This window comes from Mesobacillus sp. ABV4_180, from assembly GCF_056158485.1.
Genome location: NZ_JBSWTJ010000001.1, coordinates 60,001 through 174,004, shown reverse-complemented (window position 1 = coordinate 174,004; position 114,004 = coordinate 60,001). Strand labels below are relative to the sequence as shown.

Here is a 114,004-nt window from a genome sequence, read left to right as displayed (position 1 = left end):
TATGGAATTCCGATAAGTTGGAGGTTACAAAATGCAGCGCATCACTACGTTTTTCAGTGAAGTTGGACGTGAAATGAGAAAGGTCAGCTGGCCGCGACGCAAAGAGCTGACTCGTTATACAATTACGGTTTTGTCTACAGTTGCTTTTGCTGCTCTTTTCTTTGCAGTGCTAGACCTTGGTATTTCTGAATTGATTCGCTTAATTCTTGAATAACCACTGCGCACTCATGGTATAATGGAAAATATAACGCAGGACAAGTTTAAAAGCCCGGATAACGGGTTTTTTATTTGCTTGAAAAAATCGCATTCAATGTCAGGGCGGAACGCAGCCCTTGCATTTTGAATTTGGGAGGGACGGACGATTTAGTCCTCGATGATGGAAAAGAATTGGTATGTAGTTCATACTTACTCAGGATACGAGAACAAGGTAAAGACGAATCTTGAAAAGCGCGTCGAAACGATGGGCATGCAGGATAAGATCTTCCGTGTGATTGTACCAGAAGAAGAAGAAACAGATTTCAAAAATGGCAAAAAGAAAGTCGTTAAGCGCAAGACATTCCCTGGTTATGTGCTGGTGGAACTTGTGATGACTGATGATTCCTGGTACGTTGTGCGCAATACTCCAGGTGTAACCGGCTTCGTTGGTTCTGCGGGAGCAGGATCAAAGCCGACACCGCTATTGCCTGAAGAAGTAGCATTCATCCTTAAGCGCATGGGTGTGGAAGAGAAGAGAATCGATGTCAACTTCGAACTTGGCGAAACAGTACAGGTCAGCGAAGGACCATTTGCGAACTTCACTGGCACAATCGAAGAGATCGATAAAGACAAAGCGAAGCTTAAAGTGCTTGTCAATATGTTCGGCCGTGACACCCCGGTAGAGCTTGAATTTTCACAGATTCAAAAATTATAATTTGAAATAGCTTGAAATCAAGTTTAAAAAGTGTTAATATTTCATAGGTCAGTATGTCTTGGACGATTGACAGATATATGTCAAGTTCTTTATTTAATATAAAGACTTTTGTTATGAGTGGGAGGGGAAAATCCCCTATTACCACATCACGGACTTTAAGGAGGTGTGTCTCGTGGCTAAAAAAGTAATTAAAATGGTTAAATTGCAAATCCCTGCTGGTAAAGCCAATCCGGCACCACCAGTTGGACCTGCACTAGGTCAAGCCGGTGTTAATATCATGGGATTCTGTAAGGAGTTTAACGCTCGTACAGCTGATCAAGCTGGATTAATCATCCCTGTTGAAATCACGGTTTTTGAAGACCGTTCATTTACATTTATTACGAAAACTCCTCCTGCTGCAGTTCTTTTGAAAGTAGCAGCTGGAATCCAGTCTGGTTCTGGTGAACCAAACCGTAATAAAGTAGCAACAGTCAAGCGTGATAAAGTACGTGAGATTGCTGAACAGAAAATGCCTGACCTGAACGCAGCTAGCGTTGAAGCAGCAATGCGCATGGTTGAAGGTACTGCACGCAGCATGGGAATCAACATCGAAGACTAATTTCTGCTGCAGAAGATCGATGGGTTGCGAAGCTGAATTAGATTTCACTCGCAACCTTTTATCTGTCTGATACGGCGCCTTAATGGCGCCTTCGCTTTTCGTTGTGTGGCTAGGCTGCCAACTGGCAGCTGGTCTTACATCGTGGGAGGTTATTCCGCTAAAACCACAATACAGGAGGAAATTAAAATGGCTAAAAAAGGCAAAAAGTATCTAGAAGCTGCTAAGCTTGTAGATCGTTCACAAGCATACAATGTTGCAGAAGCTGTAGAGCTTGCTAAAAAGACAAGCATCGTTAAATTCGACGCTACAGTTGAAGCTGCTTTCCGTTTGGGCGTAGACCCTAAGAAAGCTGACCAGCAAATCCGTGGAGCAGTTGTGCTTCCAAACGGAACTGGTAAAACTCAACGTGTTCTAGTATTCGCTAAAGGCGAGAAGCTGAAAGAAGCAGAAGCTGCTGGTGCAGATTATGTTGGCGATGCAGAATACATCAACAAGATCCAGCAGGGCTGGTTCGACTTCGATGTAATCGTTGCTACACCTGACATGATGGGTGAAGTTGGTAAGCTTGGCCGCGTATTGGGACCTAAAGGCTTAATGCCAAACCCTAAGACAGGCACAGTTACATTTGATGTAACAAAAGCTGTTAACGAAATCAAAGCTGGTAAAGTAGAATACCGCGTTGATAAGTCTGGTAACATCCACGTACCTATCGGAAAAGTTTCTTTCGAAGACCAGAAGCTTGTTGAAAACTTCAACACGATCTTCGAAACTATGATGAAGGTTAAGCCAGCTGCAGCTAAAGGAACTTACATGAAGAACGTTACGATCTCTACTACAATGGGACCTGGCGTTAAAGTTGATCCTTCAACTGTAAAATAATAGTATTTGACAATTTAAGAAGCATTAGATATAATTCTTCTTGTTGTGAAAATAGAATAACATTTGTACCGCAGACAGCAGGGGCTTATTGCTTAATAACCTGCCGAGGTCATACGATAGAGCAACACCATTTGCTATTGTATACTTCCTCCGTGTCTGTCCAGATGCGGAGGTTTTTAATTGCACGGTATAAATGCACAAATCTACAGGAGGTGTAATGATGAGCAAAGTTATTGAAGTAAAAAAGCAAATCGTTGACGAGATTGCTGGCAAACTAAAAGAAAGCAAATCAACTGTTGTTGTTGATTACCGCGGACTTACAGTTGCTGAAGTAACTGAACTTCGTAAGCAGCTTCGTGAAGCTGGCGTTGAATTCAAAGTTTACAAGAACTCTATGACACGCCGTGCTGCTGAAGCAGCAGAACTTGCTGACCTAAACGCATCATTAGTTGGCCCTAACGCAATCGCGTTCAGTGCTGAAGATGTAGTAGCTCCAGCTAAGATTCTTAACGAATTCGCTAAGAAGCACGACGCTCTTGAAATCAAGGCGGGTGTGGTTGAAGGCAACATCGTTACAGTAGAAGAAATCAAGGCTCTTGCAGACCTACCGTCTCGCGAAGGTCTACTTTCTATGCTACTCAGCGTACTTCAAGCACCAATTCGCAATCTTGCTCTTGCTGCAAAAGCAGTTGCGGAACAGAAGGAAGAACAAGGCGCGTAAGTTAATATTTACGGTTTAAAAATAAAAAACTAACCAATTAGGAGGAAACAAATCATGACTAAAGAACAAATCATTGAAGCAGTTAAAAGCATGACTGTTTTAGAACTTAACGATCTAGTAAAAGCAATCGAAGAAGAATTCGGCGTAACTGCTGCTGCTCCAGTAGCAATGATGGGCGGAGCTGGCGCTGCTGCTGTTGAAGAAAAAACTGAGTTTGACGTAGTTCTTGCAAGCGCTGGTGACCAGAAGATCAAGGTTATCAAAGTTGTTCGTGAAATCACAGGTCTTGGACTTAAAGAAGCAAAAGAACTTGTTGACAACACTCCAAAAGCTCTTAAAGAAGGCGTTTCTAAAGAAGAAGCTGAAGAAATCAAAGCTAAGCTTGATGAAGTTGGAGCTAACGTCGAAGTTAAGTAATCAACCTTACAACAAAAAGCTCGCTGCTAACAGCGAGCTTTTTTTCGCTTTTATCTTTTGAAGGAAAAATAAAAGCTGTTTATAAGATATTGTTAAATCCACTTCGAGAAATGTCCAGCTCCAGCGCCTAGCCCCTCGAGTCGCTTGTCTAGTTTAGCCTCCTAGAAACTCCGAAACTTCAACTCCGCCGGCAGAAGCAAAAGCGCTTCTTTGTCGGAGTCTCCAGTTTCTGCATTTCTGGGCAGTCGGCTACACTTTTCTATTTCGGTCCGCCCAATGAAGTCAAAGAACGACTTCACTGGTCGGACCTCCAGCGCTTGTCGGGGCTGACCAAGGCGCTTGCGCTTTTCGTTTTTTTGCTTTTTAATTTTAAATTGTATATAATACCGCAGTAGCAATGCAATCCGCGATCGCATTCTTCAAGCCTAGAGTCCCCGTGGAGGTGAGAGATTTTGACTGAACATTATTACTCCCGCAAACCCAGCACTGAAAGCAATCCTGTAAAATGGCAAAGTGAATTGAAGGGAAGCAGTTTCCGTTTCAAGACGGACGCCGGTGTTTTTTCGAAAAAGGAAGTTGATTTCGGCTCGCGACTGCTGATTGATACCTTTGAGTTGACGAAATCTGCCGGATTGATCCTGGATGTTGGCTGCGGCTATGGGCCGATTGGGCTTTCGCTTGCAAAGGCTTATCCGGAAGCGGTGGTCCATATGGTGGATGTTAATGAAAGAGCGATCACGCTTGCTAAGGAAAACGCGGCCGAAAATAGCATAGAGAATGTGCGAATCTATGAGAGCGACCGGCTGACAGGAGTAGAGGAAAAAGGATTCAATGCAATCCTGACAAATCCGCCGATCCGTGCAGGCAAAAAGATCGTACACGATATTTTCGAACAAAGTTTCCTCCATTTAACCCAAGGTGGAGAACTTTGGGTAGTCATCCAGAAGAAGCAGGGTGCTCCATCTGCGATGGAAAAAATGAAAGAACTTTTTGGTGATGTAGAAGTAGCGGCAAAAAGTAAAGGATACTTTATTCTCAAATCTGTAAAATGTTGACGTGAGAATACCGCTATGTTAATATTATAAAATGCCAATATATTAGTTTCCTTTCGTCTGTTAATTTCATCGAAAGTTGTATAATTTTGGGCATTAAGGGAAAACTAACAAAATAATTGTTCGTTGCAGGAAATGTGGTTTTTAGGTGAAAACCCTTTTTCTTTTTGTCTTTTGATATGGAGGAAACTTCATGGACAAGACATGGATAGATGAATAATAACGCTTGATTTGAGGGGTGAATCAGTTGACAGGTCAACTTGTTCAGTATGGACGACACCGCCAACGTAGAAGTTATGCTCGCATCAGTGAAGTTTTGGAATTGCCGAATTTGATTGAAATTCAAACCTCTTCCTATCAGTGGTTTCTTGATGAGGGCCTACGTGAAATGTTCCAGGACATTTCACCGATTGAAGACTTTACTGGTAACTTATCGCTAGAGTTTATCGATTACAGTCTTGGCGAACCGAAATATCCAGTGGAAGAATCAAAAGAAAGAGACGTTACATACTCGGCTCCATTGCGAGTGAAGGTCCGCCTTGTAAATAAGGAAACTGGTGAAGTTAAGGACCAGGACGTTTTCATGGGTGATTTCCCGCTTATGACAGAGACTGGCACGTTTGTCATCAACGGTGCTGAAAGGGTTATCGTTTCTCAGCTTGTGCGCTCACCAAGTGTGTACTACAGCGGGAAACTGGATAAGAACGGGAAAAAGGGATTCTCTGCAACCGTTATTCCAAACCGTGGTGCATGGTTAGAGTATGAAACAGATGCCAAGGATGTTGTATATGTAAGGATTGATCGTACGAGGAAGCTCCCTGTTACGGTTCTTTTGCGTGCATTAGGGTTCGGTTCTGATCAAGAAATCATTGATCTAATCGGAGATAACGAATATATCCGCAATACACTTGAAAAAGACAATACGGAAAGCACGGAAAAAGCGCTTCTTGAAATCTATGAGCGTCTTCGCCCGGGTGAACCGCCTACAGTTGAAAATGCGAAGAGCCTATTGGTATCAAGATTCTTTGATCCAAAGCGCTATGACCTTGCAAATGTAGGACGTTATAAAATCAACAAGAAGCTTCATATTAAAAACCGTTTATTCGGCCAGAAGCTTGCAGAAACATTAGTGGATCCAGAAACAGGAGAAATCATTGCTGAAAAAGGCGTCACTCTTGACCGCCGTACTTTGGATAAGATTCTTCCTGCGTTGGAGAAGGATGTTGGCTTCAAGAATTTCAGCCCATATGGCGGCGTTGTTGAAGAAGATATCACTCTGCAAAGCATCAAGATCTATGCGCCAAATGAAGAAGGCGAAAAAGAGATTAATGTTTTAGGAAATGCTTATGTTCCTGAACCAATTAAGAATATTACGCCTGCTGATATCATTTCTTCAATCAGCTACTTCTTTAACTTGCTGCATGGTGTTGGTGACACGGATGATATCGACCATTTAGGAAACAGACGTCTTCGTTCTGTTGGTGAACTTCTGCAGAACCAGTTCCGCATTGGTTTGTCCAGAATGGAGCGTGTAGTCCGTGAAAGAATGTCCATCCAGGACACAAATACGATTACACCACAGCAATTAATCAATATCCGCCCGGTAATCGCGTCCATCAAAGAATTCTTTGGAAGCTCACAGCTTTCACAGTTCATGGACCAGACAAATCCGCTGGCTGAATTGACACATAAGAGGCGTCTTTCTGCATTGGGACCTGGTGGTCTTACACGTGAACGCGCCGGTTTCGAAGTGCGTGACGTTCACTACTCCCACTACGGTCGTATGTGTCCGATTGAAACGCCTGAAGGTCCAAACATCGGTTTGATCAACTCACTTTCAAGTTTCGCTAAGGTAAACCGTTTCGGATTCATCGAGACTCCTTACCGACGTGTTGACCCTGAAACAGGAAAAGTGACAAGCCATTTCGATTACTTAACAGCTGATGAAGAAGATAACTATGTTGTTGCACAGGCGAACGCACGCCTTGCTGAAGATGGCTCCTTCATTGATGATGAAGTAATTGCCCGTTTCCGCGGTGAAAACACTGTTGTCAAGCGTGATCGCGTCGACTATATGGACGTATCACCTAAGCAGGTTGTATCCGCAGCGACTGCGTGTATCCCGTTCCTTGAAAATGATGACTCCAACCGTGCCCTGATGGGTGCGAACATGCAGCGTCAGGCTGTTCCATTGATGCAGCCTGAAGCACCAAGAGTCGGTACTGGAATGGAGCACGTTTCTGCCAAGGACTCCGGTGCAGCTGTCATCTGTAAGCACGAAGGTATTGTTGAGCACGTTGAAGCACGTGAAGTATGGGTTCGCCGTGTGAAGGAAGTTGACGGACAGGAAATCAAGGGTGACCTTGATAAGTACCGTATGCTTAAGTTCATCCGTTCTAACCAGGGTACATGCTACAACCAGCGCCCAATCGTAAGCGTTGGCGACCGTGTAACCAAGGGTGAAATCCTTGCTGACGGCCCTTCAATGGAAAAAGGCGAACTTGCACTTGGACGTAACGTCCTTGTTGGCTTCATGACTTGGAATGGTTATAACTACGAGGATGCTATCATCATGAGTGAGCGCCTTGTTAAGGATGATGTCTATACATCAATCCATATAGAAGAATACGAATCAGAGTCCCGCGATACAAAGCTTGGACCTGAAGAAATCACACGTGATATTCCAAACGTTGGGGAAGATGCATTAAGAAACCTTGATGAACGCGGAATCATCCGTGTCGGTGCTGAAGTGAAAGATGGAGATCTTCTTGTCGGTAAGGTAACACCTAAAGGGGTTACTGAATTGACAGCTGAAGAACGTCTCCTTCACGCAATCTTCGGTGAAAAAGCAAGGGAAGTCCGCGATACATCATTGCGTGTTCCACACGGCGGCGGCGGGATCGTCCTCGACGTCAAAGTGTTCAACCGTGAAGATGGCGATGAACTGCCTCCTGGCGTAAACCAGCTTGTCCGTGCTTACATTGTTCAGAAGCGTAAGATTTCTGAAGGGGATAAGATGGCTGGTCGTCACGGTAACAAAGGGGTTATCTCAAAAATCCTTCCGGAAGAAGATATGCCTTTCTTGCCTGACGGTACACCTGTCGATATCATGCTTAACCCACTAGGGGTACCATCACGTATGAACATCGGTCAGGTTCTTGAGCTCCACCTTGGTATGGCTGCGCGCTACCTTGGAATCCATGTTGCTTCACCAGTATTCGATGGTGCCCGTGAAGAAGATGTATGGGCAACAATCGAAGAAGCAGGCATGGCAAGGGACGCTAAGACCATCCTTTATGATGGCCGCACAGGTGAGCCATTCGACAACCGTGTATCTGTCGGTGTCATGTACATGATCAAGCTTGCTCACATGGTAGACGATAAGCTTCACGCTCGTTCTACTGGACCATACTCACTTGTTACGCAGCAGCCACTTGGCGGTAAAGCCCAGTTCGGCGGACAGCGTTTCGGGGAGATGGAAGTTTGGGCGCTTGAAGCATACGGCGCTGCATACACATTGCAGGAAATCTTGACTGTCAAGTCCGATGATGTTGTCGGACGTGTTAAAACATATGAAGCGATTGTTAAAGGTGAAAACGTACCAGAACCAGGTGTTCCTGAGTCATTCAAAGTATTGATGAAAGAACTTCAGAGTCTTGGTATGGACGTCAAGATCCTTTCAGGCGATGAAAAAGAAATCGAAATGCGCGACTTCGATGATGAAGAAGAAATGCAGCATGCTGAAACATTGACAATTGCCCCAGAATCAGAAGAAATGGATTCTGAAAAAGTAGGAATGAAAGAATAGGTCCATCTAATTGGCACACGTGTACAAACAGTTGAATAACAGTATTGTCCACGTGTGTTCCTTTTTGAATGGCCATAAGGGTAAAACCCTAGATTAAAAGGGAGGTAGGCCCCTTGCTAGACGTTAATAATTTTGAGTACATGAAAATTGGCCTTGCTTCACCAGACAAGATCCGTTCATGGTCTTTCGGAGAAGTTAAAAAGCCGGAAACAATCAACTATCGTACTTTAAAACCAGAAAAAGACGGCTTATTCTGTGAGCGTATCTTCGGACCGACAAAGGACTGGGAATGTCATTGCGGAAAGTACAAAAGAGTTCGCTATAAAGGTGTAGTCTGTGACCGATGCGGTGTTGAAGTTACACGCGCTAAAGTCCGCCGTGAAAGAATGGGGCACATCGAACTTGCAGCTCCTGTTTCTCATATTTGGTATTTCAAAGGTATTCCTAGCCGCATGGGACTTGTTCTTGACATGTCTCCTCGTGCGCTGGAAGAAGTCATTTACTTCGCTTCTTACGTGGTAACAGAAACAGGTGATACTGCTCTTGAGAAGAAGCAGCTGTTATCAGAAAAAGAATACCGAGCTTACCGCGAAAAATACGGCAATAAGTTCCAGGCATCAATGGGAGCTGAAGCCATCAAAAAGCTGCTTTCTGATATCGACCTCGATAAAGAAGCAGACATGCTCAAAGAAGAATTAAGAACTGCACAGGGCCAGCGCCGTACACGTGCGATCAAGCGCCTTGAAGTAGTTGAAGCATTCCGTGGGTCAGGCAATGAACCATCATGGATGATCCTTGATGTTCTTCCTGTCATCCCTCCGGAACTTCGTCCAATGGTACAGCTGGATGGCGGACGTTTCGCAACATCCGACCTAAATGACTTGTACCGCCGTGTAATCAACCGTAACAACCGTCTTAAGCGTCTCCTTGACCTTGGTGCCCCTAGCATCATTGTCCAGAACGAAAAGCGTATGCTTCAGGAAGCTGTTGACGCGCTGATCGATAACGGCCGCCGCGGACGTCCGGTAACTGGTCCTGGTAACCGTCCACTTAAATCCCTGTCACATATGCTGAAGGGTAAGCAAGGACGTTTCCGTCAAAACCTTCTTGGTAAGCGTGTTGACTATTCAGGCCGTTCAGTTATCGTCGTAGGTCCTAACCTGCATATGTATCAGTGCGGACTGCCTAAAGAAATGGCTCTAGAGCTGTTCAAGCCGTTCGTCATGAAAGAATTAGTACAAAAGGGCTTGGCCCATAACATAAAGTCTGCAAAACGCAAGATTGAGCGTGTCCAGCCAGAAGTATGGGATGTTCTTGAAGATGTAATCAAGGAGCATCCAGTATTGCTGAACCGTGCCCCAACTCTTCACAGACTGGGAATCCAGGCGTTCGAGCCTACATTGGTTGAAGGACGTGCAATCCGTCTTCACCCGCTCGTGTGTACAGCATATAACGCTGACTTCGATGGTGACCAGATGGCTGTTCACGTACCATTAAGTGCTGAAGCTCAAGCAGAAGCTCGTTTGTTAATGCTTGCTGCTCAGAATATCCTTAACCCTAAAGACGGAAAGCCAGTTGTTACTCCTTCCCAGGATATGGTATTAGGTAACTACTACCTGACTTTGGAAAGAGCAGGCGCTGTCGGAGAAGGTATGGTATTCAAGGATACAAACGAAGCATTGATTGCATACCAGAATGGCTATGTACATCTTCATACACGTATTGCAGTTGCTGCATCATCACTTGGCAACCAGACATTCACTGAAGAGCAAAATGGCCAGCTTTTGATTACGACTGTTGGTAAGCTGATTTTCAACGAAATCCTTCCAGCGTCATTCCCTTATATCAATGAGCCTTCTAAACAAAACCTTGAGGAAAAAACTCCTGAGAAATATTTTGTGGAAAAAGGTGCAGATATCAAGGAAACCATCAAGGCTATGCCGTTGGTAGATCCATTTAAGAAGAAGATTCTTGGAAACATCATTGCTGAAGTATTCAAGATCTTCAAGATCACTGAAACATCAAAAATGCTTGACCGCATGAAGGAACTTGGCTTCAAATACTCCACTAAAGCGGGTATTACGGTTGGTGTGGCTGATATCGTGGTTCTTAAAGAGAAGCAGGAAATCATCGCTGAAGCACAAACAAAAGTTGATAATGTCCTTAAACAGTTCAGACGCGGTTTGATTACCGAAGACGAGCGTTATGACCGAGTCATTTCAATCTGGAGTGCAGCGAAGGATAACATCCAGGCTAAACTGATGAAATCACTTGATAACTCTAACCCGATCTTCATGATGAGTGACTCTGGTGCCCGTGGTAACGCGTCCAACTTCACTCAGCTTGCTGGTATGCGTGGTCTGATGGCCAACCCGGCTGGACGAATCATCGAATTGCCAATCAAGTCAAGTTTCCGTGAAGGTCTGACAGTATTGGAGTACTTTATCTCCACTCACGGTGCTCGTAAAGGTCTTGCGGATACGGCGCTTAAGACAGCTGACTCAGGTTACCTGACTCGCCGTCTTGTAGACGTAGCCCAGGATGTAATCGTCCGTGAAGATGATTGCGGAACGGACAGAGGTCTTTATATCAAAGCGCTTAAGGATGGCACAGAAGTCATCGAGCCTCTTGATGAGCGTCTGATCGGCCGCTATGCCAGAAAGGCAATCAAGCATCCGGAAACTAAGGTTGTTATCGTTCCTGAGAACGGGCTGATTACAGAAGACCTGGCTGCTGAAGTAGTCGAAGCTGGAATCGAAGATGTTTGGATTCGTTCTGCATTTACATGTAATACACGCCACGGTGTATGTAAGAAGTGTTACGGTCGTAACCTTGCGACTGGCCAGGAAGTCGAAGTTGGCGAAGCAGTCGGTATCATCGCTGCCCAGTCAATCGGTGAGCCAGGTACACAGCTTACAATGCGTACATTCCATACGGGCGGTGTTGCAGGAGATGATATCACACAAGGTCTTCCGCGTATCCAGGAATTGTTCGAAGCACGTAACCCTAAAGGGCAGGCTGTCATTTCTGAACTTGAAGGTGTCGTAGTCGGCATCAACGAAGGTAAAGATCGTCAGCAGGAAATTGTGATCCAGGGTGAAATCGAAAGCCGCACGTACTCAGCGCCATATACAGCCCGTTTGAAGGTTGCTATGAATGACCATGTTGCACGAGGCCAGGAACTCACTGAAGGTTCAATTGACCCTAAGGAACTTTTAAGAGTCAAAGATGTTCAATCCGTGCAGGAATACCTGTTGAAAGAAGTTCAAAAAGTATACCGTATGCAGGGTGTTGAAATCGGCGACAAGCACGTTGAAGTAATGGTTCGCCAGATGATGCGCAAAATCAGGGTAATCGACGCAGGAGAAACAGATGTACTTCCAGGCACATTGCTTGAAATCCATCAGTTCACTGACGCTAACCGTAAAGCGCTTCTTGAGGGTAAAATGCCTGCGACAGGACGTCCGGTGCTGCTTGGTATCACAAAAGCATCACTTGAAACAGATTCCTTCCTGTCAGCTGCTTCCTTCCAGGAAACAACAAGAGTGCTTACAGATGCTGCAATCAAAGGCAAGCGCGATGAACTTCTAGGCTTGAAAGAAAATGTTATCATCGGTAAACTTGTTCCAGCTGGAACAGGCATGCAGCGCTACAGAAGAGCTGAGCCAATCCAGGTGCAAGAAGAGAACGCTGAAGACGCAGTTTCTGTAGAGTAGTAAAATAATGCGCGCGGCACTTTCTACCGATAGAAAGTGCCGCGTTTTTAAAGAAAATTACGCATCTCTATGAATAAAGTAATATTTTACCGAAAAAAAGTTTTATAATTTGTTGACATCATTTCATTGAAATGTTACTATTTCAAAGGTGCTCCTATTTACCTGTCACTTTGGAGGATATCATGTCTTATGAAAAAGTAGCGCAGGCTAACAAGATAATAGTAGGATCAAAGCAGACAGTCAAAGCCCTTAAAGCAGGCGAAGTAATGGAACTGGTGATTGCAAAGGATGCAGACGCGAAAGTGACGGCAGAACTATTGCGGACAGCCGGTGATATGAACACCGCCATATCCTATGTCGACTCAATGAAAAAGTTGGGGAAGGCATGCGGAATTGCCGTAGGTGCGGCAGCTGTTGCGATAACAAAGTAAAAACTGTTTTTGCAGCAAACTGCAAGAACTTTGTTTTTTGTAAAAAAATGAACCACCTGGATGTGTGGGCTTACAAAAAAGTGAAGGGAGGAAAATGATCATGCCTACAATTAACCAATTAGTGCGCAAGCCACGTAGCTCAAAAGAGGAGAAGTCAAAATCTCCAGCGCTTAATAAAGGTTACAACAGCTTCAAAAAAGCACAAACTAACGTTTCATCTCCACAAAAGCGTGGTGTATGTACTCGTGTTGGTACGATGACTCCAAAGAAGCCAAACTCAGCGTTGCGTAAATACGCTCGTGTACGTTTGACTAACGGAATCGAGGTAACAGCTTATATCCCTGGTATCGGGCACAACCTTCAAGAGCACAGTGTTGTTCTTATCCGTGGAGGACGTGTAAAGGACTTACCGGGAGTACGTTACCACATCGTTCGTGGTGCTCTTGATACTGCTGGTGTTAACAACCGTATGCAGGGCCGTTCTAAGTACGGTACTAAGAGACCAAAAGCAGCTAAGAAATAATAGCCAAAAAAATATAACCCTTTTTGAAAGGAGGAAATTACATGCCACGTAAAGGTCCAGTTGCAAAGAGAGACGTTTTGCCGGATCCGATTTATAACTCAAAGCTTATCACTCGTCTGATCAACAAGATGATGATCGATGGTAAGAGAGGTAAATCACAAAAGATCCTTTATTCAGCTTTTGATATCATTCGTGAGCGTTCAGGCAAAGAGCCAATCGAAGTATTCGATGCAGCTCTTAAGAACATCATGCCTGTTCTAGAAGTAAAAGCACGCCGTGTAGGTGGAGCTAACTACCAAGTACCAGTTGAGGTGCGTGCAGACCGCCGTACAACTCTAGGTCTTCGTTGGTTGGTAAACTACTCACGTCTTCGTGGGGAGAAAACAATGGAAGAGCGTCTTGCTAACGAAATTCTTGACGCTGCTAACAACACTGGTGCTTCTGTTAAGAAGCGCGAAGATACACACAAAATGGCTGAAGCGAACAAAGCATTCGCTCACTATCGTTGGTAGAATTACCTTTATTCTAAAAACACTCATACTAGGAAGGAGAAAGACCAAATGGCAAGAGAGTTCTCCTTAGAAAAAACTCGTAATATTGGAATCATGGCTCACATTGATGCTGGTAAAACAACAACAACTGAGCGTGTTCTATATTATACAGGCCGTATTCACAAAATCGGTGAAACTCACGAAGGTGCTTCTCAGATGGACTGGATGGAGCAGGAACAAGAACGTGGAATCACGATCACTTCTGCTGCAACAACTGCATCATGGAAAAACCACCGTGTAAACATCATTGATACACCAGGACACGTAGACTTCACAGTAGAAGTTGAACGTTCACTTCGTGTACTTGATGGTGCTGTAGCAGTACTTGACGCACAGTCAGGTGTTGAGCCTCAAACTGAAACAGTTTGGCGCCAGGCTACAACTTACGGAGTTCCACGTGTAGTATTCGTTAACAAAATGGATAAGCTTGGTGCTGACTTCCTTTACTCTGTTAAGACTCTGCACGAACGTCTTCAAGCTAACGCTCATCCAATCCAGTTGCCAATCGGCGCTGAAGATGAGTTCGAAGCTATCATCGACCTAGTCGAAATGAAAGCTGTCTTCTATGCGAATGACCTTGGTACTGAAATTACTGAAGGTGAAATTCCAGAAGAGTACAAAGCACAAGCTGAAGAGTACCGTGAAAAGCTAGTTGAAGCGGTAGCTGAGCTTGATGAAGAATTAATGGAAAAATACCTAGGCGGAGAAGAGCTTACAATCGAAGAGATTAAAGCAGCTATCCGTAAAGGTACTACAAATGTTGAATTCTACCCAGTTATCTGTGGTTCAGCATTCAAAAACAAAGGTGTTCAGCTAATGCTTGACGCTGTTATCGACTACCTTCCATCTCCACTTGATGTACCTGCGATCAAAGGTACTCTACCGGATTCAGATGAAGAAGTTGAGCGTCATGCGGACGACAACGAGCCATTCTCTGCTCTTGCGTTCAAAGTTATGACTGACCCTTATGTTGGTAAGTTAACGTTCTTCCGCGTTTACTCCGGAACTCTTGAGTCTGGATCTTATGTTCAGAACTCAACTAAAGGAAAGCGTGAGCGTATTGGACGTATCCTTCAGATGCACGCAAACAGCCGTCAGGAAATCTCTAAGGTTTACGCGGGTGATATTGCAGCAGCTGTAGGTCTTAAGGATACTACTACAGGTGACACTCTTTGTGATGATAAGAACCTTGTTATCTTGGAATCCATGCAGTTCCCTGAACCAGTAATCCAGTTATCAGTTGAGCCTAAGTCAAAAGCTGACCAGGACAAGATGACAACTGCATTGCAAAAACTTCAAGAAGAAGATCCAACATTCCGCGCGCATACTGACCAGGAAACTGGCCAGGTTATCATCGCTGGAATGGGTGAGCTTCACCTTGATATCATCGTTGACCGTATGCGTCGTGAATTTAAAGTAGAAGCAAACGTTGGTGCTCCTCAGGTAGCATACCGTGAAACTTTCCGCGAATCAGCTTCTGTTGAAGGAAAATTCGCACGTCAATCCGGTGGACGTGGTCAATTCGGACACGTTTGGATCGAGTTCTCTCCAAACGAAGAAGGAAAAGGTTTCGAGTTCGAGAATGGCATCGTCGGTGGTGTAGTTCCACGTGAATACATCCCAGCGGTACAGGCTGGTCTTGAAGACGCTCTTGACCGTGGTGTTCTTGCAGGATATCCACTAGTTGACATCAAAGCAAGACTATTCGATGGTTCTTACCACGATGTTGACTCCTCTGAAATGGCGTTTAAAATCGCTGCTTCAATGGCACTTAAGAATGCTGCTTCCAAGTGTAAGCCAGTAATCCTTGAGCCTGTCATGAGGGTAGAAGTTGTTATCCCTGAAGAATACCTAGGAGATATCATGGGTATGATCACTGCTCGCCGCGGACGCGTTGAAGGTATGGACGCTCGTGGTAATGCACAGGTAGTTCGTGCGATGGTTCCACTTTCAGAAATGTTCGGTTATGCAACTGCTCTTCGTTCAAGCACACAAGGACGCGGTGTATTCTCAATGCACTTCGACCACTACGAAGAAGTTCCTAAATCTGTTTCTGAAGAAATCATCAAAAAAAATAAAGGTGAATAATTGATTTTCATCTTTTAATCAAGTATAACTACTAATGTAAGCATAATGCTGTGGGATAGGGCGACCTCTCTCACAGCACATTATAATATACTTAATTTTCATATATTAAAGGAGGATTTTTCTAATGGGAAAAGCTAAATTCGATCGTTCCAAGCCACACGTTAACATTGGTACTATTGGTCACGTTGACCACGGTAAAACTACTTTAACAGCTGCTATCACTTCTGTTCTTGCAAAAGCTGGCGGTGCTGAAGCAAAAGGTTATGACCAAATCGACGCTGCTCCAGAAGAGCGCGAGCGTGGAATCACAATCTCTACTGCACACGTTGAGTACGAAACTGCTACTCGTCACTATGCACACGTTGACTGCCCAGGACACGCTGACTATGTTAAGAACATGATCACTGGTGCTGCACAGATGGACGGCGGTATCCTAGTTGTATCTGCAACTGATGGCCCAATGCCACAAACTCGTGAGCACATCCTTCTTTCTCGTCAGGTAGGCGTACCTTACCTTGTTGTATTCATGAACAAGTGTGACATGGTTGACGATGAAGAACTACTTGAACTAGTAGAAATGGAAGTTCGTGACCTTCTTACTGAATACGAATTCCCTGGCGATGATATCCCAGTAATCAAAGGTTCAGCTCTTAAAGCTCTTGAAGGCGAAGCTTCATGGGAAGAGAAAATCGTTGAACTAATGAACGCTGTTGATGAGTACATCCCAACTCCAACTCGTGACACTGAAAAGCCATTCATGATGCCTGTTGAGGACGTTTTCTCAATCACAGGACGTGGAACAGTTGCTACAGGCCGTGTTGAGCGTGGACAAGTACGCGTTGGTGACGTAATCGAAATCGTAGGTTTCACTGAAGAGCCTAAATCTACAACTGTAACAGGTGTAGAAATGTTCCGTAAGCTTCTTGACTATGCAGAAGCTGGAGACAACATCGGTGCACTTCTTCGTGGTGTAGCACGTGAAGAAATCGAGCGTGGACAGGTATTGGCTAAGCCAAAATCAATCACTCCACACACAAAGTTCAAAGCGGAAGTTTATGTTCTTTCTAAAGAAGAAGGTGGACGTCATACTCCATTCTTCACTAACTACCGCCCACAATTCTATTTCCGTACTTCTGATATTACAGGTATCTGTAACCTTCCTGAAGGCGTAGAAATGGTTATGCCTGGCGACAACATCGAAATGACTGTTGAACTAATCGCTCCAGTAGCTATCGAAGAAGGAACTAAGTTCTCTATTCGTGAAGGCGGCCGTACTGTAGGCGCTGGCGTAGTTGCGACTATCCAAGAGTAATTTCTAATAACCAAAAGCAGCTGGATGACGATCCAGCTGCTTTTTTTTGCGAACTAATTACTTCTGATCTGTAAAAATGAGAATATATGAGTCCCATAAATATGTATATGTACCCGTAAAAGAAGGCAAAGAAAGATTACAGTCACAAAAAAAACGATTATGTTCCCGTAAAAGAAGATCAAACAAGATTACGGTCACATAAACAAGAAACATGTGCCCCAAAGAGATAATAAACAAATTTACGATCACAAAATCATCAAATCAAAGATCCTGCACACTGAATTGAACCTGATGAACAATAAGAATGAATCAGTTCCTTCTATATAATATAACTTCATCATCTCACAGGAATTATTTTCTCCCCGTCCAAATAGTTAGAAATCTTCTTCTCCACTTGTAAAATACACAAACGCCCGCTATAATAGTAAAAGTGTGTTGAACATAATTAAAAAGCGGAATTAATCTTGCGTTTAAGTTATGTTTTATGTATAATAGACAATGTTGGTCTTTGACTGCGATGATGCGGAAGGTTGCTGACACACCCGGCCGCTTTGCCATGGCGAGTGTGTGGGAAATTTCCGCGGAGAATGTCTATTTTAAAATAGGCGAAAAGGAGGGAAAGTAATGGCAAAACAAAAAATTCGTATCCGTTTAAAAGCTTATGATCACCGTATCCTTGATCAATCAGCAGAGAAAATCGTGGAAACAGCGAAGCGTTCTGGTGCGGCAGTGTCGGGTCCAATCCCACTACCTACAGAAAAGTCAATCTACACAATTCTTCGTGCGGTGCATAAGTACAAAGATTCTCGTGAGCAATTCGAGATGCGTACTCATAAGCGTCTGATTGACATCATCAATCCGACTCCACAAACGGTCGATTCACTAATGCGTTTAGACCTGCCATCAGGTGTAGATATCGAAATCAAACTTTAATAAATAAAACATTATAATTCACAGGAGGTGTGACTGAAATGACCAAAGGAATCTTAGGAAGAAAGATCGGTATGACTCAAGTATTTGCTGAGAACGGCGACCTTATCCCGGTAACTGTTGTCGAGGCTGCTCCAAACGTAGTGCTTCAAGTAAAATCTGTTGAGACAGATGGTTACGAAGCGGTACAGCTTGGCTTTGAAGACAAGCGCGAGAAGCTATCAAACAAACCAGAAAAGGGCCACGTTAGCAAAGCAAACACTGCTCCTAAGCGCTTCGTTAAGGAATTCAACGGAGTAGACGTAGCAGGGTATGAAGTTGGTCAGGAAGTCAAAGTTGATATTTTCGCAGAAGGCGATATCGTAGATGTTACAGGAATCTCTAAGGGTAAAGGTTTCCAAGGTGTAATCAAGCGCCACGGACAATCTCGCGGACCAATGGCTCACGGTTCTCGTTACCACCGCCGCCCTGGTTCAATGGGTCCTGTTGCTCCAAACCGTGTATTCAAAGGTAAACTATTGCCTGGACGCATGGGTGGAGAGCAGATCACTGTTCAAAACCTACAAATCGTTAAAATCGATGCAGAGCGTAACCTTCTTCTAATCAAAGGAAACGTTCCTGGTGCTAGAAAAGCCCTTCTAAAAATCAAAGGTGCTGTAAAAGCTAAGTAATTTTTACAGGAAAGGAGGAAACAAGAATGCCTAAAGTAGCATTATTTAACCAAGCTGGTTCACAAGTTGGAGAAATCGAACTTAACGATTCAGTATTTGGTATTGAGCCTAACAACCACGTAATGTTCGAAGCAGTTGTAATGCAGAGAGCTTCATTACGTCAAGGAACTCATAAAACAAAGATTCGTTCTGAAGTAGCGGGCGGTGGACGCAAGCCATGGAAACAGAAAGGTACTGGACGTGCTCGTCAAGGGTCTATTCGTTCTCCACAATGGCGCGGCGGCGGAACTGTGTTCGGTCCTGTTCCACGTAGCTACAGCTATAAATTGCCTAAAAAAGTTCGTCGTTTAGCGATCAAATCTGCATTATCATCAAAAGTACAAGCTGAAAACATCATGGTACTTGAGAGCCTTGCATTCGAAGCTCCAAAGACTAAAGAATTCACAAACGTACTAAAAGGTCTTTCAGTTAACACTAAAGCCTTGATCGTAACAGCAGGTCTTGAAGAAAACGTCGCTCTTTCTGCACGTAACATTCCTGGAGTAACTGTCGTTACTGCTGACGGAATCAACGTGCTTGATGTTTTAAATCATGATAAGCTGATCATGACAAAAGCAGCTGTTGAAAAAGTAGAGGAGGTGCTTGCATAATGGATGCACGCGATATCATTAAGCGCCCCGTTATTACAGAACGTTCTTCTGATCTAATGGCTGAGAAGAAGTACACTTTCGAAGTTGATACAAGAGCTAACAAAACACAAGTTAAAGATGCAATCGAAACTATTTTCGGCGTTAAAGTTGAAAAAGTTAACATCATGAACTACAAAGGTAAGTTCAAGCGTATGGGCAAGTTCGGCGGTTACACAAACAAGCGTCGTAAAGCTATCGTAAAACTTACTCAAGAAAGCAAAGAAATCGAATTCTTCGAAGTATAAAACTTAATTAGAAGAGGAGGGAAACGAAATGGCGATTAAAAAGTACAAACCTACCTCCAACGGTCGTCGTAATATGACAGCATCTGATTTTGCTGAAATTACAACTGACAAGCCGGAAAAATCCTTGCTTGCTCCGTTGCACAGAAAAGGCGGTCGTAACAACCAGGGTAAGTTAACTGTTCGTCATCAAGGTGGCGGCCATAAGCGTCAGTACAGAATCATCGACTTTAAACGTACAAAAGATGGCATTCCAGGACGCGTTGCCACAATTGAGTATGATCCAAACCGTTCAGCAAACATTGCGTTAATTAATTATGTAGATGGTGAAAAGAGATATATCCTAGCTCCTAAAAACCTAGAAGTAGGTATGGAAATTATGTCTGGCCCAACAGCTGACATTAAAGTAGGTAACGCTCTTCCACTAGTCAACATTCCAGTGGGTACAGTTATCCACAACATCGAATTGAAGCCTGGCAAGGGCGGACAATTAGTTCGTTCAGCAGGAACTTCTGCACAGGTTCTTGGTAAAGAAGGCAAATATGTATTAATTCGTTTGAACTCAGGCGAAGTACGTATGATCCTTTCTGAGTGCCGTGCAACTGTAGGTCAAGTCGGCAACGAACAGCACGAATTGATCAACATCGGTAAAGCAGGTCGTTCACGCTGGTTAGGCAAGCGCCCAACAGTTCGTGGATCTGTAATGAACCCTAACGATCACCCACACGGTGGTGGTGAAGGACGTTCACCAATCGGACGTAAATCACCTATGTCTCCATGGGGCAAACCAACTCTTGGATACAAGACTCGCAAGAAGAAAAACAAATCCGACAAGTTTATTGTACGTCGTCGTAAAAAATAACGGGATTGATCTACGGTTCGAGGGAACCGTAGGGCAATCACGAAGGGAGGTTCAATCATGGGTCGCAGCTTAAAAAAAGGACCTTTTGTTGATGAGCACTTAATCACAAAGATCGAAAAGTTAAATGAAACTGAAGCGAAGAAAGTTGTTAAAACTTGGTCTCGCCGTTCAACGATCTTCCCACAATTCATCGGACACACGATTGCTGTCTACGATGGTCGCAAACATGTACCTGTTTATGTCACTGAAGACATGGTAGGCCACAAGCTTGGAGAATTCGCTCCAACTCGTACTTACAAAGGTCATGGTAATGACGATAAGAAAACAAGACGTTAATGAGAGGAGGGCATCCAAATGCAAGCTAAAGCTGTTGCAAGAACAGTTCGTATTGCTCCTCGTAAAGCTCGCTTAGTTCTAGATTTAATTCGAGGAAAGCAAGTTGGTGAAGCGGTTGCTATCTTAAACCTTACCCCTAAGGCAGCTTCTCCAATCGTAGAAAAAGTGTTGAAATCTGCATTAGCGAACGCAGAACACAACTATGAAATGGATGTTAATAACCTTGTCGTATCCGAAGCTTACGCAAACGAAGGACCAACGTTGAAACGTTTCCGTCCACGTGCTATGGGCCGTGCAAGTGCAATTAACAAACGTACTAGCCACATTACAATCGTTTTATCAGAAAAGAAGGAGGGATAATCAGTGGGTCAAAAAGTAAATCCAGTCGGTTTGCGTGTCGGAATCATCCGTGATTGGGAATCAAAATGGTACGCAGGCAAAGACTACGCTGATCTTTTACACGAAGACCTTAAGGTTCGTGAGTACATCACAAAGCGTTTACGCGATGCTTCTCTTTCTAAAGTAGAAATCGAACGTGCTGCAAACCGCTTGAACGTAACTGTCCACACTGCGAAGCCAGGAATGGTTATCGGTAAGGGTGGTACTGAGGTTGAAGCTCTTCGCAAAGCGTTAAACGAACTTACTGGCAAACGTGTTCATATAAACATTCTTGAAATCAAAAAAGCTGATATCGATGCGAAATTGGTTGCTGAAAACATCGCGCGCCAATTGGAAAACCGTGTATCTTTCCGTCGCGCTCAAAAGCAAGTTATCCAACGTGCTATGCGTGCTGGCGCTAAAGGTATCAAGACAATGGTATCCGGCCGTCTTGGCGGTGCAGACATCGCTCGTTCAGAACAATACAGCGAAGGAACAGTTCCACTTCATACTCTTCGTGCCGATATCGATTATGCTACTGCTGAAGCAGATACAACTTACGGTAAACTTGGCGTAAAAGTATGGATTTATCGTGGAGAGGTCCTTCCTACAAAGAAGAAAACTGAGGAAGGAGGCAAATAATATGTTATTGCCTAAACGCGTTAAATATCGCCGTCAACACCGTGGCAAGATGCGCGGTCAAGCAAAAGGCGGTACTGAAGTAAACTTCGGTGAATTCGGTTTGCAAGCTCTTGAAGCTTCTTGGATCACGAACCGTCAGATCGAATCTGCCCGTATTGCAATGACTCGTTACATGAAACGTGGCGGTAAAGTTTGGATCAAAATTTTCCCACACAAGCCATATACTGCAAAGCCTCTAGAAGTCCGAATGGGTTCTGGTAAAGGTGCTCCTGAAGGTTGGGTAGCGGTTGTTAAACCAGGCAAAGTAATGTTCGAAGTTGCTGGCGTATCTGAAGAGATCGCACGCGAAGCATTACGCCTTGCATCACACAAGCTTCCTGTTAAGTGCAAGTTTGTGAAACGAGAAGAAATTGGTGGTGAATCTAATGAAAGCTAATGAAATTCGTGACCTTACCACTGCTGAAATTGAACAAAAAGTTAAATCATTAAAAGAAGAGCTATTCAACCTGCGCTTTCAATTAGCGACTGGACAACTTGAAAACACAGCTCGCATTCGTGAAGTACGCAAAGCGATTGCTCGTATGAAAACTGTAATTCGTGAACGAGAGATCGGCGTTAACAGATAATTGAGAGGAGGTTCTCACAATGAGTGAACGCAACCAACGCAAAGTTTATACTGGACGCGTAGTATCTGACAAGATGGACAAAACTGTTACTGTTCTTGTTGAGACACACAAAAAGCATCCTTTATACGGCAAGCGTGTAAAATACTCTAAGAAATTCAAGGCTCATGATGAGCAAAACGAGGCAAAAATCGGCGACGTAGTACGTATCATGGAAACTCGTCCGCTATCTGCCACAAAACGTTTCCGCCTTGTTGAAGTGGTGGAAAAAGCTGTTATTATCTAATTGTTCGGATTAAGGTTTATTCCGAAGGGAGGTTACTCGCATGATCCAACAGGAAACACGTTTAAAAGTTGCTGACAATTCAGGTGCTCGTGAAGTTCTTACTATTAAGGTTCTTGGCGGTTCTGGCCGTAAGACTGCTAATATCGGAGACATCATCGTTTGCACAGTGAAACAAGCAACACCAGGTGGCGTTGTTAAAAAAGGTGACGTTGTTAAAGCAGTTATCGTTCGTACAAAGACTGGTATGCGCCGTACTGACGGTTCATATATCCGTTTTGACGAGAATGCTTGTGTAATCATCCGTGACGATAAGAGTCCTCGTGGTACTCGTATCTTCGGACCAGTTGCACGTGAGCTTCGTGACAACAACTTCATGAAGATCGTTTCATTAGCTCCAGAAGTACTATAATCTATTCCAAATGCCTTTAAGGAGGTGCACACAGATGCATGTAAAAAAAGGTGACAAAGTAATGGTCATCTCTGGTAAGGACAAAGGCAAAACAGGGATCATCCTTGAAGCTTTTCCAAAGCAAAGCCGCGTTCTTGTTGAAGGAATCAATATCGTGAAAAAACACGCTAAGCCTTCTCAAGTAAATCCACAAGGTGGAATCTTGAACCAGGAAGCACCTATCCATGTATCAAACGTTATGCCTGTTGATCCGAAGTCTGGCAAGCCAACCCGAGTTGGTTACACTGTCGAGAACGGCAAAAAGGTACGCGTTGCTAAAAAATCCGGTGAAGTTCTAGATAAATAGTCTATTGAAGAAGGGAGGTACAATCGATGAACCGCCTAAAAGAAAAGTTCAACAATGAAATAACTCCTGCTCTTATGAGCAAGTTTAACTATAAGTCAATCATGGAAGTTCCTAAACTTGAAAAGATCGTAATCAACATGGGTGTGGGTGACGCTGTTGCCAACGCTAAAGCTCTTGACGTTGCTGTTGAAGAATTAGCTACGATCACTGGTCAAAAGCCAGTTGTGACTCGCGCTAAGAAATCAATCGCTGGCTTCCGCCTTCGTGAAGGTATGCCAATCGGTGCGAAAGTAACTCTTCGCGGAGAGCGCATGTACGAATTCATCGACAAGTTAATTTCAGTATCTTTACCACGTGTACGTGACTTCCGCGGTATCTCTAAGAAGTCTTTCGACGGTCGCGGAAACTACACACTTGGTGTTAAAGAACAATTGATCTTCCCTGAAATTGATTACGATAAAGTAAACAAAGTACGTGGCATGGACATTGTTATTGTAACGACTGCTAACACTGATGAAGAAGCTCGTGAACTATTAACACAATTCGGAATGCCATTTCAAAAGTAATCTCTAATAAGAGGGAGGCGAAAACGTGGCTAAGAAATCAATGATTGCGAAACAAAAACGCACGCCTAAATTCAAAGTACAAGAGTACACTCGCTGTGAGCGCTGCGGCCGTCCGCACTCTGTATACCGCAAATTTAAGCTTTGCCGTATTTGTTTCCGTGAATTAGCATACAAAGGACAAATTCCTGGTGTGAAAAAAGCTAGCTGGTAAAACTGAAAGCTCTGGAAGGAGGTAAATTAAATGGTCATGACAGATCCGATTGCAGATTTGCTTACTCGTATTCGTAACGCGAATATGGTGCGCCACGAAAAATTAGAAGTACCTGCTTCTAACATGAAAAAAGAAATCGCTGAGATCCTTAAGCGTGAAGGTTTCGTGCGTGACGTTGAATATATCGAAGACAACAAACAAGGTATCATCCGTATCTTCTTGAAGTACGGAGCGAACAATGAGCGTGTTATCACTGGTCTTAAGAGAATCAGCAAGCCAGGACTTCGCGTTTACGCAAAATCAAACGAAGTACCTAAGGTACTTAACGGTCTAGGAATCGCATTAGTTTCAACTTCAAACGGCGTTTTAACTGACAAAGAAGCTCGCGCAAAGCAAGTTGGCGGAGAAGTTTTAGCATACGTTTGGTAATAGATTTTCTGAATGAATGGAGGTGCAACAAATGTCACGCGTAGGTAAAAAACCAATTGAAATTCCAGCTGGTGTAACTGTTACTCTTGATAACAACAACGTAACAGTTAAAGGACCAAAAGGTGAATTGTCTCGTACTTTTCACGCTGATATCGAAATCAAGGTTGAAGAGAATGTAGTCAACATTTCTCGCCCAACTGACAACAAGGAACATCGTGCATTGCACGGTACGACTCGTGCGGTTCTTGCTAACATGGTTGAAGGTGTATCTAAAGGATTTGAAAGAGGTCTTGAGCTAGTAGGTGTCGGTTACCGTGCATCTAAGCAAGGCAACAAGCTTGTCCTTAACGTAGGATACTCTCACCCAGTTGAAATCGAGGCAGAAAAAGGCATCGAGATCGAAGTTCCTGCAAATACAAAGATCATCATCAAGGGTACTGATAAAGAGCGTGTTGGCGCATTGGCTGCTAACATCCGTGACGTACGTCCACCAGAGCCTTACAAAGGTAAAGGTATTCGTTATGAAGGCGAATATGTACGCCGCAAAGAAGGTAAAACAGGTAAGTAATGCCGCATAGGTTAACGAAAGGAGTGACGTAAATGATTACGAAGGCTGATAAAAACGCTACTCGCCGTAAGAGACACGCTCGTGTCCGTGCGAAACTAAGCGGAACTGAAGCTCGTCCTCGTCTAAATGTGTTCCGTTCTAACAAGCACATTTATGCTCAACTAATCGACGATGTAAAGGGAGTAACTCTAGCGAGTGCTTCTACTTTAGATAAAGAAGTGAACGTTGAAGGCAATAACCTTGAAGCAGCTAAGCAGATCGGTGAATTAATCGCAAAGCGTGCTGTAGAAAAAGGTTACAAATCAGTAGTATTTGACCGTGGCGGATACCTCTATCATGGCCGCATCCAGGTACTTGCTGATGCTGCCCGTGAAAACGGCTTGGAATTTTAATAGAAAAAGGAGGGACACAAAAAGATGCGTCGTATTGATCCAAACAAACTTGAACTTGAAGAACGCGTAGTTACGGTTAACCGTGTTGCGAAAGTTGTTAAAGGTGGACGCCGTTTCCGTTTTTCTGCTCTAGTAGTAGTAGGAGATAAAAACGGTCATGTCGGTTTCGGTACTGGTAAAGCTCAAGAAGTACCTGAAGCGATTCGCAAAGCTATCGAAGATGCGAAGAAGAACCTAATCCAAGTACCTATGGTTGGTACTACAATTCCTCACCAGGTTATTGGACACTTTGGTGCTGGTGAAATCCTTCTGAAGCCTGCTTCTGAAGGTACAGGAGTTATCGCTGGTGGTCCAGTTCGTGCCGTTCTAGAATTGGCTGGTGTTGCAGACATCCTTTCTAAATCACTAGGAACAAACACACCAATCAACATGGTTCGTGCAACTCTTGACGGATTAAAGCAACTTAAGCGTGCAGAAGACGTAGCAAAGTTACGCGGTAAATCTGTGGAAGAACTGTTAGGATAAGGGAGGGAAATCAAATGGCTAACAAATTAGAAATTACCCTCACTCGCAGCTTGATCGGCCGTCCGCAAGATCAGCGTGAAACAGTTAAGGCTCTTGGCTTACGTAAAGTTAACCAAACAGTTGAGAAGGTTGATAATGCAGCTATCCGTGGCATGATCAACAAAGTATCTCACCTTGTTACAGTAACTGAAAAATAATTTATCCTTTTTAACATAAGGAGGTGCCAACATGAAACTTCACGAATTAAAGCCTGCAGAAGGTTCCCGTAAAGAACGTAAACGTCTAGGACGTGGTATCGGTTCTGGTCAAGGTAAAACTGCTGGTAAAGGTCACAAAGGTCAAAACGCTCGTTCAGGCGGCGGTGTACGCCTTGGTTTTGAAGGTGGTCAAACTCCTTTATTCCGACGCTTGCCAAAACGCGGTTTCACGAACATCAACCGCAAAGAATATGCAGTCGTTAACCTTGATGCTCTAAACGTATTCGAAAATGGAACAGAAGTGACTCCAGAACTATTGATCGAGACAGGTCTTGTCAAGAAAGAATTAGCAGGTGTTAAGATCCTTGCTAAGGGAAGCCTGGACAAGAAATTAACTGTCAAAGCTCATAAGTTCTCCTCTGCAGCCGAAGAAGCAATTAAAGCTGCTGGCGGTCAAACAGAGGTGATTTAATGTTCCAGACAATCTCCAATTTTATGCGCGTGGGTGAAATTAGAAATAAAATTCTCTTCACCCTTTTAATGTTGATTGTATTTCGTATCGGTACATTTATTCCTGTTCCGAACGTAAATGCAGATATTTTAAAAGCACAGGATGACATGAGTGTCTTCGGAGTGCTCAATACATTCGGCGGTGGTGCACTGCAAAACTTCTCTATCTTCGCGATGGGAATCATGCCTTACATCACTGCATCAATCATCATCCAGCTCTTGCAGATGGATGTTGTGCCAAAGTTTACTGAATGGTCGAAACAAGGAGAGGTCGGACGCCGTAAACTAGCTCAGTTTACTCGCTATTTCACGATCGTACTCGGTTTCATCCAGGCTTTCGGTATGTCTTATGGATTTAACAATATGGCAGGCGGATTATTGATCCAGAATGCCGGTATCGGAACTTACATGCTGATTGCTACGGTCTTGACTGCCGGAACTGCATTCTTAATGTGGTTAGGTGAGCAGATCACAGCAAAAGGCGTAGGCAACGGTATTTCAATTATTATCTTTGCAGGTATTGTTGCTGGTATTCCGACAATGGCTAACCAGATTTATGCACAACAGTTCGCTGATGCAGGCGACGCTTTGTTCCTTCGCATTGTTACTGTTTTGTTAATTCTTTTGGCTGTGATCGCAATCATCGTTGGAGTTATCTTTATCCAGCAGGCAACACGTAAGATACCTATTCAATACGCTAAGCGCATGAGCGCAGGCAACAACGCGGTTGGCGGCCAGAACACTCACCTTCCATTGAAAGTGAATGCTGCTGGTGTCATCCCGGTTATCTTCGCGATTTCGTTTATCGTTACACCTCCGACAATCGCTCAGTTCTTCGGCACTAATGATGTGACACTCTGGATCCAGAAGACGTTCGATTATACACAGCCGATCGGCATGATCGTGTATGTGGCACTGATCGTTGCGTTCACGTATTTCTATGCGTTCATCCAGGTGAACCCTGAACAGGTTGCCGAAAACCTGAAGAAGCAAGGTGGATATGTCCCAGGCATCCGTCCGGGCAAAAATACACAGGAATACTTGACAAGGGTTCTTTACCGTCTGACTTTAGTCGGCGCAATCTTCCTTTCAGTAATCTCTGTGCTGCCAGTATTTTTCATTAAATTTGCTGGTCTGCCTCAATCTGTACAGATTGGCGGAACAAGCTTGCTAATCGTAGTCGGCGTTGCGCTAGAAACGATGAAGCAACTTGAAGCTCAGCTGGTAAAACGCCATTATAAAGGCTTTATAAAATAAGATTTAGGGGACTCTTAGTTCCCTGAATCTTTAAATAGAGACTGAGGGGGAAAACTTGTGAATTTAGTTCTGATGGGGCTTCCGGGTGCCGGTAAGGGCACGCAAGCCGACAAAATTGTTGGTAAATACAACATCCCTCATATCTCAACTGGAGATATGTTCCGTGCAGCTATCAAAGAAGGAACGGAACTTGGACTACAGGCAAAATCGTTTATGGACAAGGGAGAGCTAGTTCCTGATGAAGTTACAATCGGGATTGTCCGTGAGCGCCTAAGCAAGGAAGATTGTGAGAATGGGTTCCTTTTGGATGGTTTCCCGCGCACAGTCGCTCAAGCTGAGGCTCTAGACACTATGCTTGCTGATCTTGGCAAAAAAATTGATTATGTCATCAACATTGATGTTGATCAAAGTATTCTGATGGAGCGTTTGACAGGACGCAGGATTTGTAAAAACTGTGGAGCAACTTACCACCTCGTATTCAATCCTCCAGCAAAGGAAGGCGTTTGTGATCGTTGTGGAGGCGAGCTGTACCAGCGCGCTGATGATAATGCTGAAACAGTCCAAAACCGTCTGGAAGTTAATATCCAGCAAACAAAGCCTCTGTTGAACTTCTATGAAGATAAAGGTTACTTGCGCAATATCAACGGTCAGCAGGACATTAATGTCGTATTTGCTGATATCGAAGAATTGCTTGGGGGCTTAAATTAATGATCATCTGCAAAACCCCTCGTGAAATAGAGATTATGCGAGAAGCAGGTCGTATTGTTGCGTTGACTCACCAGGAGTTGAAGAAACATATTGCTCCTGGCATTAAAACTGAAGAACTGGATGCCATTGTTGAAGATTTCATCCGCAAACATGGTGCTACTCCTTCTTTTAAAGGTTATAATGGTTTTCGCGGCAGCATCTGTGCATCCGTCAATAACGAACTAGTTCACGGGATTCCTGGTGAACGGGTTCTGAAAGATGGCGACATCATCAGCATTGATATCGGTGCCAAGTACAACGGATACCACGGGGACTCCGCCTGGACTTATCCGGTAGGGATGATTGATGAAGAATCCCAGCGTCTGTTGGACGTGACTGAAGAATCTTTGTTCATAGGCTTAAAAGAAGCCAAGCCAGGAGAACGTCTTTCGAATATCTCCCATGCGATTCAAACGTATGTAGAATCAGAAGGCTTTTCGATCGTTCGTGAGTATGTCGGCCATGGAATTGGGCAAGAATTGCATGAGGACCCGCAAATTCCTCATTACGGCCCTCCTAACAGGGGACCCAGGCTGAAGCCTGGTATGGTTCTATGTATAGAACCGATGGTGAATGCAGGAAGCCGCTATGTTAAAACGTTAGCCGATGATTGGACTGTCGTGACGGTTGACGGTAAGATGTGTGCCCATTTCGAGCATACTATCGCGATCACGGAAGATGGCTTCGAGATTTTAACGAAGGCCTGATTGATCGATTCCGTACACCTGATGCTTTTTTAAATCGCAAATAGGCGAAAATGTAATTTAATGCGGACGGGAAGACAGCTTTATGTTATAATCATAAGGTTGATTATTTCTCAACAATAATTTCTGGTTGCATTGCTGCTTAGAACTTGTCACAATTGGAAAGCTGCACTCCGGTATAACGGAGTATATGATTTAATACGAAATTGAATAAAGAAGGGAGACCAGTATATGGCGAAAGATGATGTAATTGAAATTGAAGGCACAGTAACTGAAACTTTGCCGAATGCAATGTTTAAGGTAGAATTAGAGAATGGTCATACCGTGTTAGCTCATGTTTCCGGCAAAATTAGAATGCACTTCATTCGAATCCTGCCTGGAGATAAAGTAACAGTTGAGCTTTCTCCATATGATTTGACTCGCGGAAGAATTACCTACCGCTTTAAATAAACCGTGACTCCGTACTATCAAGGAGGTTAGAGTAATGAAAGTGAGACCATCTGTTAAGCCAATTTGCGAGAAGTGTAAAGTTATTCGCAGACGCGGTAAAGTAATGGTGATCTGTGAAAACCCTAAACATAAACAAAAACAAGGTTAATATTAAAGGAGGTGCGCATCTAGATGGCACGTATTGCTGGTGTAGATATTCCACGTGAAAAGCGTGTAGTTATTGCTTTAACATATATTTATGGGATCGGCAGACCAACTGCTGAAAAGGTTCTTTCTGATGCTGGTGTTTCTGAAGACACTCGCGTTCGCGATCTTACTGAAGAAGAACTAAACAAAATCCGTGATATCATCGATAAGCTAAAGGTAGAAGGTGACCTTCGCCGTGAAATTTCATTAAACATCAAGCGTCTAATGGAAATCGGTTCATACCGTGGCTTGCGTCATCGTCGTGGCTTGCCTGTTCGCGGACAAAACACGAAGAACAACGCACGTACTCGTAAAGGTCCTCGTAAGACTGTAGCTAACAAGAAAAAATAATCCGTAAAGGAGGGTAACATTTAAATGGCTCGTAAAACTAATACACGCAAACGCCGCGTCAAAAAGAATATTGAAAGTGGAGTTGCGCATATTCGTTCAACTTTTAACAACACTATCGTAACAATTACAGACGTACATGGTAATGCATTATCATGGTCTAGTGCAGGTGCGCTTGGTTTCAAGGGTTCACGTAAATCCACTCCATTCGCAGCACAAATGGCTGCTGAAACTGCAGCTAAGACTTCAATGGAACATGGCCTAAAAACTCTTGAGGTTACTGTTAAGGGACCAGGTGCTGGCCGTGAAGCAGCAATCCGTGCTCTTCAAGCAGCAGGTCTTGAAGTTACAGCGATCAAAGATGTAACTCCAGTTCCTCATAACGGTTGCCGCCCACCAAAACGTCGCCGTGTTTAATTTTTCTGTATAGAATTTGTAGTCCTGTCTATAATGGGATATGATACAAATATTTTCTAGGTATACAGAAATCATTAATCCAGTTGTTGTGCACAAACGGGAACGTATACATGGGGGAATTTCGGTAAGGTAAAAAGCCTGCCGGGGTTTCGACGTTTTGAAGGAGGGTATATTTGATGATCGAAATAGAAAAACCAAAAATCGAAACGGTTGAGATCAGCGATGATGCCAAGTACGGCAAGTTTGTCGTAGAACCGCTTGAGCGTGGATATGGTACAACTTTGGGTAACTCCTTACGTCGTATCCTATTATCTTCACTCCCAGGTGCAGCTGTCACATCGATTCAAATCGATGGAGTACTTCATGAGTTCTCAACAATTGAAGGCGTCGTAGAAGATGTTACATCAATCATTCTAAACGTTAAGAAATTAGCGTTGAAAATCTACTCTGATGAAGAGAAGACACTTGAAATCGACTTGCAGGGCGAAGGTCCAGTTACTGCAGCATCGATTACGCATGACAGTGATGTTGAAATCCTTAATCCGGATCTTCAAATCGCGACACTTTCAAGCAAAGGTTCATTGCGTATGCGTTTGACTGCAAGAAGAGGACGCGGTTATACTCCTGCAGACCAAAACAAGCGTGAAGACCAGCCGATCGGTGTTATTCCTATCGACTCAATCTATACGCCAGTTTCTCGTGTAACTTATCAGGTAGAAAACACACGTGTAGGGCAAATGACGAATTATGACAAGCTGGTATTTGACGTATGGACAGATGGCAGCACAGGTCCTAAGGAAGCTATTGCACTAGGTTCTAAGATCTTGACTGAGCACTTGAACATTTTTGTCGGCCTGACTGACGAAGCTCAAAATGCTGAGATCATGGTTGAAAAAGAAGAAGATCAAAAAGAAAAAGTTCTGGAAATGACAATTGAGGAACTTGACCTTTCTGTTCGATCATATAACTGCTTAAAGCGTGCCGGTATCAACACTGTCCAGGAGCTTGCTCACAAGACAGAGGAAGATATGATGAAAGTGCGTAACCTTGGCAGAAAATCATTAGAAGAAGTAAAAGCAAAACTAGAAGAGCTAGGCTTAGGCTTGCGCAAGGATGACTAGTTATTGATTTACTAGCCATATTGCTGTCAGTCTCATAACTGCCGGCTTATGACTTCAACAAAGGAGGGAAACACTCATGGGATACAGAAAGTTAGGACGCACAAGTGCCCAGCGTAAAGCAATGCTACGTGACTTAACAACTGATTTGATTATCAATGAGCGTATTGAAACTACTGAAACACGTGCGAAAGAGCTTCGTTCAGTTGTTGAGAAAATGATTACTCTTGGAAAGCGCGGAGACCTTCACGCTCGCCGTCAAGCATCTGCTTGGGTTCGCCACGAAGTTGCAAACGCTGAAACAAACCAGGATGCAGTACAGAAATTATTCGCTGACATCGCTCCACGTTATGCTGAGCGTCAAGGTGGATACACTCGTATCATGAAACTTGGACCACGCCGCGGTGACGGTGCGCCAATGGTAATTATCGAGTTAGTTTAATACGTTAAACACTCGGGCAAGGGCGATGGACAGTTTATACAAACTTGTTTCATCCCCTTTTTTTACTATACGCGGGGAGTGAATTCCCTGCCGAAAACTGAAAAAAGCAGCACAAGCCAAAACGAGCGTTATGATGAGCAGGCCACTAGAGAAGGAAAAGTTCACTCGCCTCTTTGGCCGGTTACTTCAGGATTGAACGAGACGTCCTGAATCGGTGTTGATTGATATGGATTATGGATCCGTACAATTTCCGCCGGAGTTTTTCTGCCTGTCTCGTCTAGCTCATGCACTTCTCCCCAGTCCTTTTAGGACATTGCCATTTGCGGATCGCTTCCGCTCGGGGAGAGGTGCAGGCTTTTTTTATATCCGGAGATTTTTTATATAATAAAAATGCAATTAAATAGAGAAGAGTCAGTGAAGAAGAGTTGAGAGGAGGAAGACGGAGATGAGCAAGCCCCTTGTAAGCATCCAAAATGTTTCTTTCAGTTATGAAGGGCAACAGAATCCTGCCTTGAATAATATCAGCTTTGATATTTATGAAGGTGAATGGCTGGCAATTGTTGGCCACAACGGGTCAGGCAAGTCAACGCTTGCCAAGCTTTTGAACGGTCTGCAATTTCCCCAGGAGGGCTCCATTACCGTATGCGGCTATACCTTATCCGAGGACACCGTATGGGATATCAGAGAAAATGTAGGAATGGTTTTTCAAAATCCTGATAATCAATTCGTTGGAACAACGGTTCGGGATGATGTGGCTTTTGGTCTGGAAAATCACGGCGTGCCAAGGGAAACCATGGTAGAGCGCGTGCAGAATTCTCTTGAAAAAGTCAAAATGGGATCCTTTCTGAATCAAGAGCCGCACCATCTTTCAGGCGGCCAAAAACAGCGTGTCGCCATCGCAGGTGTTCTTGCCCTGCAGCCGGCTATTATCATATTGGACGAGGCAACATCCATGCTCGATCCACGCGGCCGGGCAGAGGTCATAGACACTGTACGTGATTTGAAGAATCGTGAAAATATTACGGTCATCTCCATCACCCATGACCTTGAGGAAGCAGCAAAGGCTGACAGAATCATCGTCATGAATAAGGGCGAACTTTACCGAGAAGGAAGCCCTGAGGAGATTTTCGAGATGGATCAAGAACTGGTTAAATTGGGACTGGATATTCCTTTCCCTGTAAAAATGAGCAAAATCATGCGTCAAAAGGGAATAGAACTTGCAAAATCATATTTGACAGAAGAAGAGCTGGTGACTGGATTATGGACATCTCACTCAAAAATGTAGAATATCGTTACCAGGCTGATTCCCCATTCGAGCGTCTTGCCATATCCGATGTATCCTTTGACATTCCTTCTGGGACCTATCTTGCAATCATCGGCCACACGGGTTCAGGCAAGTCAACAGTACTTCAACATCTGAATGCATTGTTAAAGCCTACTAACGGCTCTGTAATAATAGGAAGCAGAGAAATCAAAGCAAAGCGAAAAGAAAAGAATCTGAAAAGTGTCCGTGAGAAAGTGGGCATTGTGTTCCAATTCCCTGAACACCAGTTATTCGAAGAAACAGTAGAGAAAGATATCATGTTTGGCCCGATGAATTTTGGTGTTTCAGAGAAGGAAGCGAAGGCTCGAGCAAGGGCTGCGATCAGCCTGGTGGGACTGCCTGAAGAAATCCTTCAGAAATCACCATTTGACTTATCAGGCGGACAGATGCGACGGGTTGCAATTGCAGGCGTGCTTGCAATGGAGCCGGAAGTCATTGTTCTGGACGAGCCGACTGCAGGACTCGATCCACGCGGCCGGAAAGAAATCATGGACTTATTTTATACTCTTCATAAAAAGAGAAATTTATCCACTATTCTCGTTACCCATAGCATGGAAGACGCTGCACGTTATGCGGATGAGATTGTCGTCATGCATCAGGGAAAGGTTTATTCAAAAGGCACACCTGATCAGATTTTTTCCAATCCTAAGGCGCTGATTGACATGGGACTCGATGTTCCAGAGGTGGTAGGGTTGCAATTAAGGATTGAGGAAGCATTCAACACGAAATTCAGCAAAATCAGTCTCTCCGAGGATGAACTTGCCGAAATGGTCGCAGTGTTTTTGGAAGGGGGAGATTCAAAATGATGGAGAAAATGATCTTTGGCCGCTATGTGCCAGGAGATTCGATCCTGCATCGGATGGACCCCCGCTCCAAGCTGATTATCGTCTTCTTGTTCGTCTGCGTGGTGTTCATCGCGAATAATGTGATGACATATGGCATCCTTGCCGCATACACATTCCTGATGGTCGGGATGTCCAAGATTCCTCCGAGATTCCTGTATGGTGGTTTGAAGCCAGTGCTGCTGCTTGTCATCTTTACCTTCTTGCTCCACCTTTTCATGACAAAGGGAGGCGAACTCGTTTTTGAGCTAGGCTGGCTGAAAATCTATGAGGAGGGAATCAGGCAGGGGATCTTTATCTCCCTGCGTTTCTTGCTATTGATTCTGATCACGTCACTTTTGACGCTGACGACCACTCCAATCGAGATTACAGACGGTCTGGAAACCTTGTTGAACCCTTTGAAAAAATTCAAGTTCCCTGTTCACGAACTGGCACTGATGATGTCCATTTCATTGAGATTCATCCCAACGCTCATGCAGGAAACGGATAAAATCATGAAGGCGCAAACGGCAAGAGGGGTAGAGTATAACAGCGGACCAATCAAAGAACGTATTAAAGCCATCGTACCCTTGCTGATTCCGTTATTCATCAGCTCGTTCAAGCGGGCAGAGGAGCTCGCAGTCGCGATGGAGGCCAGAGGTTACAAAGGCGGGGAAGGACGCACAAAATACCGCCAGCTGACATGGGGAATGTCTGACACAAGCATGATCCTGTTCCTTGCAACAGTAACGATTCTATTAATTGTCTTAAGAGGGTAATGAAAATGCCGCGAATAAAATGTACAGTATCATACGATGGCACCCATTTTTCCGGCTATCAGGTTCAGCCTGGCAAAAGGACGGTCCAGGGAGACATCGAAAAGGTGCTGGAAAAGCTGAATAAGGGTGAAAGCGTCAGGATCAGCGCATCAGGCCGTACAGACGCAAGCGTGCATGCCCGCGGCCAGGTTATTCATTTTGACACAATGCTTGAAATTGAGCCTTCCAAGTGGCAAATTGCGCTTAATTCATTGCTCCCTGATGACATTGCCGTTAACTCAGCGGAAATCGTCCCAAACGATTTTCACGCCCGCTTTGATGCGTCAGGAAAAGAATACCGATACTTTTTGTATCCGTCTAAGAATCGGGACCCTTTCAAGCGTAATTATGCTTATCAGTTTCCATTTGCGCTGGATTTCGCGGCAATGCGGGAGGCTGGCAAGCATCTTCTTGGGACACATGACTTTACTAGTTTTTGCTCTGCGAAAACAGAAGTGGAAGACCGCGTAAGGGAATTGAAGGAAATAGACATCCGCGAGGAAAATGGGATGTTGGTGTTCCGGTTTGTCGGCAACGGTTTCCTTTACAATATGGTGAGGATTCTTGTCGGTACTTTGCTGGAAGTGGGCACTGGCAAGAGAGCAGCTGACAGCATGCCAGAACTGTTGCTGCTAAAGGATCGAACCCTCGCCGGCAAGACAGCACCAGGGCATGGATTGTATCTTTGGAAGGTATTTTATGAAGAAGATTGATCATGAATGATAAAAAAACAATATGACAACTAATCCTGGTGTTGACAATCTCTCAAACACGGGTTAATATATCATATGTATGTATTTTAAACCCACGATCAGCCCCGGAAGAGCTTTATCGTGTTTGAAAATATACTCACAAATGAACTTGATTTTTTTTTGACTATTTAGGAGGGAAACTCATGCGTACAACGTTTATGGCAAATGCCAACAATATCGAGCGTAAATGGTACGTAGTTGACGCTGCAGGCAAGACTCTTGGTCGCCTTTCAACTGAAGTTGCAGCTATTCTACGTGGTAAACATAAACCAACTTTCACACCACATGTTGACACTGGTGATCACGTAATCATCATCAACGCTTCTAAGATCGAACTTACTGGTAAGAAACTTACTGACAAAATCTACTACCGCCACACAATGCACCCAGGTGGATTGAAGCAAAGAACAGCTCTTGAAATGCGTACTAACTACGCTGAAAAGATGCTTGAACTTGCAATCAAAGGTATGCTTCCAAAGAACTCTCTTGGACGCCAAATGTTCAGAAAGCTTCATGTATATGCTGGTAACGAGCATCCACATCAAGCACAACAACCTGAAGTTTACGAACTTCGCGGATAATTAATAAGGAGGTAATTGACTTGGCACAGGTTCAATATATCGGTACTGGTCGTCGTAAGAGCTCCGTTGCACGAGTTCGTTTAGTACCAGGCACTGGAAAAATTACAATCAACGATCGTGAAATTGAAAACTATATCCCATTCGCAGCGCTACGTGAAGTAGTTAAGCAGCCACTTGTTGCTACTGAAACTGTAGGAAGCTACGATATTCTTGTAAACGTAAATGGCGGTGGATACACTGGCCAGGCTGGCGCAATCCGCCACGGTATCGCTCGTGCGTTACTACAAGCTGACCCAGAATTCCGTCCAACACTTAAGCGTGCAGGACTACTGACTCGTGACGCTCGTATGAAAGAACGTAAGAAATACGGTCTTAAAGGCGCTCGTCGTGCACCTCAGTTCTCAAAGCGTTAATTTTTGGCGCTTCAAAAGGCTCTCAACCATTGGTTGGGGGTCTTTTTTTATTCATTGGAAAAATGGAGAAAACGGGGACATTCAAAAATGTCCCCGTCCCAATCAATTAATCTTCATATCCCTGCATGGATTCCATATGGCTGGCAATCATCGCGATGATCGTAGGCGCTTCTTCCTTTGTAAAAATAAAATTTGTTTCGTCTTTGATTATTTCATCATCTTCAGTCCATAATCGGTTAATGCGGCGAAGAACTCCGTCTCCGGTTTCCTCCACAAGCCCAAATTGATACGTCACTTCTACCTCTTCTTCCCTAAAGAAGGCTGTGACTTCAGGAGTTTCCCATTCCACATCTATTTCTTCAAAAAGGTCATCATCATCAACCAGTTCAGAGTAGTATAGTCCATCCTCTTCATCCGAGACATCGAACTGAGCATCATCATAGGCATCTGTATATACCGTGTCATCATCATCCACAGCATATACAACATCCACACCGTCGTCCTCGTCGTTTATGTAGTTGTGAAAACCTTCGTGAACGGCATCTACGATATCGTCAATATCTGATAGAATGACTCTTGCCGGCTGCTCCAGTTCATCATCGATTGTTTCAGTATAAAACTCTTCATTGTGCGGATCGAAAAAAAGAGTATAGAAATATTCCCTTTCATCATCCGCGTAATCCACAAAAAACTCAATTCTCGGATGCTTTGATCCTCTCTCAACAGCCATCTGGCCTTCCTGATCATATTTCTCGCAAATGGATTCAAGGTGATCCTGCAATTCCCCAACCACACGGTCAAACCATTCCATCGACATAGCCATCCATCCCTTCGTCAGTATTCTGTATTAGTTTGCCCCGCGGGTGAAAATTCCTCATAGAATAGGTTGGTAAATCATGTTAGTGGTGAAAGGAGACTTGCTGCATTTCCCGAAATGGGGAAATTGAAGCGTAAACGGTAAAAGGAAGGGGTCTGCATTGCCCGAAAATAACAAACCGAAGCAGTAACCGTAAAAGGAGACCTAATGCAGCGATCAAAAATGAAGTTTTGTACCTGAAGAGGTAATGGATACTGATGAATACCAAAAACCGCCTGTAAGCCCAGGCGGTTCTTGTCTACATTCCAAGCATTTTATCAGCCAACTCAGGAAAATCAATAAAAGGATTTCGGTTTCCCTGCAGCTCCTGGATTGCTGCATTTCGATGTTGTTCATAAATCGTTACTGGATGCTCGAAATGCCACCGCAGTAACAGATCGAAATCCATTTTATCCTTAAGAGAAATCACATCACTGTACCTTAAATCAAAATAGAAAACGGCTCTTGCCACATAGCCCTTGCCATACTCAGGCTCGAACTTATTACCATCTGCCATGCCGCAGCCTGTCCGAATTCCTGTAGCTTCCACTTCAGGTGGATAGAACTGAAAATCATAATACGGGTAATTGCTCCTCATGCTGTTGCAGCCTGGCTCACAGGCAAAGAGGTGGTGAAGATCGCCCCGCATTGGCTCGTCCCCGTCAAACCAGGATTGGGGTACTACATGCTCTGTATTAAAGATAACCTGTCCTTCGAGACCTCCTTCTTCTAGAGTTTTCAATAGATATAAATCCTCTTCCATTACCTTCACGGGGTCAAGGTCCTGTCCCGAATACAAGCTCTTCAGCTGGAGGTTTTCCTGCAGATCGACCCAAGGATATACATACTCATGGGGGGAGTATCTTAACTGGACAGTATGGGTATTCTTCAGCAGGGAATGCAGTTCTTCTGGAGCAAAAGCTGTACCGCAATAATACTTGTTCCGCTTTTCCGAATCCTGGACAGCATCGTAATATGTTTTGTTATTGATATTTTGAACATAAGCCGCGATAGCCGGAGTGGTACGGATCATACTGCATCCATGACCATAGCTTTGAAGTTCTGTTCTAAGATTTCATTCAAGAGATCAGGTACTGTCAGGTAAACAAGGCCGTTGCCTTCCAGTTTTAACGAATTGCCCAATGGAACAGTCCGCTTGATCAATTGAGCATATAACTCCGGTTCGGAAAGATCTCTCTCAAACCGCTGTTTTGCATAAGTTTTTATCAACGCCAGTGCACCTGATACATGCGGAGCGGCCATTGATGTTCCGCTCAAAGTTGCATATTTTCCGTTGAGATAAGTAGAAGTAATGGCTTCGCCAGGCGCGACTAAATCAATTTCATTATGTGAATTTGTAAAATCGGATGAGCCTCTTTCAAGGTTCACCGCGCCAACACTGATGACTTCGTTATAAGCACCGGGGTAGGCGAATTCATTCGTGGAGTCGTCGCCGTCGCCTTCATTACCTGCGGCGCATACGACAAGGATGTTATTTTTAACAGCAGTTTTAATTGCTTCGTGGAGTTCATTTACATCCGCCGGCCCGCCAAGTGACATCGAGATGACATCTGCTTTTTGTTCAATGGCATAGTGGATTCCTTTGATGATCCACTCATACTTGCCGGAACCTGCTTTATTCAGTACTTTTACAATCAATAATCCAGCTTCGGGAGCAACACCAATCACGCCTGCCTCATTTTCATGAGCGGCAATCGTACCAGCTACATGAGTGCCATGGCCATTGTAATCATTGAAAATATCCGGGTTGCCGCGGTCATCGTCAGTAAAATTCCTGCCGCCGATGATTCTGTCCTTTAAATCAGGGTGGGTGGTTTCACAGCCAGTGTCCAATACAGCTACTTTAATCCCCGTTCCTTTTGTCTCGTTCCAAAGCTTGGGAGCCTGAATTAACTCCACGCCCTTTGGGACTTCTTTTATTTCCTCAGTTTCTTCAATAACTTTGTAAGGAATAACGCGAACATCTTGCTCCATATCTTTCCCTCCTCAGAGATAAAATTGAAGCCTGTTCTAGTTGTAATAACTAGTCTAACAATTCTGACTATTAATGAACAGTACCGTTAGTAGGGTTATTACTAGAAAAAAATATCCAAATATGGGCAATTCATACTAATTCAGTAAGCTGGAAATTATTCAGTAAACGTCTGAGAAAACTGGAAAAGGAAACGTTCTTCAATGTGGTATTACACCATCAGGTAGGTTGAACACTATTTCCTAAGGGGTGAGAATACTTTGAACGTCGTAACGACTTTTGTAGATAAAAGAAGGCAAAAACAAGTCAAGTATGAGCGATCGATGCTCCGTGAATTATCAATTAATATCCTGCAAAACAGGGTTAAACAATATTTTGGATCTTCAAGGCTTACCTCTAATCTTGTGATGAATTCAGGAATAGAAGAAGCTTGTTATGATGTGGCGATAGAAGCATATTTGCTCGGTGCTAAATTCAGCCGATTTGGATATTTTGGTGAATCAATCGAAACAGTAAGGCCTCGGTGTGAACAAGAAGAAAGGCACCTGATCGATACTCTCTATAATTTTTTCCTGTTCTGGGGGAAGGGAGAAGAGGGTGCAGGGTCAGAGGAGCTTTACTACTTATGCGAGCGATACGTTGACAGCTGGTGGAGTGAAGGGTTTTTCAAAGGCGAAAAGAAATATAAACTGAGGCTCCACTAAACCTGCTCAAGTTCTAAACCACTGCCTTGTCCCATATAGTTAATTATCAGGGACTAACTTGGGAAGGGTGGTTTAGAAGGTGCTGAAAAAATTCAAAGTATTATTATTTGCAGCCGGCCTCATCGTGCTGTTCATCATATTGCAATATGATTTTACCGATAACGATTCTTGGGAATCGTGGAACCTGCCGCTTTCCGGGAAAATCATCTATCTTGATCCGGGGCATGGAGGCGTGGACCCGGGTGCAGGTGACGAGGAACCTTTTGAAAAAGATATCGCATTGAACGTTTCCCTCAAATTGCGGGATTATCTACAGCAGCAGGGAGCGATAGTCATCATGACGCGTGAAACAGACGTCGATCTCGCCGATAAAGGCCTTAAGGGTTACAGCAAAAGAAAGGTACAGGATTTGAAAAGGCGCCTGGATTTAATCAATGAATCAGAAGCAGACTTTTATGCGACGATCCATTTGAACGCGATTCCTTCTGCAAGGTGGAAAGGAGCACAAACCTTTTACTCCACCAATTTCAAGGATAATAAGCGGGCGGCCAAATTGATTCAGGATGAACTGCGCCGCAATCTTGAGAATACTGACCGCGATGCTAAGGCGGCAAACAGCATCTATTTATTGAAACATACGAATAAGCCTGGTGTTCTGGTGGAAATCGGCTTTTTATCCAACCCTGGGGAAGCGGCAAACCTGAAACGAGAGGACTATCAGGAAAAAGTCGCTGCTTCTATCTATGATGGGATGCTACGTTATTTTACCGATGAACAGAAATTCTGGGAAAAATAAAGAAGGGTCATGGATCCTTCTTTTTTATATGAGGGGCTGACCAAGGCGCTTACGCTATTCTTTCAGAAATGTGTGATAGGTTTAACACTTCGTAATATTATCAATATGGTATACTGTGAGTGGAGACAAAATTTACAGAGGAGGGTGTCATTATGTTATCTGAAGCTAAGGTGCGTGAACTTTTAAAAGACCTTAAGGAACCTTTTTTACATAAAACACTCGAAGAAATAAATGCCATCGAAGAAATTAAGATAAAAGAAGAGAAGAATCATGTAAGCGTTAAAATTGGCATTGCGAAGACGGGCACTGCTGAGCAGCTGCAATTGCAGTCGCAAATCGTGAACATTTTAAAAGAAGCAGGAGCAGCATCTGTGGGATTAAGATTTGCAGAACTGCCTGCAGAGGTCCTTGCACAATTCCAGACAGCGGCTCCAGAAGAGGAAGGTCTGCTATCTCCTAATAGTAAAACAACATTCATCGCCATCGCGAGCGGTAAGGGCGGCGTTGGGAAATCAACTGTTTCAGTCAACCTCGCTGTTTCACTTGCCCGTTTAGGCAAAAAAGTGGGACTGGTTGATGCCGATATCTATGGTTTCAGCGTTCCTGACATGATGGGAATCACGAAGCGTCCGGTTGTAAGAGGAGAAAGAATCATTCCGGTTGAAAGACATGGAGTGAAGGTCATCTCAATGGGATTCTTCGTAGAAGACAATGCACCAATCATCTGGCGCGGACCAATGCTCGGAAAAATGCTGAACAGCTTCTTTAACGAAGTGGAGTGGGGAGATCTAGACTATCTGCTGCTGGACTTGCCTCCAGGAACAGGTGATGTGGCATTGGATGTTCACACCATGCTGCCATCATGTAAAGAAATCATTGTTACAACACCGCATCCGACAGCTGCATTTGTTGCTGCGCGTGCGGGTGCGATGGCGCTTAGAACAGAACATGAAATCCTAGGTGTTATTGAGAACATGTCCTACTTTGAAAGCAAGCTGACTGAGGAAAAGGAATACGTCTTTGGAAAAGGCGGCGGTGAAAAATTAGCCGATGAGCTGAACACGAAGCTGCTGGGGAAACTTCCGTTAGGACAACCTACATGGAACGAAGAGGACTTTGCTCCATCTATTTACCAGGAAGATGATAAAATTGGTGCAATCTATACAAACATTGCCCAGGAAGTCATCCACATGCTTGAGAAGTAACAAAGGAAGCCTCTCCTGTTTTTTAGGAGAGGCTTTTCCATTTATCCATTTAGAACGTTACTGTCCACCAGAACCGCCACCAGATTCCCCGCCGCCACCGCCGCCGGAACCGCCACCGCCTTCTTCAGAGCCGCCTTCAGGCTTTTGGGTCGGTATTTCCTCTGCTGCTTTAACGATCAGGGCCTGCAATTTCGCTTTAAACAGCGGGCTTTCAAATGTTTCGGTCATCACTTTCTGTAAATGTTCCCGATACTCCTTGCTTTTTAGGACATTAGTCAATTCTTTTTCCAGTTCAGGATCCTTCATGACCTCTATCATCATGCCTTTGTACTCGGGGTCCTTCATGAGATTCTTCAACAGTTTTTCATTTTCTTCCTTCATGCTCTTCGCGACACTTTCTGCGAACTTTGGATCTTCAAATGATTTTTTCCAGAAATCCATACCTTTGTCTGAGGTCAAGGTTTTCTCGATTGTATCGGTCACGACCGGCTGGTCCATAATCAATTTTTCTTTCATGCCATCGTCACCCATTACTTCCTGGATCGCTTTCTTGCCATCGTCCGTTTTTAGGATGTCGACAACCATCTTCTTTGTTTCTTCATAATCAACCTGCCCCCCGCCTGTCTCTGTTGGAGCACAGCCGGCAGCTAAAAGTAAAAGAGATGCGGGGAGTACAATTCTAATCCATTTTTTCATCTTCATTCCCCTTTCACATAGACAGCCCTAATCTTAGAATGAGTAATATGACAAATTGTTATGCACGAATATCACTGCCTAGATTTTTCAGGCATGCATTGGTACAATCAAAGAAGTGCAATTTATTTTTTGTTTTGGGGGAAAAAATTGTGACAAGCCGTAATTGGGTTAACCTATTTCTGACCACCCTTGCAGTAGGGGCAGTTTCTACCGCTGTGGTCGGTTTTATTGTTCGCTGGAGTGAATTCCAGCAGCTATTAAGTGATTTTAATTTTATTGAGTTCCTTTCGATATTAGTATGGCTGATGGGTGTAGGACTTATATTTAGCATTCTTAGCCAAATGGGTTTCTTTGCTTATCTTACGGTGCACCGGTTTGGGCTTGGTATTTTTAAATCTGCTTTCCTTTGGAATGCAGTACAGATCATTCTGATTGTTTTTGTTCTGTTTGATCTCGTTTATCTCCGTTATAATTCATTTGCAGAAAGTGGCGAAAGCATCCTGCCATATTTGGGCCTTGCGCTGATCGTGCTTGCAGCTGGCTTGGTTGTCGCGCTTTTGAAGTCGAAACAAACCAATAAGGAAGCTTTCATACCAGCACTGTTTTTCATGGTAGTGGTAACAGTAATTGAGTGGGTGCCTGTCTTGAGGGTGAATGAGCATAGCTGGCTGTACCTGATGCTATTCCCATTATTGATATGCAATGGTTATCAGCTTCTTCGCCTCCATAAGCTGAATCAGAAGTCCCTTGAAGAGCGGAAAGCACTTCAGGAAAAGCGCAATACCCATAAAAAAACACAAAAAAAACCGTCCAATGCCTAATTGGACGGTTATTTTATTTCAGTGGACTTGGAGTCGCCGTTTGCGATCATTTCTGAAACTGTGACCATTTTAAAATTTTTGCCCCTGATATCTTTTAATACGACCGGCAAAGCATCGGCAGTCTGTTTGGCAGAATCAGACGCGTGCATTAAAAGAATATCGCCTTTTTTAGCCTTTGCGGCATTTTCTGCAATCACAGATGTGCCAGGATTAGTCCAGTCCTTAGTATCAAGACTCCAGTGGACGACTGTGTAGCCAAGGCGTTCCGCAATTTTCAATGTGCGCTGGTCAAAATGGCCTGTAGGTGCACGAAGCAGTTCAATGTTTTTTACATTCAGTTTTTTGAATGCTTCCTGAGCCTTCATGATATCCCGCCTGATTTTGTCCTCCTCAAGCTCGGTGTAATCCTTGTAGTCATAGCCTAGCATGCCAATCTCATAACCCTCCTTAACCATTCGGTTTACAAGGTCAGGGTGCCTTTCTGCCCATGAGCCGGATAAAAAGAAGGTTACTGCTCCTGCTTTTTCTTTCTTTAGTACATCAAGAATAGGTTCGGCTTTTTCGTCTCCCCAGCCAATATTGAAGGTCAGGGCCAGGTCCTTTTCTCCTTTATAAATAGCTTTTGGGCTATCCTTTGCAGAAAAGGCAGGGATTTGCACCATATTTTCCATGTACAAGAACCATGCTGTGAAAAAAGCAGCGATCATAATGACGGCAATCTGTTTAATTGACTTAGCATTCAGAACAAAAAAGAAATTCATTTTTCTCACCACCTCGTCCAATGCACTCCTTGTCTAATTTTTATTCGGGTTTTCAAAAGATATGATAATAAAAAATGCGATTATAAAAATCATGAAATAAGATAAGACTACAATCACTATGAGAATATGAACAGGAGTGTATGTATGCTTGGTGTTCTGATCAATGAAAAAGAACTGAAAGAACTAGAATACTTAATCAAAAGGGAAATGGATGAAATATTATTCGATTTGAAGGATGATCGAATTGACCATGTTGTAAAGAGATCCATGAGAGAAAGATATCAAATCTTGTTTTCCCTGTTCAAAAGAGTAGCTACGCCCAAGGAATGCCTAAAGTATATGCCGGCAAAAAAGAGCATGTATAAAGGCTGATTACATAATGTAAAACTTTTTTCGTATTTCTTGTTGACGGGATTAAATTATCCTGTTATATTAATAAACGTCGCTGCTGAGCCAGTCGGTAACTTGATTACACAGCGGTGAAAATAATAAAAAATGTGATTGACACCATGTTGAACACATGCTATATTATGAAAGTCGCTTCTGAGCGGCGAAGTATTGAATTGCTCTTTGAAAACTAAACAAACAAGCGTCAACAAACAATAATATTCTTGCTTCTATTATAGAAGACAAGAGCCAACGTTTTATTTTATGAGCTAACTCATAACTCTTTCTTGGAGAGTTTGATCCTGGCTCAGGACGAACGCTGGCGGCGTGCCTAATACATGCAAGTCGAGCGGATCTTCATTAGCTTGCTTTTGAAGATTAGCGGCGGACGGGTGAGTAACACGTGGGCAACCTGCCTGTAAGACTGGGATAACTTCGGGAAACCGGAGCTAATACCGGATAATCCTTTCCCTCTCATGAGGGAAAGCTGAAAGACGGTTTCGGCTGTCACTTACAGATGGGCCCGCGGCGCATTAGCTAGTTGGTGAGGTAACGGCTCACCAAGGCAACGATGCGTAGCCGACCTGAGAGGGTGATCGGCCACACTGGGACTGAGACACGGCCCAGACTCCTACGGGAGGCAGCAGTAGGGAATCTTCCGCAATGGACGAAAGTCTGACGGAGCAACGCCGCGTGAGCGATGAAGGCCTTCGGGTCGTAAAGCTCTGTTGTCAGGGAAGAACAAGTATCGGAGTAACTGCCGGTACCTTGACGGTACCTGACCAGAAAGCCACGGCTAACTACGTGCCAGCAGCCGCGGTAATACGTAGGTGGCAAGCGTTGTCCGGAATTATTGGGCGTAAAGCGCGCGCAGGCGGTCCTTTAAGTCTGATGTGAAAGCCCACGGCTCAACCGTGGAGGGTCATTGGAAACTGGGGGACTTGAGTGCAGAAGAGGAGAGCGGAATTCCACGTGTAGCGGTGAAATGCGTAGAGATGTGGAGGAACACCAGTGGCGAAGGCGGCTCTCTGGTCTGTAACTGACGCTGAGGCGCGAAAGCGTGGGGAGCGAACAGGATTAGATACCCTGGTAGTCCACGCCGTAAACGATGAGTGCTAAGTGTTAGAGGGTTTCCGCCCTTTAGTGCTGCAGCAAACGCATTAAGCACTCCGCCTGGGGAGTACGGCCGCAAGGCTGAAACTCAAAGGAATTGACGGGGGCCCGCACAAGCGGTGGAGCATGTGGTTTAATTCGAAGCAACGCGAAGAACCTTACCAGGTCTTGACATCCTCTGACAACCCTAGAGATAGGGCGTTCCCCTTCGGGGGACAGAGTGACAGGTGGTGCATGGTTGTCGTCAGCTCGTGTCGTGAGATGTTGGGTTAAGTCCCGCAACGAGCGCAACCCTTGATCTTAGTTGCCAGCATTCAGTTGGGCACTCTAAGGTGACTGCCGGTGACAAACCGGAGGAAGGTGGGGATGACGTCAAATCATCATGCCCCTTATGACCTGGGCTACACACGTGCTACAATGGATGGAACAAAGGGTCGCGAAGCCGCGAGGTCGAGCCAATCCCATAAAACCATTCTCAGTTCGGATTGCAGGCTGCAACTCGCCTGCATGAAGCCGGAATCGCTAGTAATCGCGGATCAGCATGCCGCGGTGAATACGTTCCCGGGCCTTGTACACACCGCCCGTCACACCACGAGAGTTTGTAACACCCGAAGTCGGTGGGGTAACCTTTTGGAGCCAGCCGCCTAAGGTGGGACAGATGATTGGGGTGAAGTCGTAACAAGGTAGCCGTATCGGAAGGTGCGGCTGGATCACCTCCTTTCTAAGGATATTGCCTAAGGGCAATCGGAATGCGAACCTACGGTTCGTACTGTTGACTAGCTTGTTTGTTTAGTTTTGAGGGAGCAAGTGCCTCAAGACTTTTTTGTTCCTTGAAAACTAGATAATCGTAAGTAAGAAGAACCAAGAAAAAACCGAGTGATCGCCATTTTAGTTTTCTCTCTATTCAATTAGAGAAATGACCTTTTAGGTTAAGTTAGAAAGGGCGCACGGTGGATGCCTTGGCACTAGGAGCCGATGAAGGACGGGACTAACACCGATATGCTTCGGGGAGCTGTAAGTAAGCTTTGATCCGGAGATTTCCGAATGGGGAAACCCACTGTTCGTAATGGAACAGTATCTTTACCTGAATACATAGGGTATTGAAGGCAGACCCGGGGAACTGAAACATCTAAGTACCCGGAGGAAGAGAAAGCAAACGCGATTCCCTGAGTAGCGGCGAGCGAAACGGGACATAGCCCAAACCAAGAGGCTTGCCTCTTGGGGTTGTAGGACACTCTACATGGAGTTACAAAGGAACGGGGTAGATGAAGTGGTCTGGAAAGGCCCGTCAGAGAAGGTAAAAACCCTGTAATTGAAACTTCGTTCCCTCCTGAGTGGATCCTGAGTACGGCGGGACACGAGAAATCCCGTCGGAAGCTGGGAGGACCATCTCCCAAGGCTAAATACTCCCTAGTGACCGATAGTGAACCAGTACCGTGAGGGAAAGGTGAAAAGCACCCCGGAAGGGGAGTGAAAGAGATCCTGAAACCGTGTGCCTACAAGTAGTCAGAGCCCGTTCATGGGTGATGGCGTGCCTTTTGTAGAATGAACCGGCGAGTTACGATTACATGCAAGGTTAAGTTGAAGAGACGGAGCCGCAGCGAAAGCGAGTCTGAATAGGGCGAATGAGTATGTGGTCGTAGACCCGAAACCAGGTGATCTACCCATGTCCAGGGTGAAGGTTGGGTAACACCAACTGGAGGCCCGAACCCACGCACGTTGAAAAGTGCGGGGATGAGGTGTGGGTAGCGGAGAAATTCCAATCGAACTTGGAGATAGCTGGTTCTCTCCGAAATAGCTTTAGGGCTAGCCTCACGTTGTAAGAGTCTTGGAGGTAGAGCACTGTTTGGACTAGGGGCCCTCATCGGGTTACCGAATTCAGACAAACTCCGAATGCCAAAGACTTATCCGTGGGAGTCAGACTGCGAGTGATAAGATCCGTAGTCAAAAGGGAAACAGCCCAGACCACCAGCTAAGGTCCCAAAGTATACGTTAAGTGGAAAAGGATGTGGAGTTGCTTAGACAACCAGGATGTTGGCTTAGAAGCAGCCACCATTTAAAGAGTGCGTAATAGCTCACTGGTCGAGTGACTCTGCGCCGAAAATGTACCGGGGCTAAACGTATCACCGAAGCTGTGGATTGACATCTTAGATGTCAGTGGTAGGAGAGCGTTCTAAGGGCGTTGAAGCTAGACCGTAAGGACTGGTGGAGCGCTTAGAAGTGAGAATGCCGGTATGAGTAGCGAAAGATGGGTGAGAATCCCATCCACCGAATGCCTAAGGTTTCCTGAGGAAGGCTCGTCCTCTCAGGGTTAGTCGGGACCTAAGCCGAGGCCGAAAGGCGTAGGCGATGGACAACAGGTTGATATTCCTGTACCACCTCTTTATCGTTTGAGCGACGGGGGGACGCAGGAGGATAGGGTAAGCGCGCTGTTGGATATGCGCGTCTAAGCAGTTAGGCTGCAAGTGAGGCAAATCCCGCTTGCGTGAAGGCTGAGCTGTGACAGCGAGGGAAATTTAGTACCGAAGTTCCTGATTCCACACTGCCAAGAAAAGCCTCTAGCGAGATAAATGGTGCCCGTACCGCAAACCGACACAGGTAGGCGAGGAGAGAATCCTAAGGTGAGCGAGAGAACTCTCGTTAAGGAACTCGGCAAAATGACCCCGTAACTTCGGGAGAAGGGGTGCTCATTTGGGTGAATAGCCCGGATGAGCCGCAGTGAATAGGCCCAGGCGACTGTTTAGCAAAAACACAGGTCTCTGCGAAGCCGCAAGGCGAAGTATAGGGGCTGACGCCTGCCCGGTGCTGGAAGGTTAAGAGGAGGGGTTAGCTCACGCGAAGCTCTGAATCGAAGCCCCAGTAAACGGCGGCCGTAACTATAACGGTCCTAAGGTAGCGAAATTCCTTGTCGGGTAAGTTCCGACCCGCACGAAAGGCGTAACGATCTGGGCACTGTCTCAACGAGAGACTCGGTGAAATTATAGTACCTGTGAAGATGCAGGTTACCCGCGACAGGACGGAAAGACCCCGTGGAGCTTTACTGTAGCCTGATATTGAATTTTGGTACAGCTTGTACAGGATAGGTAGGAGCCTGAGAAACCGGAGCGCCAGCTTCGGTGGAGGCGTCGGTGGGATACTACCCTGGCTGTATTGAAATTCTAACCCGCGCCCCTGATCGGGGCGGGAGACAGTGTCAGGTGGGCAGTTTGACTGGGGCGGTCGCCTCCTAAAGAGTAACGGAGGCGCCCAAAGGTTCCCTCAGAATGGTTGGAAATCATTCGCAGAGTGTAAAGGCACAAGGGAGCTTGACTGCGAGACCTACAAGTCGAGCAGGGACGAAAGTCGGGCTTAGTGATCCGGTGGTTCCGCATGGAAGGGCCATCGCTCAACGGATAAAAGCTACCCCGGGGATAACAGGCTTATCTCCCCCAAGAGTCCACATCGACGGGGAGGTTTGGCACCTCGATGTCGGCTCATCGCATCCTGGGGCTGTAGTCGGTCCCAAGGGTTGGGCTGTTCGCCCATTAAAGCGGTACGCGAGCTGGGTTCAGAACGTCGTGAGACAGTTCGGTCCCTATCCGTCGTGGGCGCAGGAAATTTGAGAGGAGCTGTCCTTAGTACGAGAGGACCGGGATGGACGCACCGCTGGTGTACCAGTTGTCTTGCCAAAGGCATCGCTGGGTAGCTATGTGCGGACGGGATAAGTGCTGAAAGCATCTAAGCATGAAGCCCCCCTCAAGATGAGATTTCCCATAGCGCAAGCTAGTAAGAACCCTGAAAGATGATCAGGTTGATAGGTCAGAGGTGGAAGCGCGGTGACGTGTGGAGCTGACTGATACTAATCGTTCGAGGACTTAACCAAATAGATCATTCGTTCTTCTTGAATTCTTCTTACAACATTATCTAGTTTTGAGGGAATGAAAATTTCTCTTGAAAAATGCATAAAAGACAGTATAATAAATATTGTTCTTGAAAAATTGTCTGGTGGCGATGGCGAGAAGGTCACACCCGTTCCCATACCGAACACGGAAGTTAAGTTTCTCAGCGCCGATGGTAGTTGGGGGTTTCCCCCTGTGAGAGTAGGACGCCGCCGGGCAATGTTGCAATTTCATCTTGGACAAACTACTAAGATGAGGCAACCGAATCATCTGCAAGAGTTATGTTAAATTACCATTATTCCGCAGTAGCTCAGTGGTAGAGCACTCGGCTGTTAACCGAGCGGTCGTAGGTTCGAATCCTACCTGCGGAGCCATTATCTCTAAATGACGAAAGTCATTTGAGCTGGCAGCAAAATGCTTCCATAGCTCAGCAGGTAGAGCACTTCCATGGTAAGGAAGAGGTCAGCGGTTCGAGCCCGCTTGGAAGCTCTCAAAATATTATTATATGGCCCCTTGGTCAAGCGGTTAAGACACCGCCCTTTCACGGCGGTAACACGGGTTCGAATCCCGTAGGGGTCACTTAGTTTTTTTACAACAAGGAACATACTAATGGAGGATTAGCTCAGCTGGGAGAGCATCTGCCTTACAAGCAGAGGGTCGGCGGTTCGATCCCGTCATCCTCCACCATTATTTTTCACACAGTGAAATACACATTTTGCCGGTGTAGCTCAATTGGTAGAGCAACTGACTTGTAATCAGTAGGTTGGGGGTTCAAGTCCTCTCGCCGGCACCATATGTGGAGGGGTAGCGAAGTGGCTAAACGCGGCGGACTGTAAATCCGCTCCCTCAGGGTTCGGCGGTTCGAATCCGTCCCCCTCCACCATTTTAATACATATCAAAATTGGACAAGCAATTGATGTCCTTTTTATTTTTTCATTGGGCTATAGCCAAGCGGTAAGGCAACGGACTTTGACTCCGTCATGCGTTGGTTCGAATCCATCTAGCCCAGCCATTTTTATTTTCTTTTTTGCATTAAAAGGTGCTAAAGAGACGATGAATAGGGTAGATTATATCCTATGAGCCATTAGCTCAGTCGGTAGAGCATCTGACTTTTAATCAGAGGGTCGAAGGTTCGAGTCCTTCATGGCTCACTTATGTTAGGACCCCTAAGGATAAACTTAACCCTTTATTTTTAGGGGTTTTATCGATATAATAAATGATACGCGGAAGTAGTTCAGTGGTAGAATACAACCTTGCCAAGGTTGGGGTCGCGGGTTCGAATCCCGTCTTCCGCTCCATATGGGGCCTTAGCTCAGCTGGGAGAGCGCCTGCCTTGCACGCAGGAGGTCAGCGGTTCGATCCCGCTAGGCTCCACCATCACACTACATAAATACCATTTCAGTCATAAATCCAACAGGGTTTATGGCTTTTTTTATGCTTAGAAGCAGAGGGCTTTATAATTTTCCCCCGCACACCTATTATGACTATTAATTCAATCAATTCGAAACCGTATATATATTCATTAAATTGTCCAGTTGAGTCATTGAAATGAAAGCGTTTAAAATAAGGGGAGAGATGAGAGAATGCAAGGGGGAGAATTATATGAAGAAACTTTCAATTATTGGCATGCCGATGGACCTGGGTCAGATGAGAAGGGGAGTCGACATGGGCCCGAGTGCGATTCGCTATGCAGGTATCAATGAAAGATTAAGAGTGTTATTTGATGAGATAGAGGATTTAGGTGATATCGCCGTCGGCAGGCCAGAGGTGAAGATTGATCCTAACAGCAACCTCCGCAATCTGGAGCTGGTTGCTGAAAAAAATAATCTGCTTGCTGATGAAGTCGATAAAATCATTGAGTCGGGTTCATTTCCGCTAGTTTTAGGTGGGGACCATAGCATTGCCATTGGTACATTGGCAGGGGTTTCGAAGCATTATAAAAACCTTGGGGTCATATGGTATGACGCACATGGGGATTTAAACACAGCAGAAACGTCACCATCAGGAAATATCCACGGCATGCCACTGGCTGCCAGCATCGGTCTTGGCCATGAAATGCTTACGCAATTAGGTGGTTACGCACCTAAGGTAAAGCCGGAAAACATCGTGATAATCGGGGCGCGTGCTCTTGATGATGGTGAGAAGAAGTTAATTAAGGAACTCGGCATCAAAGTCTTTACTATGCATGAAATTGATCGACTTGGAATGGCTGCGGTAATGGAAGAAACAATTAATTATCTAAAAGAAAAGACAGATGGTGTTCACCTGTCACTTGATCTTGATGGATTGGATCCTACAGATGCACCAGGAGTGGGGACACCGGTGATGGGCGGAATCAGCTACCGTGAGAGCCACCTGGCAATGGAAATGCTGGCAGAAGCAAAAATCATCACTTCTGCGGAATTCGTTGAGGTAAATCCGATTCTTGACGAAAAGAACAGAACAGCAGTTGCAGCAGTGGCTTTGATGGGATCGTTATTTGGTGAAAAACTATTGTAATCCAGAATAGCAACAGGAATATAATTTTATTAACCTGTAAAAAAATAAGAGCAGCGGCCAGATTTTGGGCTACTGCTCTTTTTATCATTAATATAGAACTGTCTTTTTTGAAGATAAGTGATAATATTTATTTAATAAATGGTCGAGTTTTATGCTAATATCTACCACTCGTTGATTTGACAGCGAGGTTTTTGCGGCCAGTTCAACCATTTCTTTACGGCAATTTTCAATATCCTTCAACAAAGCTTCTGCACACATTGCGAAAATTCCTCGCTTTCACTAAATATAGTCCATTTATACCCTGTAAAAAACTTTTTAAACCAAACTGGTAAAAATTTGTTAATATTAACTTGTCGAGTTTTTTAGACTTTTTTCGCAGAGCTGCATTATAAGAAATCCTGCGAGAAGAAATGAACGTTTTGTCTAATACATATATAAATAAAGTTTTTATAAAAAAATGAAACCTTTTCCGGAATCGATTCGTATATCGATTAGCCGCATAAAGCGCGGAGGTAAAATAATGGAGACGATCGTAAAACACAGAATAAAACAGGTCATCAAAGGAGACCAGAATGCCTATGGGGAGATTGTTGAAATATACAAGGACAAGGTATTTCAGCTTTGCTACCGTATGCTCGGCAATCGGCATGAGGCAGAGGATATTTCACAGGAAGCCTTTATCCGTGCATATATCAATATTAACAGTTTCAATCAAAGCTTGAAATTTTCAACCTGGCTTTATAGGATTGCTACCAACCTTTGCATTGACAGGATCCGCAAAAAGAAACCAGATTATTTTCTTGATGCAGAAGTACCGGGCACGGAAGGCTTGACGATGTATTCACAAGTCCCTTCTGAAACCCCATTGCCAGAGGATGAGGTTGAAAGTATCGAACTGCAGGACAGGATTCAAAAAGAAATTTCAAAATTACCCGATAAATATAGATCAGTCATCGTATTAAAGTATATTGAGGAGCTAAGCCTGAATGAGATCAGCGAAATTCTGGATCTCCCGCTTGGCACAGTAAAGACGAGGATCCATCGAGGAAGAGAAGCCTTAAGGCAGCAACTGCGAAACGTATAAGGTGAGGTGAAAGAAAATGAAATGTCCCGAACATATTATTGACTATATGCATGAATATTTAGATGATGAAATATCTGAAGAACATGAAAAGATTTTAAGAGAGCATCTACAGAGCTGTACAGATTGCCAGGAATACTTCAGGGAGCTGAACAAAGCAATCGCTCTTGTGCAAAGTACCTCGCATATCCAGGCACCAGATGATTTTACCTCGAAGGTAATGGCTGGGTTGCCGAAAGAAAAGAAGAAGACGGAAATCCAGCGATGGTTCAGGAGCCATCCATTATTGACAGCGGCCTCTCTGTTCCTGGCTTTAATGGCAGGAAGCATCTTGACGACCTGGAACGAAGAGCACCAGTTCTCCGTATCCAAGCAGCCGAACCTGGTCGTGGAAAATGACACCGTCATCGTTCCTGAAGGTGAAGTGGTCAAGGGAGACGTTGTGGTCCGCAACGGCAAAGTCAAGATCGAGGGTGAGGTCCAGGGCAATGTCACAGTGATCAACGGTGAATTGATCAAGGGTGAGAAATACCTGGCTTCTGCAGGTAATGTGACAGGAGAAATAACAGAGGTCAATGAAGTGTTTGAATGGATCTGGTATCATATCAAAAAGACAGTAAAGAACGCAGTAGACCTTTTTGAAAACGATGAAAAGGAACAGTCATTCCAATAGGAGTGACTGTTTTTTAGGTTATCTGGGCGACTAAATTGCAGACGTATGACATCATTATTATTTTAAAGTGCTCTTATGTTATAATGAAAAAGTTATCTTTGTTTTATAGGCTGAAGTGTGCATTGATCATCTTCAACTTCCGCTTTTAATCAAAAAGCTGTTTTCGCCGCATTGCGAAAATAAGCCCTTACTAAACTATTGGAGGAAGTGCAATGTCGTTTGCGGATTTCGATATCTTAGAATATCTAGCCAATATTGTTGACATACTCCTGGTTTGGTTCGTCATTTATAAGCTGATTGCGATCATTCGTGGAACGAAGGCTGTCCAGCTTTTAAAAGGGATCTTTGTCATCCTGATTGTAAAGTTTGTCAGTGATTTCTTCGGATTGAACACGCTCAGCTGGATGATGGAGCAAGTGTTAACCTGGGGATTCCTGGCCATTATCATCATATTCCAGCCCGAATTAAGACGGGCGCTCGAGCAGCTCGGCCGAGGGCGGCTTTTTGCCAGATCGGGGCTGCAGGAAGAGGAAGATGAAGAAAAGATGGTGGAGGCCATTATCAAGGCAACCGATTATATGGCTAAACGCCGAATCGGAGCGTTGATTTCAATTGAAAGAGAAACGGGAATGAGTGATTACATAGAAACAGGCATTCCGCTTCAGTCGAAAATTTCTTCTGAATTGCTTATTAATCTGTTCATCCCGAATACACCGCTTCATGATGGAGCTGTTGTCATACAGAAAAACATCGTAGCTGCTGCGGCATGTTATTTGCCGCTGTCAGAAAGTCCGTTCATTTCGAAGGAGCTGGGCACTAGACACAGGGCTGCGCTTGGAATCAGTGAAGTAACCGACAGCATAACGATTGTCGTTTCTGAGGAGACAGGAAATGTTTCGGTTACCCGGAACGGCGAGCTTTACCGTGACTTGAGCGGTGAAACGCTAAGGGAACTGCTGGCAGCAGAGTTGATTTCACCATCAAGAATCAAACAGGCAGCTTCTACCCGCTGGAACTGGAGGGGGAAGAAAAATGGATAGATGGATGGATAACCCATGGTTCATAAAGGTTGTTGCCCTTGTCCTTGCAATCTTGCTCTTTGGGTCTGTTCCTAAAAATGACCCTAGCAAGCCTGGTGATGTGAATGTCCCATCCGACGAAAAGGTCGAGATCATTGAAGATGTACCGGTAAAAAGAATTTATGACACCGACACCCTGGTCGTATCAGGGGTTCCGGAGACCGTTTCTGTGACACTCCAAGGGCCTAAAAACCTTGTGCAGCAGGCTAAGACATTAAGGAACTTTGAAGTGTTCGTAGACCTGACTGACGCAGAAATGGGCAAGCAACGTGTACCAATAACAATTAAGGATGTATCTGATCGCCTCACCGTAACAATTGAACCTGGATATGCAAATGTTTCTGTCCAGGAGAAAGTGACGAAGGAATTCAAGGTTGAGGCAGAGTTCAGCGGAAACATCGTCGAAGAAGGCTATATCGCGGAGAAACCTACAGTAGAGCCGAATAGTGTCCAGATAACAGGCGCCAAGGATGTTGTCGACAGAATCACTTATGTCAAGGCGACTGTCAATTCTTCAGGGAAAATATCTGAAACAATCACACGTGAAGCAAGTGTCCTTGTATTAGATAAAGAAATGAATAAGCTTGATGTCGATGTAGAACCGCAAATGGTCGAAGTAACCATCCCGGTCAAAAGCTCAAGCAAAAAGGTACCGATTGATATTGTCCGTAAAGGAAACCCTCCAAGCGGAGTAACGATAGATTCCATTGATTTAGAGACGGAGGAAGCTGAAATCATTGCCGACCCAGATGTTCTTTCTAAAGTGGAGAGCGTCCGTGTAGAGGTGGATGTAAGTGAAATTGATGAGGATTCCGAAATCACCCTCCCAGTAATCATCGGGAATGGCGTGGTCAAGGTGGCACCGGAGACAGTGAAGGTTACCGTCAATGTCACGAAGGCATCGGAGAAGAAGATTTCCAATATCCCGATTGAAATTGAAGGTGCAGATGAGGGGTATGAGGTAGATTTCCTTAACCCACAAGACGGACAAATGAACATTACCGTGGTGGGGCCGAGTGATATTGTCTCCCCGCTGGCCGCTGATGATTTTAAAATATCGATCGATGTGTCAGGTTTGGCTGACGGTAACCATGAGATCGATATGAAGGTATCCGCGCCTCAAAATATTACGTGGAAACTGGATAGAGGAAAAGCCAATATATCAGTTGCGAAAAAAGAAGCATAAATTGACTGCAATTTTTCATACAAGGAGAGATTTTAAGAATGGGTAAATATTTCGGTACAGACGGAGTACGCGGTGTTGCAAATAGTGAATTGACACCAGAATTGGCTTTTAAACTTGGCCGTTTTGGAGGCTATGTCCTGACAAAGGAACATGATCGTCCAAAGGTGTTAATTGGCCGTGACACACGTATTTCTGGCCACATGCTTGAAGGAGCGCTAGTAGCCGGCTTATTATCGATCGGAGCCGAAGTCATGAGGCTCGGCGTCATCTCTACACCTGGTGTATCTTATTTGACTAAGGCTCTTGGTGCACAGGCAGGTGTCATGATCTCCGCTTCTCACAACCCGGTGGCGGATAATGGCATCAAGTTCTTTGGCCCGGATGGTTACAAACTTTCGGACGACCAGGAAAATGAAATCGAGCAATTGATGGATTTGGAAGTGGATGAGCTTCCTCGACCTGTTGGGGCTGACCTTGGACAGGTAAATGATTATTTTGAGGGCGGACAGAAGTACCTTCAATACTTGAAGCAATCAGTTGATGAAGATTTCACAGGACTACATATTGCGCTGGACTGCGCTCATGGAGCAACTTCTTCATTGGCTACACATTTATTTGCAGATCTCGATGCGGACATCTCGACAATGGGAGCATCCCCGAACGGTCTGAATATCAATGACGGTGTCGGATCTACCCATCCTGAAGCATTGGCTGCATTTTTAAAGGAAAAGGGTGCAGACCTTGGTCTTGCGTTTGATGGAGATGGCGACCGCCTGATTGCGGTTGATGAAAAAGGGAACATTGTTGACGGCGACCAGATCATGTATATTTGCGGCAAGTTCCTGAAAGAAAGAGGACAGCTGAAGCAGGGTACTGTCGTTTCTACCGTAATGAGCAACCTGGGCTTTTACAAGGGGCTTGAGGAAAATGGCATCCAGAGCGTCCAGACAGCGGTTGGTGACCGTTATGTCGTAGAAGAGATGAAGAAGAATGGATACAATCTTGGCGGCGAGCAATCCGGCCACATCATCTTCCTTGACTACAATACGACTGGTGACGGCCTGCTGACAGGTCTTCAGCTTGCAAATATCATAAAGGCAACGAACAAGCCGCTTTCCGAGCTTGCTGCTGAAATGAAGAAGTATCCTCAGGTTCTTGTGAATATCCGCGTGACAGACAAGCATCATGTAACAGATAACGAGAAAGTAAAAGCTGTGATTGATCAGGTAGAAGCGGAAATGAACGGAAATGGACGCATCCTCGTTCGACCATCGGGAACTGAGCCATTGGTACGTGTCATGGCAGAAGCACCATCTGCAGAGCTTTGCCAGGAATACGTGAACCGCATCGCAGCGGTTGTTGAAGAAGAAATGGGATTGAAAGAATAGAAATGAGCATCATATGCATAAGGGCATTCAGCACAAAATAGAGCCCTTATGCATATTTTTTTATGAAGGGAAGTTTTAGCTTATCTATTGAGGGTATTTGAACGGGTAGGCTGTTTTCCTTTTTTTCACTTGACGGATTCATGAGTATCATGTATGATAATCCTGTTTTTGTAAAAAAAACAAATTTAATGTGAAAGGTGGGCAGAGGTTTTACAGGATTGGAAAAAACTAAAGCGCCAGGACTAGTCCTTGACCGACAAATGGATTAGTTGACGAGGTGGAGGTTTATCGAATATTCGGCGGATGCCTCCCGGCTGAAAGCACAGCCGCGAATTCCTTCTTTAAAACATTAAGGCAACTTAATGCACAAAGAGATGGGGATGCTAAACTAACGGGGTAACACCTCAAAAAAATATATATGAGATAAGGGGGCAAGCCGCCCCTGTTTTTAAGAGGCTTCTTGCCCCCTGTCGTAACAGGAGGAATAGAAGTTATGTGTGGTATCGTTGGATATATTGGAAATAATGACTCGAAAGAAATTTTATTAAAAGGGCTTGAAAAGCTTGAATATAGAGGATATGACTCTGCCGGGATCGCAGTAATCAATGGCAACGGAGTTCATGTTTTCAAAGAAAAAGGACGCATTGCAGACCTTCGCAACGCAGTTGACCTGGATGTAATGGCAAACGCAGGAATTGGCCATACTCGCTGGGCTACTCACGGTCCTCCAAGCAAGGTGAATGCTCACCCTCACCAGAGCACTACTGGAAGATTGACTCTTGTCCACAATGGTGTCATCGAAAACTACGATTTATTGAAGCGCGAGTATTTGCAAAATGTTGAATTGAAAAGTGAGACAGATACTGAAGTCATCGTACAGTTGCTTGAACTGTTCGTAAACGAAGGTCTGAGCGTGGAAGACGCATTCCGCAAAACGCTGACACTTTTACATGGTTCATATGCACTTGCCCTGATCGATGAGCAGGATAACGAGACGATTTATGTAGCTAAAAACAAGAGCCCGCTTCTAGTCGGCCTTGGTGAAGGTTTTAATGTTGTAGCAAGTGATGCAATGGCAATGATTCAGGTAACTAGCCAATACGTTGAACTGATGGACAAGGAAATGGTTCTTGTCACAAAAGACGAAGTGACAATCAAGAACCTTGAAGGAGAAGTAATCACACGCGCTCCTTACACAGCAGAGCTTGATGCAAGCGATATCGAAAAGGGAACCTACCCACACTACATGCTCAAGGAAATCGACGAGCAGCCGCTTGTAATGCGCAAAATCATCCAGAACTACCAGGATGGCGAAGGTGCGCTTGAAATCGACTCTGACATTGTAGCTGCAATGAAGGATGCGGACCGCATCTACATCATCGCTGCTGGTACTTCCTATCACGCAGGCCTTGTCGGCAAGCAGTTCATTGAAAAATTGGCGAAGATTCCTGTTGAAGTCCATATCTCAAGTGAGTTCGGCTACAACATGCCGCTTCTTTCTCAAAAGCCATTGTTCATCTTCATTTCACAGAGCGGTGAAACGGCGGACAGCCGCCAGGTTCTTGTTCAAGTGAAGGAAATGGGCTACAAAGCTCTTACGATCACGAATGTTCCTGGTTCTACGCTATCCCGTGAAGCAGATTACACTCTTCTTCTTCATGCTGGACCTGAAATTGCTGTAGCCTCAACAAAAGCATATACAGCACAGCTTGCTGTCCTTGCTATTTTAGCAGAAGTAACAGCTCGCGGCCTTGGTCATGATGTTGACTTTGACCTTGTACAGGAACTGGGAATCGTAGCGACTGCTATGGAAGCACTTTGCGACGACAAAGAAGAATTCGAAAGCATCGCGCGCGAGTACCTGACTGTAACAAGAAACGCATTCTTCATCGGACGCGGAATCGACTTCTATGTAGGCCTTGAAGGCGCATTGAAGCTGAAGGAAATTTCGTACATCCAGGCAGAAGGCTTCGCAGGCGGAGAACTGAAGCACGGAACGATCGCCCTGATCGAAGAAGGCACACCAGTCATCGCCCTTGCTACACAAGAGTTTGTAAACCTGAGCATCCGTGGAAACGTCAAAGAAGTCGTAGCCCGCGGTGCAAACCCGTGCATCATCTCCATGAATGGACTGGAAACAGACGAAGACCGCTTTGTCATCCCAGAAGTGCACAGCCTATTAACACCTCTTATCTCAGTAATCCCGCTGCAGTTGATCTCTTACTACGCAGCATTGCACCGCGACTGTGACGTCGATAAGCCAAGGAACTTGGCTAAATCGGTAACGGTTGAATAATATTGGTGATATACCCAGTCAGCATTTTGTGTTGGCTGGGTTTTTTTTATATGATGATTAGATTAAAAGGTGTGTATTAAGAGTTTGCGTGCCCAAATAAGTGGTGATCCAGCACGAAAGGGAACGGAAAAGCAGTTTGCGTGCCCAAACGAGTGATGATTCAGCACAAAAGGGAACGGAAAAGCAGTTTGCGTGCCCAAACGAGTGTTGTTTCAGCACGAAAGGGAACGGAAAAGCAATTTGCGTGCCCGAACGAGTGGTGGATCAGTACGAAAGGGAAGGGAAAAGGAGTTTGAGTGCCCGAACGAGTGTTGATTCAGCACGAAAGGGAACGGAAAAGCAGTTTGCGTGCCCAAACGAGTGATGATTCAGCACAAAAGGGAACGGAAAAGCAGTTTGCGTGCCCAAACGAGTGATGATTCAGCACAAAAGGGAAGGGAAAAGCAGTTTGCGTGCCCAAACGAGTGATGATTCAGCACAAAAGGGAACGGAAAAGCAGTTTGAGTGCCTGAACGAGTGGTGATCCAGTACCAAAGGGAACGGAAAAGCAGTTTGCGTGCCCGAACGAGTGGTGAATCAGCACAAAAGGGAACGGAAAAGCAGTTTGCGTGCCCAAACGAGTGATGATTCAGCACAAAAGGGAAGGGAAAAGCAGTTTGCGTGCCCAAACGAGTGATGATTCAGCACAAAAGGGAACGGAAAAGCAGTTTGAGTGCCTGAACGAGTGGTGATCCAGTACCAAAGGGAACGGAAAAGCAGTTTGAGTGCCCGAACGAGTGGTGAATCAGCACGAAAGGGAACAGATAAAAGACTAAAGCTGAATCAAGCATGAAACATTACTTAAAAAAGCTCAGTTTGTTTTTTCTAATAAGCACCATGTTTTTTGATAATATTCTTCTTAGGATTTTCTTAGATAATATATGATTACACCATTCATAAACAAGAGCAGTTGTAATTTTCCTCTCAGGAAAAAGCAACTTAATTTCCGCAACACTCCGCATCACGGCATCATCAATTTTTTCATGGCTTCCACAATGACTGCAGACGAAATCCCTTTTTACTATAGTGTCTAAAATAGTATGGCATCCCCCACAAAAAATCCCTTTCTTCAATCTCTCGTAATCATAAACCGGCATTCGTTTGTATGGGTTATCCACTTTATGCCGTTCAAGAAGCTTCTCTGCTAGTTTTTTATGCATGTTATTCAGTTTCGAATGTTTCTTGTTCAGTTTTTTCATGAAGCGGTTTAACTGGCTTGGCAATATGATGTTTGCATTCTTTGGGGCATGGAATAGGGTGAATTCGGGGTTGATGAACACAATGTAGGACTCAATTTCTAGGTGGAAGCCGAGGCTGTTCAGCAGCTGCCGGAGCAGGGAGGTGCTTCGCTCTAATTGGAGCAGGGGGTCTTTGACTTCTGTGCCGTTCATTATTTTGAGACGTTCATCTTCGTAGTAGTAGTCTCCCTCGCTATTTTTAACCTCGAAGAGAAGGAGGGCATTTTGCACAATGACGCTCGAATCGATTTGAAACGTGGTATCATTCCTTTCCAGGAGCAGGTCGTTCAATGTCAGGTGTTCAATTTCAAGACTTTCCATCCATTCATCGAATTGGACTTCGCCTTCATAGCCTTTTCTGAGGCTGAAGTGTCGCTGTTTTTCTTTTTCGCTGAATTCCATTCGGGATTCGAGGAGATTCATCATTTTTAATTCTGCTGATTCATAACGGTATTTTAGAATCATAGTCCACATCCTTTCATGTCTATTTTTATGTAAAAACAGCTGAATTTCCAGTGAACAATTTTGAACAAATAAAAAAATCTGCCAGGGCAACCTGGCAGAATGCGTATCTACAGAGTAAGTACTACTTACTCGTCCTCTTCTTCACCTTGTCTGTTTTGCTGGTATGGAAGTGTGTCCCAGAAGCTTGTGTCCATTTTTTCAATGGAGTCATCGGCAATGGCTCTTACGGTTGCATCCAAAGTGGTGATGGTCTGCTTGATCAGGTAGCCGTTGCTCTTCTGGCCTAGTGCGTATGATTCGATATAGTGGTCGGACATGCCGCGCATTTCAAATAATAGAGTTGAAATATCATAACGGACTGCTGCGCCGTTGCGGCCGATATTGGCGCCGTCCCCGCCGCGATATTTTCCGATATGGCCCCAGCCGGTGTTTTCAAGCGCGTTGTAGACAACTGCACCGAGCTTTTTGGATCCCTCAAGGACTTCTGGTTTAACCTCAGAATTGGTTGGATACAGAATCGACCCAGAAACAAGTTCGCCTTCGGTCTCGCTTAGGGTACCCTGATGATGGAGGTCGATCATATAATCAATATCGTATTTAGCAAAGACGTTTTCATGAAGCGCACGGGCTTCAGGTTCCATCTCATATGTTTCTTTTGCGTGTTCCCGGTTCAAGTCTACGTAGTTTGCATTATAGCGCGTCAGGTGGCGGTCTCCGTCAGCGTGATAGTCTTCAAGGGAGAAGTCGACATCGCCCATCGCCCCGTCTGCGTTCAGCATTGGAATCACCAGGATATTGACATCCTTCAATACGCCGCTTGTTTTTGAAGTGCCCAGGTGCTTGATAAACTCCATCGCTCCTTCAGTTGTCAGCTGTTCGTTCCCGTGCTGCTGGGTCAAAAATAACACAGTAGGGTTATCAGGATTGGAGATGTATTTAGCCATATAAATATCACGGCCTTTTACCGTCTGCCCGATCACTTCAAGCTCCATTGCCTCTTGTTTGGCATCCTGTGTATTCAGGTAATCTACTAAACTCTTATATGTATGCAGGATTGAAGTTTGCACCGCTCCATTTCCGGCTCCCGGACCATTTCCAACTGCGCCTGCAGGCAGTGAAACCGCCGTAACGGCACCAATGGCCATCATGCTTGATAGTGAAACTGATAACACTTTCTTTTTCAAATTCATCGTCATACCTCCAAAAAGTAGATTCGCCACTATTTTACAGAATTTTTAAAATATATTTAATAGAGTATGATGCCTATTTATCAGACAAATTTCGAGTTGCGAAATAAGTAAAAAGGATAGAGTTTAAAAGGCGGTAAATAGGGTTTCGTAGGCGAAAAGTAATTAACTATGATGCCAGCGCCGTAATCGATATAATGAAGTTAACTATGAACTGAGTAAGGAGACACAATAATGGCCGCAATCTTAATAGTGGATGATGATCTCAATATTTTATATTTGGTGAAAAATCAGCTTCAACAGGCGGGACATGTGGTAGTTCAGGCCAGTAACGGGACAGAAGCTTTGAGGATGCTCGACAATAATGTCATTGATTTGGCTGTTGTGGATGTGATGATGCCGGGAATGGATGGCTATGAGCTGACAAGGCAGATCAGGGAGATGCACGATATCCCGGTGATCATGCTTACGGCAAAGGGACAGATTGAGGATAAGGAGCTCGGATTCCTGTCGGGAACGGATGATTACATCGTGAAGCCATTTGACCCGAAGGAGCTGATTTTCAGGATTAACGCTCTATTTCGCCGATATCAGAAGCGGAGCAATCTGCGGATTACCATTGGCGACGTGACTATCAACCAGCAGAATTTCGAGGTGCAGGTGAAGGACAAGACGTATATTTTGCCATTGAAGGAATTCGAGCTCCTCTCTTTCATGGCAGCGAAGCCGAATCAGGTGTTTACGAGGAACCAGCTGATCGAGGAAGTCTGGGGCCTGGATTTTTCAGGTGATGAACGGACGCTGAATGTCCATATCAAAAGATTGCGTGACAGGTTCTCTGAATTGACGGATGATTTCACAATTAAAACAATCAGGGGAGTCGGTTATCTGGTTGAGGTCCAAAGCAAATGAAATCCATTTATTCAAAATTTGTATTAGCGACCATTGCCATCATTCTTACGAGCACGATTATTGGGTTCTTCATTTCCAATACATACTACCATCAGCTCGTGAAACCTTTAAATGACGAAAAGAATGTCAGTGTGGCCAAAAATCTGGCAAGTTATATTGAGAGCCAGAAACCTCTCGAACTGGAACCGTATTTAGAAAATGCAGCATCGATGGGCTATCAGATTTATGCAGTCAATGCCAGCGGCTACAAACAGGATTTCGGTGCAGCGTTTAAACGCCAAAACCTTGAACAGGAAGCGGTCGATTCAGTACTCAAAGGCGAAATCTACCACGGGATGAGGGAGTTCCCGATGGAAACCTTCGTCACCGGCTTTTTCGCGAATGAGCTGCGGAATACTGTCGGCGTTCCGTTCACTTATGAAAAAGAGCAGTATGCGTTGTTCATGAGACCGGATATCAAGCTGCTGTTCAGTGAAATCCATGTGCTGATGGGCTGGATGATTCTGATCATGTTCATTGTCAGTGTCATTCTTGTGCTGATTGCCTCGAAATATCTCGTCAAGCCGATTACCGAACTGACTTCTGCCACGAAAGAGATCCAGGAGGGTCATTTTGATATCAAGCTGGATATTAACCGGCAGGATGAACTGGGTGTTCTGGCGAGAAGCTTCGAGGAGATGAGCTTGAGGCTAAGCCAGCTTGACCAGATGCGGACAGAATTCGTCTCGAATGTATCCCATGATTTTCAATCACCGTTGTTGAACATCCAGGGATATACCCAGCTCCTGGGGAAAGATGGTTTGACGAGGGAAGAGAAAGCACGGTACATCCAGGTGATCCATCAGGAAACAAACCGTCTGTCTCTGCTGACAAAGCAGCTGTTACTGCTGACTTCCCTGGAAAAAGAGGAGTTTTATTTTAATCCTTCGCCTTTCAATTTGGGTAATCAGCTAAAGGAGCTTGTGCAGAAATATTTATGGCAGCTCGACGAGAAGGGGATTACATTATCCTATAGCCTTCAAAATGTGATTTGCATTGGAGACCCGACGCTCCTATACAATGCATGGGAAAACCTTTTTACAAATGCGATTAAATACAATAAAGAAAACGGAGAAATTGAAATAGCGATTCATGATGAGCAGGATTCTGTGCAAGTGGCCATAAAAGACACTGGTATCGGGATGAGCGCAGAGGAAATCGAGCGGATTTTCGACCGTTTTTACCGAGCCGACCCATCAAGGTCAAGGGAAATCGAAGGCACCGGCCTCGGCCTCTCCATTGTAGACCGGATCATCAAACTGCATAAAGGAACCATAACCGTCAAAAGCGAACCCGGCCAAGGCACTGAGTTCATCATTACACTACCGCGAGATCACAGGGACGGTTCTTGTGTTTCCATGTAAAATACTTTAAAAATAAGCCACTTCCTGATTTGTAATATCCAGTTCACCTTCTGTTCACCTTCGATTCTTATAATAGGTTCGTAAGGTAACAAAAGTGTTTTCTGAATTACTTAAAGGGGTGGTTTTTTTGAAAAGAGGAAATTTGGCACTGCTTAGATTTTCGGCAGTATTTTCAGTGATCGGTGCGATGCTTGGTGCACACATGGCAGGGGCAGGTTCGTATGCGTTCCGCCCGATTCATGCGCACATCCTGGTTGTCGGGTGGCTGACTTTGTTTGCGTGGGCGGTCTACTATGAAGTGTTCACGATCACGTCGAAAAAATTGGCGTCCTGGCATACATGGACGGCGATCATCGGTACGACAGGACTTACGGCAGGAATGTGGGTCCATAACCTGAAGCCATTTGATTTGCCTGAAGCGGCTTCGCTTGTTCTTTACATTGGCGGAGGAGTGACTTTGCTGGTCAGCTTCATCCTTTTCCTTGTTACCACATTTTTTATCGAACGTGCAGTTGAAAGTGAGGTCAAGTGATCGTGAAATGGGCTAAGTTATTAACCTCTTTTTCAAGTGGCAAGAAGGGTTCAAAGTGGATTGTCGCTGTCTGGTTCATTGCAGCGATGCTGATGGGGTGGCTTGCTCCGGGTGCGAGTGATTATGCGACAAGCGTCAATGAATCTGGTCTGCGTGAGGATTCTGTTGCGCTAAAAGCAGATGAGAAGATCAAGGAGCATTTCCCGGATGACAAGGGAACTCCGGCTTTGCTTGTTTTTAATAAAAAGAACGGTGAGTTCAGCGAGAAGGACTTCGCCGTCATTGATGAGGTCAGCAAAAAGCTTGAGGAAGCAGAGCTGAAACCGGTAAAGGCGGTTGTTCCGTTCCATGAGATGCCGCAGCAGGCGAAGGCATCTTTCCTGTCGGAGAATAATACGACCCTGATCTTGCCGGTTTCGCTGAAGGAAAATCTCGAGCGAGGAATGATCAATGACACCATCAAGGAGATTGGAAAAATAGCGAAGCAAGAGTTGAAGGGACAGGATGAAGTCAAACTGGCGATTACGGGCCCTGCCGGAATTGTCGCCGACATGATCGGCATCTTCGCCAGGGCGGACATTGTCCTGCTTTTAGGGACGATGGGCTTGATCTTCGTCCTGCTGATCTTGATCTATCGCTCGCCACTCCTGGCATTGGTACCTCTCTTAGGTGCCGGAATTGTCTATGAAGTGGTGAATAAAACGATTGGGATATTTGGCTCGTTCGGGATGAAGGTGGAGACGCAGTCAACCTCGATCATGTCTATCCTGCTTTTTGCGGCATTGACCGATTATTCGCTGTTTATCGTCGCTCGATTCAAAGAAGAGCTGAAAAAGGAAGAAAACAAATATTCCGCAATGAAACGGGCGATGGATGAGGTCACAGAACCGATCCTCTACAGCGGCGGAACGGTACTCGCGGCAATGCTCGTGTTGTTCGCGGCCATTTACGAACCGTATCGCAACTTCGCACCTGTGTTCTCGATCGCGCTAGTCTTGATCATTCTCGGCGGCTTGACATTGCTGCCGGCTTTGTATGTACTGTTCGGAAGGAAGTCGTTCTGGCCGTCAATCCCGAAGATGGACGATCAGGCAGCAGCGAAGGCCACAATCTGGACGAAGCTTGGAAATACCGTTGTGAAAAATCCATTGAAAAGCGGATTTTTTGTTCTGATTCCGCTCGTAGCCATTGCGTTAAATACATTGAATATCAATTATTCCTTCAATCTGATCAAATCGTTCCCGGACGACATCCAGTCACGGCAAGGATATGAGATTTTGGAGAAGAACTTTTCACCAGGTGAATTGGCGCCGACAACATTGATCGTAGAAAGCAGCAAGGAACTGGATAAAGAGAAGTTGCAAAACTTAAGGGAAGAACTGCTTGCGATGGATGGAGTTGAACAGGTGAATCCTGATTTTTCAACAACTGATCCGATGCAGGCTGCAAGACTTGATACTTATTTTTCCGGTGATAAAAATGCAGCAAAACTTGAAATCGTTTTTGCTGGGAACCCTTATGACCAGGAAACATTTGATCAGTTGAATGAAATCCGCAGTAATGAACAAAAGTTTAAACTGGATGCCGGCCTGGAGGGTGCAAATCTTTACTATGCCGGCGAAACTGCCAAGCAATCTGAAATCCGTGATGTGAATGACCGGGATACCTGGGTGGTGGTTCTCTTAACGACACTGGTTATCATGATTTTGCTAGGATTGCAGACCAGATCGCTAATCGCGCCAATCTATATGATGGCTACAATCATCCTGTCATATTTTACGGCGCTTGGGGCAGGATTCTTCATCTTCGACCAGTTCTTCGGATATTCCGAAATCAGTTACCGGATTCCGCTGTATACATTCATCTTCCTGGTAGCATTGGGCGTGGATTATAACATCATGCTGATTTCAAGGATAAAAGAAGAAGCGAGAAAGCATCCGATCAAGGAAGCGATCAGTCTCGGGTTATCCCATACAGGAGGAGTCATTTCATCAGCCGGCCTGATCCTCGCAGCGACATTCGCGGTGCTGATCACCCAGCCAATCATGGAACTATTCATGTTCGGCTTCACCGTCGCGATCGGCGTCTTGATCGACACCTTCCTGATCAGGACCATCCTCGTTCCAGCCATCATGGTCAAATTGGGCAAATACAGCCTATGGCCGCAAAAAGTGAAGGCAGAAGAAACGGATGTGAGTGAATGAGATATAAAAAAGCGTGCTCAATGGGGCACGCTTTTTACATACATATTCTGCAATATTCCAATAGAAATGCGGGGCATTAAAAAAAGAGCACGAGAACCGTCCCCGTGCTTCTAAATCTTCTCCAGTTCTTCCTCGAAATAGAAGGTGCTGGGATGTTCTTTTACGGTGTACGAGAATCTTTTCATGTTTTTCACGTATTGGGATTTCATGATCGTCACTGTTTCACCGGTTTCTTTGATATTGACCGACTGACCTGCTTTATAAAGGTTGCTTGCGCTTTTCAATTAGCCACGCCCTTTCATATACTATTTATTATAGCACAGTTTCCGTTTGACTCTTGTATTTCCATTATGGGCTTTTAACGCAAATTTAAAATGTCCTATATATTGCTATACCTCTTAAAGCTTGCACAATTATTTTATTTCTGTTATTCTTAGGAAGAATTATTTTTGTTCGGTATGCAAGGAAAGAACATGCACTGCTTGATTCGCCTGGATATCACTGATACAAGAATAGTAACAAATTGTGTGGATAACACACTAGGAGGCAACAAAAATGGAAAACGGTAAAGTAAAATGGTTCAACGCAGAAAAAGGTTTCGGATTCATCGAGCGTGAAGGTGGAGAAGACGTATTCGTACACTTCTCAGCTATCCAAGGCGAAGGCTTCAAGACTCTTGAAGAAGGCCAAGAAGTTTCTTTCGACGTAGAACAAGGCGCTCGTGGACCACAAGCGGCTAACGTTACAAAACTATAATAACGATTTAGCACATACAAACAAGCTCTGATTCGTCAGGGCTTGTTTTTTTATTTGCGAATTTCCTCGGTAAAATCAAAGTTCCCGGAAAATAAAGAAACCCCACTCGTCCAAAGTGGGGTTTTTACTACGGTAAAGCAATGGTTGTTTTTATTATAGCATAAGTTTTACAGTCACTGTAAAAAACTTTTATAGATTGAACGATTAGACAAAATTCTTCAAAAATCAGAATTTTCCATTGAAGAATTATGGCGGTGCATGGATAATAAGAACTATACAATTATTTACATTCTGGCGGCCCCTGGGGGATAAACAATGGTAGAGTTCGTAAAAGATTTAATTCTGCATTTTTCTATTATCCTGTCTCTGGGTTTCATGTATAACTTTCTGTGGATGCAGAAACGATCGATGTACCAGAAGCAGGTTTTCAAGGCGGCTATTTTGGGTGCGCTATTGCTTACCATGGCTTTGCCGGTAAGATTCCACGGTGGAATGGAATTTGATTTGAAATTGATTCCGGTCTTTATTGCCTTTTTTTACTTAAGCAGGACAGACAGTTTTTTGCTTGTGGTTGTCCTTCTTTTGCTGCAGGGTCTTGTCGAGTTCGATAAGCTTGCAGTCACTGCTGCCAATTATGTGATCATATTGATTTTGTTTTTTGCGATTGAAAAGATGTACAAGGACTCCTCAGTCAGGAAAAAGATTGCTCTTGGTCTATTTGTCTATGCGTTAATTACCTCGACAAGGCTTGCTGCGATGATCAACTCCGGCAACGCAAATGACTTTCTCTATCTTCTTGTCTTTTCGTTCGTTTCGTTTGTAGCTTTGTCGGTAACAATCTACATTATTGAAATGACGAACTTGCAGCTGAAAATGATGCATGAGCTTCACAAGGCTGAGAAATTTTCGGCAATCAGCCAGCTGGCAGCCTCGGTTGCCCATGAAATCCGCAATCCGATGACAACGATCAGAGGCTTCATGCAGGTGCTGCAGGGGGAGAGGAATTTAAACGACGACCAGAATCTCTTCATATCGATTTCCCTTCAGGAGCTTGACCGGACACAGACCATTATTGATAACTTTTTATCCCTTGCCAAACCGAACACAGGCGGCATGGCAAAAATCAATTTAAGTGGATTGCTGAAAGAAACCATAGCATTCATGAGATCCTACTCCCATCTGGCAAATACTGAATTGGTAGAAGGAATCGAAAAGGACCTCTGTATTAACGGCGATGCCCATGAAATCAGACAGGTTTTTATAAACATCCTAAAAAATGGAATTGAAGCGATGCCTGGTGGCGGAAGCATTTACATCATCGCCAAGGTTGACAAGGGCTTCGTAAAAATTCAATTCAGGGATGAAGGAGTCGGCATGAACAAAGAACAGCTGGAACGACTCGGCAACCCCTATTACTCTACCAAGGAAAAAGGAACCGGCCTCGGACTGATGATTTCCTACGATATCATTCTTAAAATGAGAGGCAGAATCAATGTCGACAGTGAAGAAGGAAAAGGCACCACCTTCACAATTCTGCTCCCATGTAAGTGATGACCAATACATATTCAGAAAAGAGAAGACGGGAAACCGGCTTCTTTTTTGATAAAACAATCTCAATTTAGAAGCAATATTTTAGTGCCTCGAAATACTATTTTAAGATATAATAATTTTTAAAAGATTTACATAATTGTTTTCGGGAAAGGGGTCAAACCATCATGACAGATTTTAATAGTTACTTTTTGATGAATGCCGATGAGGTCATCCAGTATGTAAAAGCGAAGACCGACTATTTTAATACAGATGCTGAATTAACATGTGCCGAGATTGGCGACGGAAATTTGAATTACGTATTCCGTGTCCTCGATGAGGTGTCCGGGAAATCGTTGATTGTAAAACAAGCTGGCGATACGGCTAGAATCTCTGATGAGTTCAAGCTTTCAACCAATCGGATCAGGATCGAATCCAACGTGCTCAAGCTTCAGGGTGAACTTGCGCAAGGGTTGGTCCCGGATGTGTATTTATTTGATGATGTGATGAATTGCTGTGTGATGGAAGACCTGTCAGACCATACGATCCTTCGAACAGCCTTGCTTGAAGGCCGGATTTTTCCAAAGCTTGCGGATGATCTGACAACGTTCATGGTCAATACTCTGCTTTTGACTTCGGATGTTGTCATGGAGCACAAAGCCAAGAAGGCACTAGTTCAGGACTATATCAATCCTGAATTGTGCGAAATTTCGGAGGACCTAGTATACTCTGAACCTTTCACAGACCATAACAGCAGGAATGATCTGTTCCCAGCCAACAAGGAATGGATTGAGGAGAATATCTATGGTGATGAGCATTTGCGCTTCGAAGCTGCCAAGCTGAAATTTGCGTTCATGACCAATGCCCAGGCACTTGTTCATGGTGACTTGCATTCAGGATCTGTTTTTGTAAAAGATGATTCCACAAAGGTCATCGATCCTGAATTCGCGTTCTACGGACCGATGGGATATGATGTCGGGAATGTGGTCGCCAATCTGATGTTCGCATGGTCCCGTGCGCATGTAACTACTGCGAATGATAAGTATGTTGCCTGGCTGGAGGGGACGATCAAGGATACGGTTAATCTTTTTGCTGAAAAATTCCTGGCTGGCTGGAAGGAAAATGTCACGGACCTCATGGCGAAAGAAGAGGGTTTCGACCGCTGGTATCTTGATTCAGTCCTTCAGGATTCAGCATCTGTAACCGGAATGGAGCTGATCCGCCGAATTGCAGGATTGGCGAAGGTGAAGGATCTGACAACGATTGCTGATGAGCAGCAGCGCGTTACAGCAGAGAGAATTTGCCTTACTGCCGCAAAGCAGTTCATTTTGAATTCCTCCAGCTTCAAAACTGGAGAACAATTTTTACAAGTACTAAAGGATTCAGCTTCAAGCCATAATATGCGATAATAAGACGTTCCTATCTTGATTTTAGAGAAAGAGAGGCGCAGAATATGTTGCTTCTGGAAGAACGGGTGAAAGTCGTAGAATTTGGAAAGAAAATCATCACCAGCGGACTGACAAAGGGTACCGGAGGCAATATCAGCATTTTCAATCGTGAGAAACAGCTGGTCGCCATCAGTCCAAGCGGGATTGATTATTTTGAAACGAAGCCTGATGATGTAGTGATTATCAACTTAAATGGCGAGGTCATTGATGGCAGAAGAACTCCTTCGAGCGAGCTGGATATGCACTTGATTTTTTACCAGCGCCGCGGCGACCTCAACGCACTTGTCCATACACATTCTCCTTATGCAAAAACGATTGCTACCCTTGGCTGGGATATCCCGCCGGTGACATATCTGGTGGCATTTGCCGGTCCGAATGTCAGATGTGCCCCGTACGCAACCTTCGGCACGAAGGAACTTGCGGAAAAAGCATTTGAAGGCATGGTGGACAGGAGGGCGGTACTACTTGCAAACCACGGATTGATCGCTGGAGCCCATAATATCGAAACCGCTTTTACCGTCGCCGAGGAAATTGAATTCAGTGCCCAGATTTACTATCAGGCAAAAGCGATCGGTGAACCGACTATGCTTTCAGATGAAGAAATGGTACATCTAGCAGAGAAATTCCAGAGTTACGGCCAAAGATAAGGTGGAACCCTCTTTTTAGGGGGTTTTTTCTTTTGGATGGGAATCAAACGAAAATATCGGGTACAAAACCTCTGGATTATGCTATGATTATTTAAAAGAAAAAACTGGACTGATTGGATAGTTTTACTAAGGAGGACGGGCTATGAGAGCAAGGACAAGGAAGAGTGAACCTTTTTCGTTTGGAAAACTGAAGGATTTTATCACTACTGTACTGTTGCATCTGAGTTTTTATGCCTTCATTGTATTTCTCGTCATTTTTTTCATCGATAATTTTAGTTAAGTACATATAAAAACACAGCATAACAAAAACCAACTCCACTGTGTGAGTTGGTTTTTATTATTGTGGTGAACCAGGAGCATAGTAATATGGCGGAACCTTAAGCCATCCTCTTTTACGCATGAGTGTTTTTAAGGTTGTTCCAAACATTGCCCATTCAAGATAGAATTGTAACCACATGGTGCCAACATCATTTCTTACAGAGTCCGCCTGCCCTTTTGAACACGCCTGCAAGCATGTAACTAACTTGAACGCAACCCCATTTGCAAGTTCATCATCCGTTAACTTTACCCCTAAAGGAATATCATTTGGATCTGAGTTTGGTTTGGCAGCTGTTGCATCGGGTAGGGGAATTCCTTCTTTCTTCATAAATGCATTTAATTTTTGTACTTGTGATTCACATATTCTAATTACATCCTTAAGCATTTCTTTGACCTCATCATCGGTCGTTGTGTTTAATCCCGTTTCCTCATAACGAATGAACTCAACCATTAAAGTTAAATATGTCCAACAGTCACCAGCTTCAATGATATGTAACGGGGATTTCGGTTCGTTGGTTGTATCGACTGATATTTTTAGCATGTTCCATATTGCTTCAAAAGGATTAGACATTTTACACCTCCTCACTGATTATCATTCCAAATTCAATGCAAATAATGTAACACTTAAAAAATTCAACCGAACCCATCATTCGAATGAACCCCATAAAAAACAGTCCAATTCAGTTGAGAATTGGACTGTTTTTTTGCAGCTTTGTTATCCTATTCTTACGGATTCAACGGATTGTTATCATTTCGTGGATCCATAGGGTTGTTATTCAGGTTGTTCATATTTGGCGGTGTTGCCAGGTCAGGGTTCACCGGTTGGTTGTTTTTCATTTTTTGCTGCTGGACTGCGGCTTTATCGATACTTGTCTTTTCGATTTTTTCATCGAACTTGGTCAGGTATTTCGAAGCAAAGTTCTTTCCGCCAAGACCAAATGCAAGTCCGAATGCAAGAGCCAGTCCGCCGAGTGTCAGGATGAACGCCGCATTGACGATTGCTGGCGCTACACCAAGCTGGTCAAGTGCCATGAAGACAGCGATCGTGATGATTGCATATTTTGCGATTGTTGCCAGAACGTTTGACGATTCGCCCTGCAGGATGCTGCCAAGGACTTTCTTTGCAAGGCCGCCAAGCCATAAGCCGACCCCAAGGATGACAATTGCCGCAATGACGTGAGGCAGATACGCAATGACACCACGCGCCAGGTCTACGAAGAAATCAAGCTTAACAACATTCAGTGCTTCGGCTGCAAATAGCAGTACGACGATGACTTGTACGATATAGCCGACAATGTCTGATAAGCTCAATGAGTTAGGGCGCTTTGCTGATGTACTGAAACCCATTCCTCTAAAATAGGAATCGAATCCGATTCTTCTTAATAGATCGGCTGTAAAATTCTTAAGCCATTTACCAAGCCACAGGCCGATCAATACAAGAACAATTGCGACGACGATATTTGGAATCATCGTCAGGATGTCGTTCAGCATCGCGATGGCTGGTGTGGAAATTCCCTTGATATCAAGACGCTCAAGAGCTGCGATGACAGTCGGAATTAAAATCAAAACAAAAGCGATCGTGCCAATTACGCGGGAAAGGCTTGTACCCTCGAATAAACGGGATAGGCCAAAACGCTCTACTAACCTTTCCGTTCCAAGGCTTTGTAAAAAGTTTGTCAGGATATCGCGGACGATTTTAGCAACGAAGTAACCAACTAACAGGATTAAAGCTGCCGCGAATAGTTTAGGGATGAATGACAAAATGCCCTGTATCATGTTTTCGAACGGCTCAGAGACACCGCGAAGGTTAAGGGCAGACAATACTGCCGGCAAAGCCATCAGCAATACAAGATAGAAAACGATGTTTGCAACCTTGTCGACCACGTTCGTTGTTTGCTGGTTGTCGTCTGTAAGCTTGTACTTGCTCAGCTTTTCATGGACACCTAAAGTTTTGCCGCCTTTCTGGATCAGGAATTTCAATCCAGATGCTATCAGCCATGCAAATAATAGAATCAGGCCAGCTTTTAAAATGTTCGGAATCGCCGATGTAATCGTCGAAATCATGCCTACAAGAGGCTCAGTCAATATATACAAATCTAAAATATTCAGGAACATAATGAAGACAAATACGAGAATCAGAATGTAGACAATTTTGCTGATAATCTTTTCTGCAGAGTACTTTTTATTGTTCATATTCGAAAAAAGTTTGTTATCAAGGCTGGTTTTCTGCAAACCTTTGTAAACCGCCTTTTCAATCAATTTTGCCACAAGCCATCCGACCAGGAGAACCGCAAGCGCAATCAGCACATTCGGCAATTTGCCAAGAATGCCATCCCAGCCATTGTAAAAATTATTGTACAAACTCCTCACTCCTTATTTAAATTGGATTTTTCGAGAGCTGCCGCTGTGCAGCATTTTTTCTAGATAAAATCCTTAGTTAGCTAGCAAGCTTACTTTAATCTACCCAATTGATGACGTTGTAAACAAAGAGACGCTTTATGATCAAAGCGTCTCTTTGTTTATTTGCACTCCAAGCGGATTAAAGTAAAAAAACCGAGCACTGGGGCCCGGTTTAAGATTCTTGTTTATTCTTTTTTGATTTCCGTAAAAACATGTAAACCAGATATCCTGCAATCATGGCAATACCAATTATTACGGTCAGTAAGGCAAAGTTCTCTTCAATGAATGGCATTGCCTTATCACCAAGAGCGACAATGATTGCAGCTTCCAGAAAGAACCGAGCTCCTCGGCCGATGATGGACCATATGATTAGGGTTGGTATTCTTACATTGGAGATGCCGGAAAAAATCGTGAACACTTTATAAGGGATAGGCGTGAATCCGGCAATCAGGATGGCCATCGCACCATATTTTTCGAAGTATTGCTCTACAAGTACAATTTTTTCTTCTTTTATAAAATAACGCAGGATTGGCCGGCCCACTTTTTTACCTATGTACCAGCCAAGAAGTGCGCCAAGTACAGATCCGGATGTCGTGATAAAGGCATACCAGAGTGCCCGGTCTGGATTCGCGATACCCATCGGAATCATCAAGACATCAGGCGGGATCGGGAAAAAGGAAGATTCCAGGAAAGACACGATGAATAATCCCCAGGAACCGAATTCAAGCAGCCATTCTTCAAACGTATGTATCCATTCAGACATGAAGTAGTTTCTCCTTTGAATTGTTATAGTTAGAAGTATATCATTTTTGATTCTGCCAGAGCCAATTATATCAGCAACTGGGAAAATATCGTACCCGTACTGCGAAGAGTGGTATTCTATATAAGAACTCAAATTCAAAGGAATGTTGTTGATGGAATATATCATTTTTTTGCTTCTTGGCGGATTGATCAGTGTCCTCTCGGGTTTTTTTGGAGTAGGCGGCGGCTTTATCCTGACGCCTATTTTGCTTTTGATTGGCTTTTCACCTCTTGAGGCAATTACCACAAGCTTGTTTTTTACGGTGGGTACATCTGTTTCGGGTATTACTGCCCATATCCGCCTGAAAAATATTCTCTGGAAAGAGGGCCTGATCATGGGGGCGAGCGGGATTGCCGCAACGCAGCTGGCCAGACCGCTTGTTTATTATCTTGAAGCACGGGGCTGGGATGAAATTGTCATCCCGTTCCTGTATATTTTGCTGCTTGCGTATTTCGCAATAAAAATGATCCGCCAGGGTAAAAAGAAAGAAGAAGGCAGCGCTGTTCCCGCATCCTTCTCAGTGCCAAAATTATTGGCTGTCGGGTTTGTTGGCGGGTTTGCCTCGGCTGCACTAGGGGTTGGCGGCGGATTCATCATCGTCCCGCTCATTATCACATCGCTAGGGTTCAATCCGAAAAAGGCAGTTGGGACAAGCCTTTTTGCCGTGATGCTGATTGTCAGCGTCGGATTCATTTCGTACGCGATAAACACCAATATCGATTATTTCATTGGCATGATGCTGATTGCCGGTGCGCTCGTTGGTTCACAATTTGGAGCGAAAATGACAAGTCACTTTGAAAACAAAGAAATGAACGCAATGCTTGGACTGCTTTACATCGCCACTCTGGCAGGAGCCGTGCTTAAGCTGTTCGATCTAAATAAAACAGGTCTTGTAATCATGGGCGTATTCATCGTTTATTTCTTTATCCGTGCAGCTGGGAAAATAAAAAATATAAAGGCAGTAAAAAAAGGCTGAGATTGATCAGCCTTTTTTTCTAAGCTTCGGATGTAACAGGATGCTTCACATATGCAGGAAACTCCAGTCTGGGAGAACCTTTTTTTACAAACAATGCTCCATCCCTTTTAAAAGGAAGACGCTTATACTCAAGTCCCTCATAATCAGGGGTGTAATGGAACGTAATCCCGGATTGGTCCTCCGGCAGTGCCGATAAAATCCTCCTGATGTCGACAGGCGTGGTGCTGATGACATCATACAGCTGGACCGTGCCATTTTCATTCGTGAAAATGACAATCGCGTTCTCGTTTTCATGATAGTAGAGATGGTCGGTAAAAACATTCAAGACATGGTACATCGTAATGCTGCCGGAATTAGCGGTGGCGAAGCGGTTTGAAACTGGCATTCTTCCATAAATGAATTTTTCAATGAAGGAAAGGTCTTTTGTAATGTCCAGTTTCCTCAAGCGGCCTTTCCCCGATGCAAAGACGGTGGAATATTGAAATTCTTCAACCGTTTCAAAACCGAACTTCGGGTAAAAATTCAGCACGGTGTCATTTGAGAACAGGTACATGAAATCGTACTTACCCTCGTATTCAGTGAGGACATGATTCATCAGGCTGGCTGACAGACCTTTGCTGCGATAATCCCAATGTGTCATGACAGTTCCGATCTGCAAGGCTCTGCGGCTTTGTCCTTCCATGATAAAATCGAGCTCATTTACGGAAACATTGGCAACCACTCTGGACCCATCTGCATAGGAATACGGAATGTACCTCTCTCGCCAATATCCGTTCTCATGCCAGCTTTTAAAATCAATGCCGAAAACCTCAGCCGCCAGCTGCATAAAGCTGGCTCGTAACCCTTCATTGTTCCGGTAATTGCTTACTAGCTTCATATATTAAAACTCCTGTCCTTTGAGGCAAACATATAGGTTTTATGGTGATAGCGAATACCATAGATCAAGCCCATTGCGAGCATATTGCCCATGAGCGAGCTGCCGCCGTAGCTGATGAATGGCAGCGGGATGCCGGTGATCGGCAAAAGCTGGATCGTCATCCCGATGTTCTGGAATACATGGAAGGTGATCATGCTGATGACGCCCGTGCTGATATAGGTGTTGAAAGGGTCGTTCGTGTCCAATGCGGTTTTCGTTAAATGGTAGATTAACAGGAAATACAGGCTGATGATGAAGCTGCCGCCGACAAAGCCGTATTCCTCGCCAATCACACTGAAAATAAAATCGGTATGGCTTTCAGGGATATATACTTCGCTGCCGTTTAACCCTTTGCCGGTTAACATACCAGAACCGATGGCACTAAGTGACTTTAAAAGATGGTAGCCATACTCAGGGTGGCTATCAGGATCAATCCATGCATAAATACGGCCGAACTGATAGGTTTTCACATTCAAGTATTCTTTCAGAAGTTCAGGTTTCCAGATGACGAGGTACAAAATTCCGGCTCCAAGAGCTGCACCTCCGCCATAAAGAGGCAGGATTATTTTCCAGGTGATGCCCGAAACAAGAATCATTCCGGTAAAGATTGCGATTACGACCAGTGAGGTTCCCAGGTCAGGCTGGAGCATGATCAAACCGAGTGGCACTGCGGTTACCATGCCAAGCTTGATGAAAAGAAGAAAGTCTGTTTGAAGAGTCTTCAGGTTATGTTTGTTGTGGTGGGCATAAATCGTGCTGCTGAGGGCAAGAATCAGAAAGACCTTCATGAATTCGGAAGGCTGGATCGAACCGAATGGATCAATGAAAAACCAGCTTTTTGCGCCATTCCTTTCTTCAGCGATGCTCGAAGGGGCAAAATGAAGAAAAACAAGCAGGAATATTCCAAAGCCGTACATAGACCACGAAAGTTTGCGGTACTGGTCGCTGTCGAACATCATGACAACACTAATAATTCCGCCACCGACGCCGTACCAAAAGATTTGCTTGAATAAAAAGTTCTGTCCGTATTGTCCAGTTTTTTGGGCACTGTAAATCGCCATGCAGCTTGCCAGAAAAAGCAGCAGCAAAATCAATGTCAGTGTCCAATCAAACCGTTCATGTTTTTTTAAAGGTTTATTCATCTATCAACACCCTGTCTGGCTCTTTTTTTACATTTTTATGCTATCAAAGAAAATTTATCCTTACAATGCTTCTATCTAATATAGACGAATGAACAGGTCCATTAGTTTCTTTGGCACAGCGGGATTATTTTGGTTCATAATAATGTTGTTTTTGGGGAGTCTGTATAAGATATTTTTGCTTATTTTTGTTAGAATGGAATGAGCGTCATTTTGTACGGAAGCAGCTCACCCGCTGTCAATTTACACCCAGAATTTGTCCGGGAGGTTAACGCCCTTGAAAAAGAACCATCCTTATAGCCGGGATTTGTTATATGTCCATTTGAACGACCGTGATCAATATGTTCTTTCGTATGGAATTGAATTCTTTGAATTTGCCAGGTCATTGTCTGATTCGCTCAATCACTTGCTGCTGCTGAAGCACCGCTATGAGGATGGCGAGTTCAACAGACATACTTTGTTTGATTATGTTCCAGAAGATGGTGTCGAAAAGCTGATCGCCGACAATGTTCATGCCTACGGCGATTTTTGCTGGATCGATTTCGAGGAATTGGAAGCGCTGAATGTGCTGTCAGCCCACGAAATAGCCGAAGTCCTTTATCTTGGCCATATCAAGCACCATCTTAAGCTGCCATTCTATAACCAGCTTAATAACCGTTTTGTGTACCTTGCCCATGAAGATGGCTGGTTCAATAAAACGTATTATCGGAATTTCAATGACTTTTTCCGGATGCTTGGCAATGTCCTTTCTGGAAAACTTGGCGAATTGAAGCCAGAGAAAACCTTGCTCGGAATCAGAAAAAAGAAATCCTATCCTTCAGTCAGCAAGGAAATCTTGAAAACACTGACCCCTGCTTTAAAGGAAGGTGCGGTCTTTTCGCTGAAAAATATCCAGCAAAACCGCAGCAGGATCGAAATTCCTATCTGGATCATCGGCGATTTTGCCAATATGGATGATATGTATGATGAGTATAGAGAAGCCAGCCGAAACACCCCGGACGGAAGGCTGGTATTTGATAAAAAGCTGAAAGAATGGAGCCTGCTTGCTCAATGACCTTTCAGGATCGGGAAAGTTTGTCGAAATGCTGAATAATGGTATCGGAAATATTCGTCAAAATGCTCAAGAATGAAATCGAGAATATTCGTCAAAATGCTCAAGAATGAAATCGAGAATATTCGTCAAAATGCTGAATATGAAATTGCAAAAAAATGTCGAAATGATCAATAATTTTGAAGCAATTTTTCGCGCATCGTGTATAATTGGATTTAGCGGAAAATTACATATCGAATGAATCGGGTGTCTTTTATAACAAGACTTAAAAGGGAAGTTGGTGAAAATCCAACGCGGTCCCGCCACTGTAAATGGGAGCAAGCTGCATCAGGCCACTGTACAAATGTATGGGAAGGCGCAGCAAGCATTGACCATGAGCCAGGAGACCTGCCTGTTCATTGCGCCAGAAAACCTACGAGGATAGGGAGGTGCCGACAGGCTCTATGTCTTTTATTTTGATAAAAACATTTGCTTACTCGGACATCTCCCCTTCAGGTGGAGATGTTTTTTGTTATATAAAAGAACAATTTGGAGGAGAAGCAAATGAAAAAATTATTATTAATGATGATGGCGGCTGCCATGATTCTTGCTGGATGCGGCACTGAAGCAAAGCAAGAGAAAGCGGAAGGCGAAAAAGCAGCGCAGGAGCAAAAGTCGGAATTCCCGGTAACTGTAAAAGATGCGATTGATGAAGAAGTTGTCATTGAAGAAAAACCTGAGAAAATCATATCTCTGATTCCGAGCAACACGGAAATCGTTTATGCGCTCGAGAACGGAGAGGCGATCGTCGGCGTCACAGACTTTGACAACTATCCAGAGGAAGCGATGTCCAAGGAGAAAATCGGCGGAATGGAATTCAATATCGAGAAAATGATCTCGCTGAAGCCTGATCTTGTGCTTGCACATGAATCTACCGCCGACACGGCGAAGGCTGGCCTTCAGCAATTGAAGGACGCGGGGATCGATGTTGTCGTCGTGAACGATGCACAGTCATTTGAAAAAGTCTATGAATCCATCGAAATGATTGGCCAGGCGATCGGCGAGCAGGAAAAGGCCAACGAACTTGTAAACATAATGAAAGACAGTTTTGCTGAACTGAAGAAACAGGCTGAAGCAATCAAGCCGGAAGAACAAAAAACCGTGTTTGTCGAGGTATCACCAGCGCCGGAAATTTACACAGCAGGCAAAAATACATTCATCAATGAAATGCTTGGGTTGATTGGCGCGAAAAATGCTGCAGGTGATATGGAAGGCTGGGCCAAGGTTGACCAGGAAGCAATCGTTGAGCGTAATCCAGATGCCGTTGTGACAACCTATGGATATTATACAGAAAAGCCGATTGAACAGGTTCTTGGACGCCAGGGCTGGAATAATGTAAAAGCGGTCAAGGACCAGCAGGTATTCGATGTCCACTCAGACCTCGTTACCCGTTCAGGTCCAAGGCTCGCTGAAGGAGCAGAGGAGCTTGCAAAAGCCATTTACCCGGACGTTTTTAAATAATATAGGATTTGCGTATATCGCAGCTGCGGCATTTTTGGTTGCTTCCATGCTGCTTGGCATTTCGATCGGAACGGTTTCCATCCCAGTACCAGCAATTGTTGAAATCATTGGTGCTGAAATTTTCCGCTTACAGGGACAGGGAATCGACCCGATGCATGCAAGCATTGTCATGGACATCAGGCTGCCGCGTGTGCTGCTGGCGGGACTCGTCGGCGCATCACTTGCCATCGCCGGTGCCGCATTCCAGGGGCTGCTGCGCAATCCACTTGCAGATCCGTACACACTGGGGATTTCATCCGGAGCCTCAATCGGTGCGGTGATCACCCTGTTTTTCGGCATCTCACTGCCGGTTGTTGGCATCTTTACCTTGCCGGTGTTGAGTATTCTTTTCGCATTTGCGACAGTATTGTTTGTCTTGTTTTTTGCCCGGAGAGTCGACAGGCTGCTCAAGGTTGAAACGATCATATTGACTGGAATTATTTTAAGTTCATTTCTAGGATCTTTTATTTCTTTGATGATTGCCCTCTCCGGCGAGGAGCTCCGGCAAATCATCGGCTGGCTTCTCGGCAGTGTCTCGATGCGCGGTTGGGAGTATATTAAAATTATTTTTCCATTCTTTCTGATTGGTTTAGTAATTTTACTTGCGAGCACAAGGGAGCTGAATGCGATGTCTTTTGGCGAAGAACGTGCCCAGCATCTTGGTGTGAATGTGGAGCGCCGCAAGTTATTGATTCTGCTCTCTGGCTCGCTATTAACCGGTTCTGCGGTGGCGGTCTCAGGGACAATCGGCTTTGTCGGGCTGGTCATCCCGCATTTGACTAGAACTGTGTGGGGACCAGACCATCGCCACTTGCTTCCGTTATCCGTATTGATCGGCAGCGGCTTCCTGATTTTAGCTGATCTTTTATCACGGACGGTCATCGCGCCATCGGAACTGCCGATCGGCGTAATCACCGCTTTGATCGGCGCACCTGTATTCGCGCTTATTTTAATGAGAAATCGTAAGGAAAGAAGTGCAGGCTGATGATTACTGTGAAAAATGTAACAGGCGGATATACGGGTGGCGAAGTGCTGAAAGAGGTTTCCTTCGAAGTAGGCAAAGGGGAATTGTTCGGCATCCTTGGCCCGAATGGCAGCGGGAAGACAACGCTGTTAAAAATGATCAGCGGAGCTCTTGATTTCAGGAAGGGTTCCATTCAGCTGGATGGCCGTCACTTGACCGAGTACTCGCCAAAGCAGCTTGCAAGGCTGATGGCTGTATTGCCTCAGCACGCAGAACAGGCCTTTCCTTATTCAGTAAAAGAAACTGTTTCGCTAGGCCGGTATGCGCACCAGAAGGGCTGGTTCAACAGCTGGCGTGTTGAGGATGAGGAAATTGTCCAGAAAGTGATGGAACAGACGGGCATTACTCATCTCCAGGAAAAATCGATCGTTGAACTCTCCGGCGGTGAAAAGCAAAGAGTCTTCCTCGCGCAGGCGCTGGCGCAACAGCCAAAAATCCTCCTGCTTGATGAGCCGACGAATCATCTTGATCTCAGCTTCCAAAAGGAACTGCTGGATCTTTTGAAAAGGTGGGCGGCAGAGGAGAATCTGACGGTCATCTCAATTTTCCATGATCTGAACCTGGCGTCACTCTATTGTGACAGGCTTCTTTTGATGGAAAATGGCAAGACCTTGATTGTCGACACTCCTGTGGAAGTTTTAAAAGAAGAGCGGATTAAAAAGGTTTATAAAACAGAGATTAAAAACCATCCGCATCCGGAGATTGCAAAGCCTCAACTCTTACTTGTTCCAGAAACGGACGGGGAGGAGAGCAGCAATTTTAAAATAGACGGAAGTTTGATTGTTGCTGGACATGATCGGATTGTCCTCCAATCACCGGTAAAATTGCGGACGATGTCTTCGGGAATCACCGGAGCGGGGATTGGATGGCACAGCTCGTTTGTGCACAGGATTGTCCCAATGGAGTATGACTGCAGTGACCATAAGGCGGAGATGGCAGAATATTTGCAGGAGAACGGTTTCCTGCCAAGCGAAACAGTCGGGATGATGACGGCAGTTCCGGCAGAAACAGCATCTCACCAGCTTTTTGAAGAGGGTAGCCATTCGATTTTTATCATAGTATCGGCTGGAAACACCCATCGAGAAAGCCCGCGAAACATCAATACCTGGCTGTTCATCAATGGCAGGATTTCCGAAGAAGCTTTTATCCAGAGCGCGATGACCGCGGCCGAAGCGAAAATCAGTGTATTGCAAGAGCTTGAAGGCAGCGCGCCGGTTGCTGCCGGACAGTTTGCAGGCATTTCAACAGACAGCATCTGCATCGCCGCCACCCAGCAGGGAGAACTAATCTCCTACGCAGGCACTGCCACCCCGCTAGGGAAGCTGATCAGTGAAGGAGTTTACACCTGCACAAAGGACGCCATTTTAAAATATAGAGCAGCCCGGTCCGCTTCTCATCGTTAAGTCAATGAAAGAAACAAGCCCTCTTAGTGTTTCATCATGAATGAAGGAAACAAGCCATTTAATCTCGAATCTATGTAATGAGGTGATCACAATGGAATTGAAAATGGGTTATGTCATTTTATATGTTTCTGATTTGGAAAAAACAAAACACTTTTACGGCGAATTGCTAGGTTTGAAGCTGCGCAATGAATTCGGGACGTATATTGAATATGAAACAGGCAATACAGTGCTGTCGATGAACACAAGAGAAAGCGGCCGAGAAATCACAAAGCTACCGATTCCTGACGGGGTGAAGAATGAACAAACTTTTGAGTTGGGCTTCGTGACAGAAGACGTTAAAGGTGCAGTGGAAAAGCTGCGGTCAGCCGGCGTTCCGATTTTGCTCGAGCCAACCGAAAAACCTTGGGGCCAGGTCGTTGCCTATGCAGCGGATCCGGATGGACATTATATTGAGATTTGCACCCCGATTGGGTGATAAATTCCTGCAGTCTTTGGACTGCAGGAATTTTTTTGTGCTGACCAAGGGATATAAGGAATGCTTTATAAGCCTTAAACGGGGGCGGAGGTCCAAAAAAGTCTTATGGGAAGGTTCTATAAGACTAAAGGGAGCATGAGACTTGGAAAAGGTCACATAGAAAGGTTCTATAAGCCCTAGATGGTGGTGAAGCTCCCAAAAGGTCACATAGAAAGGTTCTATAAGCCCTAGATGGTGGTGAAGCTCCCAAAAGGTCACATAGAAACATCCTATAGGCCCAAGATGGTGGTGAAGCTCCAATAAAGGTCATATAGAAAGGTTCTATAAGTCCAAAACGGAGACGGAGCCTCCAAAAGGTCACATAGAACAATTTATATTCCCAAAACTGGGATGGAGTCCAGAAAAGGTACTATAGTAAGGATCTTATGAGCCTAAAACAATACAGGAGTAATTCATGTTAAATAGCTATTTTACATTTAAAGGATTTCACAAATCTATATGGAAAAATGAGATATCAGCAGATTTTTGAAGAAATACAGCTATTTCAGCGCTTACAGCACAGGTTGCCCGTTTTTAAAATTATGTTATGATTATTCCTGTTTGTAACGGACCCGGCTTGCTTGAGAGTAGGAAGCCACAAAATAATCTTAAGGGGTGTTTATTTGAATACTACTACAATTAAAGAACAATGGTTTGGCAACGTTAAAGGAGATATCCTTTCTGGGATCGTCGTTGCGCTGGCTTTGATTCCTGAGGCGATCGCGTTTTCGATTATTGCTGGTGTTGACCCGATGGTAGGGCTTTACGCTTCATTCGCAATTGCTGTGACAATCGCGATTGTCGGCGGACGTCCTGGTATGATTTCAGCTGCGACCGGTGCGATGGCGCTGTTGATGGTGACGCTTGTTGCTGACCATGGTTTGCAATATTTAATGGCAGCAACGATTTTGACAGGTGTCCTGCAGATTCTGTTTGGTGTGTTTAAATTGGCAAGGTTCATGAAGTTCATTCCGCGATCAGTCATGATTGGATTCGTAAATGCACTGGCAATCCTGATCTTTATGGCCCAGCTTGAACAATTTGTCGATGCTACATGGGTTATGTATGCTTTGGTAGCGGGTGCGCTTGCCATCATTTATCTTTTCCCTCGAATCACAAAAGCAGTGCCATCACCGCTTGTGGCAATCATTGTCATTACTGTGATTGCGATCATGACAAAGAGCGATGTCAGAACGGTTGGCGATATGGGGAATCTGACTTCTGCCCTGCCGACATTCCTAATTCCTAATGTACCTTTTAATCTTGAAACATTGAAAATTATTTTTCCATATTCATTGGCCCTGTCGATTGTCGGCTTGCTTGAATCCTTGCTGACTGCTTCTATCGTTGATGACATGACGGATACTTCCAGTGATAAAAATAAAGAAAGCCGCGGCCAGGGGATTGCCAACATTGTTGCTGGATTATTCGGCGGCATGGCGGGCTGCGCTATGATTGGCCAATCGGTTATCAACGTAAAATCTGGAGGACGAGGCAGATTGTCAGCTTTTGTTGCTGGTACGTTTCTGATGTTCCTGATTATCGCATTAGGAAATGTCGTTGTACAAATACCGATGGCAGCCCTAGTTGGGGTTATGATCATGGTATCGATCGGAACGTTCGACTGGTCATCAATTAAAGGGATGGCCAAGACTCCTATTACCGATTCAACCGTAATGGTAGTCACTACTGTCACTACAGTATTTACACATGATTTATCAAAAGGTGTTTTTGCCGGCATCATCCTTAGCGCGATTTTCTTTGTGGCAAAAATCTCAAAGGTGAAGGTGACATCTACATTGGATGTTGCAACAGATCGCCGTACGTATTTTGTAACAGGGCAGGTATTCTTCGCGTCTGTTACGGACTTGATCGAATCCTTTGATCTAAAAGAAACAGCAAAAGAAGTCGTAATTGACCTGACACATGCCCATGTTTGGGATGATTCAGCGGTCGCGGCAATTGATAAAATCGTCATTAAATTGAGAGAAAACGGTACAGTGGTCCGTCTGCATGGACTGAATGAGCCAAGCTCCCACTTGATTGACAAGCTAGCCGTTCACAAACAGGAAGGCGCCAAGCTTTCCGGACATTAAAATATTGAAAAGTGCGTTGACCACTCAACGTGCTTTTTTTATATAATGAGAAATAGAGATAGTAGGGGGAATGAGAGATGTTCAAGAAAATCCTGCTTGCTGCTGATGGGTCTGACCATTCAGTTCGTGCAGCAAAAAAAGCAGCGGAACTGGCGAAACTTAGCGGTAATAGTGAAATTACGGTTGTATATGTAATAGATGGTCAAACCTCAAAAGAAGATGTTCTTCATAACCCAGACCGGACTGTCGTTGAGGAAAAAAGAAAAATGAGACTCGCCCCGGTGACGAATCTTTTTAATAGCGATGATTTGAATTTTAAATTAGAGAAATTGCTCGGTGAACCGGGACCAGCCATCGTGGATTATGCGAATAAGAACCAATTCGATGTAGTCGTCGTCGGCAGCCGCGGCTTGAACGGCTTGCAGGAAATGGTTCTCGGCAGTGTAAGCCACAAAGTGGCCAAACGAGTGAAAGCACCGGTGATGATCGTAAAATAACAGCGCTCAGGACAATCTGAGTGTTTTTTATTGGGGTTTTAAATCCGTGAGTACACCTATACTGAAGGGGCTTTCCATTCACGGTATTATCTGTTGATTCATATGGTATATTAGGCATTTGAACCAGTTCGAATGCCAAAATCGGGATTACTCTTTTTATCAGAGTGAAAATCAAAAGAAAGTTCCGTATTTTAATAAGCGTACAGGTTTCATACAGGTAAAACAGGAAATAGTATAGCAGGAGCATGGAATATTAAAAATTGATAACAATTACTTTATTAAAAAATAAAGTGGTAAAATAAATAACGGAAAGTGCCTATAGAAGGCACTCGAGCTAATTAGCAAACAGAGCGAATTCATTGGAGGTCTATTTCTATGAAGACAAGAATCGGGCTGCTGTATGGCGGCAAATCGGCTGAACATAAAGTATCGATGCAGACAGCTTTGGCTGTGACGAAGGCATTGGATTTTGAAAAATTCGAGATTTATCCTATATACATAACGGAGGAAGGAGAGTGGGTCAAGGGTCCTCAGTTGAACGCGCCTGCAGAGAACGTCAAGGCACTTGAGTTTTCGGAAGGATCGAACTTGCCGACTCCTTCATTTACTCCAGCATTATTCCAGGCAGGCGGTGCAGAATCCGGCAAGACTCTTGATGTCATCTTCCCATTGCTTCACGGCCCGAACGGTGAAGATGGAACGGTTCAAGGCTTGCTTGAATTATTGAACCTTCCTTATGTCGGGAACGGCGTCCTTGCATCTGCAGCAGGCATGGATAAAATCGCCATGAAGAATATTTTCGCACAGGCGGGACTTCCTCAGGTTGAGTATGTATCTGCCCTTCGCAGTGAATGGGAAAAGAACAATGAAAAAATCTATAGCCTGGTGGAAGAAAAGCTTGGCTATCCATGCTTCGTAAAGCCTGCAAACCTTGGATCGAGCGTAGGGATCAGCAAGGCTTCGAACAAGCATGAGCTTGAAGCGGCGTTCAAAGAAGCGTTCCAATTTGACCGTAAAATCATCATCGAACAGGGTGTTGTTGCACGCGAAATCGAAATCGGAGTATTGGGCAATGATGAGCCTGAATGTTCTGTAGTAGGGGAAATTGTTCCTAAAAAAGATTTCTACGACTATAAAGCGAAGTACGAAGATGGCGACACGGCCATGATCATCCCTGCTGAAATCACCGATCAGCAATACGCTGATTTAAAAGAAATGGCGATTACTGCTTTTAAATCACTTGATTGCTCAGGACTTGTTCGCGCAGACTTCTTCCTGACAAAAGATGGCCAGCTGCTGATCAACGAAGTGAACACAATGCCTGGCTTCACACCATTCAGCATGTTCCCGCTTTTATGGAAGCATACGGGTGTTGAATACCCGCAGCTGATCGAAAAATTGGTGAACCTGGGGATCGAACGCCACGCAGAAAAGCAGAAAATTAAGTACACTTTCTAATACAGTGAACACATAAATTTTAACACCAGGGGAGACACGGCCAGTGAAAGCATCATGCTTTCTTCTGCCGTGTTCCTTCATTTTTGCCGTCAATGGGAGGAAATCAATATGATCCAAAAAACATTATCAGAAGTCGCTCAAATGGCGGGTGCCTTGAACGATGTGAGCAAATTCTCTGATGTAATCATAAAGGGAGTTACAATCGATACTCGTAAAGTGGAAGAAGGCAACTTGTTCGTTCCTTTTAAAGGAACTCGGACTGACGGCCATAATTTTGTTGAAGATGTTATCAGGGACGGTGGTGCTTCAGCTGCCCTTTGGCAAAAGGATGTGCCGAATCCTCCGGAGGATCTGCCAATCATCATCGTCGAAGATACGACAACGGCCTTGCAGGAGCTGGCGAGAAGCTACCGCAACTCGCTCGATATCAAGGTAGTCGGGATTACCGGCAGCAATGGGAAAACGACTACGAAGGACATGACCGCGAATCTGCTGGCGCAGAAATACAAAGTTCAGAAAACCGAAGGCAACTTCAACAACCATCTCGGTCTTCCGATCACACTTCTCCGTTTGCGTGAAGATACAGAGGTCGCTGTGCTTGAGATGGGCATGAGCAGTAAGGGTGAAATTGAATTTTTAACAAAGATGGGTCGTCCTGATGCAGTAATCATCACGAATATTGGAGAATCCCACCTGCTTGATCTAGGTTCAAGGGAAGCGATTGCCGAAGCGAAGCTTGAAATCATCAGCGGTTTGCGCGAAAACGGATTGATTATTTTTCATGGAGACGAGCCGCTCCTTCAGGAAAGGCTTAATGATTACCATGGGTCAGGTGAACTGAAGACTTTTGGTGCAAGTCAGGATAATGATCTGTATCCTGTCAGCATTGAACCAATGGAAAGCGGGAATAAGTTCAAGACGAATCACTGCGATGAAACATTCTATCTGCCGGTTCTCGGAAACCATAATATCCTGAATGCACTGGCAGCAATGCTAGCCGCAGAGTTCCTTGGTGTATCTTTTGAAAAAATGAATGACGGCTTCGCGGGTTTGAAGCTGACAAACATGAGGATGGAACTATCGGAAGGCACTAATGGCGAGAAAATCATCAATGACGCTTACAATGCGAGCCCAACCTCAATGAATGCAGCCATCGACCTCGTTGCCAACCTTTCAGGCTACAGCCGTAAAATCCTCGTGCTCGGTGACATGCTGGAGCTTGGGCCTCTGGAAGAAGAGTATCATTACAAAGTTGGTGCGTCACTAGATGCAGATAAAATCGATTATGTATTCACATTTGGCAAACTTAGCGAATCAATCGCCAGGGGTGCCGGGGAAGTACTGGGAGAGGACAGAGTATTTGCCTGCCAGGATAAACAGGAACTGAGCAATGAACTGAAAAAGTACGTAACAGACGAAACGATCGTCCTTGTAAAAGCATCTCGTGGGATGAAACTTGAAGAAGTTGTCAAAACGCTGCAGAAATAAACATTCCCAACTGGATGTCCTGACTGACAGGGCATCTTTTTGGCTTTTTTAGGATCGGTTTATAATCATTTGGACTTGTGTAAGAGAGTTTGATGCTGCTGCAGAAATATATGTGCTGGCAGCAGAGTAGCTTTCAGGCAAAAAAAGCCTTCATTAAATGGGCTAATTACAGGAATTTCAAGGTTAAATGCTTTAAAATGGGGAAAGATTAAATACGAGAAAAACTAATGGGTGATTGGTTATGATAGGTTGTCTTTTAATCCATGGATTTACCGGCTCTCCCTACGAGGTAGAACCCCTCGCCCAGTCGTTGAAAGAAAGAACCGACTGGCAGATCGTTGTTCCTACACTTCCAGGTCATGGCGATGAGCTCAGCTTGAAGGGAATCAAGCATGTCGAATGGATTGGTCATGCTGAAAACGAGCTGAAAGCACTTTTGAACAAATGTGATACCGTCTATGTCATCGGTTTTTCGATGGGAGGGCTGATCGCCAGCTATCTCGCTTCGAAATATCCTGTGGAAAAACTCGTCCTGCTCAGTGCAGCTGCCTATTATGTGAATCCGAAGCAGCTTGCATATGACATCAAGGAAATGATGAGGGATACGGTAAAAGGGAAATTGAAGGAAAATGAATTATTCAGGCGTTATAAACGAAAAATTAAGGAAACACCCATGACCGCTACCTTGCAGTTTCGCAGGCTTGTGACAAAAATCAAGCCTATTCTCAACGATGTGAAAGTCCCTACCTTGATTGCCCAGGGGGAAAGTGATGGCATCGTCCCTCCCAAAAGCGCCCAGTATTTATATGAAAACATTGGCGCAAAAGAAAAACGGCTGATTTTTTATAAGAACTCCAAGCATCTGATCTGTCATTGCGACGAAAAAGAACATCTTTTTGATGAAGTGTATGATTTTTTAACTTCCAAGGAGAGAGCAAGAATTACCAGATGAACCTATGCTTCAAAAATTGCTTTTCCTTCCTAAAGATGGTATGATGAATATTGAGTGTCTAACTGAGAAAATCCTTTAAGCGGACATACTCCCGTGTTGGAGAATGTCTTTTTTTGCTAATATTTCAGGTTCTGTGCTTCAGCATGCTACTCTCGAATGCTGATTCAGCCCTGCTTAAAACACAAGGTGCTAACACCTATTTTGCCGTAAAGGTACGATAAAATTAACCAGAATCAGAAATGGTTTGGATCCTTAAACAGCCACTTAAATATCGAAAGCATTGGCGAGATGCCGGTGCTGGACAAATGTGAACATAAAGGAGAATGAATAAAGTTGACAATGTTCCAAGAGATGGGCATTAGCCCCGCAACACTAAAAGCTGTAAAGAATATGGGTTTTGAGGAAGCAACTCCTATTCAGGCGCAGACGATTCCAATCAGCCTTGAAAACAAGGACTTAATCGGCCAGGCACAAACAGGTACTGGTAAAACTGCAGCATTTGGTATTCCTCTAGTTGAAAAGATCAAGAAGGAAAACCACAATATCCAGGGAATCATCATCGCGCCAACTCGTGAATTGGCAATCCAGGTTTCTGAGGAATTATATAAAATTGGTGCTGGCAAAAGAGTGGGCGTTCTTGCAATTTATGGCGGCCAGGATATCAACCGCCAGATCCGTGCATTGAAAAAAGGACCACACATCATCGTCGGAACGCCTGGACGACTTCTTGACCACATCAACAGAAAGACAATCCGTCTTGATAATGTTGAAACAGTCATTCTTGATGAAGCAGATGAAATGCTGAACATGGGCTTTATCGAAGATATCGAAGAAATCCTTGCTAAAATCCCTAACGAACGCCAAACATTGTTGTTCTCCGCTACAATGCCTGGCCCAATCCAGAAAATTGCTGAGCGTTTCATGAAGGAACCTCAAATCGTTCGTGTTAAAGCAAAGGAAATGACTGTTCCTTTGATCGAGCAATACTATATTGAAGTTCAGGAAAAGAACAAGTTCGACGTTCTTACTCGTCTTCTTGATATCCAGTCACCTGAATTGGCAATCATCTTCGGCCGCACAAAGCGCCGTGTTGATGAACTTTCTGAAGCGTTGAACCTGCGCGGCTACACGGCTGAAGGAATCCACGGAGACCTAACACAGGCGAAGCGTATGTCTGTACTAAGAAAGTTCAAGGAAGGTTCAATCGACGTGCTTGTTGCAACAGACGTTGCTGCTCGTGGACTTGATATCTCTGGAGTAACACATGTTTACAACTTTGACATCCCTCAGGATCCTGAAAGCTATGTACACCGTATCGGACGTACTGGCCGTGCAGGTAAAGAAGGTATGGCAATTACGTTTGTAACACACAGAGAAACTTCTTACCTTCACGTTGTTGAAAAAACAACGAAGAAGCGCATGGAAAAAATGAAAGCTCCAACTATGGACGAAGCGTTGGAAGGCCAGCAAAGAGCCGTTATCGACAAGATTACACAAACAATCGAGTCAAACAACCTTCAATACTACCGCCAGGCTGCAGATGAGCTGTTAAAAGATCATGATGCACAGACAGTCGTAGCTTCAGTATTGAAAATGCTCACAAAAGAGCCTGATATGACACCTGTTAAGCTTACTGAGGAAAAGCCTCTTCCAAACAGAAGAGACAAGAAGCCTCAAGACCGCAGAAGATTTGATAATAACAGAGGCGGCGGCGACGGGCGCAATAAGAAGCCTTACAAGCCACGCTCTGGCACAAAACGCACAGGCGGCGGCAGCAGAGAAGGCGGCGGCTTTAAATCAAGGTCACCACGCTAATATAAATCAAGTAAAAATCCCCGGTTTCGTAATGAAACCGGGGATTTTTTTATACATGATCCAGCTCGGCAGTTAGTTGTGGTGGTTGCCCAAGGAAGATTTTAATGATGACGACCACATTTTGCAATATATCGACCACATTCCTGAAGATACGACTGTATTTTGCATTATGTCGGCCACGTTTCTGAAGATATTGACCACATTTCTAAAGATATCGACCACATTTTGCAATATATCAGCGGATTTTTCAATATATCGACCACGTTTTACGTTATATCGACCACATTTGGTATTATATCGACCAAGTCGATTTTCTTCCCCATTCCCGACCGCACAAATATAATCTTGGGCATACTACCTATAAAAAATGGGTGTGTATGCAATGACGATCGTTAGACTTGGGTATGTGGCGATGAGCGAGGAATTGAAAAATGCATCGCCGTCACAGACGATGACATTCAAACAGTTCCAGGGAATCCAGGATCGGGAAGCGGCCATCAATAAGCTGGAAAGAATCGCAATTTCCAATCTTGAAAATTGCTTGCGCCTCTTAAGGCACAGCAAAGCGAACGAGATTCATTTTTTCAGATTGAGCTCCAGGCTGATTCCGCTTGCGAACCATGAAGAGCTTTCTGATTGGAAGTACATGCGTGCTCTAAAAGGAACACTGAAGGATATCGCAGAATTTTTACACGTGAATCCGATGCGTGTAGACTTCCACCCGGATCACTTTGTCCTGCTGAATACATTGAAAACTGAAACGCTGAATAATTCGGTAAAAACACTGGCAATGCACCATGCGCTGCTGAAGGGGATGGGGATTGATCCGGAGCACCGCTGCGTCCTGCATGTCGGCGGAGTATATGAAGATAGAGAAAAGGCGCTTGAGCAGTTTATCCATAATTGGGGCCTGATTTCAACGAGGCTGCAGGATATGGTCATCCTTGAGAATGATGACACATCGTTCACGCTCCACGACACCCTTTATCTTTGCGAAAAACTGGGGATTCCGCTTGTATTCGATTACCACCATCATTTGGCGCATCATGAGAACATCAATTGGCAGGAACAGTGGGAACGGATAGCCGGTACATGGGAACACTCCAAGCTGCCTGTGAAGATGCATATCTCGAGCCCCAGGTCCGAAAAGGATTTCCGTGCCCACGCCGAATATGTAGACGTTCAGATGTTCATGGATTTCATCAATGGCATCAAAGGCTCCGTCCCAGAAATCCATTGCATGATTGAAGCGAAAAAGAAAGACCTCGCTTTATTCAAGCTTGCCGAAGACTTATCCAAAATCCCAGAAGTCGAAAAAATCGACGGAAGCAGCTTCCTGCTGAAATAAATCGAACCATCGGGCATCCCCGGAACATGAAATGACAAAAATCGAACAACTCTCAGAAAATAGTAATCGACAAAATTCGAACAACTCTCACAAAATGATGAAACGACATAAATCAGGCAACTCCCCTGAAAGAATAAATCGACAAAAATAGAGCCGTGCCTGGCACCTGTTGAATAAAACAGGTCGTGAATAAGTGGAGAGTTTCGAATGTGTCACCTGTTGATTTTCCTCCCCAATCTTGAGTGTGGTTGTTGTATACTTAGGAAGGTGCTATTAATTGGAAGAGCGGGAGGATGTTTATGACGATTTCTGAGCCGCAAAAAAGGATTTCTGCGCGGGCTTTGACGGTCTGGAAGATTGCTGCTGCCCTCCACTCGCTGGTGATTTGGGGTTTGGCTGGCGGTCTGACCGCCATTACAGTATTTTTTGATTGGCCTTACTGGATCATTGGAGCAGCTTTGTTCATTGCTGCTGTATATAGTGTTTTATTTATCTTTATTTTGCCGGCATTACGCTGGAAACGCTGGCGCTATGAGGTAAGGGAGCAGGAAATTGAGCTCCAGTATGGGGTTTTTATAGTAAAGAAGACGCTTATCCCCATGATACGCGTCCAGCACGTTGATACCCAGCAGGGGCCTTTATTAAGGAAGTACCGTTTATCGACGGTGACGGTTTCGACTGCTGCGACAGTACACGAAATACCTGCACTTGACATGGAGGAAGCGGAGGATTTAAGGACTTCGATTTCAAGGCTGGCAAGGGTGGCGGATGAAGATGTCTGATCCAAAAAGGCTGCATCCGATTGCCGCCGTCGTTAATGCACTCCGGCAGCTAAAAGAACTGATCATTCCATTTCTTATATTTGTCGTCTTCGGCAGCAGGGGGACGGATTGGGATCTGTTTTACTTTTTCGGTTCAATCGGCGTAGTTGTACTCGTTTTAGTCTTTGGGGTTCTATCATGGTACAGGTTTACATATCGGATTGAGCAGGGTGAATTGAGGATCGAATACGGACTGATTGTCCGGAAAAAACGCTATATCCCATTTGACAGGATCCAAAGTCTCGATTTATCAGAAGGGATTTTACAGAGGCTGTTCGGCCTTGTGAAGGTAAAAGTTGAGACAGCCGGGTCAGGCGGGATGGGCCTTCAGGATGGGGAGGCTGTTTTAACGGCAATCAGCAGGCAGGATGCAAAAGAGATCCATGATTATTTGGTTTCAATCAAGAAGGCGGGCCGGCTGCAGGAAGCCGAAGATGAGCCGAAAACGAGCGAGGACCTTCTTTATAAAATATCAGGATCAGAGTTGATCATGCTTGCGACGACTTCAGGAGGTGTCGGGGTCGTCATCTCAGCGGTGATGGCTTTCGTGTTCCAATTTGAAGAATTTATTCCGTACGAGAGGATTTTTGATGGAGTGGAGCATTTTGTCCAGAATGGCGTCGTTTTTGTCAGTATTGGCGTCTTTATCGGCTTTTTGCTAGCGTGGTTCATCGCTCTGCTTGGCACGATGATGAAATACGCCAATTTTACCGTAAGGAAAGTGGACAATGACCTTGTCATCACGAGAGGGTTACTGGAGAAACGGCAGTTCACAATCCCGCTGAACCGGATCCAGGCTATTCGGATCAGCGAGAATCTCGTCAGGCAGCCGCTAGGCTATGCCTCAGCTTATGTTGAAAGTGCAGGCGGGTCCGCGCTTAATCAGGAGAGTTCGAAGGTCATCATTCTTCCAATCGTGAAAAAAAACAAGATACCTGTATTGCTCGAACCTCATTTGACGGATTACCACTTCCGGGTCAATGTATCGCCTGCACCGTCACGGGCATTCAGCAGATACCTGTTCAAAGGCTGGCTGTTCGTGCTGCCAATCATAGCGGCAGCAATCTGGTTCATAAGACCCTGGGGATATGGTGCGCTCATTCTGCTGGTCGTCTCAGCCTTGTGGTCGTATCTGAACTATAAGGACGCGGGCTGGAGCCTTGATCAGGGAATGCTGACTTTTCGTTACCGGAACATTGTAAAGAACACTGTTTATATGAGGAAAAATAAAGTTCAGTCCTTCAGCGTGAAAGAAAGCATTTTTCAGAGAAAGAAGAAGCTTGCTACGGTTGAAGCAATCGTGAAATCGGGGCACGGCGGAGCCGGCGGAAAAGTGATCGACCTTGAGAAAAAGCATGCTGACTTAATTTATCATTGGTATTCGCATAAAACATTCGACCAAAAGTAAAAGCGCCAATCAGGCGCTTTTTTGTGTGAAGGGAAAGTATTAATTTCACTACGAGAACTGTCCAGCTACTTTGACTAGTCCATCGAGTCTTGGTTGGGTCCTTTATCCTTTGTTTTTAAAAACTGCCATTCCAATCAGGAATCCGGCAAGCATGCCGAAAATATGGGCAGTAATATTGATGTTAGACTGGACGAAGGTCATGATGACACCGATGATGGCGATGGTCATGATGGTCTGGGAGTTCTCCCTGGAAAGCAACGCTTTACGGAATGCGATAATCGAAATATAGAACCCGAAAAGGCCGAAAATCGCACCGCTTGAACCAACGTGAGTGTAGGTCAACGGCTCGAGGATCAATGTGGCGATGTTTGCGGCGATGCCTGTTGCCAGATACAGCAGGATAAATTTTGTTCTGCCCATCAATTGCTCCAGGGCAGGACCGAACAAGACAAGTGAGAAGCTGTTAAACAGCATGTGCGCAAAGCCTGCATGCATGAAAATCGGGGTGACGATCCGCCAGTAGTCTCCATTTACGATGAACAGATTCACTCCGGAAAGCAGCTCGAAGACATATCTGCTTGGGAAAACTGGTATTGCGGTCACCAAATATAATAAGATATGGATTGAGATAATGAGGGAGACAATCGGATAGTAGCGGATGAAATCACGCAAACTTTCGGTTCTTGTAAACATGCAAAACCTCCTGGGCACTAATACATAAAGGATAGCCTTAATAGGCGAAAGTTGTACACTATTTTGTATGCTGCACCGATCTTTTTTAGAAGGGAACTGGAAAAATGATCATAGGAACGGGAATTGATATCGTTGAAATCGGCCGGATCCGCAAACTGGCAGAGTCCCAGCTGCGTTTTCCTGATCGAGTACTGACCGAAAAAGAAAAAGAAATCTTCAATAAATACAATGAACGAAGAAGAATGGAATTCCTGGCCGGCCGCTGGGCAGCAAAGGAAGCTTTTTCAAAAGCAAAGGGAACAGGCATCGGCAAAGAATTGTCCTTCATGGATATCGTAATCGAGAATGATCCGCATGGACGCCCCATCATCACAAAGCCCTATATGGAAGGTGTTCATCTTTCAATTTCCCACAGTGAGCAATATGCCATTGCACAAGTGGTCATCGAAAAAATTTAAAATGCTTGTCAATCCCGGGGGCATATTCACCCAGGTTGTCTCATATATTCATAATGCAGTAAGGGAGACAAGGCTAGGGCGGCGGGAACATGGCTGCACGAAGACCACTTAAGCAATTTTGCAGCCAGTGTCTTATACCTGTCCTTTCTTTCCCTTTACACGTTTAAATGAGACTAAAAGGGGTTGGAAGAATGAAGAAAAGGTTGTTGCTGCTTCTCGCCGGGCTCATGGTTATTTTTGCTCTGGCTGCCTGCGGTACAAAATCACAGGAATCTGTGGTTAAGGAGTTGGATGGAACGCTCACCGATTTGAAGAGTTACAAAGCTAAGGCAAAGATGACGTTGCAGATGGGGACAGAGCCACAAGTGTACGAGGTAGAGATTTGGCATAAAGATCCTTCGTTTTACCGTGTAAACCTGAAAAATGCCCAGAAGGACCAAAGCCAGATGATCCTCAGGAATGAGGAAGGGGTTTTTGTTCTGACACCAGCTTTGAACAAGAGCTTCCGCTTCCAGAGCGACTGGCCGAAAAACAGCAGCCAGGCTTACCTTTACGAATCTTTAATCATGGATATCCTCGAGGATAAACAAGCGAAATTCTCGGCGACAAAGGATCATTACGTTTTCGAAACGAAAACAAGATATCAGAATAACAAGATGCTTCCGATCCAGGAGATCAAGCTGAATAAAAAGAACCTTGCTCCGGTAAGTGTGAAGGTGATGGATCCGGACCGTAATTCCCTCGTGACGGTTGAATTCTCCGATGTCAAATTCGACGCAAGCTTTGACAAAGATGCATTCGATATGAAGAAGAACATGACGGGTGCACAGCTTGAAGTTCCGGTAATGGCTGACGTGGAAGACAAAGAATTCACGGTTAAATACCCAGTCGCTGAAATTCCTGGCGTGACGCTGATCGACGAAAAGGAAATCAAGACAGAGAACGGAAAGCGCGTTGTATTGACATATGACGGCGAGAAATCATTCACGCTGATCCAGGAAAAAGCAGACGCGATGCCTGCGATGTCTTCTGCGATCAACATGACAGGCAAGCCTGTTGACCTTGGCTTCACAATTGGGGCCATGAACGAGACTTCGATTTCATGGACGCACCTCGGAGTCGATTATATGCTGGCTTCATCAGACTTATCACCAGAAGAATTGGAAATGGTGGCCAAATCGGTCCTTGCTGATATGGAAAAATAAGCGACCCAAAGCAGGCTCAGAGCAACCTGGGCCTGTTTTTTTATGGGCTCAACTGTATGTGGGGCCTTTGCCGAAGTTCCTTTTTGCAAAAATAGCTGCAAATCCAAACATTTATTATCCATTTGACAATGAGTTCTTTCGGTTTGATAATAAAACAATAAAAATATCGTTCGGATTGAAGGAAGTGGAGTTTCGGTGGAGGAGCAAGGTTTTTTTTACCGTGATACATGGGCAGAAGTGGATTTGGACCACGTTAAGGCAAATGTTAAAGCTATCAAGGGACATCTGCCGGAGAACGTCGGATTTATTGCGGTCGTGAAGGCTAATGCCTACGGACATGGGGACTCGCAAGTGGCAGAGGCTGCGCTGGAGTCAGGCGCCTCGCTGCTGGCTGTCGCATTCATGGACGAGGCACTCGCGTTAAGGAAAAAGGGGATAACAGCCCCAATACTTGTGCTTGGTGCAAGCAGGCCGGAGGATGTGAATATTGCGGCCGAGGAAGGAATCATCCTAACCGTTTTCCAGCAGGAATGGCTGTTAAAAGCTCGTGAGGTGCTGAAAAAGGATGCTTTCCTCTCGCTTCATATAAAAATTGATACAGGCATGGGGCGTATCGGTATTCGCTCTGCAGAGGAATTGAAGGCAATAGAATGGATGATTGAAGAAGATGCAAGGCTTAACCTGAACGGAATCTATACACACTTTGCAACTGCGGATGAATTGGATGATACGTATTTCACCAAACAGCTCCGTCTGTTCAAAGAAATGCTTTCCACCTTGGACAAGCAGCCTCCGGTTATCCATAGCAGCAATAGTGCTGCTGCCCTCATGCATGCAGACGCACAGTTCAACGCAGTGAGAGTGGGAATTGCGATGTACGGGCTGACCCCATCAGTTGAAATCGAACCCCAATTGCCTGTCAAATTGAACGAAGCGTTCACGATCCATTCTCGGATTGTCCATGTGAAGAAGCTGGATAAAGGTGAGAAGGTGAGTTACGGGGCCACTTATGAAGCACCTGAAGATATTTGGGTAGGCACGCTCCCGATTGGGTATGCTGATGGATGGATACGCAGGCTGCAGGGACAGGAAGTTTTGGTCGATGGAATAAGGTCGCCGATTATCGGCCGCATTTGCATGGATCAGTGCATGGTGAAGCTTCCTTATGAAGTTCAGGTGGGAACGGTTGCTACCTTGATAGGCAAGCAAGGTAAAGAGACAATTTCAATCAACGAGATTGCCAGGAAGCTTGAAACGATTAATTACGAAGTTCCATGCATCATCTCATCAAGGGTTCCGCGCCTCTACAAACAGGACGGCAGGGTAGTCGAGTTGAATAATTCTTTGTTATGAACATCCAGTAATTAACAATCCTGTTTATTTCGGCTAATACGATGCATAAAACACTATTTTTTTGGCCGATAATACAGAAGAATTGTTGAATTACCTTTGCATCTGGCAGATTTAGTGATAATATTAGAAATGGTAGAGAGATAAAGAACTTAATAATGGTATGTAGTGATGATGGTGGAGGTGTATGTTTGTGTCTGAATCCAGCGCAACAACTGAGATTTTGGTAAAATTACCGCAGCATCTTTTAAGTGAACTAGATGGATTTGTTAAGCAAGAAAACGTAAACCGCAGCGAATTTATTTTTCAGGCTACAAAAATGTATTTGCGTGAAAAGAAAAAGAGACAAATTCGTGAATCCATGAGACGCGGCTATATGGAAATGGCCAAAATTAATCTGACCATTGCATCTGAGGCATTTCAAGCAGAATACGAGGCAGAACACACAGTTGAACGTCTAGTCAGCGGAGGATAATCCCTTGATTGTCAAACGTGGTGACGTCTATTTTGCGGACCTATCCCCAGTTGTTGGCTCGGAACAAGGTGGCGTACGCCCAGTCCTGGTCATCCAAAACAACATCGGGAATCGGTTTAGTCCCACAGTCATTATCGCAGCGATCACAGCTCAAATCCAAAAAGCCAAGCTTCCGACACATGTTGAAATTGATGCGAAGCGGTACGGTTTTGAACGAGACTCAGTTATCTTATTGGAGCAAATTCGCACAATCGACAAACAGCGCCTAACCGATAAAATTACTCATCTCGATGACGAAATGATGGAAAAAGTGGATGAAGCCCTTCAGGTAAGTTTAGGTCTTATTGAATTTTAAAAGCACGCTCTATTGAAGAGCGTTTTTTTGTAACCAGAAGCAAGCGGCCTGGCAGCAGGCCTTTTACATAACCAAAAATAAAAACGGATGTGTTCTGTGTGGGGGCAAGCTGATGGCTTGTCTCTTTTTTATTTCAAGCAGTCTTGCTTTGCAGCCATGACATGAGAATACCCACAAATTTTCACTCAGAAAAATAGAAAACCCATTTGTAAGGAATAGTAACTATAGAATCAGTGCAGCAACCTTAAACCTTGTCGATAAGTTGATTTTATTTGACGAACGAAAACTGTTATCATTAAATGGAGATATATAAAACTTAGATTATTATGAATATTTATTTACATTATTAAAATTGGTTTACATTTAGCGGCGAAAGGGTAATGAGAAAATTTGTTGAGATAGAATGGGGAGGATGGAATGAATAAAATACTTTCGGATTACATTCAGACTCATAAGCAGGAAATCCTGGATGAGTGGATAAATAGAACCAAGGAAGAGGCAGACGAGCGAGTGCTGCGTCTTGTTTCAGATAGAGTGTTTCATTCGACAAGCAAGGAATTCATCGATTTGATCATTTCGAATTTCAAGGGAACGAGTGAAGAATACAAAGAAAGGCTGACGGATTTTGCTGAAAAAGTGGTCAGGCTTGGCTGGCCGTTAACGTTTGTCACGAAAGGTCTTCATACCTTTAATCTGATTGTTTTTGAAGGTATGCAAAAGGAAGGTATCGTAACGCGGGAAAATCAGATGGAAATGGTGTTTGAATTCGACCGCTGGGCAACACCGATGAACAATGAAATTGTCAGCGTGTATTCATCGACATGGGAAAGAACCGTTTCCCTGCAGAAAATTGCCCTGCAGGAGCTTTCTGCGCCGTTGATCCCGGTATTCGAAGGAATCACTGTCATGCCTCTTGTCGGTACAATTGATACAGAGCGTGCTAAGCAAATTATGGAAAACCTGCTGAAGGGTGCGGTAAAGCATCGTTCAGAGGTCGTCCTTATAGATATTACAGGTGTCCCTGTCGTTGATACGATGGTTGCCCATCATATCATCCAGGCGGCTGAAGCGGTAAGATTGATCGGCGCAAAGTGCATGCTTGTAGGGATCCGTCCTGAAATTGCGCAGACGATCGTCAACCTGGGCATCGATTTAAACCAGTTTACAACGAAGAACAATTTGAAAAAAGGAATCGAAGCAGCTCTTGAGCTGACAAATAAAAAGATTGTTTCTATGGAGGGAGCAAAGTGAGAATACCAATCCTTAAGCTGAATGACTGTCTATTGGTTTCCATCCAATGGGAACTGGATGACCAGACTGCTCTTCAATTTCAAGAAGATTTGCTCCATAAAATACATGAGACAAGTGCAAATGGCGTCGTTATTGATTTAACATCAATTGATTTCATTGACTCTTTTATCGCCAAAGTTCTTGGGGATGTAATCAATATGTCCAAGCTTATGGGTGCGATTGTAGTCATTACAGGAATCCAGCCTGCTGTTGCTATAACTCTAATTGAATTAGGGATCGGCCTTGATGATGTCCTAACTGCATTAGACCTAGAAAAAGGTTTGGAGAAATTACAACAGGAATTGGGGGAATAGGTGAATGGACATCCAATCCTGCGTTACGATCATAAATGAATGGGACATCGTAGCAGCCCGCCAGCTTGGCCGGAATGTTGCGAAAGAGCTTGGTTTTGGTACTGTCGACCAGGCAAGAATCACCACCGCCATCAGTGAATTGGCCAGAAATATTTACTTGTACGCCGGAAAAGGGCAGATTTGCATCGACAAGCTCTATGACGGCGGAAAAGCGGGATTGCGAATCAATGCAGTGGATAGCGGCCCAGGAATCAAGGAAATACGCCAGGTCATGGAAGATGGCTTTTCAACATCTGGAGGACTTGGAGCCGGCCTTCCCGGAGTGAAACGTCTAATGGATGAATTCGACATAGACTCAACTCCTGGACAAGGAACACAGATAAGAGCAACTAAATGGCTCCGATAGGGGGAAACAAGTATGGAATTCCGAGAAATGATGGAATCAAAGTATCGGGATATTCTTGACAATTATATAAAAGAGCAAACAGAACAAGCTTTGTATGCAGGACAGAAGTTCAGCCGCAAGTCGATTGAACACAAGATCGCCCCGGAAGAAATCATCAGCCTGCATAAAAGCCTGCTTCTCGAGATGTATCCTGAACTTCCAGAAGATATCATGCATTCCTTTGACATTCTCCTCGAAGTAATGATCGGCTATGGTATTGCCTACCGTGAACACCAGAGCCTAAGGCACCAGCAGGAGGAGTTAAGGTCAGAGATGGAGATTGCAGCCAATGTGCAGCAAACGCTGCTTGGCACAAAGATTCCGTCTGTACCTGGTATCGATATTGGTGCGATCAGCGTTCCAGCGAAACATATGAACGGGGACTATTTTCATTTTGTCCAGGATGAAAACAACAATATCAGTGTTGCAATTGCGGATGTAATCGGCAAAGGAATACCGGCGGCACTGTGTATGTCGATGATCAAATATGCGATGGACAGCCTTCCGGAAAACAGGCTCGACCCAAGCAGTATCCTGGAAAACCTGAACAGAGTTGTCGAGCAGAACGTTGACCCAAGCATGTTCATTACAATGTTTTATGGAATGTTCAATCCTTCCGATAATATTTTCTATTATGCCTCTGCCGGGCATGAGCCTGGATTCTACTATGATTCCAAAAAGAAGGAGTTCTCTGAGCTGACTGCCAGGGGCTTGCTGCTGGGCGTGGACAAGCGGACGAAGTATACCCAGTATGAAAAAGAAATCCTTCCTGGAGATATGGTCATCCTGATGTCTGACGGGGTAACGGAATGCAGGACGGAAGAAGGGTTCATCGAAAAGGAAACATTAATCGGATATATAAATAAATATATTCACTTAAATGCTCAGGAAATTGTCAATAATATCTTTAGGGAACTTGAAAAACTACAGCATTTCCAATTGCGGGATGATTTCACTTTAATAATTTTAAAAAGAGATGTTTAAGTGGACTCCAAACGGGGTAAATCATTAGAGCAATTGAATTGTAAAGGGTGGGTCATTTATGAATATTTCGATAGATGTTAAAGAAACAGAATCTAAATTAGCGGTAAAAGTAAGCGGCGAAATTGATGCATATACAGCTCCACAGCTTCGTGAAAAGCTTTTCCCGTTGTCCGATAAAGAAGGCGTTAAGATGGTTGTTGACCTGTCTGAGGTCAATTATATGGATAGTACTGGGCTTGGAGTGTTTGTAGGAGTATTTAAAAATGTCCGGGCTCATGACGGAGAGTTCAAAATTGTCGGGTTGTCCGACCGTTTGCAAAGACTTTTCGAAATCACCGGCTTGGCCGATATTATCGATATAAACAGCCAGATTGAGGGTGGAGTGCAATGAACCAGACGTTCGACTATATTGAAATGAAAATCCCTGCTAAACCGGAATTTGTTGGTGTCATCCGTTTGACCCTTTCTGGAATCGCAAGCCGCATGGGTTTTTCTTATGATGAGATTGAAGATTTGAAAATCGCTACCAGCGAAGCTTGTACAAACGCTGTGCAGCATGCATATAAAAACAATGAAAACGGCGAAGTCATCATCGGTTTTGGTTTGTATGAAGATAAGCTGGAGGTAATGGTTGCAGACAACGGCCAGAGCTTTGATTTCCATTCAGCACGTCAGGGACTTGGGCCTTATGATCAGAATAGTTCTGTGGAATTCCTTCGTGAAGGAGGATTGGGACTGTATCTGATCGAAACCTTGATGGACGAGGTTCGAATCCATCACAAAGAGGGCGTCACGGTCTTTATGACCAAGTACCGAGAAGGAGAGCAGGTGGAGAGAGATGCAGAGACAATCTCAACCTAAGCAGCGGCCGAAAGAAGAGATTAATCAATTAATCAAAGCATACCAGCTGCATGAGGACGCAGACGCCCAAAATGAGCTGGTTCTCCATTATCAGAACCTTGTAGAAACCATCGCCAGAAAGTATTCAAAAGGGAGATCGTTCCACGAAGATATTTTCCAGGTGGGAATGATCGGTCTTTTAGGTGCGATTCGCCGATATGACGAAACGTTTGGCAAAAGCTTCGAGGCATTTGCTGTTCCGACCATCATTGGTGAAATCAAACGATTTTTAAGAGATAAGACGTGGAGCGTTCACGTTCCGCGGAGAATTAAAGAACTTGGTCCAAAAATCAAGACAACCGTCGAGGATTTGACGACGCAGCTGCATCGCTCTCCAAGAGTGGATGAGATTGCGGAGGTACTTCAGGTTTCCGAGGAAGAAGTATTGGAAGCGATGGAAATGGGCAAAAGCTATCAGGCCTTATCCGTCGACCATTCCATTGAAGCAGACTCGGACGGCGGAACGGTTACCTTGCTCGATATCGTCGGGAACATTGATGAAGGATATGAAAAAATCAATCAGAGAATGGTCCTTGAAAAAGTACTGCATGTACTGAGCGACCGCGAAAAGTTAATTATCCAATATACCTACCTTGATAACCTGAGTCAAAAAGAGGCAGGAGACAAGCTGGGCATTTCCCAGATGCATGTATCAAGGCTTCAGAGAAGGGCCATCAAGAAGCTCCAGGAAGCAATCCATGCAGAAAACAACAATTCGGAGTACATTACATGATCCAACAGATCAAAGACAAAATAGAGCTTTATGCTTACCAGACAATCAAAGAAGGTAAATTAGAGTGCGGTGACAGCTATTTCTATACTGCTACCGATGATTATTTTGTCTGTGTACTTGCTGATGGATTAGGGTCCGGGCAATACGCCCATGAGGCTTCTGCGGCAGTTGTTGCAGTAGTAGAGCAACATCATCACGAAGATGTCGACACGCTCATGAAATACTGCAACAACATTTTGGTTCAGAAAAGAGGAGCAGCCGTTTCGATATTCAAGGTTTACTTTGAAACTCGCGATTTCGTATATAGCTGCGTCGGAAATATCCGTTTCTTCCTCTACTCCCCGAATGGCAAGCTGACATACCCGCTTCCTGTAACAGGGTACTTATCTGGCAAGCCCCAGGTATTCCATACCCAGAGATTCGTTTTTGAACCAGAATCAAAATTCCTGATCTACTCAGACGGTTTTGATATCCACGGTGCAAAATCATTATTGAAGGGTTACCGGTCAGTCGGGGCCATCGCAGAGCAAATCAAAAGCGAATACGAAAACTCAATGGATGATGCAACTTTTATTGTGGGAAGTCTACTGTAGCTGGTGGGCTTCTTTTTGTTTTATAAAGGACGGGGTTCCACAGTCACTGTAAAGATACTCCCAATTTTGGTACACTGTAATGAGTGGCAAGCAAAACCAATAAAGATTATGGAGGATTGTCTCTTGACTCAAACAATGGAAAAGCAGGATCAATACGTAAAAATCATTGCCAAAGAGCAATCATTAACTGCTAAACAAGTGCAAAGTGTCATTTCATTGATTAATGAAGGTAATACAGTGCCGTTCATTGCGCGTTACCGAAAGGAAATGACCGGTGCGCTTGATGAAGTGCAAATTCGGGATATCGTTGAAAGATGGCAATACATACAAAATTTAGAACAGCGCAAAGAAGAAGTCGTCAGGCTTATTGAGGAACAAGGAAAGTTAACGGCTGAACTGAAAACAAGCATTGAAAAAGCGATCAAGCTGCAGGAAGTAGAGGACCTTTATCGTCCTTATAAGCAAAAAAGAAGAACGAAGGCGACCGTTGCAAAAGAAAAGGGTCTTGAACCGCTTGCGCAGTGGATGCTTGAATTCCCTGTTAACGGCAGCCTGGAAGACAAAGCGAGTGAATTCTTGTCTGAAGAAAAAGGGGTCGGGACTGCAGCGGAAGCAATTGCTGGTGCGAAAGATATCATTGCTGAAATGGTATCCGATGACGCTGATAGCCGCAAATGGATACGAAATGAAACGTTTAAATCAGGTTCCATCGAATCTGCGGTGAAAAATGAAGAGCTGGATGAGAAAAGAGTTTACGAAATGTACTATGAATACTCTGAGCCAGTCAACAAAGTAGTGCCGCACAGGATACTTGCATTGAATCGCGGTGAAAAAGAAGAATTATTGAGAGTGTCAATCAAGCCGAAAACGGACGTCATCATGAGTTATCTGCAGCGGAAATGGATCTCCAAAAGCCATTCCATTACAGTGCAAGCTATAAATGAAGCGATTGAAGATGCCTATAAGCGCCTGATTCAGCCTTCGATTGAACGTGAAATCAGGAACGAACTAACGGAAAAAGCGGAAGAGCAGGCAATCCATATTTTCTCCGAAAACCTGCGCAAGCTTCTTTTACAGCCTCCGCTAAAAGGGAAAGTCGTCCTTGGGGTTGATCCGGCATTCAGGACAGGCTGTAAGCTGGCAGCGGTTGATGAAACAGGGAAGGTATTATCAATAGGAGTAATCTATCCTCATACTTCCAGTTCGAAAAGTACGGAAGCGCGCGAGAAATTCATTAAGGTTCTGAAGGATTATCATGTGGAAATGGTCGCAATCGGAAATGGTACTGCCTCAAGAGAGACAGAACAATTCGTATCGGATATTCTCAAGGAACTCGATACAGAAATCTACTATCTTATCGTGAATGAAGCAGGCGCAAGTGTGTATTCTGCATCTGATCTTGCCCGTGAAGAATTCCCGAACTACCAGGTAGAAGAACGAAGCGCCGTTTCCATCGCGCGCCGACTGCAGGACCCTCTTGCTGAACTTGTAAAAATCGACCCGAAATCTGTCGGTGTCGGACAGTACCAGCATGACGTCAGCCAGAAAAGATTATCTGAATCCCTTACATTTGTTGTTGAGACAGCAGTTAACCAGGTAGGGGTCAATGTAAATACTGCCTCATCTTCCTTATTGCAATATGTATCAGGTCTATCGAAGACGGTGGCCAACAACATCGTCAAAAAGAGGGAAGAAGAAGGGAAGTTCACGAGCCGTAATCAATTGAAGAAAATCCCCCGCCTGGGAGCCAAAACTTATGAGCAGGCGATTGGGTTCCTTCGTGTCATTGATGGGAAAGAACCTCTTGATCGCACCGGCATACACCCGGAAAGCTACGGAGAAGTAAAACAGCTATTGGACAGATTTGGATTCAAAACAAAAGATTTAGGTACACCAGCTTTAAAAGAAGCTCTTGCTAAAATCAATATCGACCAGACAGCTGACGAGCTTGGAATCGGTAAGCTCACGCTGAAAGATATCATCGATGCTTTAGTAAGACCGGAAAGAGATCCGCGTGACGAATTGCCGGCTCCGCTTCTAAAGAAGGATGTATTAAAGCTGGAGGATTTAAAAGCAGGCATGGAACTGCAGGGGACAGTGCGTAACGTTGTCGACTTCGGAGCTTTCGTCGATATTGGCGTAAAGCAGGATGGTCTTGTTCATATCTCGAAGCTCAGCAACAGATTCGTTAAGCATCCATTGGATATTGTATCTGTAGGGGATGTGGTAACCGTTTGGGTTGACAGTGTTGACCAGAAAAAAGGCCGCGTAGCACTAACGATGCTGAAGCCTGAGTAAAAGTAATGATAAAGACTGCGGGGAAGCCTGCAGTCTTTGTTTATAATTGAGGGCAGAAAGTCATCCTTGTTTATTCCTATAGAAAAACCAGCATTGATTTAGAAGTTTGATTTGATATCGATTTTTTTCATAGAAGGCTCGTTTCATTTGATTCTGGAACCAGACAGGCATAACAATACCTCCTTAAGATAATGCGTTAAAAGGTAACATTAATATATGCTATAATGGGTTGTCATGTTTCTACAAAAGGCAGGAGTTTTAGGATGACGGATCAGGAATTGCATAACCTTGTCGTTAAAATATCAGATGAACTATTTCATAAGCCGTTCAGGCATAAAGCGTTTTTTAATTCAAGGTTGCGGACAACAGGCGGCAGGTACATGCTTCGGAGCCATAACATTGAAATCAACAAGAAATATTTCGACCAGTTGGGGCAGGAAGAACTTATCGGCATCATCAAACATGAACTTTGCCACTACCACCTGCATTTAGAGGGGAAAGGTTATAAGCATCGGGATAAGGATTTCAGGGACTTGTTAATGAAAGTAGGTGCTCCAAGATTTTGTTCAACTCTTCCGGAGGAGAAAAAAAGAAGGTCGAAACAAAAAGTCATTCTCTATCAATGCAGCAGATGTAAATTGATTTATCGCCGTAAAAGATCTATTAATACTGCAATATATGTTTGCGGAAAATGCCGGGGCAAGCTGATGAAGGTAAAGGAAATGCTGATGGAATAGCGTTTTTTTGCCGCGAAAAATAAAATAAAAAACCTCTTAAAACACGCTTGACTTTTATTGTGCACCTCCCTATAATAGTAAGAGTCGACAAGACATCGACACGAAAAAATAAAGTTATTCCGCAGTAGCTCAGTGGTAGAGCACTCGGCTGTTAACCGAGCGGTCGTAGGTTCGAATCCTACCTGCGGAGCCATTATTATTCAAGGTATGGGGAAGTACTCAAGAGGCTGAAGAGGCGCCCCTGCTAAGGGTGTAGGTCGCGTAAGCGGCGCGAGGGTTCAAATCCCTCCTTCTCCGCCAGGACAATTTAAATATGGCCCCTTGGTCAAGCGGTTAAGACACCGCCCTTTCACGGCGGTAACACGGGTTCGAATCCCGTAGGGGTCACCAAGTTTATTTCGTGCCAGCGAAAACAATAGTCATCATTTTTTAAAAACAACCTTTTATTTGGTCCCGTGGTGTAGCGGTTAACATGCCTGCCTGTCACGCAGGAGATCGCCGGTTCGATCCCGGTCGGGACCGCCATTTTTATTGGGCTATAGCCAAGCGGTAAGGCAACGGACTTTGACTCCGTCATGCGTTGGTTCGAATCCAGCTAGCCCAGCCATTTACGAGCCATTAGCTCAGTCGGTAGAGCATCTGACTTTTAATCAGAGGGTCGAAGGTTCGAGTCCTTCATGGCTCACCAGTTTTTTCGCATCAGCGAAATTAACTTTCTATATTAATATGCGGGTGTGGCGGAATTGGCAGACGCACCAGACTTAGGATCTGGCGCCGCAAGGCGTGGGGGTTCGACTCCCTTCACCCGCACCATTAATTACCTGTTGATTAAAGAACCATTATTGGTTAAGATATAACCCTGTCATGTTAATGCGGTCGTGGCGGAATGGCAGACGCGCTAGGTTGAGGGCCTAGTGGGGGCAACCCCGTGGAGGTTCAAGTCCTCTCGGCCGCACCAAAAAAGTTCTTGACAACCAAATGTGGTTGTGACAACATGTAAAAGTTGCTATTTTGATAAATGCGCCCGTAGCTCAATTGGATAGAGCGTCTGACTACGGATCAGAAGGTTATGGGTTCGACTCCTTTCGGGCGCGCCATTATTTTTTCACAACGGGGAGTAGCTCAGCTTGGTAGAGCACTTGGTTTGGGACCAAGGGGTCGCAGGTTCGAATCCTGTCTTCCCGACCATTCAGCAACTAACTTCATATGCGGGTGTAGTTTACTGGTAAAACCTCAGCCTTCCAAGCTGATGTAGTGGGTTCGATTCCCATCACCCGCTCCAACTTTAATTGTTCCTTGAAAACTAAACAAACAAGCGTCAACAAACAATAATATTCTTGCTTCTATTATAGAAGACAAGAGCCAACGTTTTATTTTATGAGCTAACTCATAACTCTTTCTTGGAGAGTTTGATCCTGGCTCAGGACGAACGCTGGCGGCGTGCCTAATACATGCAAGTCGAGCGGATCTTCATTAGCTTGCTTTTGAAGATCAGCGGCGGACGGGTGAGTAACACGTGGGCAACCTGCCTGTAAGACTGGGATAACTTCGGGAAACCGGAGCTAATACCGGATAATCCTTTCCCTCTCATGAGGGAAAGCTGAAAGACGGTTTCGGCTGTCACTTACAGATGGGCCCGCGGCGCATTAGCTAGTTGGTGAGGTAACGGCTCACCAAGGCAACGATGCGTAGCCGACCTGAGAGGGTGATCGGCCACACTGGGACTGAGACACGGCCCAGACTCCTACGGGAGGCAGCAGTAGGGAATCTTCCGCAATGGACGAAAGTCTGACGGAGCAACGCCGCGTGAGCGATGAAGGCCTTCGGGTCGTAAAGCTCTGTTGTCAGGGAAGAACAAGTATCGGAGTAACTGCCGGTACCTTGACGGTACCTGACCAGAAAGCCACGGCTAACTACGTGCCAGCAGCCGCGGTAATACGTAGGTGGCAAGCGTTGTCCGGAATTATTGGGCGTAAAGCGCGCGCAGGCGGTCCTTTAAGTCTGATGTGAAAGCCCACGGCTCAACCGTGGAGGGTCATTGGAAACTGGGGGACTTGAGTGCAGAAGAGGAGAGCGGAATTCCACGTGTAGCGGTGAAATGCGTAGAGATGTGGAGGAACACCAGTGGCGAAGGCGGCTCTCTGGTCTGTAACTGACGCTGAGGCGCGAAAGCGTGGGGAGCGAACAGGATTAGATACCCTGGTAGTCCACGCCGTAAACGATGAGTGCTAAGTGTTAGAGGGTTTCCGCCCTTTAGTGCTGCAGCAAACGCATTAAGCACTCCGCCTGGGGAGTACGGCCGCAAGGCTGAAACTCAAAGGAATTGACGGGGGCCCGCACAAGCGGTGGAGCATGTGGTTTAATTCGAAGCAACGCGAAGAACCTTACCAGGTCTTGACATCCTCTGACAACCCTAGAGATAGGGCGTTCCCCTTCGGGGGACAGAGTGACAGGTGGTGCATGGTTGTCGTCAGCTCGTGTCGTGAGATGTTGGGTTAAGTCCCGCAACGAGCGCAACCCTTGATCTTAGTTGCCAGCATTCAGTTGGGCACTCTAAGGTGACTGCCGGTGACAAACCGGAGGAAGGTGGGGATGACGTCAAATCATCATGCCCCTTATGACCTGGGCTACACACGTGCTACAATGGATGGAACAAAGGGTCGCGAAGCCGCGAGGTCGAGCCAATCCCATAAAACCATTCTCAGTTCGGATTGCAGGCTGCAACTCGCCTGCATGAAGCCGGAATCGCTAGTAATCGCGGATCAGCATGCCGCGGTGAATACGTTCCCGGGCCTTGTACACACCGCCCGTCACACCACGAGAGTTTGTAACACCCGAAGTCGGTGGGGTAACCTTTTGGAGCCAGCCGCCTAAGGTGGGACAGATGATTGGGGTGAAGTCGTAACAAGGTAGCCGTATCGGAAGGTGCGGCTGGATCACCTCCTTTCTAAGGATATTGCCTAAGGGCAATCGGAATGCGAACCTACGGTTCGTACTGTTGACTAACTTGTTTGTTTAGTTTTGAGGGAGCAAGTGCCTCAAGACTTTTTTGTTCCTTGAAAACTAGATAATCGTAAGTAAGAAGAACCAAGAAAAAACCGAGTGATCGCCATTTTAGTTTTCTCTCTATTCAATTAGAGAAATGACCTTTTAGGTTAAGTTAGAAAGGGCGCACGGTGGATGCCTTGGCACTAGGAGCCGATGAAGGACGGGACTAACACCGATATGCTTCGGGGAGCTGTAAGTAAGCTTTGATCCGGAGATTTCCGAATGGGGAAACCCACTGTTCGTAATGGAACAGTATCTTTACCTGAATACATAGGGTATTGAAGGCAGACCCGGGGAACTGAAACATCTAAGTACCCGGAGGAAGAGAAAGCAAACGCGATTCCCTGAGTAGCGGCGAGCGAAACGGGACATAGCCCAAACCAAGAGGCTTGCCTCTTGGGGTTGTAGGACACTCTACATGGAGTTACAAAGGAACGGGGTAGATGAAGTGGTCTGGAAAGGCCCGTCAGAGAAGGTAAAAACCCTGTAGTTGAAACTTCGTTCCCTCCTGAGTGGATCCTGAGTACGGCGGGACACGAGAAATCCCGTCGGAAGCTGGGAGGACCATCTCCCAAGGCTAAATACTCCCTAGTGACCGATAGTGAACCAGTACCGTGAGGGAAAGGTGAAAAGCACCCCGGAAGGGGAGTGAAAGAGATCCTGAAACCGTGTGCCTACAAGTAGTCAGAGCCCGTTCATGGGTGATGGCGTGCCTTTTGTAGAATGAACCGGCGAGTTACGATTACATGCAAGGTTAAGTTGAAGAGACGGAGCCGCAGCGAAAGCGAGTCTGAATAGGGCGAATGAGTATGTGGTCGTAGACCCGAAACCAGGTGATCTACCCATGTCCAGGGTGAAGGTTGGGTAACACCAACTGGAGGCCCGAACCCACGCACGTTGAAAAGTGCGGGGATGAGGTGTGGGTAGCGGAGAAATTCCAATCGAACTTGGAGATAGCTGGTTCTCTCCGAAATAGCTTTAGGGCTAGCCTCACGTTGTAAGAGTCTTGGAGGTAGAGCACTGTTTGGACTAGGGGCCCTCATCGGGTTACCGAATTCAGACAAACTCCGAATGCCAAAGACTTATCCGTGGGAGTCAGACTGCGAGTGATAAGATCCGTAGTCAAAAGGGAAACAGCCCAGACCACCAGCTAAGGTCCCAAAGTATACGTTAAGTGGAAAAGGATGTGGAGTTG

118 protein-coding genes, 21 tRNA genes, 5 rRNA genes, 1 riboswitch and 1 other annotated feature (1 of these 146 cut by a window edge) are annotated in these 114,004 nt (G+C 44.7%); of the genes, 127 read left to right on the top strand and 17 right to left on the bottom strand.

Translation table 11 applies throughout. From position 1 onward, the window contains the following. Window positions 1–31 precede the first annotated feature (31 nt). The 44 genes from secE to rplQ all read left to right on the top strand — a co-directional run bounded on the left by secE (window position 32) and on the right by rplQ (window position 32,487). The gene (gene secE, locus ACXAEA_RS00980) at window positions 32–214 is read left to right on the top strand and encodes a preprotein translocase subunit SecE (protein ID WP_475094115.1); all 183 of its coding nucleotides are present in this window, start codon (window positions 32–34) and stop codon (window positions 212–214) included. A gap of 162 nt (window positions 215–376) precedes the next feature. Further along, complete coding sequence (nusG, locus tag ACXAEA_RS00975; RefSeq protein ID WP_475098029.1) at window positions 377–910, top strand: transcription termination/antitermination protein NusG; 534 nt, start codon at window positions 377–379, stop codon at window positions 908–910. 172 nt (window positions 911–1,082) lie between these two features. Next, on the top strand, window positions 1,083–1,508 hold the full coding sequence (gene rplK, locus ACXAEA_RS00970; RefSeq protein ID WP_144481271.1) for a 50S ribosomal protein L11: 426 nt from the start codon (window positions 1,083–1,085) through the stop codon (window positions 1,506–1,508). A gap of 186 nt (window positions 1,509–1,694) precedes the next feature. Continuing rightward, window positions 1,695–2,387: a 50S ribosomal protein L1 gene (gene rplA, locus ACXAEA_RS00965; protein ID WP_475094114.1), complete on the top strand. Its 693-nt coding sequence runs from the start codon at window positions 1,695–1,697 to the stop codon at window positions 2,385–2,387. Window positions 2,388–2,437: 50 nt separating this feature from the next. Further along, window positions 2,438–2,575, top strand: a sequence feature (ribosomal protein L10 leader region). A gap of 32 nt (window positions 2,576–2,607) precedes the next feature. Next, window positions 2,608–3,108 carry a 50S ribosomal protein L10 gene (rplJ, locus tag ACXAEA_RS00960; RefSeq protein WP_475094113.1) on the top strand — a complete coding sequence of 167 codons (501 nt, stop codon included), beginning with the start codon at window positions 2,608–2,610 and terminating at the stop codon, window positions 3,106–3,108. A 54-nt stretch (window positions 3,109–3,162) separates the two neighbouring features. Further along, window positions 3,163–3,525 carry a 50S ribosomal protein L7/L12 gene (rplL, locus tag ACXAEA_RS00955; RefSeq protein WP_475094112.1) on the top strand — a complete coding sequence of 121 codons (363 nt, stop codon included), beginning with the start codon at window positions 3,163–3,165 and terminating at the stop codon, window positions 3,523–3,525. A 452-nt stretch (window positions 3,526–3,977) separates the two neighbouring features. Then, window positions 3,978–4,580 (top strand): class I SAM-dependent methyltransferase, encoded by a 603-nt coding sequence (locus ACXAEA_RS00950; protein ID WP_475094111.1) that lies wholly within the window; start codon window positions 3,978–3,980, stop codon window positions 4,578–4,580. Between the two features lie 244 nt (window positions 4,581–4,824). Continuing rightward, window positions 4,825–8,385 (top strand): DNA-directed RNA polymerase subunit beta, encoded by a 3,561-nt coding sequence (gene rpoB, locus ACXAEA_RS00945; protein ID WP_475094110.1) that lies wholly within the window; start codon window positions 4,825–4,827, stop codon window positions 8,383–8,385. 113 nt (window positions 8,386–8,498) lie between these two features. Next, window positions 8,499–12,101, top strand: a complete 3,603-nt coding sequence (gene rpoC / locus ACXAEA_RS00940; protein ID WP_475094109.1) for a DNA-directed RNA polymerase subunit beta' — start codon at window positions 8,499–8,501, stop codon at window positions 12,099–12,101. A gap of 182 nt (window positions 12,102–12,283) precedes the next feature. Then, entirely contained in the window at window positions 12,284–12,532 is a 249-nt protein-coding gene (locus ACXAEA_RS00935; protein WP_475094108.1) for a 50S ribosomal protein L7ae-like protein, read from the top strand. A gap of 100 nt (window positions 12,533–12,632) precedes the next feature. Beyond that, on the top strand, window positions 12,633–13,055 hold the full coding sequence (gene rpsL / locus ACXAEA_RS00930; protein WP_023626436.1) for a 30S ribosomal protein S12: 423 nt from the start codon (window positions 12,633–12,635) through the stop codon (window positions 13,053–13,055). 41 nt (window positions 13,056–13,096) lie between these two features. Further along, on the top strand, window positions 13,097–13,567 hold the full coding sequence (gene rpsG, locus ACXAEA_RS00925; RefSeq protein ID WP_023626435.1) for a 30S ribosomal protein S7: 471 nt from the start codon (window positions 13,097–13,099) through the stop codon (window positions 13,565–13,567). Window positions 13,568–13,615: 48 nt separating this feature from the next. Continuing rightward, complete coding sequence (gene fusA, locus ACXAEA_RS00920) at window positions 13,616–15,694, top strand: elongation factor G (protein WP_475094107.1); 2,079 nt, start codon at window positions 13,616–13,618, stop codon at window positions 15,692–15,694. 124 nt (window positions 15,695–15,818) lie between these two features. Continuing rightward, complete coding sequence (gene tuf, locus ACXAEA_RS00915; protein WP_475094106.1) at window positions 15,819–17,006, top strand: elongation factor Tu; 1,188 nt, start codon at window positions 15,819–15,821, stop codon at window positions 17,004–17,006. A gap of 624 nt (window positions 17,007–17,630) precedes the next feature. After that, entirely contained in the window at window positions 17,631–17,939 is a 309-nt protein-coding gene (gene rpsJ, locus ACXAEA_RS00910) for a 30S ribosomal protein S10 (protein WP_009791329.1), read from the top strand. A 38-nt stretch (window positions 17,940–17,977) separates the two neighbouring features. Then, window positions 17,978–18,607: a 50S ribosomal protein L3 gene (rplC, locus tag ACXAEA_RS00905; RefSeq protein ID WP_475094105.1), complete on the top strand. Its 630-nt coding sequence runs from the start codon at window positions 17,978–17,980 to the stop codon at window positions 18,605–18,607. Between the two features lie 26 nt (window positions 18,608–18,633). Then, window positions 18,634–19,257, top strand: coding sequence for a 50S ribosomal protein L4 (gene rplD / locus ACXAEA_RS00900; RefSeq protein WP_475094104.1), 624 nt, complete (start codon window positions 18,634–18,636; stop codon window positions 19,255–19,257). Next, the gene (rplW, locus tag ACXAEA_RS00895) at window positions 19,257–19,541 is read left to right on the top strand and encodes a 50S ribosomal protein L23 (RefSeq protein WP_475094103.1); all 285 of its coding nucleotides are present in this window, start codon (window positions 19,257–19,259) and stop codon (window positions 19,539–19,541) included. Before rplD ends, rplW begins: the two co-directional genes overlap by 1 nt. Window positions 19,542–19,569: 28 nt before the next feature. After that, window positions 19,570–20,400, top strand: coding sequence for a 50S ribosomal protein L2 (rplB, locus tag ACXAEA_RS00890; RefSeq protein WP_475094102.1), 831 nt, complete (start codon window positions 19,570–19,572; stop codon window positions 20,398–20,400). 57 nt (window positions 20,401–20,457) lie between these two features. After that, window positions 20,458–20,736, top strand: coding sequence for a 30S ribosomal protein S19 (rpsS, locus tag ACXAEA_RS00885; protein WP_023626426.1), 279 nt, complete (start codon window positions 20,458–20,460; stop codon window positions 20,734–20,736). Window positions 20,737–20,754: 18 nt separating this feature from the next. Beyond that, the gene (gene rplV, locus ACXAEA_RS00880) at window positions 20,755–21,096 is read left to right on the top strand and encodes a 50S ribosomal protein L22 (protein ID WP_079504264.1); all 342 of its coding nucleotides are present in this window, start codon (window positions 20,755–20,757) and stop codon (window positions 21,094–21,096) included. A gap of 3 nt (window positions 21,097–21,099) precedes the next feature. Further along, window positions 21,100–21,756, top strand: coding sequence for a 30S ribosomal protein S3 (rpsC, locus tag ACXAEA_RS00875; protein WP_079504263.1), 657 nt, complete (start codon window positions 21,100–21,102; stop codon window positions 21,754–21,756). Window position 21,757: 1 nt separating this feature from the next. Beyond that, window positions 21,758–22,192, top strand: a complete 435-nt coding sequence (gene rplP, locus ACXAEA_RS00870) for a 50S ribosomal protein L16 (RefSeq protein WP_102264859.1) — start codon at window positions 21,758–21,760, stop codon at window positions 22,190–22,192. After that, the gene (gene rpmC / locus ACXAEA_RS00865) at window positions 22,182–22,382 is read left to right on the top strand and encodes a 50S ribosomal protein L29 (protein WP_079504261.1); all 201 of its coding nucleotides are present in this window, start codon (window positions 22,182–22,184) and stop codon (window positions 22,380–22,382) included. Before rplP ends, rpmC begins: the two co-directional genes overlap by 11 nt. A 19-nt stretch (window positions 22,383–22,401) precedes the next feature. Then, window positions 22,402–22,665, top strand: a complete 264-nt coding sequence (gene rpsQ, locus ACXAEA_RS00860) for a 30S ribosomal protein S17 (protein WP_007085281.1) — start codon at window positions 22,402–22,404, stop codon at window positions 22,663–22,665. 40 nt (window positions 22,666–22,705) lie between these two features. After that, window positions 22,706–23,074: a 50S ribosomal protein L14 gene (gene rplN / locus ACXAEA_RS00855; protein ID WP_475094101.1), complete on the top strand. Its 369-nt coding sequence runs from the start codon at window positions 22,706–22,708 to the stop codon at window positions 23,072–23,074. A 34-nt stretch (window positions 23,075–23,108) separates the two neighbouring features. Beyond that, window positions 23,109–23,420, top strand: coding sequence for a 50S ribosomal protein L24 (rplX, locus tag ACXAEA_RS00850; protein ID WP_125482132.1), 312 nt, complete (start codon window positions 23,109–23,111; stop codon window positions 23,418–23,420). Between the two features lie 26 nt (window positions 23,421–23,446). Further along, window positions 23,447–23,986 carry a 50S ribosomal protein L5 gene (gene rplE, locus ACXAEA_RS00845; protein WP_041966519.1) on the top strand — a complete coding sequence of 180 codons (540 nt, stop codon included), beginning with the start codon at window positions 23,447–23,449 and terminating at the stop codon, window positions 23,984–23,986. 25 nt (window positions 23,987–24,011) lie between these two features. Continuing rightward, window positions 24,012–24,197: a 30S ribosomal protein S14 gene (gene rpsN, locus ACXAEA_RS00840; protein ID WP_001085700.1), complete on the top strand. Its 186-nt coding sequence runs from the start codon at window positions 24,012–24,014 to the stop codon at window positions 24,195–24,197. Between the two features lie 30 nt (window positions 24,198–24,227). Further along, complete coding sequence (rpsH, locus tag ACXAEA_RS00835) at window positions 24,228–24,626, top strand: 30S ribosomal protein S8 (protein ID WP_079504257.1); 399 nt, start codon at window positions 24,228–24,230, stop codon at window positions 24,624–24,626. A 31-nt stretch (window positions 24,627–24,657) separates the two neighbouring features. After that, window positions 24,658–25,194: a 50S ribosomal protein L6 gene (gene rplF, locus ACXAEA_RS00830; protein ID WP_475094100.1), complete on the top strand. Its 537-nt coding sequence runs from the start codon at window positions 24,658–24,660 to the stop codon at window positions 25,192–25,194. A 32-nt stretch (window positions 25,195–25,226) separates the two neighbouring features. Then, window positions 25,227–25,586 (top strand): 50S ribosomal protein L18, encoded by a 360-nt coding sequence (rplR, locus tag ACXAEA_RS00825; RefSeq protein WP_475094099.1) that lies wholly within the window; start codon window positions 25,227–25,229, stop codon window positions 25,584–25,586. Window positions 25,587–25,610: 24 nt separating this feature from the next. Next, a complete protein-coding gene (gene rpsE / locus ACXAEA_RS00820) occupies window positions 25,611–26,111 on the top strand; it encodes a 30S ribosomal protein S5 (RefSeq protein WP_207503071.1) in 501 nt (166 codons plus the stop codon). A gap of 14 nt (window positions 26,112–26,125) precedes the next feature. Next, entirely contained in the window at window positions 26,126–26,308 is a 183-nt protein-coding gene (rpmD, locus tag ACXAEA_RS00815; protein WP_125482127.1) for a 50S ribosomal protein L30, read from the top strand. A gap of 31 nt (window positions 26,309–26,339) precedes the next feature. Then, window positions 26,340–26,780: a 50S ribosomal protein L15 gene (gene rplO, locus ACXAEA_RS00810; protein WP_475094098.1), complete on the top strand. Its 441-nt coding sequence runs from the start codon at window positions 26,340–26,342 to the stop codon at window positions 26,778–26,780. Next, window positions 26,780–28,075 (top strand): preprotein translocase subunit SecY, encoded by a 1,296-nt coding sequence (gene secY, locus ACXAEA_RS00805; RefSeq protein ID WP_475094097.1) that lies wholly within the window; start codon window positions 26,780–26,782, stop codon window positions 28,073–28,075. The genes rplO and secY overlap by 1 nt, the downstream gene beginning before the upstream one ends. 57 nt (window positions 28,076–28,132) lie before the next feature. Continuing rightward, window positions 28,133–28,783 (top strand): adenylate kinase, encoded by a 651-nt coding sequence (locus ACXAEA_RS00800; RefSeq protein WP_475094096.1) that lies wholly within the window; start codon window positions 28,133–28,135, stop codon window positions 28,781–28,783. After that, window positions 28,783–29,529 carry a type I methionyl aminopeptidase gene (gene map / locus ACXAEA_RS00795; protein ID WP_475094095.1) on the top strand — a complete coding sequence of 249 codons (747 nt, stop codon included), beginning with the start codon at window positions 28,783–28,785 and terminating at the stop codon, window positions 29,527–29,529. Before ACXAEA_RS00800 ends, map begins: the two co-directional genes overlap by 1 nt. A 228-nt stretch (window positions 29,530–29,757) precedes the next feature. Continuing rightward, the gene (infA, locus tag ACXAEA_RS00790; protein ID WP_075980338.1) at window positions 29,758–29,976 is read left to right on the top strand and encodes a translation initiation factor IF-1; all 219 of its coding nucleotides are present in this window, start codon (window positions 29,758–29,760) and stop codon (window positions 29,974–29,976) included. 34 nt (window positions 29,977–30,010) lie between these two features. After that, window positions 30,011–30,124: a 50S ribosomal protein L36 gene (gene rpmJ / locus ACXAEA_RS00785; RefSeq protein WP_000868344.1), complete on the top strand. Its 114-nt coding sequence runs from the start codon at window positions 30,011–30,013 to the stop codon at window positions 30,122–30,124. Window positions 30,125–30,147: 23 nt separating this feature from the next. Beyond that, window positions 30,148–30,513, top strand: a complete 366-nt coding sequence (gene rpsM, locus ACXAEA_RS00780; RefSeq protein ID WP_475094094.1) for a 30S ribosomal protein S13 — start codon at window positions 30,148–30,150, stop codon at window positions 30,511–30,513. A 24-nt stretch (window positions 30,514–30,537) separates the two neighbouring features. Beyond that, window positions 30,538–30,927, top strand: coding sequence for a 30S ribosomal protein S11 (gene rpsK, locus ACXAEA_RS00775; RefSeq protein ID WP_023626407.1), 390 nt, complete (start codon window positions 30,538–30,540; stop codon window positions 30,925–30,927). Window positions 30,928–31,103: 176 nt separating this feature from the next. Further along, window positions 31,104–32,048 (top strand): DNA-directed RNA polymerase subunit alpha, encoded by a 945-nt coding sequence (locus ACXAEA_RS00770; RefSeq protein ID WP_475094093.1) that lies wholly within the window; start codon window positions 31,104–31,106, stop codon window positions 32,046–32,048. A 76-nt stretch (window positions 32,049–32,124) separates the two neighbouring features. After that, on the top strand, window positions 32,125–32,487 hold the full coding sequence (gene rplQ, locus ACXAEA_RS00765; protein ID WP_144481247.1) for a 50S ribosomal protein L17: 363 nt from the start codon (window positions 32,125–32,127) through the stop codon (window positions 32,485–32,487). Between the two features lie 161 nt (window positions 32,488–32,648). Here rplQ and ACXAEA_RS00760 read toward each other — a convergent pair whose 3' ends face one another. Then, window positions 32,649–32,777: a hypothetical protein gene (locus tag ACXAEA_RS00760; protein WP_475094092.1), complete on the bottom strand. Its 129-nt coding sequence runs from the start codon at window positions 32,775–32,777 to the stop codon at window positions 32,649–32,651. 155 nt (window positions 32,778–32,932) lie between these two features. Between ACXAEA_RS00760 and ACXAEA_RS00755 the strand changes: the two genes are divergently transcribed. The 6 genes from ACXAEA_RS00755 to rpsI all read left to right on the top strand — a co-directional run bounded on the left by ACXAEA_RS00755 (window position 32,933) and on the right by rpsI (window position 37,196). Then, the gene (locus ACXAEA_RS00755) at window positions 32,933–33,772 is read left to right on the top strand and encodes an energy-coupling factor ABC transporter ATP-binding protein (RefSeq protein WP_475094091.1); all 840 of its coding nucleotides are present in this window, start codon (window positions 32,933–32,935) and stop codon (window positions 33,770–33,772) included. Beyond that, window positions 33,748–34,617 carry an energy-coupling factor ABC transporter ATP-binding protein gene (locus ACXAEA_RS00750; RefSeq protein WP_475094090.1) on the top strand — a complete coding sequence of 290 codons (870 nt, stop codon included), beginning with the start codon at window positions 33,748–33,750 and terminating at the stop codon, window positions 34,615–34,617. Before ACXAEA_RS00755 ends, ACXAEA_RS00750 begins: the two co-directional genes overlap by 25 nt. Continuing rightward, window positions 34,614–35,411, top strand: coding sequence for an energy-coupling factor transporter transmembrane component T family protein (locus tag ACXAEA_RS00745; protein ID WP_475094089.1), 798 nt, complete (start codon window positions 34,614–34,616; stop codon window positions 35,409–35,411). Before ACXAEA_RS00750 ends, ACXAEA_RS00745 begins: the two co-directional genes overlap by 4 nt. Window positions 35,412–35,416: 5 nt before the next feature. Continuing rightward, complete coding sequence (gene truA, locus ACXAEA_RS00740; protein ID WP_475094088.1) at window positions 35,417–36,163, top strand: tRNA pseudouridine(38-40) synthase TruA; 747 nt, start codon at window positions 35,417–35,419, stop codon at window positions 36,161–36,163. Window positions 36,164–36,345: 182 nt separating this feature from the next. After that, window positions 36,346–36,783, top strand: a complete 438-nt coding sequence (gene rplM / locus ACXAEA_RS00735; RefSeq protein WP_475094087.1) for a 50S ribosomal protein L13 — start codon at window positions 36,346–36,348, stop codon at window positions 36,781–36,783. Window positions 36,784–36,803: 20 nt separating this feature from the next. Then, window positions 36,804–37,196, top strand: a complete 393-nt coding sequence (gene rpsI, locus ACXAEA_RS00730) for a 30S ribosomal protein S9 (protein WP_125482115.1) — start codon at window positions 36,804–36,806, stop codon at window positions 37,194–37,196. A gap of 106 nt (window positions 37,197–37,302) precedes the next feature. Here rpsI and ACXAEA_RS00725 read toward each other — a convergent pair whose 3' ends face one another. The 3 genes from ACXAEA_RS00725 to ACXAEA_RS00715 all read right to left on the bottom strand — a co-directional run bounded on the left by ACXAEA_RS00725 (window position 37,303) and on the right by ACXAEA_RS00715 (window position 40,047). Beyond that, on the bottom strand, window positions 37,303–38,013 hold the full coding sequence (locus ACXAEA_RS00725; RefSeq protein WP_475094086.1) for a hypothetical protein: 711 nt from the start codon (window positions 38,011–38,013) through the stop codon (window positions 37,303–37,305). A gap of 298 nt (window positions 38,014–38,311) precedes the next feature. After that, window positions 38,312–39,085 carry an endonuclease I family protein gene (locus ACXAEA_RS00720; protein WP_475094085.1) on the bottom strand — a complete coding sequence of 258 codons (774 nt, stop codon included), beginning with the start codon at window positions 39,083–39,085 and terminating at the stop codon, window positions 38,312–38,314. Further along, window positions 39,082–40,047 carry a S8 family peptidase gene (locus tag ACXAEA_RS00715; protein WP_475094084.1) on the bottom strand — a complete coding sequence of 322 codons (966 nt, stop codon included), beginning with the start codon at window positions 40,045–40,047 and terminating at the stop codon, window positions 39,082–39,084. Before ACXAEA_RS00715 ends, ACXAEA_RS00720 begins: the two co-directional genes overlap by 4 nt. A 258-nt stretch (window positions 40,048–40,305) precedes the next feature. Here ACXAEA_RS00715 and ACXAEA_RS00710 point away from each other — a divergent pair, with 258 nt between their 5' ends. From ACXAEA_RS00710 to ACXAEA_RS00700, 3 genes are all read left to right on the top strand, one after another. Further along, window positions 40,306–40,749: a YbaK family protein gene (locus ACXAEA_RS00710; RefSeq protein ID WP_475094083.1), complete on the top strand. Its 444-nt coding sequence runs from the start codon at window positions 40,306–40,308 to the stop codon at window positions 40,747–40,749. A gap of 79 nt (window positions 40,750–40,828) precedes the next feature. After that, window positions 40,829–41,545 carry an N-acetylmuramoyl-L-alanine amidase CwlD gene (gene cwlD / locus ACXAEA_RS00705; RefSeq protein WP_475094082.1) on the top strand — a complete coding sequence of 239 codons (717 nt, stop codon included), beginning with the start codon at window positions 40,829–40,831 and terminating at the stop codon, window positions 41,543–41,545. 152 nt (window positions 41,546–41,697) lie between these two features. Beyond that, complete coding sequence (locus ACXAEA_RS00700; protein WP_475094081.1) at window positions 41,698–42,750, top strand: Mrp/NBP35 family ATP-binding protein; 1,053 nt, start codon at window positions 41,698–41,700, stop codon at window positions 42,748–42,750. A 57-nt stretch (window positions 42,751–42,807) separates the two neighbouring features. Here ACXAEA_RS00700 and gerD read toward each other — a convergent pair whose 3' ends face one another. Next, window positions 42,808–43,446 carry a spore germination lipoprotein GerD gene (gene gerD / locus ACXAEA_RS00695; protein WP_475094080.1) on the bottom strand — a complete coding sequence of 213 codons (639 nt, stop codon included), beginning with the start codon at window positions 43,444–43,446 and terminating at the stop codon, window positions 42,808–42,810. 149 nt (window positions 43,447–43,595) lie between these two features. On the opposite strand from gerD, the gene ACXAEA_RS00690 reads away from it, so the two are divergent. Next, window positions 43,596–44,267: a KinB-signaling pathway activation protein gene (locus ACXAEA_RS00690; RefSeq protein WP_475094079.1), complete on the top strand. Its 672-nt coding sequence runs from the start codon at window positions 43,596–43,598 to the stop codon at window positions 44,265–44,267. An 8-nt stretch (window positions 44,268–44,275) separates the two neighbouring features. Here ACXAEA_RS00690 and pdaB read toward each other — a convergent pair whose 3' ends face one another. Next, window positions 44,276–45,028 (bottom strand): polysaccharide deacetylase family sporulation protein PdaB, encoded by a 753-nt coding sequence (gene pdaB, locus ACXAEA_RS00685; protein WP_475094078.1) that lies wholly within the window; start codon window positions 45,026–45,028, stop codon window positions 44,276–44,278. Between the two features lie 144 nt (window positions 45,029–45,172). On the opposite strand from pdaB, the gene ACXAEA_RS00680 reads away from it, so the two are divergent. From ACXAEA_RS00680 to rocF, 15 genes are all read left to right on the top strand, one after another. After that, window positions 45,173–45,400, top strand: coding sequence for a hypothetical protein (locus tag ACXAEA_RS00680; protein ID WP_475094077.1), 228 nt, complete (start codon window positions 45,173–45,175; stop codon window positions 45,398–45,400). Between the two features lie 299 nt (window positions 45,401–45,699). Continuing rightward, window positions 45,700–47,249 (top strand): 16S ribosomal RNA (locus ACXAEA_RS00675). A gap of 206 nt (window positions 47,250–47,455) precedes the next feature. Continuing rightward, window positions 47,456–50,390 (top strand): 23S ribosomal RNA (locus ACXAEA_RS00670). 118 nt (window positions 50,391–50,508) lie between these two features. Beyond that, window positions 50,509–50,624: ribosomal RNA gene (gene rrf, locus ACXAEA_RS00665) — 5S ribosomal RNA — on the top strand. The 16S, 23S and 5S rRNA genes sit together here with 10 tRNA genes alongside, the layout of an rRNA operon. Window positions 50,625–50,705: 81 nt before the next feature. Next, window positions 50,706–50,780: transfer RNA gene (locus tag ACXAEA_RS00660), tRNA-Asn, on the top strand. A gap of 42 nt (window positions 50,781–50,822) precedes the next feature. Beyond that, window positions 50,823–50,895: transfer RNA gene (locus tag ACXAEA_RS00655), tRNA-Thr, on the top strand. 18 nt (window positions 50,896–50,913) lie between these two features. Then, a tRNA-Glu gene (locus ACXAEA_RS00650) sits at window positions 50,914–50,985 on the top strand. 32 nt (window positions 50,986–51,017) lie between these two features. Continuing rightward, a tRNA-Val gene (locus tag ACXAEA_RS00645) sits at window positions 51,018–51,093 on the top strand. Window positions 51,094–51,123: 30 nt separating this feature from the next. Further along, window positions 51,124–51,199, top strand: a tRNA-Thr gene (locus ACXAEA_RS00640). Between the two features lie 5 nt (window positions 51,200–51,204). Continuing rightward, window positions 51,205–51,289, top strand: a tRNA-Tyr gene (locus tag ACXAEA_RS00635). A 54-nt stretch (window positions 51,290–51,343) separates the two neighbouring features. Next, window positions 51,344–51,418 (top strand) — tRNA-Gln (locus ACXAEA_RS00630). A 66-nt stretch (window positions 51,419–51,484) separates the two neighbouring features. Continuing rightward, window positions 51,485–51,557 (top strand) — tRNA-Lys (locus tag ACXAEA_RS00625). Window positions 51,558–51,629: 72 nt separating this feature from the next. Next, a tRNA-Gly gene (locus tag ACXAEA_RS00620) sits at window positions 51,630–51,704 on the top strand. A 3-nt stretch (window positions 51,705–51,707) separates the two neighbouring features. Next, window positions 51,708–51,783, top strand: a tRNA-Ala gene (locus tag ACXAEA_RS00615). Between the two features lie 225 nt (window positions 51,784–52,008). Then, the gene (rocF, locus tag ACXAEA_RS00610) at window positions 52,009–52,905 is read left to right on the top strand and encodes an arginase (RefSeq protein WP_475094076.1); all 897 of its coding nucleotides are present in this window, start codon (window positions 52,009–52,011) and stop codon (window positions 52,903–52,905) included. Between the two features lie 87 nt (window positions 52,906–52,992). On the opposite strand, the gene ACXAEA_RS00605 is transcribed toward rocF, so the two are convergent. Beyond that, a complete protein-coding gene (locus tag ACXAEA_RS00605; RefSeq protein WP_475094075.1) occupies window positions 52,993–53,163 on the bottom strand; it encodes a Spo0E family sporulation regulatory protein-aspartic acid phosphatase in 171 nt (56 codons plus the stop codon). Window positions 53,164–53,425: 262 nt separating this feature from the next. On the opposite strand from ACXAEA_RS00605, the gene sigW reads away from it, so the two are divergent. The 6 genes from sigW to glmS all read left to right on the top strand — a co-directional run bounded on the left by sigW (window position 53,426) and on the right by glmS (window position 60,608). After that, window positions 53,426–53,989 carry an RNA polymerase sigma factor SigW gene (sigW, locus tag ACXAEA_RS00600; protein WP_475094074.1) on the top strand — a complete coding sequence of 188 codons (564 nt, stop codon included), beginning with the start codon at window positions 53,426–53,428 and terminating at the stop codon, window positions 53,987–53,989. A 16-nt stretch (window positions 53,990–54,005) separates the two neighbouring features. Beyond that, window positions 54,006–54,659: an anti-sigma factor family protein gene (locus ACXAEA_RS00595; RefSeq protein ID WP_475094073.1), complete on the top strand. Its 654-nt coding sequence runs from the start codon at window positions 54,006–54,008 to the stop codon at window positions 54,657–54,659. A 212-nt stretch (window positions 54,660–54,871) separates the two neighbouring features. After that, window positions 54,872–55,699 (top strand): diadenylate cyclase CdaA, encoded by an 828-nt coding sequence (cdaA, locus tag ACXAEA_RS00590; protein ID WP_475094072.1) that lies wholly within the window; start codon window positions 54,872–54,874, stop codon window positions 55,697–55,699. Continuing rightward, a complete protein-coding gene (locus tag ACXAEA_RS00585; protein ID WP_475094071.1) occupies window positions 55,692–56,924 on the top strand; it encodes a CdaR family protein in 1,233 nt (410 codons plus the stop codon). The genes cdaA and ACXAEA_RS00585 overlap by 8 nt, the downstream gene beginning before the upstream one ends. A gap of 38 nt (window positions 56,925–56,962) precedes the next feature. Next, complete coding sequence (gene glmM / locus ACXAEA_RS00580) at window positions 56,963–58,312, top strand: phosphoglucosamine mutase (protein ID WP_475094070.1); 1,350 nt, start codon at window positions 56,963–56,965, stop codon at window positions 58,310–58,312. A gap of 493 nt (window positions 58,313–58,805) precedes the next feature. Then, window positions 58,806–60,608, top strand: coding sequence for a glutamine--fructose-6-phosphate transaminase (isomerizing) (glmS, locus tag ACXAEA_RS00575; protein ID WP_475094069.1), 1,803 nt, complete (start codon window positions 58,806–58,808; stop codon window positions 60,606–60,608). 836 nt (window positions 60,609–61,444) lie between these two features. Here the strand turns inward: glmS and ACXAEA_RS00570 are convergent. Further along, entirely contained in the window at window positions 61,445–62,350 is a 906-nt protein-coding gene (locus ACXAEA_RS00570) for an NERD domain-containing protein (protein ID WP_475094068.1), read from the bottom strand. A 125-nt stretch (window positions 62,351–62,475) separates the two neighbouring features. Continuing rightward, window positions 62,476–63,540, bottom strand: a complete 1,065-nt coding sequence (locus ACXAEA_RS00565; RefSeq protein ID WP_475094067.1) for a M14 family zinc carboxypeptidase — start codon at window positions 63,538–63,540, stop codon at window positions 62,476–62,478. 231 nt (window positions 63,541–63,771) lie between these two features. On the opposite strand from ACXAEA_RS00565, the gene ACXAEA_RS00560 reads away from it, so the two are divergent. From ACXAEA_RS00560 to ACXAEA_RS00545, 4 genes are all read left to right on the top strand, one after another. Further along, window positions 63,772–64,449, top strand: coding sequence for a response regulator transcription factor (locus tag ACXAEA_RS00560; protein WP_475094066.1), 678 nt, complete (start codon window positions 63,772–63,774; stop codon window positions 64,447–64,449). Further along, on the top strand, window positions 64,446–65,852 hold the full coding sequence (locus tag ACXAEA_RS00555) for a sensor histidine kinase (protein ID WP_475094065.1): 1,407 nt from the start codon (window positions 64,446–64,448) through the stop codon (window positions 65,850–65,852). Before ACXAEA_RS00560 ends, ACXAEA_RS00555 begins: the two co-directional genes overlap by 4 nt. Window positions 65,853–65,979: 127 nt before the next feature. Beyond that, window positions 65,980–66,384 carry a hypothetical protein gene (locus tag ACXAEA_RS00550; protein ID WP_475094064.1) on the top strand — a complete coding sequence of 135 codons (405 nt, stop codon included), beginning with the start codon at window positions 65,980–65,982 and terminating at the stop codon, window positions 66,382–66,384. Next, window positions 66,381–68,588, top strand: a complete 2,208-nt coding sequence (locus ACXAEA_RS00545; protein ID WP_475094063.1) for an MMPL family transporter — start codon at window positions 66,381–66,383, stop codon at window positions 68,586–68,588. The genes ACXAEA_RS00550 and ACXAEA_RS00545 overlap by 4 nt, the downstream gene beginning before the upstream one ends. Before the next feature lie 110 nt (window positions 68,589–68,698). Here the strand turns inward: ACXAEA_RS00545 and ACXAEA_RS00540 are convergent, their stop codons facing one another. Then, complete coding sequence (locus tag ACXAEA_RS00540) at window positions 68,699–68,872, bottom strand: hypothetical protein (RefSeq protein ID WP_475094062.1); 174 nt, start codon at window positions 68,870–68,872, stop codon at window positions 68,699–68,701. 271 nt (window positions 68,873–69,143) lie between these two features. On the opposite strand from ACXAEA_RS00540, the gene ACXAEA_RS00535 reads away from it, so the two are divergent. The 5 genes from ACXAEA_RS00535 (at window position 69,144) to ACXAEA_RS00515 (ending at window position 73,246) form a co-directional block, all read left to right on the top strand. Beyond that, complete coding sequence (locus ACXAEA_RS00535; RefSeq protein WP_023626356.1) at window positions 69,144–69,344, top strand: cold-shock protein; 201 nt, start codon at window positions 69,144–69,146, stop codon at window positions 69,342–69,344. 315 nt (window positions 69,345–69,659) lie between these two features. Further along, window positions 69,660–70,895, top strand: coding sequence for an ATP-binding protein (locus tag ACXAEA_RS00530; RefSeq protein ID WP_475094061.1), 1,236 nt, complete (start codon window positions 69,660–69,662; stop codon window positions 70,893–70,895). 164 nt (window positions 70,896–71,059) lie between these two features. Further along, window positions 71,060–72,280, top strand: a complete 1,221-nt coding sequence (gene mtnK, locus ACXAEA_RS00525; RefSeq protein ID WP_475094060.1) for an S-methyl-5-thioribose kinase — start codon at window positions 71,060–71,062, stop codon at window positions 72,278–72,280. 44 nt (window positions 72,281–72,324) lie between these two features. Beyond that, window positions 72,325–72,966: an L-fuculose-phosphate aldolase gene (locus ACXAEA_RS00520; protein WP_475094059.1), complete on the top strand. Its 642-nt coding sequence runs from the start codon at window positions 72,325–72,327 to the stop codon at window positions 72,964–72,966. Between the two features lie 142 nt (window positions 72,967–73,108). Continuing rightward, complete coding sequence (locus tag ACXAEA_RS00515; RefSeq protein ID WP_475094058.1) at window positions 73,109–73,246, top strand: hypothetical protein; 138 nt, start codon at window positions 73,109–73,111, stop codon at window positions 73,244–73,246. A 57-nt stretch (window positions 73,247–73,303) separates the two neighbouring features. Here ACXAEA_RS00515 and ACXAEA_RS00510 read toward each other — a convergent pair whose 3' ends face one another. The 3 genes from ACXAEA_RS00510 to ACXAEA_RS00500 form a co-directional block, all read right to left on the bottom strand. Beyond that, window positions 73,304–73,855 carry a DUF3231 family protein gene (locus ACXAEA_RS00510; protein WP_475094057.1) on the bottom strand — a complete coding sequence of 184 codons (552 nt, stop codon included), beginning with the start codon at window positions 73,853–73,855 and terminating at the stop codon, window positions 73,304–73,306. A 155-nt stretch (window positions 73,856–74,010) separates the two neighbouring features. Next, a complete protein-coding gene (locus ACXAEA_RS00505) occupies window positions 74,011–75,645 on the bottom strand; it encodes a mechanosensitive ion channel (protein WP_475094056.1) in 1,635 nt (544 codons plus the stop codon). Window positions 75,646–75,856: 211 nt separating this feature from the next. Then, on the bottom strand, window positions 75,857–76,447 hold the full coding sequence (locus ACXAEA_RS00500; protein ID WP_475094055.1) for a YqaA family protein: 591 nt from the start codon (window positions 76,445–76,447) through the stop codon (window positions 75,857–75,859). A gap of 151 nt (window positions 76,448–76,598) precedes the next feature. Between ACXAEA_RS00500 and ACXAEA_RS00495 the strand changes: the two genes are divergently transcribed. Then, window positions 76,599–77,462: a sulfite exporter TauE/SafE family protein gene (locus tag ACXAEA_RS00495; protein ID WP_475094054.1), complete on the top strand. Its 864-nt coding sequence runs from the start codon at window positions 76,599–76,601 to the stop codon at window positions 77,460–77,462. Between the two features lie 19 nt (window positions 77,463–77,481). On the opposite strand, the gene ACXAEA_RS00490 is transcribed toward ACXAEA_RS00495, so the two are convergent. Then, the gene (locus tag ACXAEA_RS00490; RefSeq protein ID WP_475094053.1) at window positions 77,482–78,339 is read right to left on the bottom strand and encodes a GNAT family N-acetyltransferase; all 858 of its coding nucleotides are present in this window, start codon (window positions 78,337–78,339) and stop codon (window positions 77,482–77,484) included. Continuing rightward, the gene (locus ACXAEA_RS00485; protein WP_475094052.1) at window positions 78,336–79,520 is read right to left on the bottom strand and encodes an FtsW/RodA/SpoVE family cell cycle protein; all 1,185 of its coding nucleotides are present in this window, start codon (window positions 79,518–79,520) and stop codon (window positions 78,336–78,338) included. The genes ACXAEA_RS00490 and ACXAEA_RS00485 overlap by 4 nt, the downstream gene beginning before the upstream one ends. A 274-nt stretch (window positions 79,521–79,794) precedes the next feature. Between ACXAEA_RS00485 and ACXAEA_RS00480 the strand changes: the two genes are divergently transcribed. The 14 genes from ACXAEA_RS00480 (at window position 79,795) to ACXAEA_RS00415 (ending at window position 96,931) form a co-directional block, all read left to right on the top strand. Further along, window positions 79,795–80,571: a hypothetical protein gene (locus ACXAEA_RS00480; protein WP_475094051.1), complete on the top strand. Its 777-nt coding sequence runs from the start codon at window positions 79,795–79,797 to the stop codon at window positions 80,569–80,571. A gap of 224 nt (window positions 80,572–80,795) precedes the next feature. Next, window positions 80,796–80,977: riboswitch (cobalamin riboswitch) on the top strand. A 134-nt stretch (window positions 80,978–81,111) separates the two neighbouring features. After that, window positions 81,112–82,068 carry an ABC transporter substrate-binding protein gene (locus ACXAEA_RS00475; RefSeq protein WP_475094050.1) on the top strand — a complete coding sequence of 319 codons (957 nt, stop codon included), beginning with the start codon at window positions 81,112–81,114 and terminating at the stop codon, window positions 82,066–82,068. Further along, window positions 82,034–83,092 (top strand): FecCD family ABC transporter permease, encoded by a 1,059-nt coding sequence (locus tag ACXAEA_RS00470; RefSeq protein ID WP_475094049.1) that lies wholly within the window; start codon window positions 82,034–82,036, stop codon window positions 83,090–83,092. Before ACXAEA_RS00475 ends, ACXAEA_RS00470 begins: the two co-directional genes overlap by 35 nt. After that, window positions 83,092–84,534 (top strand): heme ABC transporter ATP-binding protein, encoded by a 1,443-nt coding sequence (locus tag ACXAEA_RS00465; RefSeq protein WP_475094048.1) that lies wholly within the window; start codon window positions 83,092–83,094, stop codon window positions 84,532–84,534. Before ACXAEA_RS00470 ends, ACXAEA_RS00465 begins: the two co-directional genes overlap by 1 nt. A gap of 91 nt (window positions 84,535–84,625) precedes the next feature. Next, window positions 84,626–85,009 (top strand): VOC family protein, encoded by a 384-nt coding sequence (locus ACXAEA_RS00460; protein WP_475094047.1) that lies wholly within the window; start codon window positions 84,626–84,628, stop codon window positions 85,007–85,009. 662 nt (window positions 85,010–85,671) lie between these two features. After that, entirely contained in the window at window positions 85,672–87,144 is a 1,473-nt protein-coding gene (locus tag ACXAEA_RS00455; protein WP_475094046.1) for a SulP family inorganic anion transporter, read from the top strand. Window positions 87,145–87,221: 77 nt separating this feature from the next. After that, complete coding sequence (locus ACXAEA_RS00450) at window positions 87,222–87,641, top strand: universal stress protein (protein ID WP_475094045.1); 420 nt, start codon at window positions 87,222–87,224, stop codon at window positions 87,639–87,641. 375 nt (window positions 87,642–88,016) lie between these two features. Next, a complete protein-coding gene (locus ACXAEA_RS00445; protein WP_475094044.1) occupies window positions 88,017–89,099 on the top strand; it encodes a D-alanine--D-alanine ligase in 1,083 nt (360 codons plus the stop codon). 108 nt (window positions 89,100–89,207) lie between these two features. Continuing rightward, entirely contained in the window at window positions 89,208–90,587 is a 1,380-nt protein-coding gene (locus ACXAEA_RS00440; RefSeq protein ID WP_475094043.1) for a UDP-N-acetylmuramoyl-tripeptide--D-alanyl-D-alanine ligase, read from the top strand. A gap of 241 nt (window positions 90,588–90,828) precedes the next feature. Beyond that, on the top strand, window positions 90,829–91,539 hold the full coding sequence (locus tag ACXAEA_RS00435) for an alpha/beta hydrolase (RefSeq protein ID WP_475094042.1): 711 nt from the start codon (window positions 90,829–90,831) through the stop codon (window positions 91,537–91,539). Between the two features lie 333 nt (window positions 91,540–91,872). Beyond that, window positions 91,873–93,354: a degradosome RNA helicase CshA gene (gene cshA / locus ACXAEA_RS00430; RefSeq protein ID WP_475094041.1), complete on the top strand. Its 1,482-nt coding sequence runs from the start codon at window positions 91,873–91,875 to the stop codon at window positions 93,352–93,354. 382 nt (window positions 93,355–93,736) lie between these two features. Continuing rightward, entirely contained in the window at window positions 93,737–94,702 is a 966-nt protein-coding gene (gene uvsE / locus ACXAEA_RS00425; protein ID WP_475094040.1) for a UV DNA damage repair endonuclease UvsE, read from the top strand. Window positions 94,703–95,001: 299 nt separating this feature from the next. Beyond that, complete coding sequence (locus tag ACXAEA_RS00420; protein ID WP_475094039.1) at window positions 95,002–95,484, top strand: PH domain-containing protein; 483 nt, start codon at window positions 95,002–95,004, stop codon at window positions 95,482–95,484. Next, window positions 95,477–96,931, top strand: coding sequence for a PH domain-containing protein (locus ACXAEA_RS00415; protein ID WP_475094038.1), 1,455 nt, complete (start codon window positions 95,477–95,479; stop codon window positions 96,929–96,931). The genes ACXAEA_RS00420 and ACXAEA_RS00415 overlap by 8 nt, the downstream gene beginning before the upstream one ends. 102 nt (window positions 96,932–97,033) lie before the next feature. On the opposite strand, the gene ACXAEA_RS00410 is transcribed toward ACXAEA_RS00415, so the two are convergent. Further along, the gene (locus tag ACXAEA_RS00410; protein ID WP_475094037.1) at window positions 97,034–97,624 is read right to left on the bottom strand and encodes a rhomboid family intramembrane serine protease; all 591 of its coding nucleotides are present in this window, start codon (window positions 97,622–97,624) and stop codon (window positions 97,034–97,036) included. Window positions 97,625–97,728: 104 nt separating this feature from the next. On the opposite strand from ACXAEA_RS00410, the gene acpS reads away from it, so the two are divergent. From acpS to ACXAEA_RS00340, 14 genes are all read left to right on the top strand, one after another. Then, window positions 97,729–98,082 carry a holo-ACP synthase gene (acpS, locus tag ACXAEA_RS00405; protein WP_475094036.1) on the top strand — a complete coding sequence of 118 codons (354 nt, stop codon included), beginning with the start codon at window positions 97,729–97,731 and terminating at the stop codon, window positions 98,080–98,082. A 191-nt stretch (window positions 98,083–98,273) separates the two neighbouring features. Then, on the top strand, window positions 98,274–99,287 hold the full coding sequence (locus tag ACXAEA_RS00400) for a LolA family protein (protein WP_475094035.1): 1,014 nt from the start codon (window positions 98,274–98,276) through the stop codon (window positions 99,285–99,287). Between the two features lie 195 nt (window positions 99,288–99,482). After that, the gene (alr, locus tag ACXAEA_RS00395) at window positions 99,483–100,640 is read left to right on the top strand and encodes an alanine racemase (RefSeq protein ID WP_475094034.1); all 1,158 of its coding nucleotides are present in this window, start codon (window positions 99,483–99,485) and stop codon (window positions 100,638–100,640) included. A gap of 190 nt (window positions 100,641–100,830) precedes the next feature. Next, window positions 100,831–101,112 (top strand): CopG family ribbon-helix-helix protein, encoded by a 282-nt coding sequence (locus ACXAEA_RS00390; RefSeq protein ID WP_475094033.1) that lies wholly within the window; start codon window positions 100,831–100,833, stop codon window positions 101,110–101,112. A 4-nt stretch (window positions 101,113–101,116) separates the two neighbouring features. After that, window positions 101,117–101,467, top strand: a complete 351-nt coding sequence (locus tag ACXAEA_RS00385) for a type II toxin-antitoxin system PemK/MazF family toxin (RefSeq protein WP_023626326.1) — start codon at window positions 101,117–101,119, stop codon at window positions 101,465–101,467. 417 nt (window positions 101,468–101,884) lie between these two features. Continuing rightward, the gene (locus tag ACXAEA_RS00380; RefSeq protein ID WP_475094032.1) at window positions 101,885–102,718 is read left to right on the top strand and encodes an RsbT co-antagonist protein RsbRA; all 834 of its coding nucleotides are present in this window, start codon (window positions 101,885–101,887) and stop codon (window positions 102,716–102,718) included. Continuing rightward, entirely contained in the window at window positions 102,715–103,071 is a 357-nt protein-coding gene (locus ACXAEA_RS00375) for an STAS domain-containing protein (RefSeq protein ID WP_125482177.1), read from the top strand. The genes ACXAEA_RS00380 and ACXAEA_RS00375 overlap by 4 nt, the downstream gene beginning before the upstream one ends. A 4-nt stretch (window positions 103,072–103,075) precedes the next feature. Then, complete coding sequence (locus tag ACXAEA_RS00370) at window positions 103,076–103,477, top strand: anti-sigma regulatory factor (protein ID WP_475094031.1); 402 nt, start codon at window positions 103,076–103,078, stop codon at window positions 103,475–103,477. A gap of 12 nt (window positions 103,478–103,489) precedes the next feature. Then, entirely contained in the window at window positions 103,490–104,500 is a 1,011-nt protein-coding gene (locus ACXAEA_RS00365) for a SpoIIE family protein phosphatase (protein WP_475094030.1), read from the top strand. A 58-nt stretch (window positions 104,501–104,558) separates the two neighbouring features. After that, window positions 104,559–104,891: an anti-sigma factor antagonist gene (locus ACXAEA_RS00360; protein WP_475094029.1), complete on the top strand. Its 333-nt coding sequence runs from the start codon at window positions 104,559–104,561 to the stop codon at window positions 104,889–104,891. Further along, the gene (gene rsbW, locus ACXAEA_RS00355; RefSeq protein ID WP_475094028.1) at window positions 104,888–105,361 is read left to right on the top strand and encodes an anti-sigma B factor RsbW; all 474 of its coding nucleotides are present in this window, start codon (window positions 104,888–104,890) and stop codon (window positions 105,359–105,361) included. The genes ACXAEA_RS00360 and rsbW overlap by 4 nt, the downstream gene beginning before the upstream one ends. After that, window positions 105,339–106,133, top strand: a complete 795-nt coding sequence (sigB, locus tag ACXAEA_RS00350) for an RNA polymerase sigma factor SigB (protein WP_475094027.1) — start codon at window positions 105,339–105,341, stop codon at window positions 106,131–106,133. The genes rsbW and sigB overlap by 23 nt, the downstream gene beginning before the upstream one ends. After that, window positions 106,130–106,726, top strand: coding sequence for a SpoIIE family protein phosphatase (locus tag ACXAEA_RS00345; RefSeq protein WP_475094026.1), 597 nt, complete (start codon window positions 106,130–106,132; stop codon window positions 106,724–106,726). The genes sigB and ACXAEA_RS00345 overlap by 4 nt, the downstream gene beginning before the upstream one ends. Before the next feature lie 135 nt (window positions 106,727–106,861). After that, complete coding sequence (locus tag ACXAEA_RS00340) at window positions 106,862–109,024, top strand: Tex family protein (RefSeq protein ID WP_475098028.1); 2,163 nt, start codon at window positions 106,862–106,864, stop codon at window positions 109,022–109,024. 60 nt (window positions 109,025–109,084) lie between these two features. Here the strand turns inward: ACXAEA_RS00340 and cmpA are convergent, their stop codons facing one another. Beyond that, entirely contained in the window at window positions 109,085–109,195 is a 111-nt protein-coding gene (cmpA, locus tag ACXAEA_RS00335; RefSeq protein ID WP_475094025.1) for a cortex morphogenetic protein CmpA, read from the bottom strand. A gap of 92 nt (window positions 109,196–109,287) precedes the next feature. On the opposite strand from cmpA, the gene ACXAEA_RS00330 reads away from it, so the two are divergent. From ACXAEA_RS00330 to ACXAEA_RS00265, 14 genes are all read left to right on the top strand, one after another. Then, window positions 109,288–109,761: a SprT family protein gene (locus tag ACXAEA_RS00330; RefSeq protein WP_475094024.1), complete on the top strand. Its 474-nt coding sequence runs from the start codon at window positions 109,288–109,290 to the stop codon at window positions 109,759–109,761. Window positions 109,762–109,879: 118 nt separating this feature from the next. Beyond that, window positions 109,880–109,954, top strand: a tRNA-Asn gene (locus ACXAEA_RS00325). 16 nt (window positions 109,955–109,970) lie between these two features. Further along, window positions 109,971–110,061, top strand: a tRNA-Ser gene (locus tag ACXAEA_RS00320). A 15-nt stretch (window positions 110,062–110,076) separates the two neighbouring features. Continuing rightward, window positions 110,077–110,151: transfer RNA gene (locus tag ACXAEA_RS00315), tRNA-Glu, on the top strand. Window positions 110,152–110,210: 59 nt separating this feature from the next. Beyond that, window positions 110,211–110,286: transfer RNA gene (locus tag ACXAEA_RS00310), tRNA-Asp, on the top strand. Window positions 110,287–110,293: 7 nt separating this feature from the next. Next, window positions 110,294–110,368 (top strand) — tRNA-Gln (locus tag ACXAEA_RS00305). Window positions 110,369–110,373: 5 nt separating this feature from the next. Beyond that, a tRNA-Lys gene (locus ACXAEA_RS00300) sits at window positions 110,374–110,449 on the top strand. Between the two features lie 40 nt (window positions 110,450–110,489). Further along, window positions 110,490–110,574, top strand: a tRNA-Leu gene (locus tag ACXAEA_RS00295). A 59-nt stretch (window positions 110,575–110,633) separates the two neighbouring features. Next, window positions 110,634–110,719: transfer RNA gene (locus ACXAEA_RS00290), tRNA-Leu, on the top strand. A 62-nt stretch (window positions 110,720–110,781) separates the two neighbouring features. After that, window positions 110,782–110,858: transfer RNA gene (locus ACXAEA_RS00285), tRNA-Arg, on the top strand. A 14-nt stretch (window positions 110,859–110,872) separates the two neighbouring features. Beyond that, a tRNA-Pro gene (locus ACXAEA_RS00280) sits at window positions 110,873–110,949 on the top strand. 20 nt (window positions 110,950–110,969) lie between these two features. Then, window positions 110,970–111,043, top strand: a tRNA-Gly gene (locus tag ACXAEA_RS00275). Between the two features lie 115 nt (window positions 111,044–111,158). Beyond that, window positions 111,159–112,708 (top strand): 16S ribosomal RNA (locus tag ACXAEA_RS00270). Between the two features lie 206 nt (window positions 112,709–112,914). After that, window positions 112,915–114,004: ribosomal RNA gene (locus ACXAEA_RS00265) — 23S ribosomal RNA — on the top strand; it runs 1,845 nt beyond the window's last position.

Coding starts and splice junctions, on each gene's coding strand:
- ACXAEA_RS00680 (WP_475094077.1), top strand. CDS start 45,173: ATGCTTGGTGTTCTGATCAATGAAAAAGAACTGAAAGAACTAGAATAC.
- rplO (WP_475094098.1), top strand. CDS start 26,340: ATGAAACTTCACGAATTAAAGCCTGCAGAAGGTTCCCGTAAAGAACGT.
- ACXAEA_RS00360 (WP_475094029.1), top strand. CDS start 104,559: ATGAATATTTCGATAGATGTTAAAGAAACAGAATCTAAATTAGCGGTA.
- ACXAEA_RS00585 (WP_475094071.1), top strand. CDS start 55,692: ATGGATAGATGGATGGATAACCCATGGTTCATAAAGGTTGTTGCCCTT.
- ACXAEA_RS00510 (WP_475094057.1), bottom strand. CDS start 73,855: ATGTCTAATCCTTTTGAAGCAATATGGAACATGCTAAAAATATCAGTC.
- ACXAEA_RS00720 (WP_475094085.1), bottom strand. CDS start 39,085: ATGATCCGTACCACTCCGGCTATCGCGGCTTATGTTCAAAATATCAAT.
- glmM (WP_475094070.1), top strand. CDS start 56,963: ATGGGTAAATATTTCGGTACAGACGGAGTACGCGGTGTTGCAAATAGT.
- rplC (WP_475094105.1), top strand. CDS start 17,978: ATGACCAAAGGAATCTTAGGAAGAAAGATCGGTATGACTCAAGTATTT.
- fusA (WP_475094107.1), top strand. CDS start 13,616: ATGGCAAGAGAGTTCTCCTTAGAAAAAACTCGTAATATTGGAATCATG.
- ACXAEA_RS00370 (WP_475094031.1), top strand. CDS start 103,076: ATGGACATCCAATCCTGCGTTACGATCATAAATGAATGGGACATCGTA.
- rplX (WP_125482132.1), top strand. CDS start 23,109: ATGCATGTAAAAAAAGGTGACAAAGTAATGGTCATCTCTGGTAAGGAC.
- ACXAEA_RS00535 (WP_023626356.1), top strand. CDS start 69,144: ATGGAAAACGGTAAAGTAAAATGGTTCAACGCAGAAAAAGGTTTCGGA.
- ACXAEA_RS00380 (WP_475094032.1), top strand. CDS start 101,885: ATGAATAAAATACTTTCGGATTACATTCAGACTCATAAGCAGGAAATC.
- acpS (WP_475094036.1), top strand. CDS start 97,729: ATGATCATAGGAACGGGAATTGATATCGTTGAAATCGGCCGGATCCGC.
- ACXAEA_RS00500 (WP_475094055.1), bottom strand. CDS start 76,447: ATGTCTGAATGGATACATACGTTTGAAGAATGGCTGCTTGAATTCGGT.
- ACXAEA_RS00450 (WP_475094045.1), top strand. CDS start 87,222: ATGTTCAAGAAAATCCTGCTTGCTGCTGATGGGTCTGACCATTCAGTT.
- truA (WP_475094088.1), top strand. CDS start 35,417: ATGCCGCGAATAAAATGTACAGTATCATACGATGGCACCCATTTTTCC.
- ACXAEA_RS00555 (WP_475094065.1), top strand. CDS start 64,446: ATGAAATCCATTTATTCAAAATTTGTATTAGCGACCATTGCCATCATT.
- ACXAEA_RS00605 (WP_475094075.1), bottom strand. CDS start 53,163: ATGTGTGCAGAAGCTTTGTTGAAGGATATTGAAAATTGCCGTAAAGAA.
- rplD (WP_475094104.1), top strand. CDS start 18,634: ATGCCTAAAGTAGCATTATTTAACCAAGCTGGTTCACAAGTTGGAGAA.
- ACXAEA_RS00415 (WP_475094038.1), top strand. CDS start 95,477: ATGTCTGATCCAAAAAGGCTGCATCCGATTGCCGCCGTCGTTAATGCA.
- rplJ (WP_475094113.1), top strand. CDS start 2,608: ATGAGCAAAGTTATTGAAGTAAAAAAGCAAATCGTTGACGAGATTGCT.
- ACXAEA_RS00365 (WP_475094030.1), top strand. CDS start 103,490: ATGGAATTCCGAGAAATGATGGAATCAAAGTATCGGGATATTCTTGAC.
- ACXAEA_RS00935 (WP_475094108.1), top strand. CDS start 12,284: ATGTCTTATGAAAAAGTAGCGCAGGCTAACAAGATAATAGTAGGATCA.
- mtnK (WP_475094060.1), top strand. CDS start 71,060: ATGACAGATTTTAATAGTTACTTTTTGATGAATGCCGATGAGGTCATC.
- ACXAEA_RS00485 (WP_475094052.1), bottom strand. CDS start 79,520: ATGAATAAACCTTTAAAAAAACATGAACGGTTTGATTGGACACTGACA.
- nusG (WP_475098029.1), top strand. CDS start 377: ATGGAAAAGAATTGGTATGTAGTTCATACTTACTCAGGATACGAGAAC.
- sigB (WP_475094027.1), top strand. CDS start 105,339: ATGCAGAGACAATCTCAACCTAAGCAGCGGCCGAAAGAAGAGATTAAT.
- rplM (WP_475094087.1), top strand. CDS start 36,346: ATGCGTACAACGTTTATGGCAAATGCCAACAATATCGAGCGTAAATGG.
- ACXAEA_RS00700 (WP_475094081.1), top strand. CDS start 41,698: ATGTTATCTGAAGCTAAGGTGCGTGAACTTTTAAAAGACCTTAAGGAA.
- rpsQ (WP_007085281.1), top strand. CDS start 22,402: ATGAGTGAACGCAACCAACGCAAAGTTTATACTGGACGCGTAGTATCT.
- rplV (WP_079504264.1), top strand. CDS start 20,755: ATGCAAGCTAAAGCTGTTGCAAGAACAGTTCGTATTGCTCCTCGTAAA.
- rsbW (WP_475094028.1), top strand. CDS start 104,888: ATGAACCAGACGTTCGACTATATTGAAATGAAAATCCCTGCTAAACCG.
- rpsK (WP_023626407.1), top strand. CDS start 30,538: ATGGCTCGTAAAACTAATACACGCAAACGCCGCGTCAAAAAGAATATT.
- rplL (WP_475094112.1), top strand. CDS start 3,163: ATGACTAAAGAACAAATCATTGAAGCAGTTAAAAGCATGACTGTTTTA.
- ACXAEA_RS00420 (WP_475094039.1), top strand. CDS start 95,002: ATGACGATTTCTGAGCCGCAAAAAAGGATTTCTGCGCGGGCTTTGACG.
- ACXAEA_RS00565 (WP_475094067.1), bottom strand. CDS start 63,540: ATGAATTTGAAAAAGAAAGTGTTATCAGTTTCACTATCAAGCATGATG.
- rplA (WP_475094114.1), top strand. CDS start 1,695: ATGGCTAAAAAAGGCAAAAAGTATCTAGAAGCTGCTAAGCTTGTAGAT.
- glmS (WP_475094069.1), top strand. CDS start 58,806: ATGTGTGGTATCGTTGGATATATTGGAAATAATGACTCGAAAGAAATT.
- ACXAEA_RS00750 (WP_475094090.1), top strand. CDS start 33,748: ATGGACATCTCACTCAAAAATGTAGAATATCGTTACCAGGCTGATTCC.
- ACXAEA_RS00345 (WP_475094026.1), top strand. CDS start 106,130: ATGATCCAACAGATCAAAGACAAAATAGAGCTTTATGCTTACCAGACA.
- ACXAEA_RS00475 (WP_475094050.1), top strand. CDS start 81,112: ATGAAAAAATTATTATTAATGATGATGGCGGCTGCCATGATTCTTGCT.
- ACXAEA_RS00340 (WP_475098028.1), top strand. CDS start 106,862: ATGGAAAAGCAGGATCAATACGTAAAAATCATTGCCAAAGAGCAATCA.
- ACXAEA_RS00745 (WP_475094089.1), top strand. CDS start 34,614: ATGATGGAGAAAATGATCTTTGGCCGCTATGTGCCAGGAGATTCGATC.
- rplF (WP_475094100.1), top strand. CDS start 24,658: ATGTCACGCGTAGGTAAAAAACCAATTGAAATTCCAGCTGGTGTAACT.
- rplE (WP_041966519.1), top strand. CDS start 23,447: ATGAACCGCCTAAAAGAAAAGTTCAACAATGAAATAACTCCTGCTCTT.
- ACXAEA_RS00520 (WP_475094059.1), top strand. CDS start 72,325: ATGTTGCTTCTGGAAGAACGGGTGAAAGTCGTAGAATTTGGAAAGAAA.
- rplR (WP_475094099.1), top strand. CDS start 25,227: ATGATTACGAAGGCTGATAAAAACGCTACTCGCCGTAAGAGACACGCT.
- ACXAEA_RS00755 (WP_475094091.1), top strand. CDS start 32,933: ATGAGCAAGCCCCTTGTAAGCATCCAAAATGTTTCTTTCAGTTATGAA.
- ACXAEA_RS00515 (WP_475094058.1), top strand. CDS start 73,109: ATGAGAGCAAGGACAAGGAAGAGTGAACCTTTTTCGTTTGGAAAACTG.
- ACXAEA_RS00440 (WP_475094043.1), top strand. CDS start 89,208: ATGATCCAAAAAACATTATCAGAAGTCGCTCAAATGGCGGGTGCCTTG.
- ACXAEA_RS00410 (WP_475094037.1), bottom strand. CDS start 97,624: ATGTTTACAAGAACCGAAAGTTTGCGTGATTTCATCCGCTACTATCCG.
- uvsE (WP_475094040.1), top strand. CDS start 93,737: ATGACGATCGTTAGACTTGGGTATGTGGCGATGAGCGAGGAATTGAAA.
- ACXAEA_RS00330 (WP_475094024.1), top strand. CDS start 109,288: ATGACGGATCAGGAATTGCATAACCTTGTCGTTAAAATATCAGATGAA.
- rpmC (WP_079504261.1), top strand. CDS start 22,182: ATGAAAGCTAATGAAATTCGTGACCTTACCACTGCTGAAATTGAACAA.
- pdaB (WP_475094078.1), bottom strand. CDS start 45,028: ATGAATTTCTTTTTTGTTCTGAATGCTAAGTCAATTAAACAGATTGCC.
- rplW (WP_475094103.1), top strand. CDS start 19,257: ATGGATGCACGCGATATCATTAAGCGCCCCGTTATTACAGAACGTTCT.
- ACXAEA_RS00495 (WP_475094054.1), top strand. CDS start 76,599: ATGGAATATATCATTTTTTTGCTTCTTGGCGGATTGATCAGTGTCCTC.
- rpsS (WP_023626426.1), top strand. CDS start 20,458: ATGGGTCGCAGCTTAAAAAAAGGACCTTTTGTTGATGAGCACTTAATC.
- rpsJ (WP_009791329.1), top strand. CDS start 17,631: ATGGCAAAACAAAAAATTCGTATCCGTTTAAAAGCTTATGATCACCGT.
- ACXAEA_RS00770 (WP_475094093.1), top strand. CDS start 31,104: ATGATCGAAATAGAAAAACCAAAAATCGAAACGGTTGAGATCAGCGAT.
- ACXAEA_RS00490 (WP_475094053.1), bottom strand. CDS start 78,339: ATGAAGCTAGTAAGCAATTACCGGAACAATGAAGGGTTACGAGCCAGC.
- tuf (WP_475094106.1), top strand. CDS start 15,819: ATGGGAAAAGCTAAATTCGATCGTTCCAAGCCACACGTTAACATTGGT.
- rpmD (WP_125482127.1), top strand. CDS start 26,126: ATGGCTAACAAATTAGAAATTACCCTCACTCGCAGCTTGATCGGCCGT.
- ACXAEA_RS00435 (WP_475094042.1), top strand. CDS start 90,829: ATGATAGGTTGTCTTTTAATCCATGGATTTACCGGCTCTCCCTACGAG.
- rpsH (WP_079504257.1), top strand. CDS start 24,228: ATGGTCATGACAGATCCGATTGCAGATTTGCTTACTCGTATTCGTAAC.
- ACXAEA_RS00570 (WP_475094068.1), bottom strand. CDS start 62,350: ATGATTCTAAAATACCGTTATGAATCAGCAGAATTAAAAATGATGAAT.
- secE (WP_475094115.1), top strand. CDS start 32: ATGCAGCGCATCACTACGTTTTTCAGTGAAGTTGGACGTGAAATGAGA.
- rpsM (WP_475094094.1), top strand. CDS start 30,148: ATGGCACGTATTGCTGGTGTAGATATTCCACGTGAAAAGCGTGTAGTT.
- ACXAEA_RS00445 (WP_475094044.1), top strand. CDS start 88,017: ATGAAGACAAGAATCGGGCTGCTGTATGGCGGCAAATCGGCTGAACAT.
- cmpA (WP_475094025.1), bottom strand. CDS start 109,195: ATGCCTGTCTGGTTCCAGAATCAAATGAAACGAGCCTTCTATGAAAAA.
- ACXAEA_RS00595 (WP_475094073.1), top strand. CDS start 54,006: ATGAAATGTCCCGAACATATTATTGACTATATGCATGAATATTTAGAT.
- ACXAEA_RS00465 (WP_475094048.1), top strand. CDS start 83,092: ATGATTACTGTGAAAAATGTAACAGGCGGATATACGGGTGGCGAAGTG.
- secY (WP_475094097.1), top strand. CDS start 26,780: ATGTTCCAGACAATCTCCAATTTTATGCGCGTGGGTGAAATTAGAAAT.
- ACXAEA_RS00715 (WP_475094084.1), bottom strand. CDS start 40,047: ATGGAGCAAGATGTTCGCGTTATTCCTTACAAAGTTATTGAAGAAACT.
- ACXAEA_RS00460 (WP_475094047.1), top strand. CDS start 84,626: ATGGAATTGAAAATGGGTTATGTCATTTTATATGTTTCTGATTTGGAA.
- cdaA (WP_475094072.1), top strand. CDS start 54,872: ATGTCGTTTGCGGATTTCGATATCTTAGAATATCTAGCCAATATTGTT.
- infA (WP_075980338.1), top strand. CDS start 29,758: ATGGCGAAAGATGATGTAATTGAAATTGAAGGCACAGTAACTGAAACT.
- rpsL (WP_023626436.1), top strand. CDS start 12,633: ATGCCTACAATTAACCAATTAGTGCGCAAGCCACGTAGCTCAAAAGAG.
- rpsG (WP_023626435.1), top strand. CDS start 13,097: ATGCCACGTAAAGGTCCAGTTGCAAAGAGAGACGTTTTGCCGGATCCG.
- ACXAEA_RS00530 (WP_475094061.1), top strand. CDS start 69,660: ATGGTAGAGTTCGTAAAAGATTTAATTCTGCATTTTTCTATTATCCTG.
- rplN (WP_475094101.1), top strand. CDS start 22,706: ATGATCCAACAGGAAACACGTTTAAAAGTTGCTGACAATTCAGGTGCT.
- rplQ (WP_144481247.1), top strand. CDS start 32,125: ATGGGATACAGAAAGTTAGGACGCACAAGTGCCCAGCGTAAAGCAATG.
- ACXAEA_RS00560 (WP_475094066.1), top strand. CDS start 63,772: ATGGCCGCAATCTTAATAGTGGATGATGATCTCAATATTTTATATTTG.
- rplP (WP_102264859.1), top strand. CDS start 21,758: ATGTTATTGCCTAAACGCGTTAAATATCGCCGTCAACACCGTGGCAAG.
- ACXAEA_RS00725 (WP_475094086.1), bottom strand. CDS start 38,013: ATGTCGATGGAATGGTTTGACCGTGTGGTTGGGGAATTGCAGGATCAC.
- sigW (WP_475094074.1), top strand. CDS start 53,426: ATGGAGACGATCGTAAAACACAGAATAAAACAGGTCATCAAAGGAGAC.
- rpsE (WP_207503071.1), top strand. CDS start 25,611: ATGCGTCGTATTGATCCAAACAAACTTGAACTTGAAGAACGCGTAGTT.
- map (WP_475094095.1), top strand. CDS start 28,783: ATGATCATCTGCAAAACCCCTCGTGAAATAGAGATTATGCGAGAAGCA.
- rocF (WP_475094076.1), top strand. CDS start 52,009: ATGAAGAAACTTTCAATTATTGGCATGCCGATGGACCTGGGTCAGATG.
- gerD (WP_475094080.1), bottom strand. CDS start 43,446: ATGAAAAAATGGATTAGAATTGTACTCCCCGCATCTCTTTTACTTTTA.
- rpmJ (WP_000868344.1), top strand. CDS start 30,011: ATGAAAGTGAGACCATCTGTTAAGCCAATTTGCGAGAAGTGTAAAGTT.
- rplB (WP_475094102.1), top strand. CDS start 19,570: ATGGCGATTAAAAAGTACAAACCTACCTCCAACGGTCGTCGTAATATG.
- ACXAEA_RS00400 (WP_475094035.1), top strand. CDS start 98,274: ATGAAGAAAAGGTTGTTGCTGCTTCTCGCCGGGCTCATGGTTATTTTT.